Source organism: Ralstonia sp. GX3-BWBA (assembly GCF_003290055.1).
GTDB lineage: Bacteria > Pseudomonadota > Gammaproteobacteria > Burkholderiales > Burkholderiaceae > Ralstonia > Ralstonia holmesii.
Map to the genome: position 1 here is coordinate 1 of NZ_QMKS01000001.1, position 111,051 is coordinate 111,051.

Below are 111,051 nucleotides of genomic sequence, written 5' to 3' on the forward strand. Positions count from 1 at the left end.
TGGAGCTGGTCGAGATGGAAGTGCGCGAACTTCTGTCGAAGTACGACTTCCCGGGCGACGACACCCCGATCATCAAGGGTTCGGCCAAGCTGGCGCTGGAAGGCGACAAGGGCGAACTGGGCGAAGTGGCCATCATGAACCTGGCCGACGCACTGGACACCTACATCCCGACGCCGGAGCGCGCTGTTGACGGCACGTTCCTGATGCCGGTGGAAGACGTGTTCTCGATCTCGGGTCGCGGCACCGTGGTGACCGGCCGTATCGAGCGCGGCGTCGTCAAGGTCGGTGAAGAAATCGAAATCGTCGGTATCGCCATGGACGGCGACAAGCCGAAGATCGACAAGACGACCTGCACGGGCGTGGAAATGTTCCGCAAGCTGCTCGACCAAGGTCAAGCTGGCGACAACGTCGGTATTCTGCTGCGCGGTACGAAGCGCGAAGACGTCCAGCGCGGCCAAGTGCTGGCCAAGCCGGGCTCGATCAAGCCGCACACGGAATTCACGGGCGAGGTCTACATCCTGTCGAAGGACGAAGGTGGCCGTCACACGCCGTTCTTCAACAACTACCGTCCGCAGTTCTACTTCCGTACGACGGACGTGACTGGCTCGATCGCCCTGCCGGAAGGCAAGGAAATGGTCATGCCGGGCGACAACGTGTCGATCACCGTCAAGCTGATCGCCCCGATCGCCATGGAAGAAGGTCTGCGCTTCGCTATCCGTGAAGGCGGCCGTACCGTGGGTGCTGGCGTCGTTGCCAAGATCCTGAAGTAAAAGGCGGATCGATGCGCTGTTCCTCGTAAGGGGGCGGCGCATCGCCTGTTGCATCGCTCTTTCAATCTACAGGCGGCCCGGCCGCCATGCTCTTTAAGGAAACATCATGCAGAACCAGAAGATCCGTATCCGCCTGAAGGCTTTCGACTATCGTCTGATCGACCAGTCGGCCGCTGAAATCGTTGAAACCGCCAAGCGCACCGGCGCGATCGTTAAGGGCCCGGTGCCCCTGCCGACCCGCATCCAGCGTTTCGACGTTCTGCGTTCGCCGCACGTCAACAAGACCAGCCGCGACCAGTTCGAGATCCGTACGCACCAGCGCCTGATGGACATCGTCGATCCGACGGACAAGACCGTCGACGCGCTGATGAAGCTGGACCTGCCGGCTGGCGTGGACGTCGAGATCAAGCTGCAATAAGCAAGACAACGCTGCCGGATCACTCCGGTAACGGGCAAACGGCGAGCTAAGTGCTCGCCGTTTTGCTTTTGGGCGCGGAATGTTGCATTGCGCACGATGCCCGGACCATCATTCGGCAAACGCTCTTGCATGTTGTCCGTAACCGGGATATATTGTAGGGCTACCCCTTTAGTCAGGGGAGTGGGCTGGCCGCTTTGGCCTCGCGCTGTCTCTTTAGGCGCAGTCCAGTTCAAGATTCGTAGTATCAATCAGCCCCGGCCAATCGCAGCTGGGAATGGAGCAAACCATGAGCCTTGGCCTTGTAGGTCGCAAGGTTGGCATGACCCGTATTTTCACGGACGACGGCGATTCGATTCCCGTCACCGTGCTCGAGGTCGGCGACAACCGCGTGACGCAAATCAAGACGGACGAGACCGACGGTTACACCGCGGTTCAAGTCACCTTCGGCACCCGACGCGCCAGCCGCGTCACCAAGCCGCTGGCGGGTCATCTCGCCAAAGCCGGCGTGGAAGCGGGCGAAGTCATCAAAGAATTCCGAGTGGATGCCGCTCGTGCCGCTGAATTCCAGCCTGGCGCGAACATCAGCGTCGACCTCTTCGAAGTCGGTCAGAAGATCGACGTCCAGGGTGTGACGATTGGTAAGGGCTACGCCGGTACCATCAAGCGTTACCACTTCTCGTCGGGCCGCGCCTCGCACGGTAACTCGCGCTCGCACAACGTGCCGGGCTCGATCGGTATGGCGCAGGATCCGGGCCGCGTGTTCCCGGGTAAGCGCATGACTGGTCACATGGGTGACGTCACCCGTACCGTTCAGAATCTGGAAATCGCCAAGATCGACGCAGAGCGCAAGCTGCTGCTGGTCAAGGGTGCGATTCCGGGCGCCAAGGGCGGTCAAGTCATCGTCACGCCGGCCGTGAAGGCCCGCGCCAAGAAGGCATAAGGAGCAAACGCATGGAACTGAAGCTGCTCCAGGACAACGGTCAACTCGGCGCTGGCGTTGCTGCCTCGCCGGAAGTGTTCGGCCGTGACTACAACGAAGCCCTCGTTCACCAAGTCGTCGTCGCTTATCAGGCCAACGCTCGCAGCGGTGACCGTAAGCAGAAGGATCGTGAAGAGGTCAAGCACACGACCAAGAAGCCGTGGCGCCAAAAGGGTACGGGCCGCGCCCGTGCAGGTATGAGCTCCTCCCCGCTGTGGCGCGGGGGTGGTCGTATCTTCCCGAACAGCCCGGAAGAAAACTTCTCGCAGAAGGTCAACAAGAAGATGTACCGCGCCGGCATGCGCTCGATTTATTCGCAGCTTGCCCGTGAAGGTCGCATCAACGTCGTTGACAGCCTGTCTGTCGACGCGCCCAAAACCAAGCTGCTGGCCGACAAGTTCCGCGCCATGGGCCTGGATTCGGTGCTCGTGATTACCGATAACCTGGACGAAAACCTCTTCCTGGCATCGCGCAACCTGGCGCATGTGCTCGTGGTTGAGCCGCGTCACGCCGACCCGCTGTCGCTCGTGCACTACAAGAAGGTGCTCGTGACCAAGGCAGCCGTCGCGCAGATCGAGGAGTTGCTGAAATGACGCAAGTTGCCAAGAACGACCATCGCCTGATGCAGGTGCTGCTGGCGCCTGTGGTGTCTGAAAAGGCAACCCTGGTGGCCGAGAAGAACGAACAGGTCGTGTTCGAAGTGGCTCGCGACGCCAACAAGGGCGAAGTGAAGGCAGCTGTCGAACTGCTGTTCAAGGTCGAAGTCGAGTCTGTCCAGATCCTGAACCAGAAGGGCAAGCAAAAGCGCTTCGGTCGCTTCATGGGTCGTCGTGACCACGTGAAGAAGGCCTATGTTTCGCTGAAGCCGGGCCAGGAAATCAATTTTGAAGCGGAGGCCAAGTAATCATGGCACTCGTCAAAACCAAGCCGACATCGCCGGGCCGCCGCTCGATGGTGAAGGTCGTTAACCCCGACCTTCACAAGGGCGCGCCGCACGCTCCGCTGCTGGAAAAGCAAATCCAGAAGTCGGGCCGTAACAACAACGGCCACATCACCACCCGTCACAAGGGCGGTGGTCACAAGCATCACTACCGTGTCGTCGATTTCAAGCGTAACGATAAGGACGGTATTCCGGCCAAGATCGAACGCCTGGAATACGACCCGAACCGTAGCGCCAACATCGCGCTCGTGTTGTTCGCTGACGGCGAGCGCCGCTACATCATCGCCCCGAAGGGCGCTGTGGTTGGCCAAGCCATCGCTAACGGCTCGGAAGCGCCGATCAAGGCCGGTAACAACCTGCCGATCCGCAACATTCCGGTCGGTACGACGATCCACTGCGTGGAAATCCTGCCGGGCAAGGGTGCTCAAGTTGCCCGTTCGGCCGGCACGTCTGCTGTACTGCTGGCTCGCGAAGGCATCTACGCTCAAGTGCGTCTGCGCTCGGGTGAAGTGCGCCGCGTGCACATCGAGTGCCGCGCGACCATCGGTGAAGTCGGCAACGAAGAGCACAGCCTGCGCCAGATTGGCAAGGCCGGTGCAACCCGTTGGCGCGGTATTCGCCCGACCGTTCGCGGTGTGGTGATGAACCCGGTCGATCACCCGCATGGTGGTGGTGAAGGTAAGACTGCTGCTGGCCGTGATCCGGTGTCCCCGTGGGGCACGCCGACCAAGGGCTACCGCACCCGTCGTAACAAGCGCACTGACAGCATGATCGTTCAGCGCCGTCACAAGCGTTAATCGGTAGGTAGGAGCTTAGATATGACTCGTTCCGTAAAAAAGGGTCCTTTCATTGACGCCCACCTGCTGAAGAAGGTTGAGGCGGCGGTGCAAACGAAGGACAAGAAGCCCATTAAGACTTGGTCGCGTCGTTCGACCATTCTGCCGGACTTCATCGGCTTGACGATCGCTGTTCACAACGGTCGTCAGCACGTGCCCGTGTATGTCACGGAAAACATGGTTGGCCACAAGCTCGGCGAATTTGCGCTCACGCGTACGTTCAAGGGCCACGCTGCCGACAAGAAAGCGAAGCGATAAGGGGCAATCATGGAAGTTAAAGCGATTCATCGCGGCGCCCGTATCTCCGCACAGAAGACGCGCCTGGTTGCTGACCAGATTCGCGGCCTGTCGATCGAGCGCGCGCTCAACGTGCTGACGTTCAGCCCGAAGAAGGCGGCTGGCATCGTGAAGAAGGTGGTTGAGTCCGCCATCGCGAACGCCGAGCACAATGAAGGCGCCGATATCGACGAGCTGAAGGTCAAGTCGATCTACATCGACAAGGCCACGTCGCTCAAGCGCTTCACGGCGCGTGCGAAGGGCCGTGGCAACCGCATCGAGAAACAAACCTGTCACATCACTGTGACGCTGGGCAACTAAGGGGTCACGATGGGACAGAAGATTCATCCGACTGGCTTCCGTCTGGCTGTCAGCCGTAACTGGGCATCGCGTTGGTACGCGAGCAACACCCAGTTTGCCGGCATGCTCAAGGAAGACATCGAGGTTCGCGAGTTTCTGAAGAAGAAGCTGAAGAACGCGTCGGTGGGCCGCGTGGTCATCGAGCGTCCGGCCAAGAATGCTCGTATCACCATTTACAGCTCGCGTCCGGGCGTGGTGATCGGCAAGAAGGGCGAGGACATCGAGCTGCTGAAGGCTGAACTGCAGCGTCGCATGGGCGTGCCCGTGCACGTGAACATCGAAGAAATCCGGAAGCCGGAAGTCGATGCACAGCTGATCGCAGATTCGATCACGCAACAGCTCGAGCGCCGCATCATGTTCCGTCGCGCAATGAAGCGCGCGATGCAGAACGCGATGCGTCTGGGTGCCCAGGGCATCAAGATCATGAGCTCGGGCCGTCTGAACGGCATCGAAATCGCCCGTACCGAGTGGTACCGCGAAGGCCGTGTGCCCCTGCACACGTTGCGCGCCGATATCGACTACGGCTTCTCCGAAGCGGAAACCACCTACGGCATCATCGGTGTCAAGGTGTGGGTGTACAAGGGTGACCACCTTGGTCGCAACGACGCACCCGTCGTGGAAGAGCCGCAAGAAGAGCGTCGCAAGCGTCCGGGTCGCCCGGAAGGTCGTCGCCGTGAGGGCGAAGGTCGCCCGGCCGGTCAGCGCCGCGGTGCTGGTGCGGGTGCCCGTCGTGGCGCCGACGCCAAGACTGGAGAATAAACATGCTGCAACCTAAGCGCAGGAAGTACCGCAAGGAGCAGAAGGGCCGTAACACCGGTATCGCGACGCGTGGCAACGCAGTCTCGTTCGGCGAATTCGGTCTGAAGGCGATGGGCCGTGGCCGTCTGACCGCGCGTCAGATTGAGTCGGCGCGTCGTGCGATGACCCGTCACATCAAGCGTGGCGGCCGCATTTGGATCCGGATTTTCCCGGACAAGCCGATCTCGAAGAAGCCTGCCGAAGTCCGTATGGGTAACGGTAAGGGCAACCCGGAATACTACGTGGCTGAAATTCAGCCGGGCAAGATGCTGTACGAAATGGACGGCGTTGGCGAAGAACTGGCACGCGAGGCATTTCGCCTGGCCGCTGCCAAGTTGCCGATCGCGACCAGCTTCGTGGTGCGTCAGGTCGGAACGTAAGGAGCACACACCATGAAAGCATCCGAACTGCGCGACAAAGATGTCGCCGGGCTGAACCAGGAGCTCTCCGAGCTGCTGAAGGCCCAATTTGGCCTGCGCATGCAAAAAGCGACGCAACAGCTGCAGAACACCAGCCAGCTGAAGAAGGTGCGTCGTGACATTGCGCGTGTCCGCACCGTGCTGGGCCAGAAGGGGAACCAGAAATGACTGAAGCCGCAACGTCCCTGAAGCGCACGCTCGTCGGTCGCGTTGTCAGCAACAAGATGGACAAGACCGTCACGGTCCTGATCGAAAACCGCGTCAAGCATCCGCTGTACGGCAAGTACGTGGTGCGCTCGAAGAAGTACCATGCGCACGACGAAGCCAACCAGTACAACGAAGGCGACAAGGTTGAGATCACGGAATCGCGTCCGCTCTCCCGCACTAAGTCGTGGGTGGTGTCGCGTCTGCTTGAAGCTGCACGCGTGATCTAAAACAACAGCGGAGTAGTTTGCTGTTGCAAGGCCGAGATTATGTGATATAGTCTCGGTCTTTCCCTTTGAGAGGGTGGCCGGCAAATCTGCTGGTGGCTCGGGTGAGGGGAAAAGCGAATGGGCCAGGCGGCAATCGCTGTCGGGCAGCTACCGACTTCAAGTTGATCAACCCAATCGCAGTTGGCGCAATGCCAGCAGCCGGCGGGACCAAGACTGATCGCCTCTGCGCATTGTGCGTTTGGCGAATTAAGTTGGGACGAGAACACCATGATTCAGACAGAAAGCCGGCTCGAAGTGGCCGATAACACGGGTGCGCGTGAAGTCATGTGCATCAAGGTGCTGGGCGGTTCGAAGCGCCGCTACGCCAGCGTCGGCGACATCATCAAGGTCAGCGTCAAGGATGCTGCCCCGCGTGGTCGCGTGAAGAAGGGCGATATCTACAACGCCGTGGTGGTGCGTACCGCCAAGGGCGTGCGCCGTCCTGACGGCTCGCTCATCAAGTTCGACGGCAATGCCGCCGTGCTGCTGAACACCAAGCTTGAGCCGATCGGCACCCGCATTTTCGGGCCGGTCACTCGCGAACTCCGTACCGAGCGCTTCATGAAGATCGTGTCGCTCGCGCCGGAAGTGCTGTAATCGGAGGCCGCATGAACAAGATTCGCAAGGGCGATCGCGTCATCGTCCGTACCGGTAAAGACAAGGGCAAGCAAGGTACCGTGCTGGCCGTGCTAGCCGAGCATGTGACGGTTGAAGGCGTGAACGTTGCCAAGAAGCACGTGCGCCCGAACCCGATGCTGGGTACAACGGGTGGTGTGGTCGACAAGGTCATGCCCATCCATATTTCGAACGTTGCGCTCGTGGATGCCAATGGCAAGCCGTCGCGCGTCGGCATCAAGGTTGAAGGCGGCGTGAAGACGCGCGTGCTGAAGACCACCGGTGCTGCCGTCGGCGCTTGATTCTGGGCAATAGAGAGGAGTTGAGCATGACTGCACGTCTGCAAGAGTTTTACAAAGAAAAGGTTGTGCCCGAGCTGATCAAACAGTTTGGCTACAAGTCCGTGATGGAAGTGCCGCGCATCACCAAGATCACCCTGAACATGGGTCTTGGCGAAGCCATCAATGACAAGAAGGTCATTGAGCACGCCACGGGCGACCTGATCAAGATCGCTGGCCAGAAGCCCATCGTGACGAAGGCCCGCAAGGCTATCGCTGGCTTCAAGATCCGCCAGGGTTACCCGATCGGCACGATGGTCACGCTGCGTGGCCAACGTATGTACGAATTCCTAGATCGCTTCATCACTGTGTCGCTGCCCCGCGTGCGCGACTTTCGTGGTGTGTCTGGCAAGGCGTTCGACGGTCGTGGCAACTACAACATCGGTGTGAAAGAGCAGATCATTTTCCCCGAGATCGAATACGACAAGATCGACGCACTCCGTGGTCTGAACATCAGCATCACGACGACTGCGAAGAACGACGAGGAAGCGAAGGCGCTCCTCAACGCGTTCAAGTTCCCGTTCCGTAATTAAGGGGTTACCGTGGCTAAATTGTCTCTGATCGAACGCGAGAAGAAGCGTGCCAAGCTCGTGGCCAAGTACGCTGAGAAGCGCGCCGCTCTCGAAGCCATCGTGGCCGACCAAAGCAAGTCGGAAGAAGAGCGCTACGAAGCGCGTCTGAAATTGCAAGCGCTGCCGCGCAACGCAAATCCGACTCGTCAGCGCAACCGCTGCTCGATCACCGGTCGTCCCCGCGGTACGTTCCGTAAGTTCGGCCTGGCGCGTAACAAGCTCCGCGAGATCGCCTTCAAGGGCGAGATCCCGGGTCTGACGAAAGCCAGCTGGTAATCACGCACAGGCTACAGGAGAAACAGTATGAGCATGAGCGATCCGATCGCCGATATGCTGACGCGTATCCGCAACGCGCAAGCGGTGGAAAAAGCGTCGGTGGTCATGCCGTCGTCGAAGCTGAAGGTGGCAATCGCCAAAGTCCTGAAGGACGAAGGCTACATCGACGAATTCGCCGTGACCGAGCAGGGTGGTAAGTCCACGCTGACGATTGGTCTGAAGTACTACGCTGGCCGCCCGGTCATCGAGCGCCTGGAGCGCGTCTCGAAGCCTGGCCTGCGTGTGTACAAGGGCCGTAATGAAATTCCGCAAGTGATGAACGGCCTGGGTGTCGCCATCATCTCGACCCCGCAGGGTCTGATGACGGACCGCCGTGCCCGCGCAACCGGTGTCGGTGGCGAAGTCATTTGCTACGTCGCCTAAGGGAGGGGAACCATGTCTCGCGTAGGTAAGGCTCCCATCGCGCTGCCCAAGGGCGCGGAAGTCAATTTCGCTGGTGGTCTGCTGACCGTTAAGGGCCCGCTGGGCAGCCTGACGCAGCCGATTCACTCGCTGGTCAAGGTCACCACCGACAACGGCACGATCACGTTCGCGCCGGCAGATGAGTCGCGTGAAGCCAATGCGTTGCAAGGTACGATGCGCGCCCTGACGGCCAACATGGTCAAGGGTGTGACGACGGGCTTCGAGCGCAAGCTGAACCTGGTCGGTGTGGGTTACCGTGCATCGGTTCAGGGCACCGCTCTGAAACTGCAACTCGGTTTCTCGCACGACGTGATCCATGAGATGCCGGAAGGCGTGAAGGCGGAAACGCCGACGCAGACCGAGATCATCATCAAGGGTTCGGACAAGCAAAAAGTTGGTCAGGTCGCCGCTGAAGTGCGTGGTTATCGTCCGCCGGAGCCCTACAAGGGCAAGGGTGTACGCTACGCCGATGAGCGTGTGATCCTGAAGGAAACCAAGAAGAAGTAAGGGTGCACATCATGAACAAAAATGACTCGCGTCTGCGCCGTGCACGTCAGACCCGCCTGAAAATTGCGGAACTGAGCGTCGCCCGTCTGGCTGTGCACCGTACGAACTTGCACATTTATGCGCAGGTCTTCTCGGAAGATGGCACCAAGGTCCTGGCTTCGGCCTCGACTGCGGAAGCCGAAGTCCGCAAGGAACTGAACGGCAACGGTGGCAACACCGCTGCTGCCACCCTGGTGGGTAAGCGTATCGCTGAGAAGGCGAAGGCTGCCGGCATCGAAGCCGTGGCGTTCGATCGCTCGGGTTTCCGTTATCACGGTCGCGTGAAGGCTCTGGCCGACGCGGCACGCGAAGCTGGCCTGAAGTTCTAAGCCGGCATAGAGGATATCGTCATGGCAAAAATTCAACCTAAGGTCCAAGGGGACGAACGCGACGACGGTCTTCGCGAGAAGATGATCGCGGTCAACCGTGTGACCAAGGTGGTCAAGGGCGGCCGGATTCTCGGTTTCGCTGCTCTGACTGTGGTCGGCGACGGCGACGGCCGTATCGGCATGGGCAAGGGTAAGGCTAAGGAAGTGCCCGTGGCCGTGCAGAAGGCAATGGACGAAGCCCGTCGCAAGATGGTCAAGGTCCCGCTGAAGAACGGTACGCTGCAGCACGAAGTGGTTGGCAAGCATGGCGCCGCAAAGGTGCAGATGATGCCCGCGAAGGACGGTACTGGCGTGATCGCCGGTGGTCCGATGCGCGCCATCTTCGAAGTGATGGGCGTGACGAACATCGTGACCAAGTCGCACGGTTCGACCAATCCTTACAACATGGTGCGCGCAACGCTGGATGGCCTGCGCAAGATGAGCACCCCGGCCGAAGTTGCCGCCAAGCGTGGCAAGTCGGTCGAAGAGATCCTCGGCTAAGCCGAAGGGATAGGTGAACGATATGTCGCAGAAAACCGTGAAAGTCCAACTCGTGCGCAGCCTGATCGGTACGCGCGAAGACCACCGCGCCACGGTGCGCGGCCTGGGCCTGCGCCGCATGAACTCGGTGTCCGAATTGCAGGACACGCCCGCAGTGCGCGGCATGATCAACAAGGTGTCCTACCTGGTCAAGGTCATCGGCTAAGGCAAGACGGAGAAGAGCATGCAACTGAATAACCTGAAGCCGGCAGCCGGCTCCAAGCACGCCAAGCGCCGCGTTGGTCGCGGTATTGGTTCGGGCCTGGGCAAGACGGCTGGTCGTGGTCACAAGGGTCAGAAGTCGCGTTCGGGTGGTTTCCACAAGGTCGGCTTCGAAGGCGGCCAGATGCCCCTGCATCGTCGTCTGCCCAAGCGTGGTTTCACCTCGCTGACCAAGGAATTCACCGCTGAAGTGCGTCTGGGCGACCTGGCGGGCTTGCCGATCGAAGAAATCGATCTGCTGTCCCTCAAGCAAGCCGGCCTCGTTGGCGAGATGGTCAAGAGCGCCAAGGTGATCCTGTCGGGCGAAATCGACAAGAAGGTGACCCTGAAGGGCATCGGCGCGACGGCTGGAGCGAAAGCTGCAATCGAAGCGGCTGGTGGCTCGCTGGCCTAATAGCCTGCTGTTTCACACTGACGGAGCATCCGTTTGGCCACGGCGAAACCTAATGTGATGGCCCAGGCCAAGAACACGGCCAAGTACGGCGATCTTCGCCGTCGGCTGGTGTTCCTGGTTCTGGCATTGCTGGTGTACCGGATCGGCGCGCACATTCCTGTGCCGGGTATCGATCCGGATCAACTGGCGCAGCTTTTCCAACGGCAGTCGGGCGGCATCCTTGGGATGTTCAACCTGTTCTCCGGCGGCGCGCTGTCGCGTTTCACGGTGTTTGCGCTGGGGATCATGCCGTACATCTCGGCGTCGATCATCATGCAACTGCTGACGATCGTGCTGCCGCAGCTGGAATCGTTGAAGAAGGAAGGCCAAGCCGGCCAGCGCAAGATTACGCAGTACACGCGCTACGGTACGGTCGTCCTGGCAACATTCCAGGCGCTGGGGATTGCAGTTGCGCTCGAAGCGCAGCCGGGTCTGGTGCTGGATCCGGGTCTGATGTTCCGGGCTACTGCAGTGATTACGCTGGTGACGGGCACGATGTTCCTGATGTGGCTGGGTGAGCAGATCACCGAGCGCGGTTTGGGCAACGGTATCTCGATCATCATTTTTGGCGGAATTGCTGCAGGACTCCCGAACGCGATCGGCGGCTTGTTCGAGCTGGTGCGTACGGGCTCGATGGGGATTTTCTCCGCGATCCTGGTGGTGGCGATTATTGGTGCGGTGACGTTTGTGGTCGTGTTCATTGAACGCGGCCAGCGCAAAATCCTCGTCAACTACGCCAAGCGGCAGGTTGGTAACAAGATTTATGGCGGACAGTCGTCGCATCTGCCGCTGAAGTTGAATATGGCTGGGGTGATTCCGCCGATTTTTGCATCGTCGATCATTCTGTTCCCGGCCACGATCGCGGGCTGGTTTACAGCTGGCAACTCGACGAATCCGGTTGCACGGGTCGTCAAGGACCTAGCGGCAACGCTGTCGCCGGGTCAGCCGGTGTACATCCTGCTGTATGCGGCGGCGATCATCTTCTTCTGTTTCTTCTACACCGCGCTGGTCTATAACAGCCGGGAAGTGGCGGATAACCTGAAGAAGAGTGGGGCGTTCATTCCGGGCATCCGTCCGGGCGAGCAAACCACGCGGTATATCGACAAGATTCTGGTGCGTTTGACCCTGGCAGGTGCTATCTACATCACGCTAGTGTGTCTGTTGCCGGAGTTCTTGGTGCTGCGCTGGAACGTGCCGTTCTACTTCGGTGGGACGTCCCTGTTGATCATCGTAGTTGTCACGATGGACTTCATGGCGCAAGTGCAGTCCTACGTGATGTCTCAGCAGTACGAGTCTTTGATGAAGAAGGCGAATTTCAAGGGAAACCTGACACTCCGCTAGGAGTGATCGCACGAACCTGAAGGGACATGGCTAAAGATGACGTGATCCAGATGCAGGGCGAGGTGCTGGAAAACCTCCCCAACGCAACGTTTCGCGTCAAGCTAGAGAACGGCCACGTAGTGTTAGGCCATATTTCCGGCAAGATGCGTATGCATTACATCCGCATCTTGCCCGGGGACAAGGTGACGGTCGAATTGACCCCGTATGATCTGTCCCGCGCGCGCATCGTATTCCGGGCGAAGTGAGCGGACTGGAATTGAAGGAAGAGGAAAATCATGAAAGTGCTGGCTTCTGTTAAGCGCATTTGCCGCAACTGCAAAATCATCAAGCGCAAGGGCGTGGTGCGTGTGATCTGCTCGTCGGACCCGCGTCATAAGCAGCGCCAAGGCTAATTTCGCAAAGAGGATTGACGAATGGCACGTATCGCAGGGGTCAACATCCCCAACCACAAACATACCGTGATTGGCCTGACGGCGATCTACGGTATCGGCCGCTCGCGCGCTCAGAAGATTTGCGAGGCTACTGGCATCCCGACCGATAAGAAGGTCAAGGACCTGACGGATCCGGACCAGGACGCGCTGCGTAAGGAAATTGAGAAGTTCCTCGTCGAAGGCGATCTGCGCCGTGAGACGACGATGAACATCAAGCGCCTGATGGATCTGGGCTGCTACCGTGGCGTGCGCCATCGCAAGGGCCTGCCGATGCGTGGTCAGCGTACTCGCACGAATGCCCGTACCCGTAAGGGTCCGCGCAAGGCCGGCGTCGCGCTCAAGAAGTAATCCGTCGGGTAAAGGATAAGAACTATGGCAAAAGCAGCGAATACCGCCGCCCAGCGCGCGCGCAAGAAGGTTCGCAAGAACGTCGCCGACGGCATCGCGCACGTTCACGCGTCGTTCAACAACACGATCATCACGATCACCGACCGCCAGGGCAATGCTCTGTCGTGGGCGACGTCCGGTGGCCAAGGCTTCAAAGGCTCGCGTAAGTCGACGCCGTTTGCCGCTCAGGTGGCAGCTGAGAGTGCTGGTCGCGTTGCGCAGGACCAAGGCATTAAAAACCTGGAAGTGCGCATCAAGGGCCCGGGCCCGGGTCGTGAATCGGCTGTGCGTGCACTGAACAATCTGGGTATCAAGATCCAGTTGATCGAGGATGTGACGCCGGTTCCGCACAACGGCTGCCGTCCGCCGAAGCGTCGTCGTATCTAAGTGATTCGACCGGCCGCGCCAGTTGCTGGCGAGGTCGGTCTGCGGGTGCTATACTTGCCCGCTTACCTGTCTTCCGGATTTTCCGGAAGGCGGGTTTCGTCTTTTCATAAGCCCACTGTTCGCTGCGGCTCTGTTGCTAGGGCTGAGCAGGCGGACCATCCGCGGCCGTGTGCCACGGATGACTGATAACGAAGGAACATAACGTGGCACGCTATACCGGTCCCAAGGCGAAACTGTCTCGCCGCGAAGGTACTGACCTTTTCCTGAAGAGCGCACGCCGCTCGCTCGCCGACAAGTGCAAGCTGGACAGCAAGCCTGGTCAGCACGGCCGCACGTCCGGCGCTCGCACCTCCGACTACGGCAACCAACTGCGTGAAAAGCAGAAGGTCAAACGCATCTATGGCGTGCTGGAGCGTCAATTCCGTCGTTACTTCGCTGAAGCCGATCGCCGCAAGGGCAACACGGGTGAAACCCTGCTGCAACTGCTGGAATCGCGCCTGGACAACGTCGTCTACCGCATGGGCTTTGGCTCGACCCGCGCTGAAGCGCGCCAGCTGGTGTCGCACAAGGCGATCCTGGTGAACGGTCAAGCTCTGAACGTGCCGTCAGCTCAAGTCAAGTCGGGCGACGTGATTGCTATCCGCGAGAAGTCGAAGAAGCAAGTGCGTATTGCCGAATCGCTGACGCTGGCTGAACAGACTGGCTTCCCGATCTGGGTTGCTGTGGACGCCAAGAAGATGGAAGGCACCTTCAAGCAAGCCCCGGATCGCGCAGATATCGCTGGCGATATCAACGAAAGCCTGATCGTCGAACTGTATTCGCGTTAATGACGGCGCCCGTACCTCAGGTGCGGGCTCGTGCGCCTTTTGGGGCGCCCATCATCAACGACATTGTGTTCGTGCGCCAACAGTACTCAGGTGCCGATCCAATCCGAATCGTTACGTGCCGCAACGCGATTGCGGCATGTGCGTCTTCCGTCGCAACGTTCTGCGATGGAACCTTTCCAGTCCAATCCGTCAGCCTTATCGGTGTAACGAGCCGAGGGTATTGAAATAGGACAACCTAATGCAAACAGCACTCCTGAAGCCCAAAATTATTGCGGTTGAGCCGCTTGGCGATCATCACGCGAAGGTCGTCATGGAACCGTTCGAGCGAGGCTACGGCCACACGCTCGGTAACGCGCTGCGCCGCGTGCTGCTGTCGTCGATGGTCGGCTATGCCCCGACAGAAGTCACGATCGCAGGGGTCGTCCACGAATATTCCACCATCGATGGCGTGCAGGAAGACGTCGTCAACCTGCTGCTCAATCTGAAGGGCGTGGTGTTCAAGCTGCACAACCGTGATGAAGTCACGGTGTCGCTGCGCAAGGAAGGCGAAGGTGTGGTGACGGCCGCTGATATCGAGCTGCCGCATGATGTCGAGATCATCAATCCTGGTCACGTGATCGCCAACCTGTCGGCTGGCGGCAAGCTTGATCTGCAGTTGAAGGTCGAGCAAGGCCGCGGCTATGTGCCGGGCAACGTGCGCAAGTTCGGCGATGAGTCGAGCAAGGTTATCGGCCGCATCGTGCTGGACGCCTCGTTCGCGCCGGTGCGCCGTGTGTCGTATGCGGTTGAGTCTGCACGTGTTGAGCAGCGTACCGATCTCGACAAGCTGGTGATGAACATCGAGACCAATGGCGTGATCTCGCCGGAAGAAGCGATCCGCCAGTCGGCTCGCATCCTGGTTGATCAACTGTCGGTGTTCGCCGCGCTGGAAGGTACCGAGAGCGCCGCCGAGGCCGCCGCCGCCCGCGCGCCGCAGATCGATCCGATCCTGCTGCGTCCGGTCGACGATCTGGAGCTGACGGTGCGTTCGGCCAACTGCCTGAAGGCCGAAAACATCTATTACATCGGCGACCTGATTCAGCGTACCGAGAACGAACTGCTCAAGACCCCGAACCTGGGTCGCAAGTCGCTCAACGAGATCAAGGAAGTCCTCGCATCGCGTGGCCTGACGCTCGGCATGAAGCTCGAGAACTGGCCGCCGGCAGGTCTCGAGAAGTAAGTTGCAATTGTCGGCCGGTGCGCAAGTATCGGCCGGTCTTCCTGCCATCGCTGTTTGGGTGGCTTATTGTTAAAGCTACCGGCCCGCGCCACGCAGCGTTGTACGAGCGGCGGCGATAGAAGAGCTGGTCAAACACTCTTAAGAAGGAATCATCATGCGTCACCGTCATGGTTTGCGGAAACTGAACCGCACCTCGTCGCACCGTCTCGCGATGCTGCGCAACATGTCCAACTCGCTGCTGCAGCACGAGCTGATCAAGACCACGCTGCCGAAGGCCAAGGAACTGCGCAAGGTTGTTGAGCCGCTGATTACGCTGGCCAAGAAGGACACCGTAGCCAACCGCCGTCTGGCATTCGCCCGCCTGCGCGATCGCGACATGGTCACCAAGCTGTTCAACGAACTGGGCCCGCGTTTCGCGACCCGTCCGGGCGGCTACACCCGTATCCTGAAGTTCGGCTTCCGTCAGGGCGACAATGCGCCGATGGCTCTGGTCGAGCTGCTCGACCGTCCGGAAGTTGCCGAGGCTGTGGAAGTCGACGGCGCTGCCGAGTAAGGTCAGCCTAGGTTTGCCGGTGCGACATGGCGTCGCGCCGGGCAAGCTAGAGAATGCGTGCTGTCGCGCGCATTACAATGAAGCCAGGATTCGTATCCTGGCTTTTTTGTTGTCCGCTTTCGGTGCTCTAGCAGTTGGCGCGCAACCGTGGAGTATCTATGTCTGACGGAACCGAAGTGCTGCTGGTGCTGACAAACCTGCCCGACGCTGACAGTGCGGATCGCATAACAAAGGCCGTGCTGGAATCCAGAGCCGCAGCGTGCGTCAACCGTTTGCCGGTTTGCGCGTCGGCGTACTGGTGGAATGGTGCGATCGAGCACGCCGCCGAGATCCCGCTGCTGATCAAGACAACGCGTGCAGCCTACCCCGCGCTGGAAGTCGCGCTACGCAAGGCGCATCCGTACGAGGTCCCTGAGATCATCGCTGTGCCGGTGGCTGCGGGCTTGCCGGCGTATCTTGCGTGGGTGGCCGACGAAACGTGCCTGCCTTCCAATTGATGTTTGATTGCCGTTGATATGACCTTCTCTTCGTTCGTGTCCGTGCGACGTGTGGTGCAGTTGGTGATGCTGTTCGTCGCAGTGGCGACGCTGCCCATGCGCGTGCATGCTGCTGACGATTTCCTGCCACCCGAGCAGGCATTCCGCTTCTCCGCCACGCAGGTCGACGGCCAGACTGTCGAAGTCAAGTTCGCCATTGCCGACGGCTACTACATGTACCGCGAACGCTTCGCGGTGGCGGCGGACCCGGCGACCGTCACGCTGGCACCCCCTGACATGCCGGCAGGCAAGGTCAAGTTTGACGAGACGTTCAACAAGGACGTAGAGACCTATCGGCATGACGTTGCATTCCGAGTGAAAGCGCAGAACGCCACGGCGCCTTTCACGCTGATCGTCACGTCGCAAGGGTGTGCGGATCAGGGCCTGTGCTATCCGCCGATGAAGAGCCGTTTCCTGGTGGAGCCCGCCGCCTCGTTGCCGGGCGCGTCTTCCGCAGGCGGTGGCGACGCCAGCTCCGGTGACGCCCTCGGCCGCATCGCCAGCACGCTCGGCAGCGGCAATCTGGGAGCGATTGCGGCGTTGTTTTTTGGACTCGGGCTGCTGCTGACCTTTACGCCGTGCGTGCTGCCGATGCTGCCGATCCTGTCGGCGATCGTGGTTGGCGAGCACGCGACGCGTTCGCGCGCAGCCATCGTGTCGGTCGCTTACGTGCTCGGTATGGCAGTCGTCTATACCGCCGTGGGTGTGGCAGCCGGCTTGGCCGGGCAGGGCCTGCAAGCTGCGCTGCAAAACGTGTGGGTGCTGGGCGCGTTTGCTGTCTTGATGGTGGCGCTGTCGCTGTCGATGTTCGGGCTGTATGAACTGCAATTGCCGGCAGCTTGGCGCGATCACCTGACAAAAGCCTCCAGCAAGCATGGCGGCGGCGAGATTGTCGGAGCCGTCGTGATGGGTGCGCTGTCGGCGTTGATTGTGTCCCCGTGTGTGACGCCGGCATTGGCGGGCGCGCTGGCCTATATCGCGCAGACCGGCAACGCCGCGGTCGGCGGTATGGCGTTGTTTGCGATGTCGGTCGGCATGGGCGTGCCGCTCGTACTCGTAGGTGTGGGGGCGGGCAACTTGCTACCGCGCGCTGGTCACTGGTTGATCGTCACCAAGGCGGTATTTGGATTCATCCTGCTGGCTGTGGCGCTGTGGATCGTGCAGCCGGTGTTGCCGGCTTGGGCGGTGATGGTCGCGTGGGGTGGGTTGCTGATCGGTGCGGCCGTGTTTCTGCGGACATTCGATTCGCTGCCGGATGGCGCGGGCAACGTGCAGCGCTTGGGCAAGGTCGCGGGTGTGCTGCTCGCGCTGGCGGGTGCGGCGCAACTGGTTGGCGTCGCCGCTGGGGGCCGCGATCCGCTGCAACCGCTGAGCGGATTGATTCGCGCATCGGCGGGCACGTCCGCGCAAGCCGAGGCACACGGCGTGACATTCAAGCGCGTGAAGAGCATCGCCGAACTCGATGCCGAAGTGCGCAACGCGAGCGCATCGGGTCGTGCGGTGATGCTCGATTTCTACGCCGACTGGTGCGTAAGCTGCAAAGAGATGGAGCGCCTGACCTTTACCGATGCGCGGGTGCGCAAGGCGCTTGCAGATGTGGTGCTGCTGCAGGCTGACGTGACGGCTAACAACGCTGATGACCAAGCGCTGCTCAAGCGCTTTGGCCTGTTCGGTCCGCCCGGCACGATCTTCTTCGATGCGCAGGGTCGCGAACTGAAAGCGCGTGTGGTTGGTTTTGAGCGCGCCGACACTTTCCTGGAAAGCCTGCGCCGCGCGATCGGCACGACGCAGGCAGTCAAGCCGACGGCCTGATTACGCGCGCAGCAGGCGTGCGGCGTCCAATGCGAAATACGTCAGGATGCCGTTCGCGCCGGCGCGCTTGAATGCCAGCAGCGATTCCAGCACGACCTTGTCGTGATCCAGCCAGCCGTTCTGCGCGGCGGCTTTCAGCATCGCGTATTCACCGCTGACCTGATAGACGTAGGTCGGGAAGCGGAACTCATCTTTCACGCGGCGCACGATGTCGAGATATGGCATGCCGGGCTTGACCATCACCATGTCGGCCCCTTCGGCGATGTCGAGCGCCACTTCGCGCAGTGCTTCGTCCGAGTTGGCCGGGTCCATCTGGTAAGTCATCTTGTTGCTCTTGCCCAGATTGGCCGCCGAGCCCACCGCATCACGGAACGGGCCGTAGAACGCCGAAGCGTACTTCGCCGCGTAGGCCATGATGCGCGTGTGGATGTGGTCGTCATTCTCCAGCGCCAGGCGAATCGCTCCGATGCGGCCGTCCATCATGTCCGACGGCGCGACGATGTCCACGCCAGCCTCGGCTTGCACCAGGGCCTGGCGCATCAGGATATCCACCGTCTCTTCGTTAAGCACGTAGCCGTTGGCGTCGAGCACACCGTCCTGGCCATGGCTCGTGTACGGATCGAGCGCCACATCGGTCAGGATGCCCAATTCAGGGAAGCGCGCCTTGAGCGCCTTTACCGCGCGCGGGATCAAGCCATCGGCATTGGTGGCCTCGATACCATCCGGCGTTTTGAGCGAGGGCTCGATAACGGGGAAGAGCGCAAGCACCGGAACGCCAAGCTGCACGCACTGCTCGGCCACGCTCAGCAATACATCGATTGACACGCGCTCGACACCTGGCATCGACGGCACGGCCTGTCGCACATTGGTGCCTTCGAGGATGAAGACGGGGTAGATCAGGTCGTCGGGAGTGAGGCGCGATTCGCGCATCATGCGGCGGGAGAAATCGTCGCGGCGCATGCGGCGCGGACGATGGTCGGGGAAGCTCGCGATCATTTCAGCAGACCCTAAGAACACACTGTGAAGTTTCGAAACCTTTGTCGCGATTATCCATCCTATGCACGGACAATGCGCCAGCGACGCTGATGCAGCGTCCCCCGCGGCTCCTCCCTGACGCGGGTTCCCATCGATGGCTCGATGGGGTCGTTACCCCCGTTGCGTGTTTGGCGACGGGGTTTTTTTTGCCTGCTCGGCGTGCGGCTCCGGTTCCAGCGCTTCGGGCAAGCACAGCCAGCCTGCGACAATTCGCTGCGCCTCTTCGATGCCGCGGCGCTTCAGGCTGGAGAACAACTGCACCGTGAGCGACACATCGCCGTCGATCTGCGCGCGGTAATCGGCCAGCACCTTGCGTGCCGCCATGAGCGCGCGCGAGGCGTCGTTGTTGGTCAGCTTGTCCGCTTTCGTGAGCAGCACATGGATCGGCTTGCCTGTCGGCAGGAACCACTCGACCATCTGGCAATCGAGGTCTGTAAACGGCCGGCGCGCGTCCATCATGATGACGAGGCCGGCGAGCTGTTGGCGGGCCTTGACGTAGTCGCCCAGAAGGTGAACCCAGTGCGATTTGGTTTCGCCGGGTGCTTCGGCATAGCCGTAACCGGGCAGGTCGACCAGGAAGCCGAGCGGGTCTTCCGCCTTGGCGGGCATCACCGAGAAATAGTTGATGTGCTGCGTGCGGCCGGGCGTCTTACTGGAAAACGCCAGCCGCTTCTGATTGCACAGGATGTTGATCGCGGTGGATTTGCCTGCGTTGGAGCGGCCCGCAAACGCAACTTCCGGCACGGCGGTCGCCGGTAAATCACGCAGATGATTGACGGTGATGAAGAAACGGGCTTGATGCAGGAGCGACATGCGCGGCAGTACCTGTAAACTGCAGTTCAGAACTGCGTGGTTGCTGCGCCGCGAGGTCGCATTGCAGAGGTGTTATTGTACAATACGCCGGTTTACGGACGTCCCCACCAGATCCGTCGCAGGACCGCCCCGAGGCCCGGGCCGGTCCGTTTTCATGCGCTGGTCTGGCACGAGGAGAAGGGGGCGCCCCGCGCCGCAGGGTCCCACATTGGGCGGCGCACGCAGCATTCGAAAACAATCTAAACAAGGTGTGCGAATGAACCGCATCGCGAACGTTTTTGCTGTCGCAGCGCTGTCCCTGGCATCGGTCTTCTCCATAGCCCATGCCGAAGAGCAAAAAGTCGCCAAGGGCGACGCCGCGCGCGGCGAGACGATCTTCAACAACGGTGTGCCCGCCAATGGCGTGCCCGCGTGTGCCAGTTGTCACGGCGCCGGCGGCAACAGCGCCATGAACGTCAACCCGAAGCTGGCTGGCCAGCACGCCGAATACATCGAAAAGCAGCTCAAGGATTTCAAGGCCAAGACCGACCGTAACCAGCCGGTCATGTCGCTGTACGCCGGCGCGCTGTCGGATCAGGACATGAAGGATATTGGCGCCTACCTGGGCAAGCAAGCGGCCTGGAAGCCTGGTTCGGCCAAGAGCAAGGACACCATCGAGCTGGGCCAGAAGCTGTATCGCGGCGGCGACGCCAAGCGCGGTATCGCAGCGTGTGCAGGCTGTCACGGCCCGACGGGTGCCGGCATTCCGGCGCAGTATCCGCGTATCGCAGGTCAATTCTCTGAATACACAGAAGCTCAACTAGTTGCGTTCCAAAGCGGCACCCGCAAGAACAGCGTACAGATGCGCGATCTGGCGGGTCGCATGACGGCCCAGCAGATCAAGGCGGTGGCCGACTACATTGCGGGCCTGCGCTAATCTGCCGCACCTGGCCGTCATGTGACGGTCGCACAATCAACAAGAAGAACAGGGTGGCAATGCGCCTGGCATCGCCACCCTGTTTTCATTTCTGAACAGGTTGTCTTCCCGCATGTCTTCGGTCTCCACTTCCGGCGTCCAGATTCGCTCCCGCCGCCGCGCGCTGCGCGAAACGGTCGAGCTGCTGTCGTCGATGCGCTTTGCCATCAGCCTGCTGACGGTGATCGCCATTGCCAGCGTGATCGGCACGGTGCTCAAGCAGAACGATCCGTACCCGAACTACGTCAACCAGTTCGGGCCTTTCTGGGCCGATGTGTTCCGCTCGCTGACGCTGCCCACGGTCTATAGCGCTTGGTGGTTTCTGCTGATCCTGGCGTTCCTGGTGGTGTCGACCTCGCTGTGCATCGTGCGCAATGCCCCCAAGATGCTGGCCGACATGCGCTCCTGGCGCGAGAACGTGCGCGAAGGCAGCCTGCGCGCGTTCCATCACCGCGACGAATTTGATTCCCCCGCCGATACCGCAACCGTGACCGCACGCCTGGCGGCGCTCGCGCAGAACCGTGGTTTCCGCATCAAGGCATTCGCGCGCGAGGGTGGTGCGACGCTGATTACCGCAAAGGCGGGGGCGGGCAACAAGATCGGCTACATCCTGGCGCACACGGCCATCGTCGTGATCTGTATCGGCGGGTTGCTGGACGGCGACATGATGATCCGCGCGCAGATGTGGTTTGGCGGCAAGTCGCCCATCAAAGGCAATGCGGTCATCAGCGACATCGGGTCGGAGCATCGGCTCTCGGCGTCGAACCCGGGCTTCCGCGGTAACGCGTTCGTGCCGGAAGGTTCGAGCGTCAGCACGGCGATCCTGAACATCGCTGACGGCGCGCTGATCCAAGACTTGCCGTTCATGATCACGCTCAAGAAGTTCACTGTTGAGCATTATTCGACCGGCATGCCAAAGCTGTTCGCCAGCGACATCGTCGTGACCGACCGCCGTACCGGCAAGCAGACCGCTGCGCGCGTGGAGGTGAACAAGCCTTTCGTGTATGACGGCGTGGCGATCTACCAGTCGAGCTTCGAAGATGGCGGCTCGAAACTCAAGCTGACCGGCTTCCCGATGCACGGTGACAACGCCAAGACGTTCGATATGTCGGGCGTCGTGGGCGAGAGCTCGAAGCTCACCGGCAAGGGGGGCGACTACACGGTCGAGTTCTCCGACTTCCGCCTGATGAATGTCGAAACCGTGACGGACGCCTCGGGCAAGCAGGACGCACGCGGCGTGGGCAAGAAGGGCGGGGCGGAAAATGGTCTGCGCGCGGAGCTTGGCAACGTCACCAAGATGACGCGCGACCGCGATCTGCGCAACGTCGGCCCTTCCGTGCAGTACAAGCTGCGCGACGCCAACGGCCAAGCGCACGAATTCAGCAATTACATGCTGCCGGTCACGCTGGACGGGCAATCGGTATTCCTGGCCGGCATGCGCTCTCAGCCCGACGAGCCGTTCCGCTATCTGCGCATTCCTGCCGATGCACAAGGCACCGTCCGTGACTGGATGCGCCTGCGCGCTGCGCTGCAAAATCCGGCGATGCGGGGCGAAGCGGCGCGCCGGTTCGCGCTGCTCTCCATGCCTGGCGAGCAGCGTGCGGAACTGCGCAATCAACTGATGGAAAGTGCGCGTCGCGCGCTCGACCTCTTTGCTGGCGCTGCCGATGTGAAGGATGGGGCCGCCGGTGCAGAGGGCGGTTTTGCCGCAGTCGCTACATTCCTGCAGAAATCGGTGCCCGAAGGCGAGCGCGAGAAGGCCGCCGATGTACTGATGAAGATCATCAACAGCTCCATGTGGGAGCTGTGGCAACTGGCCCGCGCGCAGGACGGCCAACCGGCACCCACTGTGGATGCCGCCAGCAGCCAGTGGTTGCAGAGCGCCATCAACGCGCTGTCGGACAATGTCTTCTACGGCGCACCCGTGTATTTGCAGTTGACCGACTTCCAGCAGGTGCAAGCCAGCGTCTTCCAGCTCACACGTGCGCCGGGCAAAAACATCGTGTATCTTGGGTCGTTGCTGCTGGTGCTGGGCGTTTTCTCGATGTTCTACGTGCGAGAGCGCCGCTGGTGGCTGTGGATCCGACCGCAATCCGGTCAGGCCAACGAAAGCGCCTCCGGCGCACATGTGCTGACCGCCATGTCGACCATGCGGCGTACGCTCGACTTTGACCGCGAGTTCGAGCGCCTCAAGCACGATATCCGCGCCGCGGCAGGCGCCCCCGATGCCGCCGGTGCAGCGAGCGTCGACCCCAAACCAACGAAGTGAGCCGGTGATGGAAGCGAGCAATCCCCAAACGACCATGGCGAGCGCCGATCTGGGCGCGCTGCGACGCCCATCGTATTTCCGCCGCCTAGGCTGGTTTGACTGGCTATTTGCTGCAATGCTGGCGGCCGGCGCTGGTTATGCCTTTTCCCGCTATGGCGCTTACATGGATGGCTACGAGCGCGGCATTCTCGTCGCCGCCGTGCCCGCCTTCGCATGGCTGGGCTGGACGTGGAAGCCGGTGCGCGTGCTGATGATTGGCATCGCCGTGTTGTCGTTGTTCGGTATCTCGCAATACGCCGGCGCCAATGGCCCGGATCTCGCCCGCGCCGAGCACGCCTTCTTCCTAAAGTATTTCCTTGCCAGCCAGTCGGCCATCCTGTGGATGAGTGCGCTGATCTTCCTGTCCACGCTGTTTTTCTGGACGGGTTTTCTGCTGCGCTGGGAAGCGGGTGGGTCGATCGGCAGCAAGCTGTGCTGGGCAGCCGTGGTGCTCGGCCTGACCGGCATGCTGGTGCGGTGGTATGAGTCGTACCTGGTGGGCGCAGACATTGGCCACATCCCCATCTCGAATCTGTACGAGGTGTTCATCCTCTTTACGCTGATCACGTCGCTGTTCTATTTGTACTACGAGCAGCGTTACAAGACGCGCGCGCTGGGGCCGTTCGTGATGCTGGTGGTGTCGGCGGCGGTCGGCTTTCTGCTGTGGTACACGGTGTCGCGCAGCGCGCAGGAGATCCAGCCGCTGGTGCCGGCACTGCAAAGCTGGTGGATGAAGATCCACGTACCGGCCAATTTCATCGGTTACGGCACGTTCGCGCTGTCGGCTATGGTGGGCGCGGCTTATCTGCTGAAGGAGCGCGGCGTGCTGGCCGATCGCCTCCCGTCGCTCGAAGTGCTGGACGACGTGATGTACAAGGCCATCACCGTGGGCTTTGCGTTCTTCACCATCGCCACGATTCTCGGTGCGCTGTGGGCGGCTGACGCCTGGGGCGGCTATTGGAGCTGGGACCCGAAGGAAACCTGGGCGCTGATCGTCTGGCTGAACTACGCCGCGTGGCTGCACATGCGCCTGATGAAGGGCTTGCGTGGTCGCATGGCGGCATGGTGGGCGCTGATTGGCCTGTTGGTCACGACGTTCGCCTTCCTGGGCGTGAACATGTTCCTCTCGGGGCTGCACAGCTACGGTGAACTGTAAGTCGTCAGTCACAAAAAACTTTCTGCAGACTGGAATAAAGACGCGCCTAGCGTGTTTACTGCTCAGTGAGGGCGCGATCGGCGCGCCCCTCCATCCAAGGAGAACAAGATGAGCCAGTCTGCAGCTTCCCAGAAGTTGTTCAATCCGCGCGCCGCGTTGGCCGGCGCCGCGCTGCTTGCCGCATTGGGTTTGGCAGGCTGCAGCGGCATGGGCATGGGCATGGGCGCGTCGTCTACGCCGTCGGCCGTCAAGGTGACCAACGGCACGCTTACGGATCAGCACGGCATGGCGCTTTACACGTTTGACCGTGACGCCATGGCCGGCAAGAGCGCCTGCAACGGCAAGTGCGCTGAGAACTGGCCGCCGCTGGCAGCCAATGACGCCGACAAGCCGTCCGGCGACTACACCATCATCACGCGCGACGACGGCAAGAAGCAGTGGGCCTATCGCGGCAAGCCGCTTTACCTCTGGACCAAGGACAAGATGCCGGGCGACCAGACCGGAGACGGCTTCATGAACGTTTGGCACGTCGCCAAGCCGTAAGCACGCCGCCTTCGCTCGCGCCCATATGTCCGACCTGGCCAGCCGGCTGATCGCGCTCACGCCACGCCTGCGCCGACACGCGCGCGGCCTGATGCGTGACGCCAGCCGTGCCGACGATCTTGTCCAGGACACGCTGGAACGCGCCTGGCGTTACCGCTGGCGGTTCCAGTTGCGGCCCAGGCTCGGGCCCATCGGGCAGATTGGAGCGCAGGGCGAGGGCGACGGCTTGTTTGCCTGGCTGCTCACCATCATGCATCGGTTGCATCTGAACGCCGTGCGCCGGCCCGATCGGCTCGAGCTGAGCGACTCGCCCCCCGATATCCCCGTCGACGAAGACCCCGGCTTGCGCCGTGATCTGCTGCGTGCGCTGGCGACGCTGCCCGAAGACCAGCGGGCGGTATTGCTGCTCGTCGGCCTGGAGCAGTTCGCCTATAAGGAAGCCGCCGACGTGCTGGGCGTGCCGGTGGGCACGGTGATGTCGCGGCTGTCGCGGGCGCGTGAGCGGATGCGTGTGGCGCTCGACGGTTCGCCCGAGGCGGCGCGTGCATCGTCGGCATCTGGCGACGGGAGCAGCGCAGCGCTGCACCGCGTGAAGTGAGGCTCGCCATGTCCTCCAATTCCATTCATATCGACGAACTCCACGCCTATGCCGACGGCCGCTTGCCCGCGGCGCGACGCGCTGCCGTGGAGGCCTATCTTGCCGCGCACCCGGTCGCAGCGGCCGAGGTCGCGGGCTGGCGCAAGACGGACGCGCAATTGCACCACGCGCTCGATCCGCTGCTCAACGAACCGGTGCCGCAGCGCCGCATTCCGGCGGAGATCCTCGCGGCAGCACGTCGCCCCACGGCCAGCGGCTTTGGCGCGGTGCGTGGCTGGAGTGTCGTGGCGCTGGGTGTTGCGTGCCTGGCCATTGGCTCGGGCGCCGGTTGGCTTGGCCGAGGTGCCGTCGAGCGCACCATGCCCATGCAGCGTTTCGCCAACGATGCGCTCGTATCGCACGTCGTCTTTTCTCCCGAGTCGAAACACATGGTGGAGGTGCCGGCCGATGAAGAGGCGCATCTCGTCACATGGTTGTCGCGGCGCCTGGATGCGCAGTTGCGTGTTCCCGACCTGACGTCGCTCGGCTACCGGCTCATCGGCGGGCGCCAGACGGTGGTGGCTGATGCGCCTACGGCCATGCTGATGTATGAGGGGCCAGGCGGTACGCGTATCTCCGTACAGTTGCGGCGCATGCCGAACAATCGCGATACGGGGTTCCGGCTGGAGACCCTCGCCCCCGACAACCGCGTGCTGCAGGCGATTCATCCTGCTGTGGATCACCCGCCACCGATGGCGTTTTATTGGGCGGACCGCGGTCTGGGGTTTGCGGTGGCCGGCCCGCTGGTGCGTGCGCAGTTGCTGGAAGTGGCCCAGGTGGTCTATCGGCAGTACAGCGAATTCACCGGACCAGCGCCCCGCCAGGAATAGCGCCATTTTTTTCCCGCGCTTTGTCAGGTTGGCGGCGCGGGCACGACCAACGCACATGGGACACCGTTCCCGCACGACGAGGACCCCGAATCATGTTGATCAAGACAGACCGCTGGCTGCGTGGCGACGACATTCCCGCCGGCGAGATCACACCGCAGCACATCTTCGAGCAGCGCCGCCGCTTTTTGGCCGCTGCCGCCATGGGTGCCGCCGGCACAACGCTGGCGCCGTGGGCGTCGCGCGAGGCCTTCGCCGCCAACCCGCCGCTGACCAAGTTGGCCGGCAAGCCGAATCCGGCGTACACGACCGTGGAGAAAGCCACCCCATACGACCAGGTCACCACGTACAACAACTTCTACGAGTTCGGGACCGACAAGGCCGACCCGGCGCGCTATGCCAGCACGCTGCGCCCGCACCCATGGCAAGTCAGCGTGGAAGGTTTGGTGAAGACGCCCAAAACCTACGATCTGGACGACCTGATGAAGCTCGCGCCGATGGAAGAGCGCGTCTACCGCCTGCGTTGCGTCGAGGGCTGGTCGATGGTGATTCCCTGGGTGGGCTTTCCGCTGGCCGAGTTGATCAAGCGGGTGGAGCCCCAGGGCAGCGCCAAGTACGTCCAGTTCATCTCGCTGGCCGACAAGCGGCAGATGCCCGGGATCAGCAGCCCCGTGCTGGAGTGGCCGTATAGCGAAGGCCTGCGCCTGGACGAGGCGATGCATCCCTTGGCGCTGCTCACCTTCGGGCTCTACGGCCAGGTGCTGCCGAACCAGAACGGTGCGCCCGTGCGCGTGATCGTGCCGTGGAAATACGGCTTCAAGAGTGCGAAGTCCATCGTCAAGATCCGCTTTGTCGACAAGCAGCCGCCAACGAGCTGGAACCTTGCTGCGGCCAACGAATATGGCTTCTATTCCAACGTGAACCCGACCGTGGATCATCCGCGCTGGAGCCAAGCCACTGAACGCCGCATCGGCGAGGACAAAGGCGGCTTTGGCGGCCTGTTCGCGCCCAAGCGCAAGACGCTGATGTTCAACGGCTACGAGCAGGTCGCGCCGCTCTACGCGGGCATGGACCTGCGCAAGAACTTCTGAGGCCGACATGACACTGCTGCCGCCGATGTTGCCGCCCAAGCAGTTGCGTGTGGTGAAGGCGATCGTGTGGGTCGTTGCGCTCGTGCCCTTTCTGCGCATCGTCTTCCTGGGCGCGACCGATCAGTTCGGGCCGAATCCCCTGGAGTTCGTCACGCGCTCGACCGGTACGTGGACGCTGGTGCTGCTGTGCTGCACGCTGGCCATCACGCCGCTGCGCCGGATCACGGGCATGAACTGGCTGATTCGACTTCGCCGCATGCTTGGGCTGTACACGTTCTTCTACGGCTCGATTCACTTCCTGATTTGGTTGCTGGTGGATCGTGGCCTCGACCCTGCGTCGATGCTCAAGGACATCGTCAAGCGGCCTTTCATCACTGTTGGTTTTGCGGCGTTCGTGCTGATGATTCCGCTGGCCGCCACGTCGACCAACGCGATGGTGCGCAGGCTCGGCGGCAAGCGTTGGCAGTGGCTGCACCGGCTTGTCTACGTGACCGGCGTGCTCGGCATCCTGCACTACTGGTGGCACAAGGCAGGTAAGCACGACTTTGCCGAGGTGTCGATCTACGCGGCAGTGATGGCGGTGCTGCTTGGCCTGCGGGTCTGGTGGGCGTGGCGCTCGCCGCGCACTGCGATGGCCGGAGCAGCTATGCCAGCGCGCGATTGATGCTGGTCGCGCCCATGAAAAAAGCCGACGTTTGTGCGTCGGCTTTTTCTTTGCGGGGATGGCTTACGCGGGGAACAGATGCTCTCCGCGGATCAGGTCCTCAAAGCACTCCCGCTCGCGTGCCAGGTGCACATTGTCGCCATCGACGATGACTTCGGCCGCGCGATTGCGCGTGTTGTAGTTCGAACTCATCGTGAAGCCGTACGCGCCGGCCGACAGGATCGCGAGCACATCGCCCGGCTGCACCGCCAGCGAACGGTCGCGGCCGAGCCAGTCGCCGGATTCGCATACCGGACCCACCACGTCGTAGACGACGGGCGCGCTCTGGCCTTCGCGCACCGGCACGATGTGGTGATACGCCTCGTACATCGCCGGGCGGGCGAGGTCATTCATCGCCGCATCGACGATGCAGAAATTTTTGCTCGCGCCAGGCTTGAGGTATTCGACGCGCGTGAGCAGCAGGCCCGCGTTGCCGACCAGCGAGCGGCCCGGCTCGAACAGCACGGTGCGATCGCCAAAACCGCGTTGCTCGACGCGGTCGAGCAGCGTGCGCGCGAAGGCGGTGATGTCCGGCGGCGTCTCGTCGGTGTAAGTGATGCCCAGGCCACCGCCCACATCGATATGGGACAAGCGGATGCCCTCGGCGTCCAGCTGGGTCACCACGTCGAGCACCTTGTCCAGCGCATCCAGATACGGCGACACCTCGGTGATTTGCGAGCCGATATGGCAGTCGATGCCGACCACACGCAGGTTCGGCATTGCAGCGGCCGCGCGGTAAGTCGGCAGGACTTCGTCAAACGCCACGCCGAACTTGTTGCCTTTCAGGCCCGTCGAGATGTACGGGTGCGTCTTGGCGTCGACGTCCGGGTTGATGCGCAGCGACACGGGCGCGACCTTGCCCATCGAGGCGGCCACGTCGTTCAGGCGGTGCAGTTCGGGAATCGACTCCACGTTGAAGCACGCCACGCCGACTTCCAGCGCGAAGCGCATTTCGTCCGCGCTCTTGCCCACACCCGAGAACACTACCTTCGCAGCCGGCGCACCGGCGGCCAGCACGCGCTTGAGTTCGCCTGCGGACACGATGTCAAAGCCTGCGCCAAGCTGTGCGAACACCTGCAGCACGGCCAGGTTCGAGTTGGCTTTCATGGCGTACTGCACATGCGCGTTGCGGCCTTCGCAGGCGGCGGCGTAGGCGCGATAGTTGGCGGTGAGCGCGGCGCGCGAGTACACGTAGGTGGGCGTGCCGAACTGCGCGGCAATCGCGTCCAGCGCGACGCCTTCGATCATCAGCGCGCCTTCCTGGCGAATCAGGGACTCGGACATGAGTGGAAACATTCTGGGCGTCGCACCAGATAGGGGCGGCGCCGGTTGAGTAGAAAGGGGCTGGATCAGCGGTTCGCGGGTACCGCGCTGGCGGCATCGGCGGCTGCGGGTTTGGCGCCCGGCACCGGCGGCTGCGGCACGGCGTTCGGCCCGGCGATGCCGGGGTCCGTGGTTTGCGGCGCGGTTGGCGCTGGCGGCACCTTGGGCATGTACAGCGGCCCGCGAATCCCGCAGCCGGATAGGCCTGCGATCGTCAGGGTCAGGCCGACAGTGGCTACAATGGCGGCGGTTCGTATCATCGGATGATGGTGCAGAAAGGATGCCCCAGGGGTGTAACCCTTGCGGCGATCGGAGTCATATGGGACGAGGCGCCTGCTGGTCAGGAAGGGCCGCAAATGGCCGCCACGCAACGTCCGCGCAAGATTTTGGAGTGTAGCATGCCCCCCCTGAGCGAATCGGAGTTCCTGGCGCTGGCTGAAGCGGAACTCACCCGCATCGAAAGCATCGTCGAAACGGCCGCCGAGGAGGCCGATGCCGACATCGAGGTCACCCGTACCGGTAACGTGCTCACGCTTGAATTCGACGATGGCTCCAAGATCATCATTAACAGCCAGGCGCCGATGCAGGAACTGTGGGTGGCAGCGCGTGCCGGCGGTTTCCACTTCCGCCGCAGTGACGACGGCCGCTGGGTCGACACGCGCAGCAAGGAAGAGCTGTACGTCGCGCTGTCACGCTATGTCAGCCAGCAAAGCGATGTGGATGTGACATTGGCCGCCGACTGAGCGCAACGTTCTCGTCGGACCAAAAGAAAAGCCGCCCCGAAGGGCGGCTTTTTCGTTGGCGCGAAGCTCAGTTGCCTCGGAACATGTCGAGAATCTTCTGCTTCTCCTGTTCCTGCGTCGGCGCCAGGTTGACGCCAGGCTGCTGCGGTTGGTCGCCGGCCGGTGAGGATGCTCCCGGCATGGCATCGCCCAGGCCCACCGAAGCGACGCCCTGACCGTTGGCGTATTCCTCGTAGGCCCAGTCGCCGGCCATCTGCACGACGCCTTCAGGCGGCTGGCGCTCGGTCTGGGGCTCACCCTTGAGCGCGTAGCTCATATAGTTGATCCAGATCGGCAGGGCCAGGCCGCCACCGGTTTCGCGATCCCCCAGGCTGCGCGGGTTGTCGTAGCCCATCCAGGCCACGCCGACCACCTTGGGTGTATAGCCGCAGAACCAGGCGTCGAACGAGTCGTTGGTGGTGCCGGTCTTGCCGGCCATGTCGTTGCGGCCCAGCTTGACCTTGGCCTGGTAGCCCGTGCCGCCCGACACCACGCTGCGCAACAGCGAATCCATGATGAAGTCGTTGCGCGGATCGATCACGCGCACGGCGTCCTTGCCGGCGGTCATCGGATGACTCTGCTGCACGACGGTGCCGCGCGCATCCACCACGCGATCGATGATGTACGGGTTCACGCGGTAGCCGCCGTTGGCGAACACCGAGTAGCCGCTTGCCATCTGGAGCATTGTCACCGAACCCGCGCCCAGCGCCATCGGCAAATAAGCCGGGTGCCGATCGGCGTCGAACCCGAAGCGCGTGATGTACTGCTGCGCGTACTGCGTACCAATCGCGCGCAGGATGCGCACCGACACCAGGTTCTTCGACTTCTGCAGCGCGCGGCGCATCGTCATCGGGCCGTCATAGCCGCCGCCGTAGTTCTTCGGCTCCCACACCTGGCCGCCGGTGTCGCCGGTCGGGATGGAGAGCGGCGCGTCGTTGATGACCGTAGACGGCGAGAAACCCTTGTCCACCGCCGCCGAATAGATGAACGGCTTGAAGCTCGAACCCGGCTGGCGCCACGCCTGCGTGACGTGGTTGAACTTGCTGCGGTTGAAATCGAAGCCGCCGACCATCGAGTAGATCGCGCCCGTCTGCGGGTCCAGCGAGATGAAGCCCGATGCCACTTCCGGCAACTGCGTGATCGACCACTTCTGCGTTTTCGCATCCTGAATCACGCGGATCACCGCGCCCGGGCGCAGCTTGATCTTCGGCTGTGCATTGTTCGACAGGGCAGCCTGTGCAAAGCGCAGGCCATCGCCCGCCAGGTCGATCGTCTCACCGGTCAGCATCGTCGCGCGCACCAGCTTGGGCGTCACGCTCACCACCACGGCCGATTGCAGATCGTCGCTGTTCGGATGTTCAAGCAAGGCGTCGTCGATGGCCTGTTCGCGATCTTCTGCGTCGGAGGGGAGATCGATGAACGCTTCGGGGCCGCGATAGCCGTGACGGCGCTCGTAGTCGAGAATGCCGCGGCGCACGGACTGATACGCGACGTCCTGGTCGGCCTTGCGCAGCGTGGTGTAGACATTCAGGCCGCGCGTGTAGGTTTCTTCGCGGTACTGCGCGTACATGAGCTGACGCACCATTTCGGCCACGTATTCGGCGTGCACGTCGAACTCATGACCCTCGCCGCGCACCGGCAATTGCTCGTGGATCGCCTGATCGTATTGTTCCGGCGTGATGTAGTGCAGGTCGCGCATGCGCTGCAGGATGTACTCCTGGCGCACCTTGGCGCGCTTCGGGTTCACCACCGGGTTGTACGCTGACGGCGCCTTGGGCAGGCCGGCCAGCATGGCCGCTTCGGCCAGGGTGATGTCCTTGATGTTCTTGCCGAAGTAGATCTGCTCGGCGCTGGCAAAGCCGTACGCACGCTGACCCAGGTAGATCTGGTTCATGTACAGCTCAAGGATCTGATCCTTTGTCAGGCTCGCCTCGATCTTGTACGAGAGCAGCATCTCGTAGATCTTGCGCGTGTACGTCTTTTCGCTCGACAGGAAGAAGTTGCGCGCCACCTGCATCGTGATGGTCGACGCGCCTTGCGACAGGCCGCCGTGCAGGTTCGCCAGGCCCGCGCGCAGCACGCCGATGAAGTCGACGCCGCCGTGCTCGTAGAAACGGTCATCCTCGATGGCCAGTACCGCGCGCTTCATCACGTCGGGCATCTGCGTGATCGGCACGAAGCTGCGGCGCTCTTCACCAAATTCGCCGATGAGGACGTTGTCGGCGGTGTACACGCGCAGCGGGATCTTCGGGCGGTAATCGGTGATGGCGTCGAGCGACGGGAGGTTGGGCGCGGCGACGAGCAGGGCATAGCCCAGCAGCAGCGCTCCGACGACCCCCATAGCAACGAACAGGCCGAGCATCCAGAGAAGCAGTCGCGCCCACAGCGGGCGGCGGGCTTTAGGCGGCTTGGGCGAGGCTGGGGTGGTTTGGGCAGTAGCCATTACAGGTGGGCACCGGGGGTGTCAGTCAGCGTGGCGGCGATTATATCGTCGAGGCTTCCAGGGGCCTGCGGCATCGGACGTAACAGCACGTAACCAGTGTCACGTCAGCGCACGAGACTGCACTTGTGCGCCGCGTCATGCTCGCGGCGCGAGCAAATTGTGCGTCCGCCGTGCCTTGATTCAAGGCGGCTAAGAATCCGCCGTTAGAAGTAGACGGAGCGGAAATCAAGTCAGACGAAAGGGGTATCCCCCGACCGTGGGGTTTTGACAACGCTTTGCGAATGGCTTGGCGGGAAATGCATCGCGGTCCGCCTGAGCGTTTGCCTGTTCTAAAGGATTTTGTGAGAATCCAGCAGCAAATCTAAGCAGGCTATGGCGCACGTTGGATTTGCGACGGGCGCCAGGGTTCAAAAAACTATAAACGGTGGGGTGTCTCTGTGCGACGGGGTTTGTTGTCCGGCCTGCTGCGCCGCAATATCGTCGGGATAGATATCGGGTCTTCCAGCGTCAAGGTGGTGGAGTTATCCGCCAACGGCAAGCAGGGGGATTTCCGTCTCGAAAAATGCGCCAGCGAGCTGATTGAACGCAGTGCCGTCGCCGACGGCAATCTGGTGAATATCGATGCGGTGGGCAATGCGCTCAAGCGTGCCATCGCCAAGGCCGGCATTCGCGGTAAGGAAGCCGTGCTTGCCATTCCTGCAAGCCTGACGGAATCGCAAACCGTTAGCCTGCCCGACAACCTGACCGAAGACGAGCTCTTCGTGCAGGTCGAGAGCGAAGCCAATCGGCTGTTTCCGCCCTCGCAGAACGTCAATTTCGACTATGTCGTGATCGGCCCGTCCGAAACCGAAGGCGGGGTTGGCGTACGCGTCACGGCAACGGTTTCCGAGCGCGTGACCGAGCGCGTGACTGCCGCCGAGATGGCCGGTCTGAAAGCGATCGTCATGGATGTGGAAGAGAACGCCATCCAGCGCGCCATGACGCACATGCTGGCCGTCAAGCCGGACGCCACCGAAACCGAGACGCGCGACATGCCCGTCGTGGCGATGTTCCACCTGGGCGGTGCACGCTCGCACGCACTGTTCTATCAAGGCTGGAAGGAATTGTACGACCAGCCGATGTCCGGCTCGGGCGACCAGCTCACGCAAAGCATCTCGCGTCTGTTTTCCCTGGATCTACTCAAGGCCGAGGTGAAGAAGCGGAAGAACACGCTGCCCGACGAATACCGCAGCCAGCTGCTCAAGCCCTCGCTCGAGACGCTGGCCATGGAAGTCGGTCAGGCGATCCAGAATTTCCTGTCGACCTCGAGCGTCGGTCGCGTGGACGAGATCGTGCTCTCGGGCGGTCACGCATCGCTGCTGGGTGTGCAGACTGCAATCCAGCAACAGACGCAGATCAATACGACGCTGGCCAATCCGTTCGCGAACATGGGCGCGGCCAAGAACGTCAATGCGCGCTATTTGCAGCGCGATCTGCCGGCCTACATCGTCAGCGCGGGTCTTGCCCTGCGCGGGCTGCAATAAGGAGTCGACGATGGCCAATGAAAGCGCGAATGCCGTAAATGCGCTCCCGAACGTCAATCTGCTGCCGTATCACGCAGAGCGGCGTGCCGGTAAGCGCAAGAAAGTCTTCATGAGCCTGGGCGGCGCTGCCGTTGCGGGCGCTGTGGTGGTGTTCCTGGGTGGCATGGTGATCGATCACCAGACCGAAGAGGCGCAACGCATCAACGACATCCTCACGCAGAAGAACGCGGAGATGGACAAGCAGATCGCCGAGGTCAACACCCTCAAGAAGGACATCGACGACCTCCTGCAACGTCAGCAAGCGGTGGAAAGCCTGCAGAACCAGCGCAACCGCCCGGTGCAGTTGCTCGAAGAACTGGTGCGCCAAGTGCCGGACGGCATCTATCTCACCTCGCTCAAGCAGGATGGCGAGCGTTACACCGTATCGGGTGTGGCGCAGTCCAACGAACGCGTGTCGGACCTGCTGCGTAACCTTGGTACGGTGCCCTGGCTGGATCACGCCGAGCTGGGTGAATCGGTGGCCACCACCATGACGAACAACCTGAAGGAACAGCGCCGCCTGTTCAACTTCACGATCCGCTTCCAATGGAAGGCCGAGCCGGTAGCGCCGGCCAAGCCGGGCGCGGCCACGGCGGGGAAATAACCATGGCGCTCTCGACCGAAATTTCGCTGGAAGACCTGGTCAGCCAGTTCCGTGGCCTGAACCTGAATGAGCCGGAAACGTGGCCGATCGCGCCGCGCATCCTGTTCATGATTCTCTCCGCCGTGCTGGTGATCGGATTGGGTTGGCAGTTCTACTGGAGCGGCAAGTTTGACGAGCGGGACGCCAAGCGTACCGAACAGAACAACCTCAAGTCGGCATACCAAAGCAAGCTCGCACAGGTGGTGAACCTCGAAGCGCTGCGCAAGCAGAAGGCCGAGGTGGAGCAGCGTGTCGCCAAGCTTGAGCTGCAACTGCCCAACAAGACCGAAATGGACGCGCTGCTGGCCGACGTTAACCATGCCGGTATCGCGCGTGGCCTGACCTTCGACCTGTTCCGCCCCTCCGGCGCGGTAATCAAGCCTTATTACGCTGAGATTCCCGTCGCCGTGAAGGTGAATGGACGCTATCACGACATGGCGCTGTTTGCTGCCGACGTGGCGGCGCTGTCACGCATCGTCACGCTGCAGAACATCTCGCTGACGGGTACCAAGGATGGCGGCATGGTGATGGAAACGCGCGCTGAGGCCTACCGGGCACTCGACGCGGATGAGCAAGCGGCTCAGCGCAAAGCGAATGCCGCTGCCAAGGGAGGCGCCAAATGAGGGGCCGCACCATGAGCCGTCGCCGCATGTCGCACGTTCTGCGTCTGTCGCCCCTGTGCCTGGCCGTCGTGCTGACGGCCTGCGGCGCGAGCGAAGACGATGAATTGCAGCAATGGATGCAGCAAGCGCGCCAGAGCGTCAGTACGACCGTGCAGCCGCTGCCTGAGCCCAAGCCTTACGCGCCGCGCGAATACACGACCACCAAGCAGACTGATCCGTTCAGCGTGCAGAAGGTGGCAGAGCTTTCGCGCGCGCAGAACGAATCGCCGGAACCGAATCGCCGTCGCGAGCCGCTGGAAGACTATCCGCTGGAAGCCTTCAAGCTGGTCGGGACGATGAAGCGCAATGGCGAGACGGAAGCCGTCCTGTCTGTCGGGGACAAGACGCAGCATGTGCATGTGGGGCAGTACATCGGACAAAACTATGGTCGCATCGTCCGCATCGGAGACCAGGAACTCACCCTGCGTGAGCTGGTGCGCGAAGGCACGACCGAATGGAAAGAAAAAATGACGACCCTGAAAGTTCAGGAGAGCGCGCAATGACGATGCGTCTTGTGAAGGGCGGCCTGTCGCAGGCAACCCGAGTGGCCCGGGGGGGCGCGGTGGCATGGCTTTCGCTGTGCATGTTCATGTTGGCTGGTCAGGCCGTTGCTCAGCAGGCAGCACCTGCGGCGGCCGTCTCCGGCAACACGATCGAAAAGGTGGAGCAGGCCACGGCCGGTGAATCCACCGTGGTGACGGTCACGCTCAAGAGCGCGCCGACGCAGAAGCCGGTGGAGTTCAGCACGCAGCAGCCTGCGCGCATCGCCATCGACTTCTTCGGGGCGACCTTCGCGCAAGGCCGCGCCAATTACCAATACGGCGGCAAGCTGCTGCGTTCGGCAAACGTCGTGCAGATCGGCGACCGTACCCGCGTCGTGCTCGATCTGTCGCGCCAGACGCAGTACAAGTCGGAAGTGCGCGGTAACCAGTACGTGCTGACGTTGCAAGCTGCGCCGGTGGCGGCGGCAGTCGCAGCGCCGACCTTCTCGGCCCCGACACCCGTCGCAGGCGCCGAGCGCCCGGCGGTGCGCAACGTTGACTTCCGCCGCGGCGAGGATCTTGCCGGCCGCGTGGTGGTCGACCTGTCGACTGCCAACTCGGCGATCAACATCGCCCAGCAAGGCCAGAACCTCGTGGTGGACTTCGTCGGTGCGACGCTGCCGCAGTCGCTGCGTCGTCGCTACGACGTGAGCGATTTCGGCACGCCCGTGCAGGCCATGCGTGCCACCGATAACGGCACTGGCGCACGTCTGATCATCGAGCCGCGTGGCAACTGGCAGTACAGCTCGTACCAGACCGACACGCAGTTCGTGGTGGAAGTGCGCCCGACGAAGGAAGACCCGAACAAGCTGATTTCCGGCCCGGGCTACCGTGGTGAGCGCCTGTCGCTGAACTTCCAGAACATCGATGTGCGCTCGTTGCTGCAAGTCTTCGCCGACTTCACGAATCTCAACATCGTGACCAGCGACAGCGTGACGGGTACCCTTTCGCTGCGTCTGAAGGATGTGCCGTGGGATCAGGCACTGCAGATCGTGCTCGATTCGAAGGGCTTGGCGTCGCGTCGCAACGGCAACGTGCTGTGGGTGGCCCCGCGTGGTGAACTGGCCACGAAGGAAAAGGCCGAGCTGGAGTCGCAACAGCAAGTGACCGAGCTGGAGCCCCTGCGCAGCCAGGTGTTCCGCCTGAACTATCAGAGCGCCGGGGACGTGCGCAACATGTTGCTGGGTACCGGTGCCGCAGGTGGGGCAGGCGGTGCTGTCGGTGGCGCCGCGACTTCGCGGATTCTGTCCAAGCGCGGCTCGCTTACGGCGGATACGCGTACGAATCAACTGTTTGTCTCCGACATCCCGAGCAAGCTCGAAGAGGTGCAGGCCTTCCTCCAGAAGATCGACATCCCGGTTCGCCAGGTAATGATCGAGGCGCGCATCGTTGAGGCGGACGATACGTTCAGCCGCAACCTGGGTGCCAAGCTGGGCTTCGCTTCCAAGACCAACGGCGCGGGCTATGGCAACACCTACACCAACGTGGTCTCGCCCATTACTCAGGGCGCCACGTGGGACAACAGCCCAGCGATCAGCTTCCCTGCCAACGGCATCAACGGCGTGAACGCAGCCAGCGTCGCCGTGAGCCTGTTCAATGCCGGTGCTGGCCGCTTCCTGGCGCTGGAGCTGTCTGCGCTTGAAGCTGACGGCCGCGGCAAAATCGTCTCCAGCCCGCGCGTGGTCACTGCCGACAATATCAAGGCGCTGATCGAGCAAGGTACTGAAATTCCGTACCAGCAGGCGACTTCTTCCGGTGCGACGTCGGTGTCGTTCAAGAAGGCTAACCTGAAGCTGGAAGTGACGCCCAAGATCACGCCGGATGGCAACATCTTCCTGGATGTGGACGTCAACAAGGACAGCGTGGGTATCCAGACCACCAACGGCTTTGCCATCGACACCAAACACGTACAGACGCAGGTGCTGGTCGAGAACGGCGGCACGGTCGTGATCGGCGGTATCTACACGCAGAACGAGCGGACCGACATCAACAAGGTGCCGTTGCTGGGCGATATTCCGGTGCTGGGCAACTTGTTCAAGAGCACGAGCAAGATCAACAACCGCACCGAGCTGCTGGTTTTCCTGACGCCGCGTGTGCTGTCCGATCAACTGTCGCTGAAGTAATCGGCGGCGGTATCGCGATCTGAAAGCCCGGCCTCCTGAGTGGAGCGCCGGGCTTTTTTGTGTCCTGCTGCCGGGTTTGTGCGGGATGGTGACCAAATGCCACTACAATCAAGCTCAAATTCCTGATTTCACGCGATTTTGTCTGTTTCGAACGTATTTTTCGTCGGCTTGATGGGCGCGGGCAAGACCACGGTCGGCCGGGCGGTGGCGCGTCGGCTCGATCTGCCGTTCTTCGACTCCGATCATGAGATCGAAGCGCGCTGCGGCGTGCGTGTGCCGATCATTTTCGAGCACGAGGGCGAAGTGGGTTTCCGCGATCGCGAAACCCACATGATCGACGAACTCACCTCGCGCGATGGCGTGGTCCTCGCCACGGGCGGCGGTGCGGTGCTGCGTGCCGAGAATCGCGCGCTCCTGCGCGAGCGCGGGACCGTGATCTACCTGCGCGCCAATCCGCATGACCTGTACCTGCGCACGCGGCACGACAAGAACCGGCCACTGCTGCAGACCGAAAACCCGCGTGCCAAGCTTGAAGAACTGCATGCGATCCGGGATCCGCTATACCGTGATGTGGCGCACTTTGTCATCGAAACGGGCAAGCCCACCGTCGCCCAGCTTGTTAATATGGTGCTGATGCAACTCGAGGTGGCCGGCATTGTGGCGCCGCCTGCGGGCGCCTCCACCTCCTCGCAAGTCTCCCCTCAGTCATGATTACCGTTGATGTTGACCTCGGCGATCGCGCCTATCCGATCCATATCGGCTCGGGGTTGCTGTCCAAGGCCGAGTTGTTCGCCCCCCACATTCGCGGCGCGCGTGCCGTGATCGTCACCAACGAGACCGTCGCGCCGCTGTATGCGGCCAAGGTCGAAGAAGCCATTCGCGCGCTTGGCAAGGCCGTCGACACGGTTGTGCTGCCCGATGGCGAGTCGTTCAAGAAGTGGGACACGCTCAACCGGATCTTTGATGCGCTGTTGACGGCCGGTGCAGACCGCAAGACCACGCTGATCGCGCTGGGCGGCGGCGTGATCGGCGACATGACCGGCTTTGCCGCGGCCTGCTACATGCGCGGTGTGCCGTTCATTCAGGTACCGACGACGCTGCTGTCGCAGGTCGATTCCTCGGTGGGCGGCAAAACGGGTATCAACCACCCGCTGGGCAAGAACATGATCGGCGCGTTCCACCAGCCGCAGGTGGTGCTGGCCGACATCGATACGCTACGCACGTTGCCTGCGCGCGAGCTGGCTGCCGGCATGGCCGAGGTCATCAAGCACGGCGCAATCGCCGATGCCGATTACTTCGCCTGGATCGAACAGAACATCAAGGGTCTCAACGATTGCGATGCCGACCTGATGTCCGAAGCCGTGCGGGGCTCGGTGCGCATCAAGGCGGCCGTCGTGGCGCAGGACGAGCGCGAAACCGGCCTGCGTGCCACGCTCAATTTCGGCCATACCTTCGGCCACGCCATCGAGGCTGGCCTGGGCTACGGCGAATGGCTGCACGGCGAAGCCGTCGGCTGCGGCATGGTGATGGCGGCGGACCTGTCGCATCGCCTGGGCTTTATCGATATCGACACGCGCAACCGCATCACTGCACTCACGCGTGCGGCTGATCTGCCGGCGGTGGCACCGGACCTGGGCGTCGATCGCTTCATCGAGCTGATGCGCGTCGACAAGAAGGCCGAAGCCGGCGAGATCAAATTCGTGTTGCTGCGCAAACTGGGCCAGGCGTTCGTGACCACGGTGCCCGATGCCGACTTGCGCGCCACCTTGCAGCACGCCGTGCTGCGACCACCGACCGAAGCGCCCATCGCCTGAGGCAAGACGAGATGGCCCGATGAACGACCGATTTGATTTGCCGTCCGCGCCGTTCGACCTCGAAGGCCATCTCGCCCCTTACGCCGCACATTCGGCGCAGACGCGCGGCCGTGTGCACGCCGAGCCGCCCTCCACCTCGCGCACCGAGTTCCAGCGTGACCGCGATCGCATCATCCACAGCACCGCGTTTCGGCGCCTCGAATACAAGACGCAAGTCTTTGTGAACCACGAGGGCGACCTGTTCCGGACGCGGCTCACGCACAGCCTGGAGGTCGCGCAAATTGGTCGTTCGATTGCGCGCAGTCTGCGCCTGAACGAGGACTTGGTCGAAGCGGTTTCGCTGGCACACGATCTGGGCCACACGCCGTTCGGCCACGCTGGACAGGACGCGCTCAACGACTGCATGAAGCCGTATGGCGGCTTCGAACACAACCTGCAGAGCTTGTTGGTGGTCGATCGGCTGGAAGAGCGCTACGGCGGTTTCGATGGCCTGAACCTCACGTTCGAGACGCGCGAGGGCATTCTCAAACATTGCTCGCGCAATAACGCGGCCACGCTTGGTGACCTGGGGCGGCGCTTTCTCGAAGGTCAGCAGCCCTCGCTGGAAGCCCAGCTTGCCAATCTCGCTGATGAGGTCGCGTACAACAACCACGATATCGACGATGGCCTGCGCTCCGGCCTGATTACGCTGGAGCAACTCGAAGGCGTACCGCTGTGGGCTATCCACCGGCGTGAAGCCGAGGCCGCGTTCCCGGATGTCAGCGGCCGGCGCCTGATCAACGAAACCATTCGCCGCATCATCAACGCGCTGATCGTCGATCTGATCGGTACCACGCGTGCCGGCATTGCTGACGTTGCGCCGCAATGTATCGATGATGTGCGTGCCGCGCCGGCGCTCGTTGCCTTCTCCGAGCCGATGCGCGAAGAGGCGCGCGCGCTCAAGCGCTTCCTGTTTGACAACCTGTATCGGCATTACCTCGTGATGCGCATGGCCGCGAAGGCGCGCCGCATCATCGACGATCTGTTCCGCGTCTTCATGGAAGACCCGCGCCTGCTGCCGCCGCAGTACCAGGCGAAAGCCAACCCCGAAGAGCAGCCGCGCTGGATTGCGCATTACATCGCTGGCATGACGGATCGTTACGCCATCAAGGAGCATCGCCGCATCTTTGCCGTGGATGCGGTTTGAGTAACGGCAGTAACGGTCGAGCCGCTATCCGATCGCCTGGCTCCCAAGCGATCTGAAACCAGATCAAAATCAAACGCCCAAAAAAAATGCCCGGCCGCCCCAACGCATGCCGGGCCGAACGCGCCAACCACCGCCGACGAGCGCCCCCGCCGTCGACGGCCCCTGCGGCACGTCGGTAAAAGTCGATCAGGACAGTGTCAGTTCGCTGATCGCCTCCCTTAAAAGCGATAACCCAGGCCGACGCCCAGCAGCCATGGGTCAACCTTGACCTTGCTGATGGTCTGGCCGGCCATCTTCACGTCGGCGCTGATCCAGGTCTTCTTCAGGTCGACGTTGAAGTAGAGGCGTTCGGTCAGGCGATAGTCGAAGCCGACCTGCAGCGCGGGGCCGAAGCTGTTCTTGCTCAGGTCCAGCGAACCAACGCCGGGCACCTGCAGATTTACATTCGAGATGCGCGTGTAGTTGATGCCAGCGCCCACGTACGGCTTGAAGCGCGACTCGGGCGTGAAGTGGTACTGCATCGTCAGGATGGGCGGCAAGTGGCGGAAACTGCCGATCTTGGTCGGGCCGCCCAGCGCGCTTTGCATGACCGTGACGTCCTGTTGTTGCGGGTAGGTCAGGATCAGTTCGGCCGCGAGGTGTGGCGTAAAGAAGTACGAGATGTCCAGCTCGGGCAGGACCTTGTTGTTGATCTGAATGGCGTCAGCCGGAATGGCCAGTGCGGGCACCGCGTCGGATTTGTTGGCGGCTGTCAGATTGACGGCGCGCAGACGCACCATCCAGTTGCCGGTGGCCGGCGCCAAATCCGTGCTCTGCGCAAAGGCGGTCTGGCTGAATCCGGCGGCAAGCATTCCGGCGGCTACAGCAACAGCGGCTAGGCGGTGAAAAGCCATGAATCGCTCCCTCTCGTGTCGTCTCGTGATGTGATGGGAGCCAGTCTCGCGGGGAAGTCGCTTGGCCGGTTTGCTCGGGATCAAGTTCTCCCTGTCGTCGATAGCGCGTAGGGCCACCGATTTGACGGCACGCAAACTCTGCCGTCGCCCCTCGATGACAACCGGCATGCAAGCGTTTGCCCACTGAAAAGTGGGGACAGATTCGTCGGCTTCGGGCTACGATGGCGCTTTTCGCCGCATGTCTTTTCCATGGCCCGCCTGCCTCGCCTCAGTCCCACCGATGTCCCTGTGCACGTGTTGCAGCGCGGCAACAACCGCCAGATCGTTTTTCGCGGCGACGACGACTACGCGTTCTATCTCGATACGTTGCGCATGGCCGCACGCGAGCACGACTTCGCCGTCCATGGTTTCTCGCTGATGCCGAATCACGTGCATCTGGTGGGAACGCCCAAGGTGGCGGACAGCCTTTCGCGCACGCTGCAGGCGGTCGGACGGCGCTATACGCGGTACTTCAACGCCGCCGCTGATCGCAGCGGAACGCTATGGGAAGGGCGTTTCCGCTCGACCGTACTGGACCCGGCCGAATGGGTGCTGCCGATACTGTTGTATGTGGAATCCAACGCGGTGCGCGCAGGCCTGGTTAGCACGCCGGAAGACGACCGATGGAGCACGTATCGGCATCATGTGGGCATTCAATCCATTCCGTGGGTGAGTGACCACTATTGCTACTGGCGTCTTGGCAACACGCCTTTCGAGCGCCAATCGCGCTATCGAACGTTGTGGCATGAAGGTCTGGGTTCAGACCAGCTTGCGAAGATTCGCCAGCATGTGCACAGCGGCTGGCCACTCGGAAACGAGGCGTTTCTCGCGACACTGGCGCGCGCCGGTGGCCGCCGCGTTGCGCCCCTGCCGAAGGGGCGACCGCCTCGCCAACCCGCAGAAGTGGGCGCGGAGGACAGCGCGCGCACTGAATAGTAGGGTGGCGGGGCCGTCACGCACAGCCTCATCACTGCGCTCGAATTTAATCTGTCCCCATTAATAAACCCGCACTGTTGTCGTGCATTTATTAATTTACTCCGACCCCATTTAAAAACTTTTGCCTGTTACAGGCTGCTCTTTTATATTCGTTCCACCCCGCATTCATGGTGCGGCGCGCCATTGCTTGTCTGCCACCGCATCCGCACGATCGCGAGGGCCTTCTACGACGGCGCGAAGTACCCACAACCTCGGAAGATCGCCGTGGAACAACATTCCTTCCCCGCCGCACCGTCGGCCCAGGGTCTGTACGACCCGACCAATGAACATGACGCTTGCGGCGTCGGCTTCGTCGCTCACATCAAGGGCAAGAAGAGCCACGAGATCGTCCAGCAGGGTTTGCGCATCCTGCATAACCTCGACCACCGAGGCGCGGTCGGTGCTGATCCGCTGATGGGCGACGGCGCGGGCATCCTGCTGCAGATTCCCGACCAGTTCTTCCGTGAAGAAATGGCGAAGCAGGGCATCAACCTGCCGCCGGCCGGCGAATACGGCGTCGGTATGATCTTCCTGCCGAAGGAGCACGCGTCGCGCTTGGCCTGCGAACAGGAACTCGAGCGCACCGTGCGTCTGGAAGGCCAGGTCGTGCTGGGCTGGCGCGATGTTCCGGTCGACAAGACCATGCCGATGTCGCCGACGGTCCAGAAGACCGAGCCTGTGATCCGCCAGATCTTCATCGGGCGCGGTCGCGACATCATGACCACCGACGCGCTGGAGCGGAAGCTGTACGTGATCCGCAAGACGGCCAGCCACGCGATCCAGGCGCTCAAGCTCAAGCACGGTAAGGAATACTTCGTGCCGTCGATGTCGGCGCGCACGATCGTCTACAAGGGCCTGCTGCTGTGCGAACAGGTGGGCCGCTATTACCAGGACTTGGCAGACCCGCGTACGGTGTCGGCGCTGGCGCTGGTGCACCAGCGTTTCTCGACCAACACGTTCCCGGCCTGGGAGCTGGCGCACCCGTACCGCATGGTTGCGCACAACGGCGAAATCAACACCGTCAAGGGCAACGTCAACTGGATCAACGCGCGTACGGGCGGCATCTCGTCGCCGGTGCTGGGCGATGATCTGCCGAAGCTGTGGCCGCTGATCTATCCGGGCCAGTCGGATACCGCATCGTTCGACAACTGCCTCGAACTGCTGACGATGGCCGGCTACCCGTTGGCCCAGGCGATGATGATGATGATTCCGGAAGCGTGGGAACAGCACACGCTGATGGACGACAACCGTCGCGCCTTCTACGAATACCACGCCGCGATGATGGAGCCGTGGGACGGCCCCGCCGCCATCTGCTTTACCGACGGCCGTCAGATCGGCGCAACGCTCGACCGTAACGGCCTGCGTCCGGCGCGCTATTACGTGACCGACGACGACATGGTCGTGATGGCCTCGGAGGCCGGCGTGCTGCCGATTCCCGAGTCGCGCATCGTCAAGAAGTGGCGTCTGCAGCCGGGCAAGATGTTCCTGATCGACATGGAGCAGGGCCGCATCATCGACGACAAGGAACTCAAGGACAACCTGGCCAACGCCAAGCCCTACAAGAGCTGGATCGATGCCGTGCGCATCAAGCTCGACGAGCTGGACGCGAAGCCCGAAGACGTGGCCGCCGAGACCAAGCCGGCCGCCAAGCTGCTGGACCGCCAGCAGGCCTTCGCCTACACGCAGGAAGACGTCAAGTTCCTGATGACCCCGATGGCCGCCAACGGCGAAGAGGCCGCAGGCTCCATGGGTAACGACAGCCCGCTGGCCGTGCTGTCGTCCAAGAACAAGACGCTTTACAACTATTTCAAGCAACTGTTCGCGCAGGTCACGAACCCGCCGATCGACCCGATCCGCGAAAACGTGGTGATGTCGCTTGTCTCGTTCATCGGGCCGAAGCCGAACCTGCTTGAGCTGAACAACATCAACCCGCCGATGCGTCTTGAAGTGAGCCAGCCCGTGCTGGACTTCAAGGACATGGCGAAGATCCGCAACATCGAGCACTACACCGGCGGCAAGTTCATGGCTTACGAGCTGGACATCTGCTACCCGGTGGCGTGGGGCAAGGAAGGCATCGAAGCGCGTCTGGCCTCGCTGTGCGCCGAGGCGGTTGACGCGGTCAAGTCGGGCTACAACATCCTGATCGTGTCGGACCGTGCGGTCGACGAGAAGCAGGCTGCCATTCCGGCGCTGCTGGCCACGTCCGCCATCCACCATCACCTGGTGGAGAAGGGCTTGCGCACGAGCACCGGTCTGGTCGTCGAAACGGGTTCGGCCCGCGAAGTGCACCACTTCGCGCTGCTGGCCGGCTACGGCGCAGAAGCCGTGCATCCGTATCTGGCGATGGAGACGCTGGCCGAATTGGCGCCGGGTCTGGGCCTGACCGCCGAGAAAGCCATCTACAACTTCACCAAGGCGATCGGCAAGGGCCTGCACAAGGTGATGTCCAAGATGGGCATCTCGACGTACATGTCGTACACGGGTGCGCAAATCTTCGAAGCAATCGGCCTGTCGCGTGAACTGGTCGACAAGTACTTCCACGGCACCGCATCGAACGTGGGCGGCATCGGCATCTTCGAGGTGGCCGAAGAAGCGCTGCGCTTGCACCGTGACGCCTTTGGAGATGCACCGGTGCTGGCGAATATGCTGGACGCTGGTGGCGAATACGCCTATCGCGTCCGCGGCGAAGAGCACATGTGGACCCCGGATTCGATCGCCAAGCTGCAGCACGCGACGCGCGCGAATTCGTACCAGACGTACAAGGAATACGCGAACCTGATCAACGATCAGAGCAAGCGCCACATGACGCTGCGCGGTCTGTTCGAGTTCAAGGTGGACCCGGCACGCGCGATCCCGCTGGAAGAAGTGGAATCCGCCAAGGAGATCGTCAAGCGCTTTGCTACCGGCGCCATGTCGCTGGGTTCGATTTCGACCGAAGCGCACACCACGCTGGCCGTGGCGATGAACCGCATCGGCGGTAAGTCGAACACGGGTGAAGGCGGCGAAGACGAGCGCCGTTACCGCAATGAACTGCGCGGCATTCCCATCAAGCAGGGCACGAAGCTGTCGGACGTGATCGGCCGCGAAGTGGTCGAGCGCGATCTGGAACTGCAGGAAGGCGATTCGCTGCGCTCGAAGATCAAGCAGGTGGCGTCGGGCCGTTTTGGCGTGACGGCTGAGTACCTGGCTTCGGCTGATCAGATCCAGATCAAGATGGCGCAGGGCGCCAAGCCTGGCGAAGGCGGCCAACTGCCCGGCCACAAGGTGACGGACTACATCGGCAAGCTGCGTTATGCGGTGCCGGGCGTGGGCCTGATCTCGCCGCCGCCGCACCATGACATTTACTCGATTGAGGATCTGGCGCAGCTTATCCACGACCTGAAGAACGTGAATCCGCGTTCGGACGTGTCGGTCAAGCTGGTGTCGGAAGTGGGCGTGGGCACGGTGGCTGCAGGTGTCGCCAAGGCCAAGGCCGATCACGTGGTGATCGCGGGCCATGACGGCGGTACCGGTGCTTCGCCGTGGTCGTCGATCAAGCACGCCGGCACGCCGTGGGAACTGGGCCTGGCCGAGACGCAGCAGACGCTGATGCTCAATGGCCTGCGCAACCGCATCCGCGTGCAGGCCGACGGCCAGATGAAGACCGGCCGCGACGTGGTAATCGGCGCGCTGCTGGGCGCGGACGAGTTCGGCTTCGCTACAGCACCGCTGGTGGTCGAGGGCTGCATCATGATGCGCAAGTGCCACCTGAACACCTGCCCGGTGGGCGTGGCGACGCAGGATCCGGTGCTGCGCAAGAAGTTCTCGGGCAAGCCCGAGCATGTGGTGAATTACTTCTTCTTCGTGGCCGAAGAAGTGCGCGAAATCATGGCGCAGTTGGGCATCCGCACGTTCAACGAACTGATCGGCCGCGCGGACCTGCTCGACACGAAGTCCGGCATCGAACACTGGAAGGCCCGCGGTCTGGACTTCGCGCGCATCTTCTATCAGCCGGCCAAGAAGGAAGGCGAGCCGTGCTACCAAGTCGACGTGCAAGACCACGGCCTGGACCGCGCGCTGGATCACCAGCTCATCGAGAAGGCCAAGGCTGCGCTGGAAAAGGGCGAGCGCGTGTCGTTCATCCAGCCGGTGCGCAACGTCAACCGTACCGTGGGCGCGATGCTCTCGGGCGAAGTGGCCAAGCGCTACGGCCATGAAGGTCTGCCTGATGACTCGATCCACGTGCAGATGCAGGGCACGGCCGGCCAGTCGTTCGGTGCGTTCCTGGCGCACGGTGTGACGCTGGACCTGGTGGGCGACGGTAACGACTACGTGGGCAAGGGCCTGTCGGGCGGCCGCGTGATCGTGCGTCCGCCGCACGAGTTCCGCGGTGAGCCGACCAACAACATCATCGTCGGCAACACCGTGCTGTACGGCGCGCTGGCCGGTGAAGCGTACTTCAACGGCGTGGCCGGCGAGCGCTTCGCGGTGCGCAACTCCGGCGCCACCACGGTGGTGGAAGGCACGGGCGACCACGGCTGCGAATACATGACCGGTGGCACCGTCGTCGTGCTGGGCATCACCGGCCGCAACTTCGCGGCAGGCATGTCGGGTGGCGTCGCCTACGTCTATGACGAAGACGGCCTGTTCGACAAGCGCTGCAACACGGCGCAGGTCGCACTGGAATCCGTGCTGTCGGCAGCTGACCAGGAGAAGGCACATACCTCGGCGACCTGGCACAAGGTGAACGGCGAGCGCGTGCTAGACGAGCACCTGCTCAAGGCGCTGGTGGAAAAGCACTTCCGCTACACCGGTTCCGAGCGTGCCAAGGAGCTGCTGGCCGACTGGAACAACGCCCGTCGCCGCTTCGTCAAGGTCTTCCCGACCGAGTACAAGCGCGCCCTGGCCGAGATGTACGAGCGCGAACAGGAAGCCGGCCGCGAACAGATCGCAGCCTGATTCCCCTCGACTCGGCGAATGGTTGATCCGCGCGATCGGCCATTCGCCACCACCGAATACAACGCAACCTCACAAGACAGGCCCGACTGCCTGGCTAGCACGACTGTGCCAGCAGAGCAGCATCGGGTCAGGAAGGACACCATGGGCAAGGCGACCGGTTTTCTCGAATTTCCCCGCCAGAACGAGGCATACGAAGCGCCCGAAGCGCGCGTGAAGCATTACAAGGAGTTCGTGTTCGCGCTGGCGGACAACGAAGCCAAGATCCAGGGCGCACGTTGCATGGACTGCGGCATTCCGTTCTGCAACAACGGCTGCCCGGTCAACAACATCATCCCGGACTTCAACGATCTGGTGTATCGCCAGGACTGGAAGACGGCGATTGAAGTGCTGCACTCGACCAACAACTTCCCTGAGTTCACGGGCCGCATCTGCCCGGCGCCGTGCGAAGCGGCTTGCACGCTGGGCATCAACGAACTGCCGGTGGGCATCAAGTCGATCGAGCACGCCATCATCGACAAGGCCTGGAAAGAAGGCTGGGTCGCGCCCCAAGTGCCGAAGCACAAGACCGGCAAGACCGTGGCCGTGGTCGGCTCGGGCCCTGCGGGCATGGCTGCTGCGCAGCAACTGGCGCGCGCCGGTCACGATGTGACGCTGTTCGAAAAGAACGACCGCATTGGCGGCCTGCTGCGCTACGGCATCCCCGACTTCAAGCTGGAAAAGGCACAGATCGACCGCCGCATGCAACAGATGGAAGCCGAGGGCGTGACCTTCCGCACCGGCGTGATGGTGGGCGACAAGACGGTTCCGGCCGGCATCACCAACGACGCGCGGGAGATGATCTCTGCCGACGACATCCTTAAGCAATTCGACGCCGTCGTGCTGACGGGCGGTTCGGAAGTGCCGCGCGATCTGCCGGTGCCGGGCCGTGATCTGGACGGCGTGCATTACGCGCTGGAATTCCTGATCCCGCAGAACAAGGAAGTGGCCGGCGATGCGCCGAACCCGATCCGCGCCGATGGCAAGCACGTCATCGTGATCGGCGGTGGCGACACGGGCTCGGACTGCGTGGGCACGTCCAACCGCCATGGCGCCGCGTCGGTCACGCAGTTCGAACTGCTGCCGCGTCCGCCCGAAGAAGAGAACAAGCCGCTGGTGTGGCCGTACTGGCCGATCAAGCTGCGCACGTCGTCGTCGCACGACGAAGGTTGCGAGCGCGACTGGTCGGTTGCCACCAAGGCGCTTATCGGTGAAAACGGCCGCGTGACGGGCCTCACCGGTGTGCGCCTGGAGTGGAAGGACGGCAAGATGGCCGAAGTTGCAGGCAGCGAGTTCACGCTCAAGGCCGATCTCGTGTTGCTGGCGATGGGCTTTACGAACCCGGTCGGCGGCGTGCTGGATGCCTTCGGCGTGACGAAGGATGCGCGCAACAATGCGCGTGCCGCCACCGAAGGCGACAACGCCTACGCCACCAACGTGCCGAAGGTGTTCGCCGCCGGTGATGTGCGCCGCGGCCAGTCGCTCGTCGTGTGGGCCATCCGGGAAGGCCGCCAAGCCGCCCGCTCGGTCGACGCGTTTCTCATGGGCCATTCGGAACTGCCGCGCTGACCACGCGGTTGACCGGATGACTCAGGCCCGCCTTGGCGGGCCTTTTTATTTGTGACGCACGTGTTTTGGCGCGCGCGTCATGCCTCATGGTTTACGTCGACATGGTTTACATGAGTGCAGGGCGGACGGGCGGATTTCTAGAATGAGATCTCCTCGTGATCCCAACCTGCCTCATGCGACCTCGTGCCCGCAATGTGCGTGCTGATGTGCCCCACGCGCCCGATGTGCCGCATATGCCGGACCGGCAGCGGCGGCGGGCGCTTGCGTGGCTGGGTGTGCTGCCGGCAATGCTGACGTCGCCCGCGCATGCATTGCTGCAAGGGTATCCCTCGCAACCGCTGCGTCTGGTCGTGCCGGCGGCGGAAGGCAGTGCGTTTGATGCGCTCGCCCGGGCACTGGCGACGCAACTGCAACAGCAGGTCGGCCGCGAGGTGGGCGTCGAGGATCGCCCCGCAGCCAATGGCATGGCCGCCGGTGAGGCCGTTGCCCGCGCGCCATCTGATGGCCATACCTTGCTGCTTCAACAGACCACGTTCGTCGCTCAGCCCGCGCTGGAACCAGCGTCGTATGACCCGCTGCGTGACTTCCAACCGGTAGCGATGGTGGCCACGCTGCCGCTGTTTCTCGCTGTCGATGCGCGCTTGCCGATCTACTCCATCACCGATCTGCTTGCGCAGGCGCGCGGCGAGTCCGTCACGGTCAATTGCGGCTCGGATATCGTCGGCACGTGGTCGCACCTTGTCGCCGAGCAGTTTGTGCGCGACTACGCTTTCCATGCGCCGCATGTGGCCGTTCGCGGTGAAGCGGGGCTCGTGCAACAGGTCCTGGCCGGACGCATGTCGGCATGTTTCGCCTGCTATCCGAGCGTGGCGGCAGCCGCTGCCAATGGCCAGCTACGGTTGCTCGGGGTGACGGGGGGAGCTCGCTCGCGCTTCGCGCCCGCCGTGCCGACGCTACGCGAAGGCGGTCTCGCCGGATTCGATCGCAGCGCCTGGATCGGCACCTTCATGCCCGCGCGCACCCCCCGGCTTCTGTCGATACGCGCGGCGGCCGAACTGCGTCGCGCCGTCGCTTCAGGTGACGTTCACGCTACGTTGCGTGCTGGCGGCTTCGAGCCGGAGTGGGATGCCCCCGACACGTTTGCCCAAACCGTGCGCCGTGATGCCACGCACTGGCAGGGGATGATTCGCCAAGCCGATCTACGGCTCGATAGCGGCGAATAGGCCACTTCCACTGCCGGTCTGCAGCGCCAGCCCAACTTCGCAGGCGCACCACTTTCAGCAACCCGCAAGGGCCGAAAACCCGCGGCGCGGCGAACAAGCCACACTAACTGTCGGTAAGCAAGGCGTGACTGACGGGCTACGCGGGTTTCCACCTATAATGGCGGGCCGCGCGAAGCCGCCTCGTTTGGCGAGCCCGCGGAAGTCAAGACAACGAGATGCGGCAGCATGAAGCCGCCAACCTGCCGAGCCCTCTGCACCGATCTCTACCGTGTCCACCCAGCCTTCCAACGCCGTTGTCGAACTCGATCAGGTCGATTTCGCCTATCAGCCAGGCGCGCGGCGCATTCTGTCCGGCCTGTGCATGCGCGTGCCCAGGGGCAGCGTGGTGGCCGTCATGGGTGGCTCCGGTTGCGGCAAGACGACGATTCTGCGCTTGATTGGCGGCCAAGTGGCCGCTGCCGCCGGCACAGTGCGCGTACACGGCCAGGACATCGGCGCCATGGGCAAGCGTGAGCTGTACGCGGCACGCCGGCAGATGGGCATGCTGTTCCAGTTCGGAGCGCTGTTTACCGATCTGTCCGTGTTCGACAATGTGGCATTTCCACTGCGCGAACATACCGAACTGCCCGAACTGCTCATCCGCGATCTGGTGCTGATGAAGCTCAACGCCGTCGGCCTGCGCGGTGCGCGCGACCTGATGCCCTCAGAGATTTCCGGCGGTATGGCGCGGCGCGTGGCATTGGCGCGGGCGATCGCGCTCGATCCGTCGCTCCTCCTTTACGACGAGCCGTTCGCCGGGCTGGACCCGATCTCGCTGGGCCTGACCGCCTCGCTCATCCGCAAGCTGAACGACGCGCTGGGCGCGACCAGCATCATCGTCTCGCACGACGTGCAGGAGACGTTCCGCATCGCCGATTACGTCTACTTCATCGCCAACGGTAGCATTGCCGCGCAGGGCACGCCGGCTGAGCTCACCGCGTCGACCGATCCGTTTGTGCGCCAGTTCGTGCGTGGCGAGGCGGACGGCCCTGTGCCGTTCCACTATCCTGGGGCGCCCCTGGCCGATGACTTCGGTCTGGGCAAGAACGGAGGCGCACGGTGATCTCTACCATCGGCCGCTTTGTCCTGGTGCTGGTCAGCCGCTTCGGCTACGCCGCGCGCACGTTGATTTCGCTCATTGGCGCTTCCGGCGATGTGCTTCGCCGCCCGCGCCTGGTGATCGAGCAACTGCGCTTCGTCGGCAATGATTCGTTCATCATCATTGCCGTATCGGGCCTGTTCGTTGGTTTCGTGCTTGGCTTGCAGGGTTACAACACACTTAACCGATACGGCTCCGAGCAGGCGCTGGGCCTGCTGGTGGCGCTGTCGCTGGTGCGCGAACTGGGGCCGGTGGTGACGGCACTACTGTTTGCCGGTCGCGCCGGTACCTCGCTCACGGCCGAGATCGGCTTGATGAAAGCCGGCGAGCAACTGATCGCCATGGAAATGATGGGCGTCGATCCGCTAGCCCGCGTGCTGGCGCCGCGCTTCTGGGCGGGTTTCATTGCCATGCCGCTGCTGGCCGCGATTTTCAGTGCGGTGGGTATTCTGGGCGGATACTTCGTCGGGGTCGGGCTGATTGGCGTGGACCCTGGGGCGTTCTGGTCGCAGATGCAGGCCGGCGTGGATGTCATGGACGACGTGCTTAACGGCGTCATCAAGAGTGTCGTGTTTGGTGTGGCGGTCACCTTCATTGCGCTGTATCAGGGCTATGAGGCCAAGGCCACGCCGGAAGGCGTCTCGCGCGCGACTACCCGGACGGTGGTGATCGCGTCGCTCACCGTGCTGGCGCTGGATTTCGTGCTCACGGCACTGATGTTCAGCTGAGCCGCCGGTTGTCGTTAGCGTTCAACGAGAAAAGATCATGCGTAAAAGCGTCCTCGATTTCTGGGTCGGCCTATTCGTTCTGGTGGGCATCATTGCGCTGCTATTCCTGGCGCTCAAGGCGGGCAATATGAGCTCGTTCTCGTTTGCCAAGACTTACCAGGTGAAAGCGGCCTTCGACAATATCGGCGGTTTGAAGGTGCGGGCTCCGGTCAAGAGTTCGGGTGTGGTGGTCGGCCGTGTGTCGCAGATCCTCTTCGACGACAAGAGCTACCAGGCAATCGCCGTGCTCGATATGGATCAGCGTTATCAGTTTCCGAAAGACAGTTCGGCCAAGGTCCTGACCTCGGGTCTGCTGGGTGAGCAATACATCGGTATTGAACCGGGCGGCGACTCGGCCATGCTTGCCAGCGGCAGCAAGATCACGATGACGCAGTCGGCGGTGGTGCTGGAAAACCTGATCAGCCAGTTCCTTTACAGCAAGGCCGCGGATGCCGGTGCCGGCAGCGCTAATGGCAGTGCCGGCGGAGCCAAGCCGGTCGAGGGCAGTGGGAGCAAATAAACCATGAAAACAACAACATCCATCCGTGCGCTGCGCGGCTTTGCGCTGGCCGTGGCTGCAGGCGCCTCGCTGCTGGCCGGCTGTGCCACCGGGCCGAATGCCAATCCGGCCGATCCGATCGAGCCGTTCAACCGCGAAGTCTTCCGCATCAATGAGGACCTCGACAAGGGCGTGCTGAAGCCGGTTGCGCAAACGTATGTCGATGTGGTGCCGTCGCCGGCGCGCACGGCGGTGTCGAACTTCTTCTCGAATGCAGGCGATGTCTATTCGGCCGTCAACAACCTGCTGCAGTTGAAGGGCACGGCCGCGCTGGAAGACACCATGCGTGTGGCGATCAATACGGTGCTGGGTCTGGGGGGGCTGATCGACATCGCGTCGGACGCCGGCCTGCCCAAGCACAAGGAAGACTTCGGCCAGACACTGGGTGTATGGGGTGTGCCGTCGGGTCCGTACGTCGTCTGGCCGTTGCTTGGTCCGAGCACCGCACGTGACACTGTGGGGTTCCTGGTGGACTGGCAGATGGATCCGCTCACGTACTGGCACGACAGCGCAGTCACCTACTCGCTGGCCGCCCTGCGCGTGGTCGACGTGCGTGCGAACCTGCTTGGGGCCAGCAACGTGCTCGAACAGGCCGCTGTCGACAAGTACACCTTCCTGCGCGATGCCTATCTGCAGCGCCGCCGCTACCTGATCTATGACGGCAACCTGCCGGAAGATCAGGACAACAAGAAATCGCCGGATACCGGTGACGCCACGGTCTCGCCGTACCAGCGCTTCACCCCCAACTGGCCGGTATTTCGTCGCTGATCGGTACACGTAACAAGGTCGCCTCAAAGGTGACAAGGCGTAAAACTGGCCGGCCCGCACGAACTTGCCTGCGGGCGGTCTGTTCTAATCGCCAACAAGATTGCGGCGAATGTGCCGCAAGCGACCCGAAAATCACACTATAAGGACGCGATATGTTGAAGAAGCTTCTCCGCTCCCTGTTCGCCGGCCTCACGCTGACGGCTGCCGTTGCAGCCGCGCCGGTCCACGCTCAGGAAGCGGATGCACAGGCCACCGTCAAGACGGCTGTGGACGACGTGCTCACCACCATCAAGAGCGATCCGGAGCTGCGTGGCGGAAACATGACCAAGGTGTACCAGCTCGTCGACCAGAAGATCGTGCCGCGCGCCGATTTCAAGCGCACCACGCAGATCGCCATGGGCCGCTTCTGGAACCAGGCGTCGCCGGAGCAACAGCAGCAGATTCAGGAAAGCTTCAAAACGTTGCTGATCCGCACTTACGCCGGCGCGCTGTCGAACGTGAAGAACCAAACCGTTTCGTACAAGCCGTTCCGTGCGGCCGCGGATGACACCGACGTGGTGGTGCGTTCGACCGTGAACAACAACGGCGAGCCGGTGGCCTTGGATTACCGCCTGGAAAAGACGGCCGGTGGCTGGAAGGTGTACGACATCAACATCAGCGGCCTGTGGCTGTCTGAAACGTACAAGAACCAGTTTGCCGATGTCATCAGCAAGCGGGGCGGCGTGGCCGGCCTGGTGAGCTTCCTGAACGAGCGCAACACGCAGCTCGAGAAGGCTCCGGCAAAGTAAGCAGCCTTCCGGTAGAATCGACACAGCGGTCAACTCTGGCCGCTGTTTCTTTTTCTGACGCATCCATTTCCACCATGTTGACCTTGTCCGGCCCGCTGACTCACCGCGAAGCGCCGCGCGTTCTGCGCGAGGGCGAGGCTCAGCTCGGCCAAGCGCGCGAAGCCGGCATTGCCGCACTGCACGTCGATTGCGCCGGCTTGTCGCAGGTCGATTCGTCCGCGCTGGCGGTGCTGCTGTCATGGCAGCGCACCGCACAGGATGCCGGTATCGCGCTCGATATCGCAGGCGCTCCGCAAGCGCTGTCCAACCTCGCCACGCTGTACGGCGTGGAGTCTCTGCTGGCCGTCGCGCCGGCCCCTGCCGCCGACCATCACGCTCGACATTGAGGCGGCGTCCGGTGTGGGCGCGGGGTGATTGCCCCGAACCCATCATCGCGATGCCGCGCTCCGGTCGGGGCGTTGCGCGCGCCCTCGGCATTCGCGGTTCGGCGTCGTTAGCTGTGGCGCCGTGAGTTGGTGCAGTTCCCCTATAATTCTGGGTTTGTCGCTCTGCAGCCGCCGTGTGCGGTATCCGCGGCCGTCACGGTCTTGTCGATCCACGGCCCTGGGATGCGCAGAGTAGTTCACTTTGTCGGCCATGAAAGCCATCGAAATCGCTGACGTCCGCAAGCGCTACAAGTCGTTGCAAGCGCTAAAGGGCGTGAGCTTGTCTGTCGAGCAGGGCGAGTTTTTCGGCCTGCTGGGCCCCAACGGCGCGGGCAAGACCACGCTGATCTCCATCCTCGCGGGCCTGAATCGTGCCGATTCCGGCCACGTACGTGTGCTCGGTCACGACGTTGTTTCCGACTACCGCATGGCGCGCCGCAAGCTCGGCGTGGTGCCGCAGGAACTGGTGTTCGATCCGTTTTTCACGGTGCGCGAGACGCTGCGCCTGCAGTCGGGCTATTTCGGCCTGACCAAGAACGACGACTGGATCGATGAGGTCATGGCCAACCTGGACCTCACCAGTAAGGCAGACGCCAACATGCGCGCGCTGTCGGGCGGCATGAAGCGCCGCGTGCTGGTGGCGCAGGCCCTGGTACACCGCCCGCCCGTGATCGTGCTGGACGAGCCGACCGCCGGCGTGGACGTCGAGTTGCGCCAGACGCTGTGGAAATTCATCTCGCGGCTGAACCGCGAAGGCCATACCGTCGTGCTGACCACGCACTACCTGGAAGAAGCCGAATCTCTGTGCGACCGCATCGCCATGCTCAAGTTTGGCGAAGTGGTGGCGCTCGATCGCACGGCGAATCTGCTCTCGCAATTTGCCGGGCTGCAATTGGTGCTGAGCTTTGCGAAGGGAGCGCTGCCCGCGTCGCTGGAAGCCGTGCGCCTGCCGGGCAACCACGGCGAGCGCGGTGTGCGCTTGCGCCTGTCGGGCTATGGCGAAGTCGAACAGCTTCTCTCCACGTGCCGCCTCGCCGGCTGCGAGATCGACGACATGGAAGTCGCCAAGGCTGATCTGGAAGACGTGTTCGTGCAGATCATGCGCCGCGAAGGTGGCTTGCCGGTCGGGCCTCAAGCGCCTGCCATTCCCGATTCTGCGCTGGAGCCCGCTGCATGAACGCCATTCCCGAGAGCTTGCCGGGCCGTTGGGTCGGTTTCCGCACGCTGCTTTACAAGGAGGTGCTGCGCTTCTGGAAGGTGAGCTTCCAGACCGTGGCCGCGCCGGTGCTGACCGCGCTTCTGTATCTGCTGATCTTCGGTCACGTGCTGGAAGATCGCGTCAAGGTGTTCGACCAGCTGAGCTACACCGCTTTCCTGGTGCCCGGTCTGGTGATGATGAGTGTGCTGCAGAACGCATTCGCAAACAGTTCGTCTTCGCTCATCCAGTCGAAGATCACCGGCAACCTGGTGTTCATCATGCTGCCGCCGCTGTCGCACTGGGAAATGTTTGGCGCGTACGTGTGCGCGTCCGTCATTCGCGGTCTGGCTGTGGGTACGGGCGTGCTGGTCGTGACGACCTTGTTTGCGCATCTGCACTTCGCGCAGCCCTTGTGGATCATCGTGTTTGCGGTGCTGGGCGCGAGCGTGCTGGGCACGCTGGGGCTCATCGCGGGCATCTGGGCTGAAAAGTTCGACCAGCTGGCGGCGTTCCAGAACTTTTTGATCGTGCCGGCCACCTTCCTGGCGGGCGTGTTCTATTCGATTCATTCGCTGCCGCCGTTTTGGCAGGCGGTGTCCCACGCCAACCCGTTCTTCTACATGATCGACGGCTTCCGCTACGGCTTCTTCGGTGTGTCCGATGTGCCGGTGACGACGAGCCTCGGCGTGATGCTGATCGCGCTGGTCGTGGTGGGGGGAGTGGCCCTGCAGATGCTGCGCACGGGCTACAAGCTGCGCCATTGATGCGTCGATAAGAGACCGCTGAAAAATGATTCTGACGGCCCAGGGCCTCCTTGCCGTACTGCATGTAGCGTCTGCATCGGCCCTGAACCCTCAGAACCGCTTCGCTTCATTTTGCGGCGGTCTCTAAAAACAACAACGACGCACCACCCTAACGTTTTTGGAGAAGGGACGGCTATGTTGCCCACACCCGAACAAGTCAAGCAGTACATCGAAACCGGTCTGCCGTGCGAGCACCTCGAAGTGGAGGGCGACGGCCAGCATTTTTTTGCCACCATCGTCAGCGGGCAATTTGAAGGCAAGCGGTTGATCCAGCGTCACCAGCTCGTCTACGCAGCGCTGGGTGAGCGGATGCGCGCGGAAATCCACGCGCTTTCCATGAAGACGCTCACCCCGGCGGAGTGGCAGTCCTGATGGCCGAGCTTGATCCCACCCCGGTTACCGTTTCAACCGATTCCGACCTCGCGCTCGCTGAGCGCCCCTCTCAAAGTGATCGACGAGACGTCTCGCTCATGGACAAACTGCTGATCGAAGGCAATGGCCCGTTGTCGGGCGAAATCCGCGTGTCTGGCGCCAAGAACGCTGCGCTGCCCATCATGTGTGCCGCGCTGCTGACGGCCGAGCCGCTGGCGCTGAGCAACGTGCCGAACCTGCAAGACGTGCGCACGATGCTCAAACTGCTGCGCCAGATGGGCGTGGAAGGTGCGCTCGACGGTCACCACCTCACGCTCGACGCCGCGACCATCCACACGCCGGAAGCTTCGTACGACCTGGTGAAGACCATGCGTGCGTCGATCCTGGTGCTGGGCCCGCTGCTGGCGCGTTTCGGCCATGCGCGTGTGTCGCTGCCGGGCGGTTGCGGTATCGGCGCGCGTCCGGTCGATCAGCACATCAAGGGCCTGCAACTGATGGGCGCCGAGATCGTCATCGAGCACGGCTACATCGAAGCCAAGCTGCCTGAGGGCGCCAAGCGCCTGCGTGGGGCGCGCATTGTCACTGACATGGTGACGGTCACGGGCACCGAAAACCTGCTGATGGCCGCTGCGCTGGCCGACGGCGAAACCGTGCTGGAAAACGCAGCACGCGAGCCCGAAGTCACCGACCTGGCCAACCTGCTCGTGAAGATGGGCGCGCGCATCGAAGGCATCGGCACCGACCGCCTGGTGATCCAGGGCGTTGAAGCGCTGCACGGCGCCGCCCACACGGTGATTGCCGATCGCATCGAAGCCGGCACGTTCCTGTGTGCCGTGGCTGCGGCCGGCGGCGACGTGACGCTGCGCGGCGTGCCGCCCGGCATTCTGGATGCCGTGCTCGACAAGCTGCGCGAAGCCGGCGTGACGCTCACCACAGGCGACGATTGGATCCGTGTGCAGATGACGGGCCGCCCCAAGGCAGTGAGCTTCCGCACGTCGGAATACCCGGCGTTCCCCACCGACATGCAGGCGCAGTTCATGATGCTCAACGCCATTGCTGAAGGTTCCGCCACGGTAACGGAGACCATCTTCGAAAACCGCTTCATGCACGTGCAGGAACTGAACCGCCTGGGCGCCAATATCGTCATCGATGGCAAGACGGCGGTGGTGACGGGCGTCGAGCAATTGTCGGGTGCGACCGTCATGGCGACCGATCTGCGCGCCTCGGCCAGCCTCGTCATTGCCGGCTTGATCGCGCAGGGCGAGACGCTGGTCGACCGCATCTATCACCTCGACCGCGGCTACGACCGCATCGAAGACAAGCTGTCCGCTGTCGGCGCCAAGATCCGCCGCATTCAAGCGTAAGGTAAGGAACCCGCCGGCCATGAACGCATTCCAGTCCGCCTCCAACCAGCTCACGCTGGCGCTGTCCAAAGGGCGCATCTTTGAAGAGACGCTGCCGCTGCTGAAGGCCGCCGGCATCGAGGTGACCGAAGATCCGGAAACCTCGCGCAAGCTGATTCTGCCGACGTCGGATCCGGCGCTGCGCGTGATCATCGTGCGCGCGTCCGACGTGCCGACCTACGTGCAATACGGCGCGGCGGACTTCGGCGTAGCCGGCCGCGACGTGTTGATGGAGCACGGCATGGCCGGCCTGTATGCGCCCATCGACCTGAACATCGCCCGCTGCCGCATGTCGGTGGCAGTGCCCAAGGGCTTCGATTACGCCAACGCGGTGCGCCAGGGCGCGCGCCTGTCGGTGGCGACGAAGTATCTGAATACCGCGCGCGAGCACTTCGCCAAGAAGGGCGTGCACGTCGACCTGATCAAGCTGTATGGCTCGATGGAGCTGGGCCCGCTGGTGGGCCTGGCTGACGCCATCGTTGATCTGGTCAGCACGGGCGGCACGCTGCGCGCGAACAACCTCGTCGAGGTGGAAGAGATCGTGCAGATATCTTCCCGGCTGGTCGTCAACCAGGCTGCGTTGAAACTCAAGCGCGACCGGCTGGCGCCCATCCTCGACGCTTTCGAGCGCGCCTCCGCGACGGACGCGCGCGTTGGGGAAGCCGCATGAGCCTGACCATCCGTAAGCTGGATTCGACCGAAGCCGGATTCGCGGCGCAGCTGCGCCAGGTGCTCGCTTTCGAGGCGAGCGAAGACGAAGCCATCGACCGCGCCGCCGCGCAGATCCTGGCCGACGTGAAGGCGCGCGGCGATGCCGCCGTGCTGGAGGCCACGCGCCGCTTCGACCGCATCGAAGCCGACAGCGTGGCCGCGCTGGAACTGTCGCCAGCCACCCTGCAAGCCGCGCTGGATGGCCTGGAGCCGAAGCGCCGCGCGGCACTGGAAGCCGCTGCTGCCCGCGTGCGCGCGTATCACGAGAAGCAGAAGATCGAGTGCGGCACGCACAGCTGGGAATACGCCGAAGCCGATGGCACGGTGCTCGGCCAGAAAGTGACGCCGCTCGACCGCGTGGGCATTTACGTGCCGGGCGGCAAGGCGGCATACCCGTCGTCGGTGTTGATGAATGCGATTCCGGCTCGCGTGGCCGGCGTCAAGGAAATCATCATGGTGGTGCCCACGCCGGGTGGCGTGCGCAATGAGCTGGTGCTGGCTGCTGCTTGCATTGCCGGCGTCGACCGCGTGTTCACCATCGGCGGCGCGCAGGCTGTGGGTGCGCTCGCTTACGGCACCGACACCGTCCCCGCCGTCGACAAGATCGTCGGCCCGGGTAACGCCTATGTGGCCGCTGCCAAGCGTCGCGTGTTCGGCACGGTTGGCATCGACATGATTGCCGGTCCGTCGGAAATCCTCGTCATCTGCGATGGCACGACCGATCCGGATTGGGTGGCGATGGACTTGTTCTCGCAAGCCGAGCACGACGAACTGGCCCAGTCGATCCTGCTGTGCCCGAACGCAGAGTTCATCGCGCAGGTGGAAGCCAGCATCAACCGCCAGCTCGAAGACATGCCGCGCCGTAGCGTGATTGCCGAATCGCTGTCGGGCCGTGGCGCGCTGGTCAAGGTGCGCGACATGGAAGAGGCCTGCGACATCGCCAACGACATCGCCCCCGAACATCTGGAGATTTCGGCAGAGAACCCGCGCCAGTGGGCCGAGCGCATCCGCCACGCCGGCGCGATCTTCCTCGGCAAGTACACCAGCGAATCGCTGGGCGATTACTGCGCGGGTCCGAACCACGTGTTGCCGACCTCGCGCACGGCGCGCTTCTCATCGCCGCTGGGCGTGTACGACTTCATCAAGCGTTCCAGCCTGATCGAGGTGAGCGAAGCCGGCGCGCAGATGCTGGGCGAGATTGCTGCCGAGCTGGCCTATGGCGAAGGCCTGCAGGCGCATGCCCGCAGCGCTGAATATCGCCTGCAACGCCCCGCCTCCGAATAACACTCGCCGCACAACGATGACCGCCACCGCTCCGGCCCAAGCCTCTCTGGATGACCTGCTCGCCCGCATAGTGCGCGACGACGTTCGCGCCATGGGTGCGTACCACGTGCCCGACGCGACCGGCATGGTCAAGCTGGACGCGATGGAGAATCCGTATCCGCTGCCGGCGATGCTGCGCGACGCGCTGGGCAAGCGCCTGGCCGAAGTCGCGCTCAATCGCTACCCGGTGCCGACCGCCGACGCGCTCAAGGCGCAGCTCAAGCAGGTGATGCACGTGCCGGCCGGCGCCGAGGTGCTGCTGGGCAACGGCTCGGACGAGATCATCAGCCTGATCGCCATTGCCGCGGCCAAGCCCGGTGCGACCGTGCTGGCGCCCGTGCCGGGCTTCGTGATGTATGCGATGTCGGCGCAGTTGCTGGGCCTGAACTTCGTCGGCGTGCCGCTCAAGGCGGACCTGACGCTCGACCGTGAAGCCATGCTGGCCGCCATGGCCGAGCACCAGCCCGCCGTCATCTACCTGGCGTATCCGAATAACCCGACCGGCAATCTGTTCGACGCGGCCGACATGGACGCGATCATCCGCGCCGCTCGCGGCCCCGTGTGCCAGAGCCTGGTGGTGGTCGACGAGGCGTACCAGCCGTTCGCGCAACATAGCTGGATGCCGCGCCTGTGCGATTTCGATCACCTCCTGGTGATGCGCACGGTCTCGAAGCTGGGCCTGGCCGGCATCCGCCTCGGCTACGTGGCCGGCCACCCGAAGTGGATCGCCGAGCTGGACAAGGTGCGTCCGCCGTACAACGTGAACGTGCTGACCGAGGCGACTGCCCAGTTCATGCTCGAACACGTGGATGTGCTGGATGCCCAGGCAGCGACCCTGCGCGCCGAGCGCACCAAGTTGATCGATGCGCTGTCGGCCCAACCGGGCGTGACAGTGTTCCCGAGCGCGGCAAATTTCATCCTGCTGCGCGTGCCCGATGCCGCCGCTTTGTTCGAGCGCCTGCTCAATCGGCGGATTCTGATTAAAAACGTCAGTAAAATGCACCCGTTGCTGGCCAACTGTCTGCGCGTGACGGTCAGCAATCCCGAAGAAAACGCGCAATTTATCGATGCCTTTGCCGCATCGGTGCAGGAAGCCCCATGAGCCGCCGTGTCGAGGTCACTCGCAACACCTCTGAAACGCAGATCCGCGTCGCCCTTGATTTGGACGGCACGGGCAAGCAAACGCTGAACACCGGCGTCCCCTTCCTCGACCACATGCTCGACCAGATCGCCCGACATGGCATGGTCGACCTGGACGTCTCGGCCACCGGCGACACCCATATCGACGATCATCACACCGTGGAAGACGTCGGCATCACGCTGGGCCAGGCCGTCGCCAAAGCCATCGGCGACAAGAAGGGCATCGTGCGCTACGGCCACAGCTACGTGCCGCTGGACGAAGCCCTGTCGCGCGTGGTCATCGACTTCTCCGGCCGTCCGGGCCTGGAGTTCCACGTGCCGTTCACGCGCGCACGCGTGGGCAATTTTGACGTGGACCTGTCCATCGAATTCTTCCGCGGGTTCGTCAACCATGCTGGCGTGACGCTGCATATCGACAACCTGCGCGGCGTCAACGCACACCACCAGATCGAGACCGTGTTCAAGGCCTTTGGACGCGCGCTGCGCATGGCGGTGGAGATCGACCCGCGCGCTGCCGGCACGATTCCGTCGACCAAGGGCGCCCTGTAAATCACTGCGTCGGCCTGGCCGCGCCTACCCGACTCCAACACCGGCCGCCGATCCGATGGATCTGACAAAAAGCTTTTTCTCGCTGCTCGCGCTGATCAACCCGATCGGGGCGATCCCGTTCTTCATCAGCCTGACCGAGAGCCAGACGGATGAAGAAAAGCGCCGCACCATCAAGGTCGCGTCGATTTCGGTGGCGATCGTGATTGGCCTGTCTGCGTTGCTTGGCGAGCAGATCATCAGCTTTTTCGGGTTCTCGGTGGGCTCGCTGCAGGTCGGCGGCGGGATCATCATGATCATGATCGCGCTGAACATGCTCAATGCGCAGACCAGCCGCACCAAGGCCACGCCCGAAGAAGAGGACGAGGCCGGTGCCAAGGCCAGCATTGCGGTTGTGCCGCTGGCGATTCCGCTGCTCACGGGCCCGGGCTCGATCAGCACGGTCATCGTCTACGCTGGCAAGACCAAGCATTGGTGGGACTTGTTTCTCCTGGCTGGGGTCGGTGTTGCGATCGCGGCCGTGGTCTGGATCGTGTTGCGCGCGGCCGAGCCGATCGCCCGTGTGATCGGTCGCACCGGCATCAACGTCGGTACGCGGTTGATGGGTTTGATCCTGGCGGCGCTGGCCGTGGAATTCATCGTTGATGGGCTGAAAACCCTGTTGCCCGTACTTAGGGCCTAAGTTAAGTCATGACTAAGATCGCAATCGTCGATTACGGTATGGGCAATCTGCGCTCGGTAGCGCAAGCCTTGATGGCCGTCGCTCCAGAGGCCGATGTGCGCATCAGTGCGCAAGCGGATGAAATTCGTTCGGCCGACCGCGTGGTGCTGCCGGGGCAGGGCGCCATGCCCGACTGCATGGCCGCGTTCGACCAGTCCGGCCTGCGCGACGCTGTGCTGGAGGCATCGCGCAGCAAGCCGATGCTCGGCGTATGCGTGGGCGAGCAGATGTTGCTCGAGCGCAGCACAGAGGCACGCCTCGGGCAGCAGTACACCGAAGGGTTGGGCCTCATCAAAGGCGATGTGGTCCGCTTTGACCTTGACGGCCAGTTGCAGCCGGACGGTTCACGGTACAAAGTGCCTCAGATGGGCTGGAACCGCGTGCACCAGAGTCGTGCCCACGCCCTCTGGGAAGGTGTGGCGGATCAGAGCTACTTCTATTTCGTGCACAGCTACTACGCCCGGCCTGCCAACGCCGACGAATCGGTCGGAGAGACCGAATACGGCGTGCGGTTTACCTCCGCCATCGCCCGGGATAATATTTTTGCAACACAGTTTCACCCGGAAAAAAGTGCGCAAGCGGGCCTGCAGATCTACCGGAACTTCGTGCACTGGAATCCGTGATGCCCGCCGTGGCGTCGCAATCGAATCCATTTTTCGCCCTTTTTAATCTTTTCCCCTCAACTCTGTCGTCACGCTTATGTTGCTCATCCCGGCCATCGACCTGAAGGACGGTCAGTGTGTGCGCCTCAAACAAGGCGATATGGATCAAGCCACCGTATTCTCGGAAGACCCTGCCGCCATGGCGCGGCATTGGGTCGAGCAGGGTGCGCGCCGCTTGCACCTTGTCGATCTGAATGGCGCTTTCGCGGGCAAGCCGCGTAACGAGGCGGCCGTCAAGGCCATCCTCGCCGAGGTGGGCGATGAGATTCCCGTGCAACTCGGCGGGGGCATCCGCGATCTGGGCACCATCGAGCGCTGGCTCGACGATGGCTTGTCGTACGTGATCATCGGCACGGCGGCGGTCAAGGACCCGGGCTTTCTGCGGGACGCATGCACGGCGTTCGGTGGTCACATCATCGTCGGGCTCGATGCCAAGGACGGCAAGGTGGCGACCGACGGCTGGAGCAAGCTCTCCGGCCACGAAGTCGCTGACCTCGCCAAGAAGTACGAAGACTACGGCGTCGAAGGCATCATCTACACCGATATCGGCCGCGACGGCATGCTGCAGGGCATCAACATCGATGCCACCGTCAAGCTGGCGCAGTCGGTGAAGATTCCGGTCATTGCCAGTGGCGGCCTGTCGAACCTGAAGGACATCGACCATCTTTGCGCGGTCGAAGAATATGGCGTGGAAGGCGTGATCTGTGGTCGCGCGATCTACTCCGGCGACCTGAACTTCAAGGAAGCGCAAGCCCTCGCGGACAAACTCGGCGCGGCCTGATCGTTGATCCAGCCGTGCACAACGGGCGCTCCGGCGCCCGACTCATCATGCTAGCCAAACGAATCATCCCCTGCCTGGACGTGACCAACGGCCGGGTGGTCAAGGGCGTCAATTTCGTCGAATTGCGCGACGCGGGCGACCCCGTCGAAATCGCACGCCGCTACGACGAGCAGGGCGCCGACGAAATCACCTTCCTCGACATCACGGCCACGTCGGACGGGCGTGACCTGATGCTGGGCATCATCGAAGCGGTGGCTTCGCAGGTGTTCATTCCGCTGACGGTGGGCGGCGGTGTGCGCGCGTTGGAAGACGTCCGCCGGCTGCTCAATGCCGGTGCGGACAAGATCAGCATGAACTCGTCGGCGGTGTCGAATCCGCAGCTGGTTTCGGACGCCAGCGCCCGCCATGGCGCACAGTGCATTGTCGTGGCTATTGACGCCAAGAAAGTGTCGGGCGAAGGCGAGGCACCGCGCTGGGAAGTCTTTACGCACGGCGGCCGCAAAGGCACAGGCCTGGACGCCGTGGCATGGGCACGTGAAATGGCGCAGCGTGGCGCGGGCGAAATCCTGCTCACCAGCATGGACCGGGACGGCACCAAGGCCGGCTTCGATCTGGAACTCACGCGCGCCGTGTCGGACGCAGTGCCGGTGCCGGTCATCGCCTCAGGTGGCGTCGGCAACCTGCAGCATCTGGCAGACGGCATCCAGCAAGGTCACGCCGATGCGGTATTGGCTGCCAGCATCTTCCATTACGGCGAATACACCGTCGGCCAGGCCAAGCAATTCATGGCAGAGCAGGGCATTCCAGTACGGATCGGACTATGAGCAAGAAGTGGCTGAACAAGGTCCACTGGGACGACAACGGATTGGTACCGGTGATCGTGCAGGAGCAGGGCAGCAATGACGTCCTGATGTTCGCCTTCATGAACCGTGAGGCACTGCAGAAGACCGTGGAAACCGGCGAGGCCGTGTTCTGGTCGCGCTCGCGCAAGCGCCTGTGGCACAAGGGCGAGGAGTCCGGCCACATCCAGAAGGTGCACGAAATCCGCCTCGACTGCGACGAAGACGTAGTCTTGCTCCGCGTCACACAAATCGGCGGCATCGCCTGCCATACTGGCCGCCACGCGTGCTTTTTCCAGAAGTTCGAAGGCAATGTGGAGGACGGCGATTGGCATACCGTCGAGCCCGTGCTCAAGGACCCCGACGATATCTACGCCGGCAAGCCCGGCCACAATCATGAGTGACACCCTGCGCCGCCTGGGCGAGGTGCTCGAATCCCGCAAGCTCGCCAACGGCGGCGACCCGGAAAAGAGCTACATCGCCCGCCTGTTCAACAAGGGCGACGATGCCATCCTCAAGAAGATCGGCGAAGAGGCCACCGAGACGGTCATGGCCGCCAAGGACGCCCGCGCCGCAGGCATGACCGACGAGGCGCGCAGCAAGGTCGTCTACGAAGTGGCCGATCTGTGGTTCCACACCATGGTGTTGCTGTCGCACTTCAACCTCACGCCGGATGACGTCGTCAGTGAGCTGGCGCGCCGCGAAGGGCTTTCCGGTCTGGAAGAGAAGGCGCTGCGCAAGTCGCAGGCGCGCGACGCGGCGGGTGACTGACTATGGTGACGAATCGTCGCAGGGGGGCAGCGTGGACAAATACGGAGCAGCAGTGGCGGTGACGGATGACGCGGAGCGCTTGGCAGGGCTGCGTCGCCTGACGCATATTCTGTATGCGCTCTACGCCATTTTTTGGCTGACCGGCGGTATCACTGCATTGATTGCCATCATCGTCGGGTATGTTAAGCGCGACGATGTGCGGGGCACGCTGTATGAGTCGCACTTCCGTTGGCAAATCCGTTCGTTCTGGTGGTGCGTATTGTGGGGTGTGATCGGCGTGCTGCTCATTCCCGTGGCCTTCATCGGCTTTGCCGTCTTGTGGGCTCTGGGCATCTGGATGCTGTATCGTATTGTGAAAGGTTGGCTGTATCTGAATGACAGCAAGCCGATGTACGCAAATCCGTAAAATCAACCAATGGCGTCGCCACCGTTGCGACGCCACCAGCCGCATTTACGTGGGAGTAGGACATGGGTTCCTTTAGCATTTGGCACTGGCTGATCGTGCTGGTCATCATCATGATGGTCTTCGGCACAAAGAAGCTGCGCAACATCGGTTCGGATCTGGGCAGCGCCGTGAAGGGCTTCAAGGACGGCATGCGCGAAGGGCAGGAAGACAAGCCCGCGGGTTCGCAACAACCGCAACAGACCGCCGGCCAGCCGCCGCGCGAGCTGCACGATTCGACGACGATCGACGTCGAAGCGCGCGACAAGTCCAAGCAAGGCTGAACACCGACGCGCGCTGACCGATGATCGATCTCGGCATTTCCAAGCTGGCGCTGATTGGCATGGTGGCGCTCGTCGTCATCGGGCCGGAGCGTCTGCCCAAAGTGGCGCGCACCGCTGGCGCCTTGCTTGGCCGCGCACAGCGCTACATCGCCGACGTGAAGGCTGAGGTCAGCCGTGAAATCGAGCTTGAGGAGCTGCGCAAGATGCGCACCGACTTCGAGCAGGCCGCGCGCAATGTCGAGCAGACCATCCACCAGGAGGTCAGCAAGCACACGACCGAGATCAACGAACGCCTGAACGAGGCGCTTGGTGATCCCGCGCAAACGGCGACCTCCGCCCCGGACTGGCGCCCGGCACCGGGCAAGTCGCGCAACGGCCGCAACAGCTGGCGCAACAAGCAGCTCTCGATGCCCAGGTGGTACCGCCAGAAGCAGGGCGTACGCATGTGGGCGCAATCGGGCGCGGCACGCGTCAAGCGTCATCGTCCGCCCATCGTTGCCGCACAGTCGCGTGCGCGCTCCTTCTTCGAATGATCTTCCGGGCGCGAGCCGTGTCTGCGGTGCCGCGTCCTGACTTCCCTCTTTCCCACCCGACATGAGTGCCGCTCCGCTCGATCCGCAAGAGTCGCCCGAGGACGGCGCGCAGGAAACCTTCATCTCGCATCTGGTCGAACTGCGCGAGCGCATCGTCAAGGCGGGTGCCGGCGTGCTGCTGGTCTTTCTGGGCTTGGTCTACTGGGCTCCGGATATCTTCAATCTGTTCTCTCGACCACTGATCCAGGCGTTGCCCAAGAATGGCCACATGATCGTGACGGATGTCACCGGCTCGTTCTTCGTGCCGATGAAGGTGACGCTGCTGGCCGCCTTCCTCATCGCCCTGCCCTGGGTGCTGTACCAAATCTGGCGCTTTGTGGCGCCGGGGCTATATACGCACGAGAAGCGGATGATCATGCCGCTGGTGGTGAGCACCTATGTGCTGTTCCTGTGCGGTGTGGCATTTGCATATTTCCTGGTCTTCCCAACGGTGTTCAAGGTGATGGCGCACTACAACGCGCCGCTGGGCGCCGAGATGTCGACCGACATCGACAAGTATCTGAGCTTTGCGATGACCACGTTCCTCGCCTTCGGCATCACCTTCGAGGTGCCGGTGGTCGTGATGGTGCTCGTGCGCTTTGGCATCGTGAGTCTGGAGAAGCTGCGGCAGGCGCGGCCGTACGTGGTGGTGGGTGCGTTCGTGATTGCTGCGGTGGTGACGCCGCCTGACGTGATGTCCCAGTTGCTCCTGGCGGTGCCGCTGTGGCTGCTGTATGAGCTGGGGCTGATCCTGGCGGCAATCTTTATCCGTAAGACCACGGCTCCGGAGAACAATCCAGAGCACTTGCCGGTGGTAAAAGACTGACGGGCCGACCCGGCATCAGCCAAAGAAAAAGGCAGCCGAGGCTGCCTTTTTTGTTGCCGATGAATCCGCTGTTGCGGCTGTTGCCTTAAGCGGCGTACAGCCAAAACTGTTCGCGCGGGAAGGTCAGTGCGTACTTGCCGTCGCTCGGGGCGCTGGCGGAGTAGGCGCGCAGGCCTGTGCCGGTCGCACCGCTGTCGTCGGTGGCACGGAACAGGCATTCCCAGCGGTCGCCCAGATACATGCGCGTTGCGAGCGGCAGGTGGATTGTGTTGTCAGCGTTGTCGACGCCCACGCGCACCTGTTCGAGGCGGATCACGCCGTGCGCTGATGCACCGGGCTTCAAATCACCGCGCGCCACCCCCCACAGCGACCAGCCGCCAGTGTCGTCCACCAGGCGGGCCATGCCGTCACGCACTTCGGCGATCTTGCCGTTGATGCGGTTGTTGCTGCCCATGAACTCGGCGGTGAAGAGCGTTTCGGGCGCGCCGTACATTTGCTCGGGCGTGCCCTGCTGTTCGATCACGCCGTTGTTCAGCAGCAGGATGCGATCGGACATGGCCATCGCTTCGCTCTGGTCGTGCGTGACCATCAGGGCCGAAAGGCCCAGGCGCACGATCAGCTCGCGCAGGAAGGCGCGGGCTTCTTCGCGCAGCTTGGCGTCGAGGTTCGAGAGCGGCTCGTCGAGCAGGATCACAGGTGGGTTGTAGACCAGCGCGCGGGCGATGGCCACGCGCTGCTGCTGGCCGCCGGAGAGCTGGCTCGGGAAACGCTCGCCCAGATGGCCGAGGCCCAGTTGCTGCAGCACCGCCTGCACGCGCTCCTTGATCTGCGCGGCAGGTGTCTTGCGCAGCTTGAGCGGGTAGGCGACGTTCTCGGCCACGGTCTTGTGCGGCCACAGCGCGTACGACTGGAACACCAGGCCCAGGTTGCGCCCTTCGGCCGGCACGTCGAGTTTCTTGGCGCCGTCGAACATGACCCGATCGCCGATCTGGACGGTGCCCTGGCTGGCCTGTTCGAGGCCGGCGACAGCACGCAGCAGCGTGGTCTTGCCCGAACCCGACGGGCCCAGCAGCGAGACGACCTCGCCCTTCTGCAGCTGCATCGAGACACCCTTGAGAACCGGGTTGTTGCCGTATTGCAAGTGCAGGTCGTTGACAGTGAGTTCAATCATGGAGCTTCACTCCGAAACGCAGTGCGATGCCGAGGCCGACGGCCACCAGCACGATATTGACGAAGGACAGCGCGGCAACGATATCGATGGCGCCGCCCGCCCACAGGGAAACCAGCATCGAGCCGATCGTCTCGGTGCCCGGCGACAGCAGGTACACACCGGTCGAATACTCGCGCTCGAAAATCAGGAAGATCAGCAGCCAAGCGCCGAGCAGGCCGTAGCGCGTGAGCGGCACGGTCACGTCGCGCGTGGTGCGGGCACGGGTGGCGCCCACCGAGCGTGCGGCTTCTTCCAGCTCCGGACCGACTTGCAGCAGCGCGGCCGAGATCAACCGCAGGCCATAGGCCAGCCACACCACCGTGTAAGCGATCCACACGCTGAAGATCGTGCTGCGCAGGTCGCGCAGGCTCGGCACGACGTTCTCGATGATCCAGTTGGCGAAGGGCAGGCCGCTGTCGGTCAGGCCGGTCTCGATCCAGTTGGGCACGAACAGGAACACCCACAGGAACGCCAGACCCGCCAGCAGACCCGGAATGGCGCGAGGCACCAGCACGCTGTAATCGAGAAAGCGCGTCCAGCCATCCGGCTTGCGGTGCATGGCCAGACCGATGCACGTGTAGCAGCCCACGGCCAGCGCGCCGCCGATCACGCCGATCAGCACTGTGTTGACCATCGCCCGCAGGAACTGCGGCTGCTCGAAGATCTGCTGGAACGCCGTGGTCGAGAATGCCTCGACCAGCGACACGCCTTCACCCCAGTTCGACACGAAGGCGCGCAACGCGATACCCGAGAGCGGCACCACCACCGTTACGAAAAACCACAGCACCACAACCGCCCACGCCGGCCAGCGCCAGTTGCCCAGCGGCAACGGACGGCTGCGCGTGACCTTGCCCTTGACCGTGACGAAGCGGTTGGCCGACTTCAGCATGTAGCGTTGCAGCAGCACCAGCGGGAACGTCACCATCACGAGGCAGACCGCCACGGCCGCCATCAGGTGATATGCCGGCGTGCCGAGCTTGTTCGTCAGCTTGTACAGATAGGTCGCTAGCACGAGGTGGCCTTCCGGATCACCCAGCACGAGCACCAGGCCGAACACCTCGAAGCCCAGGAATGTCACCAGCACGGCTGCGTACAGCAGGGCAGGGCGCACCATCGGCAGGCTCACATTGAGTGCCACCGACAGCGGCGAAGCCCCCGCGATACGAGCGGCTTCTTCCACGTCCGAACCGAGGCTGCGCAGCGCCGACGAGACATACAGATACACGTGAGGCACGTGCGTCAGGCCGGCAATGATGATGATGCTTGTGAACGAATACACGTTCCACGGTGCACCGCCAAACACGCTCTTGAACCACACAGTGTAGAAGCCTACCGGGCCGGCGGACACCACGTAGCCGAACGCCAGCACCATCGGCGAGACGAACACCGGAATCATCAGCAGCGGTTCGAGAACGCGGCGGCCGGGCAAGTCCGAACGCACCATCAGGAACGCCAGGATGCCGCCCAGCGGTACCGAGATCACCGCCAGACCGAAAGCGAGCGCGGTGGATTTCTCAAAGGCCTGCCAGAAATCCGAATCCGTAAAGATGAAGCGATACGCATCCAGCCCCGCCAGCGCGTCGGGCATGAAGAACGGCGCGGACAGAAAGCTCTGGTAGAAGATCAGCGCCAGCGGCGTGAAAATCGCCAGCGCGGTAAGCAGAATGACCACGCCGCGCGGCAAAGCCTGTCCCACACGCGTCCAGGGCGAGCGCTTGAGGGTGACTTGGCGAGCGGCGGCACGGTCTTGCGCTAGAGAACGCATGGTGCCTCCAGGAGGAGCCGGCGCCAGATACGGATGGCGCCGGCAGGTCGGTCAGATGAGAAGGGTGCCGGAGATCAGCGGATCAGATCAACGGCCGGCGGCGGTGCGCCATTGCTTGATGAAGTCCAGGCGCTTCTTGGGTTCCAGGAACGCCAGGATGGATTCGTCAACCGGAATCGGCTTGATGCTGCTGCCGAGAATCTTCTTCAGGCCGGCGGCGGTGGCTTCGCCCGTCACGTCTTCACGCAACGAGTGCAGATCCGACTTGTTGGCGAGGATTTCCTGGCCGCGCTTGGACAGGATGTAGTCCAGCCACAGCTTGGCCGCGTTCGGGTTCTTCGCCTTCTTGGCGATCATCGCCACGCGCGACACCACCAGCGTGTAGTCCTTCGGATAGACGATGCCGATCGACGGATCCTTCTTGGCGCGTGCAATCGCGTACGAACCGAGGATGTTGTACGCCACCAGGTTTTCACCCGAGGCCACGCGCTCCATCATCGTGCCGGTGGAGGACTGCAGCACCAGGTTCGGGCCCACTGCCTTGACGAAGTCGAAGTACTGCGGCGAATCCAGATTGTCTTGTGCAGCCATCATGAAGCCCACGGCAGACTTCTCGATGTCGTACGTCGTGACCTTGTTCTTGAAGCGCTCGGGTTGGCTGGCGACCAGCTTGGCGAAATCGGCGTGCGTTTGCGGCACTTCCGAATCCTTGATCAGACGCTTGTTGTACAGGAACACGGCCGGCTCATACGTCGTGCCATAGGCGATGCCCTTGTGGACTGCCCACTTCGGCAGGTTCGGCACTTCCGGCGAGTCGTACTTCATCGCGTAGGTCTGCGCGAGCTTGAGCTGCGAGTCCATCGACGAGTTCCACATCATGTCAGCCGAGGCGCCACCGGCAGCCTGCTCGCTGATGAAGCGGTTGTACAGCTCGCTGCTGTTCATGTCGTTGTACTCGACCTTCACACCCGGGTAGAGCGACTCGAAATCCTTGATCAGCGGATCTGCAGCCTTGGTGTCGGTCGTCGCATACACGACTACCTTCCCTTCCTTCTTGGCGGCGGCAATGGTATCTGCATAGCTGGCGGGGTAGCCGGCCGGGACTTGCGCGAAGGCGGCGGCGCTGAGGGTCAGTGCGGCAGCCGCGATCGAAGCGAGAGCGGCGTGCGCAGGCGTAAAGCGTCCACGAAGCATGGGTTTGTCTCCTGTTTGCTTGTGATGGTATGGGGCCGGCTACTTATGGCTTGCTGCGTGTAGCTCGGACGGATGGCCCCAGGTGCGGCGGATTATAGAAATCGCGCGCTTTCGTCACGCTTTCATTGCGTCTGCTGCGTCGCAGCATGTTCGGTGGGGGCTGTCGCAGCCGCCAGCGGCACGCGAATCCGCGCCGATAAACCGACGCCACCGTGCTCGTTCGGCTCGCCGTCTGCTAGCTCGATTTGCCCGCCGCTACGCGCGGCATAGGCACGTGCGATGGCCAGACCGAGGCCGGAACCTTCGGCGGCATAGCGGGCGTCTTTGGGCGCGACTTTGGGTTTACCCGAGCGACTCCCGCCCTCGTGCGCACGGCGGAAGCGCTGGAACGCATGTGCGCGCTCGTCAGCGTTCATGCCGGGCCCGGTGTCGTCCACGCAGACCAGGGCGGCATCGCCTTCCGCAGTGGCGCGTACGGTGATGCGTCCGCCGGCCGGCGTGTAGCGGATGGCGTTGTGCACGAGGTTGGAGAGCGCCTCGCGCAGGAAGGCCGGGTAGCCGATGACGGGCAGCGTCATGGCGAGGCCGCCGTCATCCCACCCGAGGTCCTGCTGTTTTTCGCGCGCCAGCGGCAGTGCGTCGACCACCACGTCGCGTGCCAATTCACCAAAGTCGAAGATTTCGGCCGGCGCATCCTGTCCCGCATGTCGTGCGCGCGCAAGAGCGAGCAATTGCGTGGTCAGCCGGTTCGTCGACTGCAGGCGCGCGATGATGGCGGACAGGCTTTCGCGCACGCGCGCCGGGTCGGTTTCGCGCAGCGCGTATTCGGCTTGCGTGAGCAGTACGGCCAGCGGCGTGCGCAACTGGTGCGACGCATCGGCAAGGAACTGGCTTTGCGCCTCCGCAAGTTCGGCGTAGCGATGAATGTGGTGGTTGATCGCGTTGACCAGCGGACGCACCTCGGCGGGCACGTCCGTGGCGTCGAGCGGCCGCAGGTCATCCGACGCGCGCACGCCGATGCTGCGTGCCAGGCGATTGAGCGGGCGCAGCGCGACAGTCACGCCGAGCCACAACAGCGCGGCGCTCACCGCCACCAGCGCCGCATCGCGCAGCAGCGTACCGCGCCACACCGCCTGTTGCAGCGCGCGCCGCGTCTCGATGGTTTCCGCCACCTGAATGACGATGCGCGCCGGCAGCCCGGGCTGATACAGCGGCTTGGCCACGGCGGCCACGCGTACGGGCTCGTCGTGGTACATCGCGTCGTAGAAGAGCGGGCTGTCGTTTTCCAGCCGTGTGACGGGCAGTGGCAGATCGTCGTAGCCCGTCAGCGCCGCTTCAGGCGCCTTGCCGGGCAAGGGCTCGAAAGCGACGCGGTAATAGACATTGCTCTGGGCGGTCGATTCGAACATGGACAGCGCCACATACGGCACGTTGACCTGGACCTGCCCGCGCTCGATCGTCACGCCGTTCTCGATGGCGCGCACCGAGCCGAGCAGGGCGCGGTCGTACGCGCGATCGGTCGCGCTACGCAGCGCCTGGTACGCCGAGACGATGTCGATGGCTAGCACACCCACCAGCCCTGGCAGCAGCAACCAGAGCAGCGTGAGTTTCAGGCTGCGCGGCAGCCGAAGCCAGGCGAGCCGCTGCATCATGCGCTGCTATCGCCGGCGGTAGGCGCTTCACCATCGCCGGCTTCAAGCATGTAGCCTAGCCCGCGTACGGTGACGATCTGCACGCCCATGCCCGCCAGCTTCTTGCGCAGGCGGTGCACAACCACCTCGACTGCGTCTGGGCTGGAATCGCTGTCCAGGTTGAAGACCTTGTCGAACAGATGCACCTTGCTGATCGGCTGGCCGGTCTTGTGCAGCAGCGCCGACAGCGCGGCGTGCTCACGCGGCGTGAGCGACAGTGGCTCGCCGGACAGCAGGAATGCCTTGCGTCCGGTGTCGAACTCCAGCGGCCCGCAACGCAGACGCGGGAACGCCCGGCCGCGGCTGCGGCGGATAAGCGCCATCAACCGCGCTTCCAGCTCGGACAACGCGAACGGCTTGGTGAGGAAATCGTCCGCGCCGGCATTGAGCCCGCGCACGCGCTCGTCCAGCGCGCCCTGCGCGGTGAGGATCAATACCGGCGTGCGGTCGTCGCGCGCGCGCATGTCGGCCAGCACGGCAAAGCCATCCTTGCGCGGCAAGCGCAGATCCAGCACCACCGCGTCAAATTCTCCAGAGCCGAGGAAGGCTTCCGCGATGACGCCATCGGCCGCGCGCTCGATCACGAAGCCGCTTTGCGCCAGCGCGCGCGCCAGCCATGCGGCCAATTCTTCCTCATCCTCCACCAGCAAAATCCGCATCGGGTGTCTCTCAATATCGTTCTGGCTACATTTTCATGATAATGCGTGGCGCCCGCATCCCCATCACACCGTCCACCTGATGCGGCTCCAGTTGAGCTTCAACCGGCATGTCGTCCATCCCCAATTCCCGTCGCCGCTGGCTTCAGACCGCCACATTGCTGGCTGCAAGCGGCGTCGTCGCGCGCGGGGCGCACGCGCAGTGGCTGGCCCGTCCGGCGCCGGAGCTGCCTTCGTACTACCCGCGCGATTACGGCGCGATGATCGACGCCGCGCGCCGCGAAGGCCGTGTCACGGTGTATTCCACGACGGATTTCTCAGCGGCGTACCCGCTTATCCGCGCCTTCGAAACGCGCTACCCCGGCATCACCGTCGACTACCGCGAGCAGAACAGCGACGACATTTACCGCCGCTTCCTCGCTGAATTCGCCGCCAAGTCGCCGGGCGCCGATGTGGTCTGGAGTTCGGCCATGCCCGAGCAGTTCAAGCTGGTGAACGACGGCCACGCACTCTCGTACGCATCGCCCGAACGGCCCTACCTGCCGTCGTGGGCCATCTGGAAGAACGAGGCGTACGGGACGAGCTACGAGCCGGTCGTCTTCGTCTACAACACGCGCCAGCTGCCGGCGGAGTTGATTCCTTCGACCCATGCCGATTTCGCCCGCATTCTGAATGGCCATCGTGACTTGCTGCGCGGTCGCGTCGCCTCGTACGACATCGAGCACTCCGGCTCGGCCTTCCTCTTCGCCGCCGAAGACGCGCGCACCACGCCGGTGTTCTGGGATGTTGCCAAGGCATTAGGTGGCGTCAACGTCAATCTGTACATCACCACGGCCGCGATGCTGGAGCGCGTCGCATCGGGCGAAAGCCTGCTCGCCTACAACGTGATCGGCTCGTACGCCGCGCGCTACGCCGATCGCAACCCGGCGCTCGCCATCAAGATGCCGACCGACTACACGCTGGTGGCTACGCGCGTTGCCTTCATCGCGCGGCGTGCTGCCCGCCCGAACGCCGCGCGCCTCTGGCTCGACTTCATGCTCTCGCGTGATGGCCAGAGCGTGATGGCAGACCGCGCGCTCTTGTTTTCGCTGCGCCAGGACGTTGAGACTGGGCTCACCGCCAAGCGCCTGCTCGCCGAACTTGGAAACACGCATCGACCCATTCCCGTCGGCCCGGGTTTACTCGCCCATCAAGATCAGCTCCGCCGTGCCGATTTCTTAAAGCGATGGCACGCCGCACTCGGTCGATAAAAAGAGAATAAAGAAGCACTTATTGCCGTAACGTGGTGCGAAGGCGACAATTCAGAGCTGTCGCCGACCGCCAAATTTGCTGCACAGGAAGGGGGTGACAATCGCCCGCCAACCCCTGTGCCACCGCGCAAAAAGCGGGTCGCGCCCCCCTCTCCACGAGGCTTGGCGCGTGTTGCCCATGAGCAACAACTTGGCCGCAAATCGCGGCCCAGAGCCAGAAAGGGTTTCCGGAATCAGTCAACGCTGGCACATAATGCGGTCAGACGTGAGGTATCTGCGTCGTCCATAAGGACAGTCAAGATTTCCCAATCAGTTGACAAGGAAAGTGTCGATATGAAGATGAAACTGTTTGCAGCTGCTGTTGCAGCTCTGGCCGCCAGTGGCGCCTATGCACAATCCTCCGTGACCCTGTACGGCGTGGTCGACGCTGGTCTGACCTACGCAAACAAGGTGCCGGGCGCTACCGCTGGCAGCAGCGGCTCGCGTTTTGGCCTGGATTCGGGCGGCCTGTCGGGCTCGCGTTGGGGCCTGCGTGGTGTTGAAGACCTGGGCGGTGGCCTGAAGGGTATCTTCAACCTGGAAAGCGGCTTCAACCTGGACACGGGTACGTCGGCTCAAGGTGGCCGTCTGTTCGGTCGTAACGCCTACGTCGGTCTGCAAGGCCAGTGGGGTCAACTGACCCTGGGTCGTCAGCAAAACCTGCTGTACGACTTCTCGCTGATGTATGACCCGATGGCAATCGCCACGCGTTACTCGCTGGCCTCGCAAGACGCGTTCTTCGCTGGTCGTGCTGACAACGCCGTCAAGTACGTCGGCACGTTCGGTGGCCTGAGCGTCTCCGGTCTGTACTCGTTCAACTACAACGGCAACGAAGTGGCTGGCAGCAACAAGACCGGCCGCGAGTGGAGCCTGGGTGCTAACTACGCTGGCGGCCCGCTGGGTATCGGCGCAGTGTACGACCAGACCAACTCGACGACCGTTGGTAGCGACAACCGCGAACAACGCGCCACGATCGCTGGTACGTACGCTTTCGGCCCGGCCAAGCTGTACGCTGGCTACCGTTGGTACAAGGCTAACTACGCAACTGTTGCTGGCAACGGCAACCTGCGTTCGAACCTGTACTGGGCTGGCCTGGGTTACCAAGCTACTCCGGCTCTGTCGCTGACGGGCACGGCTTACTACCAACAGTTCAAGAACAGCGGTACGGGCAACCCGTGGCTGTTCGTGGTCGGTACCGACTACGCTCTGTCGAAGCGCACCGACGCCTACTTCAACGTGGCCTATGCTAAGAACAGCGGCGGCTCGGGTCTGGGCGTGATGGGTCTGAACGACACTGGCTACGCTGGCACGACGCTGACGGGCGGCAACCAAGTGTTCTCGGGTCCGAACAACAGCAACAACCAGTTCGGCGCTACCGTCGGCCTGCGTCACAAGTTCTAATTTGACGCGCTCGTAAGAGCGCATCGAATTAAACGGTTAAACGCCGATTCCGAAAGGGATCGGCGTTTTTCTTTGTGCGAGCGATTCGCAGTGCACCTCCATGGCTGAAACGCTGCCAAGGGTGGCCTAGCTGGTGTGCAAGCTTCAGTTGATGGTGGAGGAGTGCAGGCAAGCGACAGCGGGGCGTCTCGCCTGCTGCTTTGCGACGGCATACGCCCCGGGGGGGGCGCAGCAGAGCGGAACAAAGGCAACTCGTATCAACGCAGCAGCGCAGTGGTTGGTACGTCGGATCGCTCGTTGCGTTGAGCGGGCGCGGCGGCGTCAAGGCGGCTCTCGGCCCACCAACGTGCTGGCTTGATGCTCAAGCGTGCGAGCATAAAAAAACGGCGGCACATATGGCCGCCGTTAGTGTGTTCCGACACCTGCCGCTTACTGTTGTTCTTCGTCGTCCTGCGAGGGCATCGGTACGTTGCGACGCGTCGGCGGCGGGCGCTTGCCGACGACGATAGTCAGTTCCACCGCCTTGCCTTTGCGCGATACCGTTACTTTGGCTTCCGCACCCGGTTGAAGCTGAGCGATGCTGTTGAGCAGCGCCGTCGTATCCAGGATCGGCCCACCGTTGACACTGGTGAGAATGTCTCCCGGGCGCAGGCCCGCCTTGTCTGCGGGGCCACCTTGAACCACGGCGGCAATCAGCGCGCCATCCTTGCGCGACAAGCCAAATGACTCTGCAATTTCCGGCGTCACATCCTGCGGCTCAACACCGATCCAGCCGCGCACCACGCTACCGGTCGAGATAATGGATTCCATCACCTGCTTGGCCAGCGATACCGGAATCGCGAAGCCGATGCCTAGCGAGCCACCTGAGCGCGAGTAGATCGCCGTGTTGATCCCAAGGAGGTTGCCGTCGGCATCGACCAGCGCGCCGCCTGAGTTACCTGGGTTGATCGCAGCGTCGGTCTGGATAAAGTTTTCGAAGGTGTTGATGCCCAAGTGGCTGCGGCCCAAGGCAGAGACAATGCCCATCGTGACCGTCTGGCCCACGCCGAACGGGTTGCCGATGGCAAGCACCACATCACCGACGCGCACGTTCTCCAGCCGGCCCAGCGTGATGGCGGGCAGATTCGGCAGGTTGATCTTGAGGACGGCCAGGTCGGTTTCGGGATCGGAGCCGACCACCTTGGCGTTGGCCTTGCGGCCGTCGGTCAGGGCGACTTCGATCTCGTCGGCGCCGTCCACCACGTGGTGGTTCGTTAGAATGTAGCCTTCCGAGCTGACGATCACGCCCGAGCCAAGACTGGCCGTGGGTTCCTGGCGTTGTTCCGGGGCGCGGTCTCCGAAGAAGAAGCGAAACCACGGATCTGCGCTGGCCTGCGGGTTATTGCCGCGCTTCGGCGCGTTCTTGCTACTGAAGATGTTGACCACCGCAGGCATGGCGACCTTGGCGGCCTCCGCGTAGGAGTTGCTCGAGGTGCCGCCGTGGCCGAGCGGAGCGACTTCCTTAAGCGCAACAATTGGCGAGCCGGATTGCACTGCCACCTTGCCGCGCTGCAGCCAATCAGGCTTGAGCGTGGCGATCACAAACCAGACGGCCAGGACGACCGTGACGGCTTGCGCGAAAAACAGCCAAAAGCGGCGCAACATAGAGCGAAATTGAGTCCAAATGGATCGAAAAGAACTTGAATTGTACTTGAACGACCTGTTACAGGCGGCCCGTTTTCGGGACTATTGCCCCAATGGTCTGCAGGTACAAGGGCGCGACACCATTACGCATATCGTGACGGGGGTGACCGCCAGCCTGGCGCTGATCCAAGTCGCCATCGAAGCCCGTGCCGACGCCGTCCTCGTGCATCACGGTTATTTCTGGAAGGGCGAGGACGGCCGTGTCGTGGGGCAGAAGCATGCGCGCCTGAAGCAACTTCTGGCGCACGATCTCAACCTGTTCGCGTATCACCTGCCGCTCGATGCGCATCCTGAACTGGGCAACAACGCGCAGCTGGGTGCGTTGCTGGGCATCTCGCCCCAGGGCCGGTTCGGCGACGATGAACTTGGCTGGATTGGTACGCTTGCCGAAGTGACCACGCTGGGCGCTTTCGCGCAGACGGTGTCGGCCAAGCTGAATCGGGCGCCCCTCGTGATCGGCGAGGAGGGTCGTCCGGTGCGCACAATCGGTTGGTGCACGGGGGGTGCCCAAGGCTGGTTTGATGCTGCCGTGGCCGCCGGTGTGGACGTGTATCTGAGCGGTGAGGCGTCGGAGCAGACCACGCATCTGGCGCGCGAATCGGGTGTTGCCTATATCGGTGCGGGCCACCACGCCACCGAGCGTGGCGGCGTTCGGGCGCTCGGCAATCACCTGGCCGAGCGCTTCGGCGTGCGTCACACCTTCATCGATATCCCGAATCCGGTGTGATTCGACGTCCGATTACGGCTTGGTCTTCAGGCTGTCGCGAATCTCGCGCAGTAGCAGGATGTTTTCCGGCGTTTCAGCGGGTGCTGCCGGCGGGTTGGCGTCGATCATGCGCGTGATGGCGCGCACCATCAGAAACACGATAAACGCCAGAATCAGAAAATTGACCGCCACGGTGATGAAGTTGCCGTAGGCGAAGACCGGCACGCCAGCCTTCTTCAGATCGGCCAGGGTGTGCGGCACACCCGCGGGCGCCTCTGCCAGTTGGATGAACAGGTTCGAGAAATCCAGCTTGCCAACGATGCGGCCGATCAGCGGCATGATCAGATCATTGACGAGCGAATCGACGATTTTGCCGAACGCCGCACCGATGATCACCCCCACTGCCAGGTCGATCACGTTGCCGCGCATCGCGAATTTCTTGAAGTCTTGCATCAGTGCCATCGGTTTTCTCCGGATTGTTTGATTCGAGACAAACGGTCAAGCTAACGAACGGTTGACCTGAATTGTTGAAAGCGAGGCTGCAAGAGCCATGCCAAAGCCTTGTCAGCATTGGGCTGGCGGGCGATCGGCGTGTTCACTATATCTATAACCGCTGCGCCCCGCGACCGCTATCGTTCGCTCGGTACGCTCGGGTATAATTTTCGGTTGACGCGAATCTATCTTGATTTCTCATCCTGGGGTCTTGAATGAGTGACCAGCAAAACGTGGACAAGGGTCGCCGTAATCTATTGATTGCGACGTCCGTGGCTGGTGGTGTGGGAGGGGTTGCGGTTGCGGCCCCTTTCGTTTGCACATTCGCACCATCTGAAAAAGCCCGTGCAGCGGGCGCGCCCGTAGAGGCCGACGTGAGTGACCTGGCCCCCGGCCAGATGAAGGTGGTGGAATGGCGCGGCAAGCCGGTCTGGCTGCTCAAACGCACGCCCGACATGCTGGAATCGCTCAAGAAGACCGATAACGAAGTCGCCGACCCCAAGTCCGACGTGCCCTTCACCATGAAGACGCCGGACTACTGCAAGAACGAAACCCGCTCCCGTGCCGAGCATAAAGACCTGCTGGTCGTGGTCGGCATCTGCTCGCATCTTGGTTGCTCCCCGTCTGGTCCGTTTCCCGTGGGCGCCAACGTGCAGCTTGCCGGAGACCCCGGCTTCGTCTGCCCGTGTCACGGTTCAACGTTCGACCTGGCTGGCCGCGTGTTCAAGAACAAGCCCGCGCCGCAGAACCTCGACGTTCCGCCGTACATGTTCCTGTCCGACACGAAGCTGGTGATCGGTAAAGACGAGAAAGGAGAGGCTTGATCATGGCCGAGAAGAAGGTGGAGACAACCGGGCTGCTGGGCTGGATCGATGCACGCTTCCCGGCATCCGAGCTGTGGAAGGCGCATCTGTCGGAGTACTACGCGCCGAAGAATTTCAACTTCTGGTATTTCTTCGGATCGCTGGCGCTGCTGGTGCTGGTGATCCAGATCGTCACGGGCATCTTCCTGGTGATGAACTACAAGCCGGACGGCACGCTCAACGCCGCTGGCATCCCCGTCGCCTATGCAAGCGTGGAGTTCATCATGCGCGAGGTGCCGTGGGGCTGGCTGGTGCGATATATGCACTCGACCGGCGCTTCGGCGTTCTTCATCGTCGTGTATATGCACATGTTCCGCGGCATGCTGTACGGCTCGTACCGTAAGCCGCGCGAGCTGGTCTGGATCTTCGGCTGTCTGATCTTCCTGTGCCTGATGGCCGAAGCCTTCATGGGCTATCTGCTGCCATGGGGCCAGATGTCGTACTGGGGCGCGCAGGTGATCGTGAACCTGTTCTCCGCCATCCCGCTGATCGGCCCGGACCTGTCGCTGTGGATTCGCGGTGACTACGTTGTATCGGACGCGACGCTGAACCGCTTCTTCTCATTCCACGTCATCGCGGTGCCGCTGGTGCTGCTGGGCTTGGTGGTGGCGCACATCATCGCGCTGCACGAAGTGGGCTCGAACAACCCGGACGGCGTTGAGATCAAGGCCAAGAAGGACGAGCGCGGCATTCCGCTGGACGGCATTCCGTTCCACCCGTATTACTCGGTGCATGACATCGTCGGTGTGGCGGTCTTCCTGTTCATCTTCAGCGCGATCGTGTTCTTCGCGCCGGAAATGGGCGGTTACTTCCTGGAAGCCAACAACTTCATCCCGGCAGATTCGCTGAAGACGCCGCTGCACATTGCGCCGGTCTGGTACTTCACGCCGTTCTACTCGATGCTGCGCGCGACCACGTCGGATTTCCTGCCGTGGCTGTGGGGCTTCATCGCGATCATGCTGGGTCTGCTGTTCGCTCGTACGAAGAGCATGAATGTCAAAGTGGTAGCTGTGGCTGTGGCCGTGATCCTGGCACTGGGCTTCAAGTTCATCGATGCGAAGTTCTGGGGCGTGGTCGTGATGGGCGGTTCGGTGGTGATCTTCTTCTTCCTGCCGTGGCTTGACCACTCGCCGGTCAAGTCGATCCGCTATCGCCCGGGCTTCCACAAGACTTTGCTGATCCTCTTCGTGATCGCCTTTGCGGTGCTGGGCTACCTGGGTATTCAGCCGCCAAGCCCGGTCGGTTCGATCATCTCGCAGATCGGCACCATTCTGTACTTCGCGTTCTTCCTCGCGATGCCGATCTGGAGCCAGATCGGGACGTTCAAGCCAGTGCCTGAGCGCGTCACGTTCACGCCGCACTGATTCGAGCCGAGCACAAGGACCCATGAAGGACACAAGAATGAAAAAGCTGCTTGCGATTTTCGCCTTGGCCGGTCTCGTGTTTGCCGCGCCCGTGATGGCCAATGAGGGCGGCGTGCCGCTCGATCCGGCGCCCAACCAGTCCAGCGACACGTCCGCGCTGCAGCGCGGCGCCAAGCTGTTCGTCAACTACTGCCTGAACTGCCACGGCGCCAGCGCGATGCGCTACAACCGCCTGCGCGACATCGGTTTGAGTGAAGAGCAGATCAAGCAAAACCTGCTGTTCTCGTCAGACAAGGTCGGCGACATGATGCACATCGCCATGGACCGCGAGGACGCGAAGAAGTGGTTTGGTGCCGTACCGCCAGACCTATCGGTGATTGCCCGGGCGCGCGGCAGCGACTGGCTCTACACCTACCTTCGCACGTTCTACCGTGACGACACGCGTCCGACCGGCTGGAACAACCTGGTCTTCGACAAGGTCGGCATGCCGCATGTGCTGTGGGAACTGCAAGGCCAGCAAGTGCCGAAGTATGCCGAAGTGAAGTCCGAGCACGGCGAGGCCGAGAAGAAGCTCGTTGGCCTTGAAGTGACGGTCCCAGGCAAGATGAACAAGGTCGAATATGACCAGGCGGTGGCCGATCTGGTCAGCTATTTGGACTGGATGGCTGAGCCCGCGGGCAACCTGCGCAAGCGCCTCGGCGTCTGGGTATTGTTGTTCATTGGCGTGTTCTTCGTGCTGGCCTGGCGCCTGAATGCGGCCTATTGGAAGGACATCAAGTAAAATCCGTGTTTTCCGGGCAAGGGCTAGGCCGGTGGAGAACTGGCTCTAGCCCTTTGCCTTTTCGCTTTTTGTGCCGTGGCGATGTCATTTGTCGTCACGGCTGTACCGTCATAGGGCCGCCCCCGGCCCATGCGCCAAGGAACTACAACCATGATGGTCTTGTACTCGGGCACCACTTGCCCGTTCTCGCAGCGTTGCCGCCTCGTCCTGTTCGAAAAGGGCATGGATTTCGAGATTCGCGACGTCGATCTCTTCAACAAGCCGGAAGACATCGCGGTGATGAACCCGTACGGCCAGGTGCCCATCCTGGTTGAGCGCGACCTGATTCTGTACGAGTCGAACATCATCAACGAGTACATCGACGAGCGCTTCCCGCACCCGCAACTGATGCCGGCCGATCCGGTGCAGCGCGCCCGCGCCCGCCTGTTCCTGTTCAACTTCGAGAAGGAACTGTTCACGCACGTTTCCGTGCTCGAGAACGAAAAGGGCAAGGCGGCCGAGAAGAATCACGAGAAGGCACGTGCGGCTATCCGTGACCGCCTTACGCAGCTGGCTCCGATCTTCCTGAAGAACAAGTACATGTTGGGCGAAGAGTTCTCGATGCTGGACGTGGCGATTGCACCGCTGCTGTGGCGCCTGGACCACTACGGTATTGAAGTCTCCAAGAATGCGGCCCCGCTGATGAAATACGCTGAGCGTATCTTCAGCCGCCCGGCGTATATTGAAGCGCTGACGCCGTCGGAAAAGGTCATGCGCCGCTGATTGCCGCTGGGTCGGGCCACGCTCAGGTTGAACCTGCGCGGGACCGCGCCCAACGGTCACTGATTTCATCATGTCGGAAACATCCACCAAGCCTTATCTGATCCGTGCCATCTATGAATGGTGCACGGATAACGGCTTCACGCCGTACATCGCTGTCTTCGTCGACAACAGCACCAACGTGCCACGCGAGTTCGTCAAAAACGACGAGATCGTGCTGAACGTGAGCTTTGACGCGACCAGCCAGCTCGACATGGGCAATGAGTGGATCACGTTCCACGCACGCTTCTCGGGCGTCTCGCGCAAGATCGAGGTGCCAATCGAAAACGTGCTTGCGGTGTATGCGCGCGAGAACGGGCAGGGTATGGCATTCCCGGTGGAACGCAGTACACCGACGACGCAGGCTGCAACCGAACGCGAGAACAATCCGCCGCCCAAGCTAGCCGCGGTGGACTCTGAGTCGGTGCCTGCGCCGGTCCCTGTCGAAGCGGAAACCGGCCCGGAAGACGAACCGACACCACCGAATGTGCCGCGCATCGGTGGAAAGCCGGCGCTAAAGGTCGTCAAGTAACGCGTGTTAGGTTAGAATCGCGTTTCTTTGCCGGCTTAGCTCATCTGGTAGAGCAGTTGATTTGTAATCATCAGGTGGCGGGTTCGAGTCCTGCAGCCGGCACCAGCATCACGAAAACGGTCTCCCTTGCGGAGGCCGTTTTCTTTTGTCCGGTGGCCCGTTCAACTTTGCGAGCTTCAACCGCGCCGCACCCAGATTACCTTGCCGCCCTGAATGCCCAGATTGCGGCGCTCTTCTCGGTAGTCCATCGTGCCGGGCAGGGCTTTGCCGTCGCGCTCGCTGATGCGCCAGAGGCAGCCGCTGAGCAAGGAGGCGGCCTCTTGTTCGGATTTGCCGATCAAGGCGTCATCGGAACTGGCGGCTGTCTGGCACGTGGCGGCAGGCGATGTGTGCTCGGCCATCTTGGATTCCCCCGCATTCTTGGTGTGTTCTAAGCCTGCCGTCGAGCAACCGGCCATGCCTGCCATTGCGGCAATCGTGGTGAGCAGCATTGCTAAGCGCGTCATACAACCTCCGTCTGATATCGCTGTGGCGAGCACTCTCACGTGATGCGCTCGATCGCGATTGCAGTGTACCGATACCGACTTGCGAGGCGCCGCACATCGGGTTGTTGCAGCCGTGCAATGGGCTTCGCGACACCTCCAAGAAAACGCTTGCCGCCGTCAACGAGACTTTGTTACTCTGCGCCCCGTCATAGCTACGGAGTGCATCTCCATGGACAGTTGTTCTAGTCGATCCTCGATCGCACATTGAACGGCTAGACAGTCTCGGCGCACCCTCTTCGCGCCTCACCACTGCCTAGCCGTATTGCACGGCGGGTGGTGGCGCTTGCGTAGGTTCTCTGCGCAAGTCACTTCCTGAATTCGATTGTTGTATCCGGCACAGCCGCGTGGCTGCGTGCGTTTGCGCGCGCCATGATGCGGCGTGGCCGGCGTTCGCCTACGCCTGTCAGAGAAACGGGCGGGGGAGGTCTCATGCTGTTTCTTTCGACGCTGGAGTACGTTTGGGTGGCGGTGCGTCCGCTGGTTTGGGTTCGTGTGCTGATGGGCGCGGCGGCCGTTGTGTCGGTGATGTCGATGGCGCATGCGGCGGGTGTACCCCCTTCAGCGGATGACGTTCCACGCATCGCCAGCGGCGAACTGGACGACCGTTTCGGTTTCCATGGCCAAACCACCTATGTGTGGCAACGCAAACCTGCATTCGACGCTGCGTACAGCGGCGGTAACAGCCTCGGCGCCGCGCGCGCAAAAAGCTATTCCTTCACGGCCACGCTCGACCTAGGCATGCGCTTGTGGAAGGGCGCCGAGTTCCATTTCAACCCGGAGGTCGCGCAGGGCGTGGCGTTTTCTGAGCTGCATGGCCTTGGCGGCTTGCCCAACGGGGAGCTGGCCAAGACGGCCGGGACGAATCCCACCCTGTACCGTGCTCGCGCTTTCCTGCGCCAGACGTGGGGTCTGGATGGCGGCACGGAAAAGATCGACGCCGATTTCAACCAGTTCGCCAACGCCGTCGACAAGCGCCGCGTGGTGCTGACTGCCGGCAACTTTGCCGTGCCCGATGTGTTCGATGCGGTGTCCTATGCGCAAGACCCGCGCACGCAGTTCTTGAACTGGTCGTTCATGGCGCATCCGTCGTTCGACTACCCCGCCGATGCGCGTGGCTACAACTGGGGCGTGGCGCTTGAGTACATCGATAGCGAGAACGGTTGGGCCGTGCGCGCAGGCCGTTTCCTGCAGCCGGAGCAATCGAACGGTTTGCCACTCGACACGCGTTTCCTCAAGCACTACGGCGACATCCTCGAGCTGGAGAAGCGCTACACGCTGTTCGGTCAGGAAGGCACGGCGCGGTTGCTCGGTTGGCGCAACCAGGCGCGCATGGGCCGGTTTGACGATGCGATGGCGCTGGGCGCGGTCATTGGTGCAGCGCCCGATGTCGGGCTGGTGCGCAAGGCGCACGCAAAGCTGGGCGTTGGCGTCTCGTTCGAACAGAAAGCCGGCGACAACCTCGGCCTGTTCGCACGCCTGAACTGGTCCGACGACAAGACCGAAACGTACGCCTTTACCGAAGTCGGCCGGAGCGTCTCGTTTGGCGGATTGCTCAAGGGCGCCGCTTGGCAACGTACGAACGATGTGCTGGGCGTGGCCGTCGCGGTGAATATGCTGGGGCCGGATCACCGCGCCTATCTGGCCGCGGGCGGCAGCGGCGCGTTCCTTGGCGATGGCGGCTTGAACTATGGCCCCGAGCGCGTGCTGGAACTGTTCTACAGCTTGCAGATAACCAAGGCTCTGGCGATCAGCCCGGATTTCCAGCTCATTCAGAACCCGGGCTACAACCGCGATCGCGGTCCGGCGAAGTTTGTGGGCGTGCGTGTCCACGCCGAGTTCTAACCGTAGGAGGACCCATATGGACAGTCCGAGTCGACCTTACCGAACGTCTTTTTTCTGCTAGGCGAGTCCGCCGCACGGTTGTTCCCTGCTGCTGACTTGCCGCCCCGGCAAGGCAGCGGTGTCTGCATCGCTCCTTGATCGTTCCGACTATGCCGCCGCGCGTGTCCCGCGTGGCGATCGCTGCGTGGCGTACGTATGTGCACGCGGCCAGGAGTGTGTCATGCGCAAATTCAATGTTCCCGCCCGTCGTTTCTCGGCGATCGCACTGCCGTTCAGCTCGGTGTTCGTGCAGCCACGCGCTGCTGCACCTGAGCGCACCGACGCCGTACCTGTGACCTCCAATCGCCGGGCAGGTGACGGCGGCCAGCCACCTTCCAACCACGGTTACGCCGCAGCGGCTGTGCGCCTGTCGCGCACGTACTGGTAATCCAACAACACCACACAAACGGAGGTCGACATGACCAAATTCGCTTCGGGCATCGACGCACCACCACGTCAGGCCGCGCTAGACGATGCCCATGTGGGCGACATTCGCGGTGCGCTCGGCACCATCGCGCACCACGATACGGGCGCCCGCAATAGCTGGCGCGCGCGCTTGCGCACGCTGCTCGCCATCCTCGGGCCTGGCCTGATCGTGATGGTCGGCGACAACGACGCCGGCGCCTTCGGCACATACACGCAAGCCGGGCAGAACTACGGCACCACGCTGCTGTGGACGCTGTTGCTGCTCATTCCGGTGCTGTACGTGAACCAGGAGATGGTGCTGCGACTGGGCGCCGTCACGCGCGTTGGCCATGCGCGGTTGATCTTTGCGCGCTTCGGCAAGTTCTGGGGCAGTTTCTCCGTCATCGATCTGTTCCTGGTGAACGCGCTGACGCTCGTGACGGAGTTCATCGGCATCAGCCTGGCGCTTGAGTACCTCGGCATCCCGCGACATTGGGGCGTGTGCGCGGCGGCGGCATTGGTGATGCTGGCCGCGTCTACCGGAGATTTCCGCCGCTTCGAGCGCTTTGCGCTGGCGCTGGTGGCGGGCAGCCTCACGCTTATTCCGGTGTTCGTGATGGCGCATCCGCCGATGGGGCAGGTGGCACACGACTTCTTCGTGCCGGCGCTGCCAGCGGGTGCACCGCTGGCCGAGGTGATGTTGCTGATCATTGCCATCGTGGGGACGACCGTGGCGCCGTGGCAGTTGTTCTTCCAGCAGAGCTACGTGATCGACAAGCGCATCACCGCGCGTTTCATCCGCTATGAACGCGCCGATCTGTGGCTCGGCATCGTCCTCGTGATTGCTGGGGCGGTGGCGATGATCGCTTTCAGTGCCCAGGCCTTCCACGGCACGCCCGAGTTCGGCAACTACACCGATGCGCTCGGCACGGCGCACGGCCTGGAGCGCCACTCGGGCCGCTGGGCCGGCGTGCTGTTCGCGATTGCGCTGCTGGACGCCAGCATCATCGGCGCGTGCGCGGTGTCGTTGTCGACCGCGTATGCGATTGGCGATGTGTTTGCCGTACGGCATTCGCTGCATCGCAAGCCGACGGAGGCCAAGGGCTTCTACGCCGTGTACTTTGGGCTGACGTTGCTGGCAGCAGGGCTGGTGTTGACGCCAGGCGTGCCGCTCGGTTTGCTGACCAATGCCGTGCAATCCCTGGCCGGGGTGCTGTTGCCGAGTGCGACAGTGTTCCTGCTGCTGTTATGCAACGACAAGGCCGTGCTGGGCCCGTGGACGAACGGCCGCGCGATGAACATCTTCACCGGCGGTGTGGTGGCTGTGCTGGTGATGTTGTCGGTCATCCTTACTGCCGCGGTGCTGTTCCCGGGCATTGGCGAATTCGAGATTGGCGCCATCCTGATCGGCGGCACCCTGATCGCGGTGGTGATGTCGCTCGTGCTATGGCGTATCGAGCGACGTACCCATCGGCCGCATCATCCGCAGCGCGTGAGCGTGCTGGATCGTGACCACTGGACGATGCCCCCGCTCGAGCAACTCACGCCCGCGCGCTGGACGCCACTCAAGCGCACGTGGATGTTCGTGCTGCGCGGTTACCTTGTAGTGGCGGCGGGGCTGGTGCTGGTGCGGATCGTTGGGCTAATCAGCCAGTGACGCAGTCTCAAGGGATGAGAAGGTCACTTCGGTGGCCCTCCCAGATGCGAAGTGTTCTCATCATGGATCCCGTATTTGGGCGCACATCTGGGGGCAACGTCGGGTGCGCACCACTGTGGCTGATTGTCGCAGTGCAACAACATGCACTTTCGATTTGCTTACCCGCAAAGCCACGTAAACCCTAGCCGTACGGCGAGGGCATCACTTGTCAATCGACGCCGTTTTCTATTTGCCTGAGCACATAGCACGATCCGGAGCGCCATCTGGCGGTAAGATCGCGCCCGCATTCCACTCCCAACCGCGCTCCCCCAACGGGCGCATGACGTAGTGCCTGCTCCGACCTTTAACGCCCCCGATCTGTCGTCCGCCGCTTTGTGCGACGCGGCGGCGCTCGACTTCGCCCGTGCCCGACATGAGCGAAGCCCGCCTCGCCAACTGAGGGCGTTGGGTTCAGCTTCTCCCTGACCGGCGCCCGATGTGATCGAAGATCCGCTGCTGCACCCAGGCGTATTCGGGGTGCCGGTAGTTCGATCTTTTCTCATTTCCCGCGTTTTTCCGCCTGTGGCCGCTGTCTGGGCTGCTGGGCTCCCGTGATGTCCGGAAGCATCGCCGGCGCAATTGTGCAAGACATGAAGAACACACTCGTTCCACATATGAAGCGGCTCCTCGCCGCAAGCCTCCCGCTCCTGCTGGCGGGTTGCAACCTGACGGTCCTGGACCCGAAGGGGATGATTGCGGCTGAAGAAAAGACGCTGATCCTAGTGGCGACCGGCCTGATGCTGCTGGTGGTCATCCCCGTGATCGTGCTGACGCTGGTGTTTGCGTGGAAGTACCGCGCGTCCAACACCAAGGCCCGCTACGAGCCGGACTGGTCGCACTCCAACGCCATCGAGGCTGTGGTGTGGCTGATCCCCTGCCTGATCATCATCGTGCTGGGCGTGATCACCTACAAGTCCACGCACGCGCTCGATCCGTACAAGCCGATCGAATCGGATGTGAAGCCCATCACGGTCGAGGCTGTTTCGCTCGACTGGAAGTGGCTGTTCATCTATCCGGAACTGAAGATCGCGACGGTCAATCAGCTCGCGTTCCCGGCCAACACCCCGATCAACTTCAAGATCACGTCCGACACGGTGATGAACGCGTTCTTCATCCCGCAGCTCGGCAGCCAGGTGTACGCCATGGCGGGCATGCAGACCAAGCTGCACCTGATCGCCAATGAGACCGGTGTGTTTGACGGCATGTCGTCGAACTACAGCGGCTCGGGCTTCACTGGCATGAAGTTCAAGGCCACGGCCATGACGAACGAAGAGTTCGACGCCTGGGTCAAGCAGGTTCGTGAGTCGTCGCAGAACCTGACCAAGGAAGGCTACGCCGAGCTGTCCAAGCCGAGCGAGAAGGTGCCGCCGGCGGCGTACGCCTCGGTCGACCCGACGCTGTATCACAGCATCCTGCACAAATACATGGACAAGATGGGCGAAGGGGACAAGGTCCTGACGCTCGACGAGGCGCTCGAAGGCGCCAACTGCACGACGGCCACGGCTGAGGCGGCAACGCGTCCGCTGCCGGTGCAGTCCGCCCTGCCTGCGCCCAAGAGCGCGGCCAAGAATTCCTAGGAGTTGACGATGTTTGGCAAGTTGAGTCTGGAGGCCATTCCGCTGCACGAGCCCATCGTGGTCGTGACGGTGTCGGCCATTCTGTTGGGTGGCGCGGGCGTGTTCGGCCTGATCACCTATCTCAAGAAGTGGACCTACCTCTGGAATGAGTGGATCACCTCGGTCGATCACAAGAAGATCGGCGTGATGTACTGCATTCTGGCCATCGTGATGCTGCTGCGCGGCTTTGCCGACGCCATCATGATGCGCTCGCAACTGGCGGTCGCCTCGGGCGGCGGTGCCGGCTATCTGCCGCCTGAGCACTACGACCAGATCTTCACCGCGCACGGCGTGATCATGATTTTCTTCATGGCCATGCCGCTGATGACGGGCTTGATCAACCTGATCGTGCCGCTGCAGATTGGCGCGCGCGACGTGGCATTCCCGTTCCTGAACACGCTGTCGTTCTGGCTGGCTGCCGCAGGTGTTGTGCTGATCAACGTGTCGCTGGGCGTGGGTGAATTCGCTCGCACCGGTTGGCTGGCATACCCGCCGCTGTCGGAGCTGGCGTACAGCCCGGGCGTGGGGGTCGACTACTACATCTGGGCATTGCAGATATCGGGCCTCGGGACATTGCTGACCGGCGTGAACTTCGTCGCGACCATCTTCAAGATGCGCGCGCCGGGCATGACGCTGATGCGCATGCCGATCTTCACCTGGACCGCCCTGTGCGCCAACATCCTGATCGTGGCCGCCTTCCCGGTGCTGACCGTGGCGCTGGCGCTGCTGGGTGCCGACCGCTACCTGGACATGCACTTCTTCACGAACGGTGGCGGCGGTAACGCCATGCTGTACGTGAACCTGATCTGGATCTGGGGCCACCCCGAGGTGTACATCCTGATCCTGCCGGCCTTCGGCATGTTCTCGGAAATCGTCTCGACGTTCTCGCGCAAGAAGCTCTTCGGCTACACGTCGATGGTGTGGGCGACCGCCGGCATCACCGTGCTGTCGTTCCTGGTGTGGCTGCACCACTTCTTCACCATGGGCTCGGGTGCGAACGTCAACGCGTTCTTCGGTATCGCGACGATGATCATCTCGATCCCGACGGGTGTGAAGATCTTCAACTGGCTGTTCACGATGTACCGCGGCCGCGTCGAGCTGAACTCGATGATGCTGTGGACGATCGGCTTCATGATCACCTTCGTGATCGGCGGCATGACCGGCGTGCTGCTGGCCGTGCCGGGCGCTGACTTCCTGCTGCACAACAGCCTGTTCCTGATCGCTCACTTCCACAACACCATCATCGGTGGCGTGGTGTTCGGTTACCTGGCTGGTATCACGTACTGGTTCCCGAAGGCCTTCGGCTTCAAGCTGGACGAGAAGTGGGGCAAGCGCGCTTTCTGGTGCTGGTTCGTGGGTTTCTACACCGCGTTCATGCCGCTGTACGTGCTGGGCTTCATGGGCATGACGCGTCGTCTGAACCATACCGACAACCCGGCATGGCAACCGTGGCTGATCGTCGCCGTGATCGGCGCCGCGATCATCGCCTGCGGTATCGCTTCGCAGCTCATCCAGATCTTCGTGAGCGTCCGCAACCGTCATGCGCTGGCGGATCTGACGGGCGACCCGTGGGGTGGCCGTACGCTGGAGTGGGCGACGTCTTCGCCGCCGGCGCACTACAACTTCGCCCGCGTGCCGGTCATCCATGACATCGACGCCTTTGCAGACATGAAGGCGCGCGGTGAAGTGCTGACGCAGGTCGCACCGAGCTACGAAAAGATCCACATGCCGAAGAACACCGGCGCCGGCTTCTTCATTGGCATGTTCTCGATCGTGATGGGCTTTGCGCTGATCTGGCACATCTGGTGGATGGCCGTGCTGGGTCTGGTCGGCATGATCGGCAGCTTCATCCTTCGCAGCAACAACGACGACATCGATTACTACGTGCCCGCCCACGAGGTTCACGAGACCGAGTCGGCCTACTTCCAACGTATCGGTTCGCAGGCTTAAACCATGGCTTCCAATGTTCTAGACGGTCACGCCGCGCACGGTCACGCGCACGGCCACGACCACGCGCATGACCATGCGCACCACCACGATGCCGCAGACACCAAGGTCTTCGGCTTCTGGGTGTACCTGATGAGCGACTTGATCATCTTCGCGTCGCTGTTTGCCACGTTCTGCGTCCTGCGCGGTGCGACGGCGGGCGGCCCGACGGGCAAGGAACTCTTCGATCTGTCGTATGTGGCAATCGAAACCGGCATCCTGCTGGTGTCGTCCATCACCTACGGCATGGTGATGATCAGCCTGCAGAACGGCCGCAAGGACCAAGTGATGCTGTGGCTGGGCATCACCCTGCTGCTGGGCGCCGCGTTCGTCGGCATGGAAATCAACGAGTTCCACCACCTGATTGCAGAAGGCGCGGGCCCGAGCCGCAGCGCGTTCCTGTCGTCGTTCTTCCTGCTGGTCGGTACGCACGGCCTGCACGTGGCGAGCGGCATGCTGTGGATCATCGTCCTGATGTGGCAGATCAGCCGCAAAGGGCTGACCCCGACCCAATCGACCCGCCTGTCGTGCCTGAGCCTGTTCTGGCACTTCTTGGACGTGGTGTGGATCGGCGTGTTTACCGTCGTGTATCTGCTGGGAGCGATGTAAATGGAACAGACCAACGTTTCGACGGGCATTGCCCACGATGATGCCCACGGTCATGCAGCGGGCGGCGCTGGCCATGCCACCGTCAAGGGCTACCTGATCGGCTTCGTGCTGGCGGTGATCCTGACGGCCATTCCGTTCAAGATGGTGATGGACGGCGGCTACTCGCACCAGACGGTGCTGGTGACGGTGATGGCCCTGGCGGTCGTGCAGATCGTCGTGCACCTGATCTATTTCCTGCACCTGGACGGCTCGTCCGCCCAGCGCTGGAACGTGATGGCCTTCCTGTTCACGCTGCTGATCCTGGCGATCGTCGTTGTCGGCTCGCTGTGGGTCATGCATAACATGAACGCCAACATGATGACGATGTAACGAGGCCTGGCCTCCGATGCATCGGAAGGGCGCCCCTGGTGGGCGCCTTTTTCTTTTGCTCGTGCGGCCTTGAGCCTTGGGTTTGCCATGCCCCGGCTTTGTTAAACTCGCCGGGTTCCCCATTTCTGCGTTTCCCCCCGCAATTCCGCCATGTCACAGTACGTTTTCACCATGAACCGCGTGGGCAAGATCGTTCCGCCCAAGCGCCAGATCCTCAAGGACATCTCGCTGTCGTTTTTCCCGGGCGCCAAGATCGGCGTGCTGGGTCTGAACGGCTCGGGCAAGTCGACCGTGCTCAAGATCATGGCCGGCCTCGACAAGGATATCGAGGGCGAAGCCACGCCGATGCCCAACCTGAACATCGGTTACTTGCCGCAGGAGCCGCAGCTCGATCCCGCCAAGACCGTGCGTGAAGAGGTTGAAAGCGGCCTGGGCGAAGTGATGGACGCGCAAAAGCAACTCGAAGCGATCTACGCCGCGTACGCCGAGGAAGGCGCCGACTTCGACAAGCTGGCCGAAGAGCAGGCGCGCCTGGAAGCCATCATCGCCGCTGGTGCCGGTGACAACGTGGAATTGCAGTTGGAAATTGCCGCCGATGCACTGCGCCTGCCGCCGTGGGACGCCAAGATCGAGCACCTCTCGGGCGGTGAAAAGCGTCGTGTCGCGCTGTGCAAGCTGCTGCTGTCGCGCCCCGACATGCTGCTGCTCGACGAGCCGACCAACCACCTCGATGCCGAATCGGTGGACTGGCTTGAACAGTTCCTCACGCGCTTCCCGGGCACCGTGGTGGCCGTGACGCACGACCGCTACTTCCTCGATAACGCCGCCGAGTGGATTCTCGAACTCGACCGCGGCCACGGTATCCCCTGGAAGGGCAATTACAGCTCGTGGCTCGATCAGAAAGAGACGCGCCTGAAGCAGGAGGAGTCGAGCGAATCGGCCCGCCAGAAGGCGCTGAAGAAAGAACTGGAATGGGTGCGCCAGAACCCGAAGGGCCGTCAGGCCAAGTCGAAGGCGCGTCTGGCTCGCTTTGACGAGTTGAACAGCCAGGAATACCAGAAGCGCAACGAAACGCAGGAAATCTTCATCCCGGCCGGCGAGCGTCTGGGCAATGAAGTGATCGAATTCACCAACGTCAGCAAGAGCTATGGCGATCGCCTGCTGATCGACAACCTGAGCTTTACGATTCCGCCGGGCGCGATCGTCGGCATCATTGGCCCGAACGGCGCCGGCAAGTCGACGCTGTTCCGCATGATCACGGGCAAGGAGCAACCGGATTCGGGCACCATCAAGATCGGTCCGACGGTCAAGCTGGCTTACGTTGACCAGAGCCGCGACGCGCTGTCCGCAGACAAGACCGTCTTCGAAGAGATTTCGAACGGGTCCGACATCCTGACGGTGGGTCGGTATGAGACGCCATCGCGCGCCTACATCGGCCGCTTCAACTTCAAGGGTGGGGATCAGCAGAAGCACGTCGGCACGCTGTCGGGCGGCGAGCGTGGACGCCTGCATCTGGCCAAGACGCTCATCTCGGGCGGCAACGTGCTGCTGCTGGATGAACCTTCGAACGACCTCGATGTGGAAACGCTGCGCGCGCTGGAAGATGCGCTGCTCGAATTCGCCGGCTGCGTGATGGTGATTTCGCACGATCGCTGGTTCCTCGATCGCATCGCCACGCACATCATCGCCTTCGAAGGCGATTCGCACGTCGAATTCTTCCCGGGCAACTACCAGGAATACGAAGCCGACAAGAAGAAGCGTCTGGGCGAGGAGGGTGCGAAGCCCAAGCGTATCCGCTACAAGCCCGTTACGCGCTAAGCGGGGACGCGCGGGTCTTTCGGCCCGCGTTCCCGCTTACGGTGACCGGTCTGCCTCAACCGGCGCAGGCGCGTCGAGGTTGCTGTCAAACTCGACGCGCTTGTGCGAGCCGTCACAGAACGGTTTATTCAACGAGTGCCCGCAGCGGCACAGCCATGCCTGCCCTTCCTCCACCGGTAATTCGCGTCCGCCCTGGGTGACGATCCGGAAGCTTCCCTTGATGTGATACGGCCCGTTGTTGCGGACCGTGATGACAACGTCGTCGGCCATGGCCGTCTCCTCAGAAGAGGATGCCCTGCATGCGATACGCGAAATGAGCGGGCTTGGCGTCGCGCATCAAGGCCATGAACTGGTCCATGTCCATATGCACGACGTTTTCGTGGTCGCCAGCTTCAAAGTAGACGTCGCCGTGGGTCATCAGGCTGCTGTCGATGTAGGTCGGCATGCCGTAGGCCATGCCCACGGGCGGAACGGCCCCTGCATCGCAGTCCCGGAAGACTTCGCGCAACTCCGATTCATCGGCCAGCGTAAGGTCCAAGCGGCCCGATTCCTTTTGTAGCTCGGACAGATGCAGGTGATACGTGGATGGCAACACGGCCGCGACATAGCCAAGCTTGTCTTCGAGCAGCAGCGTCTTGGCCAGACGGTCGCCCGGGACATGCGCAGATTGCGCGGTTTCAGTGCTCGTGTGGGTATGCGGATGACGAATCACCTCGTACAGGCAGCCCTTGCTGCGCAGGCAGCCGTCGAGGGTGCTGGAGATCGACATGGCGTCCTCCCGTGTGCTGTGCGACCGGTGGCGGGATTGCAGTGGCCGCTACGTCAGCATAGGTCGGTTTGCGGATTGCGCAGGCAGTCGAGCGTACAAAAGTAACGGGCCGCTCGTGCGAGCGGCCCGTGTGCCGATGTGGCTTCCTGTTCGCGTCAGGCATCAGGCGTCAGGCGTTAGCGGTCCCAGCCGCGGTGCCACCCGTGATCGTGGTGCCATTCGCGTTCGCGCCACTCGTGACGGCGCCATTCGCGCTCACGCCAGTCGTCGCGGTCGCGGTAGTAGCCGCCATAGACGACCGGAGCGGGGGCATACACCGGGGCAGGGCGATAGACCACAGGCGGCGGAGCATAGACAGGGGCCGGGGCCACGTACACCGGCGCAGGCACGCCGATCGACACGCCGACGTCCACATGGGCCAACGCCGCCGTCGAGGCGCACAGCGCGGCGCCGCCCAGAACGAATGCGAGCAGTGTGCGTTTCATGATGCTTCTCCTTACGGTTGCGAGGCCGGGGCTGATGTGCCGTCGACTTCGTGTATCAAGTTCGTGATGCCATTCTATGAACCGCCGGGCGCTTCAGGTGATACGCAAATCCTACGGATGTAACGGGAAGTAAAACGCCCCACCGGCAAGACACTGGTGGGGCGCGGTATTTCACGTGAGGCGGCTTGTTCAGCCCTGTGCAGGCTCCCAGGCCGTTCGCTGTTCAGGTGACGACCACACCGCCAGGTGCAGCGCTGACAGCGCGAACGGATCCGACAGCAACACCAGCTTCTGCTTGCCCGTGAGCTTGTCGGGACCGACTTCCAGTGCGTGACGCACATGTGCCTCCCGCACAGCAATCAGGCGCCGGTCGTGCGGAAAGCGCGCGGTGCCAATCGCGCACATCAGTGCGTTGGTGACGGGGTCGACCACGGCTTGGCGGAAGTCCGGCATCGGGGGCGCATTGCGCAGGTGCTTGCGCGTGGCGCGGAGTTCGCGCGGCGGGCGCACTTCCTCGGGGATCATGAACAGGCGCAGGCGCCGCATGCGGCGGCCCAGGCTCACGCGGCTGGAGAACACCGACAGCGGAATCGACACGATCAGCGCGCCCACGACTGGCGAAAGCCACCACAGGAAGCTCGGGTTCAGCCAATACACGATCGCAGCCCAGACGATGCCGATCACGGTGTGCAGGCCATGGCGGCGTACGGCGTCGCCCCAATGGGTTTGCGCGTCCTCACGCGGCGGCGACTTCCAGTGCACCTTCCAGCCGAGGAACGCGGCCGTCACGAAGCGCGTGTGGAACAGCATGCGCACCGGCGCGGCCAGCACCGAGAACGCCGCCTCAATCGCCATCGACAACGCCAGGTGGATCGCCCCGCCAAAGCGCTTCGGCCCCTGCGCCCACAGCACCAGCACGCTCAAAATCTTCGGCAGGAACAGCACGGTGGCGGTGGCGGAAAACAGCGCGGCTGCTTTTTCCGGATGCCACTCCGGCCAGATCGGGAAGAGCTGGCGCGGCTGCGTGAAGTACTCCGGCGCGATCAGCGTGTGCTTGGCCAGCAGGGCCGTCGACAGGATCAGGAACAGGAACCACAGTGGCGCCGACAGATAGGCCATCACCCCGGTGATGAACACCGCGCGGTGCACACGGTGGAAGCCTGGCGCGCCGAACAGGCGGAAGTTCATCAGGTTGCCGTGGCACCAGCGGCGGTCGCGGCCCAGCTCGTCGAGCAGGTTGGGCGGCATTTCTTCGTAGCTGCCGTCCAGGTCGTAGGCGATCCACACGGCCCAGCCGGCGCGGCGCATCAGCGCGGCTTCGACAAAGTCGTGCGACATGATCTCGCCCGAAAGCGAACCCTTGCCCGGAATCGGCGCCAGCGCACAGTGCTTGATGAACGGGTCCAGCCGGATGATGGCGTTGTGACCCCAGTAGTGCGATTCGCCGAGCTGCCAGTAGTGCAGGCCGGCGGTGAACAGCGGCCCGTACACGCGCGTGGCGAACTGCTGGATACGCGCGTACAGCGTGTCGCGGCCGGCGGCGCGTGGGGCGGTCTGGATGATGCCCGCGCTTGGCGCACCTTCCATCAACTGCACGAGGCGCGTCAGGCAATCGCCGCTCATCACGCTGTCGGCGTCGAGCACGATCATGTAGCGGTATTTGCCGCCCCAGCGCCGACAGAAATCGTCGATGTTGCCGCTCTTGCGCTTCACGCGGTGGCGGCGCCAACGGTAGAAGATGCGGCCGAAACCATCGAGCGCGCGGCAGATATGCAGCCACGCATCGGCTTCTGCGGTGCGGATATCCGGGTCGCCGGAGTCCGATAGCACGAAGAAGTCGAAGTGCTCCAGATGCCCCGTGCGCTGCAACGATTCGTACGTCGCGCGCAGCCCCGCGAACACGCGCTGCACATCTTCATTGCAGATCGGCATGACGATGGCCGTGCGCGCGTCGTCCGGAATCGTGGCGTCGGGCGTGGCGCGGCGCGAGATGACGAACCGGTCGCCGTGGAAGGCCAGCAGCAGGAAGCCGGTGATGGCTGTCCAGAAACCCGCCGACACCCAACAGAACAGCACCGCAAACAGCACGATGATGATGGCCTCGAGCCAGTCGGCGCCGTGGTACGGCAGCACCGTGCTCATCGCCCACGTGGCAGCGACGGTCTGCGCGATCATCAGCGCCAGCAGCGTCAGGCGACGGCGCGAGCCGACGAAGCGCCAGATGCCCTTCGGGTCCGGCGAGTCGGGCGCTTCATACGGCACCGGCTTCTTGCCGCCATGCATCCAGCGGTCGATGGCCTTGCGGGTGCGCCAGATCGGCCCCAGCACCCATGGCCACGGCACCATCGAGCGACGCGCAGGCGTAGGCCCGGTATCCAGGTGGATGCGGCCTTGGCTGTCGTGCTCAAGCGGCGGCGCGGGCTCGGCAGAAGGCTCCGTCGACGCGGCATCGGCGCGCGTGGCGCCATAGGCAGCATCCAGACGGGAGCCTACAGAAGCGTAGGCCGGCGCATCGGCGTCGAGGGAGGTCGTCTGCGCCGGGTCCAGCCTGGCCAGTGCGTGATGCAGCTTGGCGAGCGCTGCCGCATCGTCGTCGCCGGCCGTGATGTTCGCGTTGCGCAGCAGCGCAGCACGCGCGTCGGCCGCCAGCGGCAGCGCTTCGAGGTAATGGTCGGCCACAGACTGCGCTGTGGCAGGGCTGGTGGAGGGGGCAGTGCCAGCGGCACCGCCAGTCTGGGCTGTCGTCACGTTCAGCCCGGAGGTAACAGGTAGCTCCACGTCTCAGAGAGTCCGGTGCCGCCGCTGCGCAGGTAGCCGCGCATTTCGACGGGTTTATCGTCGTCGACCCGCTTGAGGCGCACGGTCACGCGCCAGCCGCCGGTCGCGGTGTTGGGTTGGCCGAAGATCGATTCGATCTTGCCGTTGGCATCTGCCGAGAACACCGGCTCAACCGGTGCATTCGGCGCGAGCTTCGCCAGCGCGGGGCCTTCAAAGTCGACCACGAAGGCGATCGTATCGTCGGGCTTGCGCTCGTCGGGGCGCTTGGTTGTCCAGCCGTGCGAGCGGCGCGTCTGCGTAACCCATGCCAGCGCCGGTTTCTTGTCGGCGTCTTTCTGCCACAGCAGGCGGTATTCGAGATTGAACGGCTGATGCGGCTTGGGCGGGTTTTCGGGCACCCAGTAGGCGACCACGTTGTCGTTCGTCTCGTCTGGCGTCGGAATCTGCACCAGCTCCACGCGGCCCGCACCCCATTTGCCGACAGGCTCGACCCACGCGCTCGGGCGCAGTTCATAGCGGTCGCCGATTTCCTGGTAGCTGGAGAACGCGCGGTCACGCTGCATCAGGCCGAAGCCGCCCGGATTGGTCGTCCCGAACGAGCTGACCAGCAGGCGCTTGGGGTTCGTCAGCGGACGCCAGATCCATTCACCTGTGCCGGAAAGCACCGACAGGCCGTCGGAGTCATGCACTTCGGGGCGGAAATCCAGCGCCGGCGCCGGTTGGTTCTCGCCAAAGAAGAACATGCTGGTGAGCGGGGCGATGGCCAGCTTGCTCACGTTCTCGCGCATGTACAGCTGTGCCTTGACGTCGACCGCCGTGTCGCTGCCCGGCTTGATGACAAAGCGGTAGGCACCCGTGGCGCGGCGCGAGTTGAGCAGCGCGTAGATCGTCAGCTCTTTCGCGTTGGCGGCAGGGCGTTCGATCCAGAAATCGGTGAAGCGGGGAAATTCTTCGCCCGAATTGAGTGCGGTGTCGATGGCCAGCCCGCGCGCGGAGAGGCCGTAGACCTGCCCCTTGCCGATGCCGCGGAAGTACGACGCGCCCAGAAACACGATGACCTCGTCCTTGTACTTGGGCGTGTTCATCGGGTAGTGCACGCGGAAGCCGGCGAAGCCGAGCTTCTGCAACTGCTTCGGGTCGAGCTTGACCGGGCCGTAGTCGAACAGGCGCGGATCGAAGCGGATTTCGCGCACGCCGGCGGGCGACACTTCGTTGATCTTCACAGGCTGGTCGTAGTACGAGCCCTCGTGGAAGAAACCGAGTTCGAACGGCAGCTTGTCGCGGCGCCAGTAAGCCTGGTCGGACTTGAAGCGAATTTCGCGGTACTGGTCGTAGCGCAGTTCGCGTAGTCCTCGGGGCAGGGTGTCGGCGGGCGCCTGGTACGGCTTGGAGGCCAGTTGCTTGGCGCGTACGGCCACATCGTTGAAACCGAAGGCCAGCGCAGCATGCGCCGAAGCCAGCGCCAGCAGGCCCACGGCCAGCCGCGCATAGCCGGCTACCGAACGGGTGCGTGCCGCGCGAGCGGCCCCCGGCATGCGGGAGGAAACAGCGGAGGGAATGTTCAAAATGAGATCGCGTCTATGCGGCGGGCCGAGGAACGTGACGCTTCGGTCCTGCCGGTCATTCGTCTGTGCCGCCAAGATTTTACCCGCCGTACCTTTCCGAGATCAAAACCGGCAACATTTTGATAATGTTTCTCGCCGCATCGGGCCGATATCCGCGTCAAATGGCGTGTAATCAGGCGGTCTGTGGTGGGTCAGCCGTTCGGTTGAGGGGAACGCGCACCGCCGGCCGGCAGTCAGAACGCTTTCCTGTGTGCCGCGATTCCCGCGTGGCACACTCTCGGCTCTTTCCTCCATGGAGTTCGCATGACCTGCTGGACGCGACGCGCCACGGCAACCGCCGCGCTTGCCTTTTCGACCTCGTTGCTCGCGCCTGGGGCGTTTGCCGCACCTGCAGCCAAGGCGGCTCCCAAGGCTGCAGCACCAGCCAAGGCAGTGCGCGATCCCGGCGACGTAGCGGTGCTGCTCGATGCCTTCCCGCTCGGCAAGCCGCTGCGCAAGCTGCCCTCGTGCGAAGACGTACGCGCGAATGGCGGCAAGGATGTCGCCGAATATTGCTCCGACGCGCTTGAATCGCATGGCCGCACGCGCTCGCTGGGCGTGCCTCAGGCATCGCGCCCCGAGTTGATGGATGGGCCGCAGGCTGTGCTCCTGATTGACCAGGATGGCAACATCGCCGGCATGTTCGTGCCGACGCGCGGCGTCGATACCGAGCAGCGCGTCTTCCAGGCCCTGTCCGATCGCTACGGCAAGCCCGCGCAGGAAGGCAAGGCGCCACTCAAGCTCAAGTCTGGCAAAACGGTCGATTCGCTGCGTGCACGCTGGGCAGGCCATCAGACCATCATCACGATGTACGCGATTCCCGAAGAGCCGCAGAACGGCACGGTGGAATTCCTTTGGGCGCCGCGTGCCGGGGCGGTCATGGACCAGATGCGTGCGGAAGTCGATCCGAATGCGCCCAAGCCGGCTGCTGCGTCCGGTGTGGCGGCTTCGTCACCCGCCGCGACGGCCAAGCCCTCTCCAGGCAAACCGACGCCTAAGCAGTGAGCTTACGGACACACGTTCGTAGTTTTCGGTTACACCGCTTACACCCGCATGACGCCGGCGTCGCTCGCCTCGGCTTATAACGTCCACATGGCTCCACTAGCGGGGCCGAAGGACGCTAATCATGAAAATCGTGGCTCTGGCCTTGTTGGCCGCGACGCTTGGGGGTTGTGCGGTGTATCCGGCACCGGTGGCCGTGGCCCCTGCGCCGGTCTATGTCGCACCGGCTTATCCGGCCTATTACGGCGGTTATTGGGGTGGACCGTCGGTGTACTTCAATTACCGCCACCGCTGATCGGCCGTTGGCTGATCTGCGTCTAGTCCGTTGAACGCAAGCCCGGCCAGCCCGGCGCCAACGTCTGCGGCAAGCCAAGCAGGTCCAGCACGCGCCCGACCGTGTGGTCGACCAAGTCGTCGATCGTCTTGGGGCGCTGGTAGAAGCCCGGCACGGGCGGGAACACGATTCCGCCCATCTCTGTAACGGCCGTCATGTTGCGCAGGTGCGCCAGATTCAACGGCGTTTCGCGCACCATCAGAATGAGGCGGCGACGCTCTTTGAGCGTGACGTCGGCCGCGCGGGCAATGAGGTTGTCCGACAGGCCGTGCGCAACGGCCGCCAGCGTCTTCATCGAGCAGGGCGCCACCACCATCGCTTCCGCCGCAAACGAGCCGCTGGCAATGGTCGCGCCGATATCGCGCACGTTATGCACGACATGCGCCAGCGCTTCTACTTCTTCGCGTGCCATGTGCAGCTCGTGCTGCACATTCATCAGCCCTGCGGGCGACATCAGCAGGTGCGATTCCACCCCCGCTGATTCACGCAGGCCCTGCAGAACCTGCAGCAGCCGCACACCGTAGATTGCCCCCGACGCCCCCGTGATGGCCACGATGATGCGGCGCACAGGTGGCGTTTGGGTCGCTGCGTTCAGGGTTGAGGTCACGCTGAAACGAGAACGGAGCTCAAGCAGCCAGCAGCGGCTGCAGTTCGCCGCTCTGGTACATCTCCATCATGATGTCCGAACCGCCGATGAATTCGCCCTTGACGTAGAGCTGCGGAATGGTCGGCCAGTTGGCGTAGTCCTTGATGCCCTGGCGGATTTCATCGTCTTCCAGCACGTTGACGGTGTGCGGCCGGTCTACGCCGCAGGCCTTCAGGATCTGGATGGCGCGGCCCGAGAAGCCGCACATCGGAAATTGCGCCGTGCCCTTCATGAAGAGGACGACGGGGTGGCCTTTGACGATCTGGTCGATCTTTTCGTGCGTGGTGCTCATGGGGAGACTCGATTTGGTGAGGGGCGGCAGCTGGGTGTCCGAGCTGACATCCACATTGGAAAGCCTGTCTATTTTAGCGAGGAACGCGCACCGGCGTTTTGATCCAGCCATTGCCCGCCGCTACAGCGGTCGTGGCCGGCCAGGTCTTGCGCCGTGAAGACGTTGGCGAAGCCCGCGCCGCCCAGCAGCGCACGCACAGGTTCGCCTTGGTCGTAGCCGTGTTCGACCAGCAGCCATCCCCCGGAGACGAGCCGCGCAGGCGCCCCTGCGACGATGCTGCGCAGGTGGCGCAGGCCGTCATCGTGGTCAGTGAGGGCGCTGGCGGGCTCGAAGCGCAGGTCGCCCTGGTCGAGGTGCGCGTCGGTGGCGGCGATGTAGGGCGGGTTGCTGGCGATCAAGTCGAAGGCGGCCGGCGCATCGGCTTCGGCCAGCGCGCTGTACCAGTCGCCCAGCGCAGCCTGGACGTTGGCGGCACCGAGCGCCTTGGCGTTGTCGATCGCCACGGCCAGCGCGTCGGAGGAGGCGTCGGTGGCCCATACGCGCGCGTCGCGCCGCGCCAGCGCAATCGTGATGGCGATGATGCCGCTGCCCGTGCCCATGTCGAGCACGGCCGGCGCATCGTGTTCTTCCAGACGGTCCAGCGCCTGTTCGACCAGCAATTCGGTATCGGGCCGCGGAATCAGCACGGCTGGCGTCACCTTGAACGTGCGGCCGAAGAATTCACGTTCGCCCAGCAGATAGGCCATCGGCTCGCCAGCCAGCCGGCGTGTGGCGAGTTCGCTGATCCGCGTGCGCGCGGCTACGTCGATGGCGCAGGTGTCTTGCGTGATGAGTTGCACGCGCGACAGGCCTGTCACGTGCGAGACCAGCATCCGTGCTTCCAGCGCAGGCAAGCCGGCGCCTGCCAGCACTGCCAGCGCGTCGGACACGCGAGCCAGGGTTTCGGGCGAAATGACGGGAGCAGACGACACGGCAACAGGCCAGCAGCGAAGATCGGGCGCACAAAATAACACGGGCCCGGCCGAAGTGGCGCGGGCCTGCGAGCGGGTCGGTGCGGTTAAGCAGCGTTTATTGCTTGGTCGCGTCCTTGACCTTGTTGGCCGCTTCCTTCGTGGCGTCAGCGGTTTTGTCGGCTGCAACCTTGGCGGCATCGGCCGTCTTGTCGGCCGCGGTTTTGGCGGCATCCTTGGCCTGGGCCAGCGCGCCCGATGCAGAGACCTGCGCATCCGACGCCGCTTGTGAAAGTTCCACCTTGGCGGCGTCGGCGGCCTTGCTCACGGCGGTGCCGGCGTTGTCGAGCGCCTGTTTGGCGGCGTCCTTCGATTGCTCCATCGCGCTCTTGGCGGCCTGGTCGGTGGCGTCGTCTTTCTTGCCGCAGGCGGCCAGACCGAGTGCGAGGGAGGTGGCGACAGTGATGGCCAGCAGTTGGGTACGCATTGCGATTCTCCTAATCGTGATGTTGCCGCGCTTGTTGGTGAGTGCTTGCCGGATGCGACCGGCGATGCACTCGGCGTGATCGAGATCGATTATAGGAACGCGAGGCCGGCGCGCCATCGCGCAAAGCTGTATCAAACGCAAGCGGATGTTACGGCAGGCGCGCTTTTTTTACGATTGGGCGATCAGGCGTCTTCGCCCAGCGCTGCGAGTTGTTCCGCCTGATGCTCAGCCGCCAATGCGCCCACAAGTTCGTCGATGTCGCCGTCCATGATCGCGTCGATCTTGTACAGCGTCAGGTTGATGCGGTGATCGGTCACGCGGCCTTGCGGGAAGTTGTACGTGCGGATGCGGTCGGAGCGATCGCCCGAGCCGATCAGGCTCTTGCGGGCGCTGGCTTCCTTGGCTTGCGCTTCGCGCTCCTGGCGATCCTTCAGGCGCGCAGCCAGCACTTGCATGGCGCGGTCCTTGTTGCGGTGCTGGCTGCGGTCATCCTGGCATTCCACCACCAGACCGGTCGGCAAGTGGGTAATGCGCACGGCGGAATCCGTCTTGTTGATGTGCTGGCCGCCCGCGCCGGATGCGCGGAATGTATCGATGCGCAAATCCGCCGGGTTGATCTGGATGTCGGCCAGCGCATCGGCTTCCGGCATGACCGCCACGGTGCAGGCCGACGTATGGATGCGCCCCTGCGCCTCGGTGGCCGGCACGCGCTGCACGCGGTGGCCGCCAGATTCGAACTTCAGGCGCGAGTACGCGCCTTCGCCCACCAGCCGCACAATCACTTCCTTGTAGCCGCCCAAGTCCGACGGCGATTCGCTCACGATCTCCACCTGCCAGCGCTGCCGTTCGGCGTAGCGCGTGTACATGCGCAGCAAGTCGCCGGCAAAGAGTGCGGATTCATCGCCGCCCGTCCCGGCGCGGATTTCCACGAAGATGTTGCGATGGTCGTTCGGGTCTTTGGGCAGCAGCAGGCGTTGCAGCTCGCCTTCGAGGGATTCCATGCGCTCACGCGCGGCGCGGAGTTCGTCTTCGGCAAACGCCTTCATGTCCGGATCGGCCGCCAGTTCCTGCGCGGTGGCGATGTCTTCCTCGGCCTGCTTCCACGCGGCAAATTGTGCGACCACGGGCTCCAGCTCGGCGTGCTCGCGCGCGAGCTTGCGGTATTGGTCGAGGTTGGCGGTGGCGTCTTCACGCGCGAGCAGCGCGTTGATTTCGACGATGCGCTCGGCCAGTTGGTCGAGCTTGGACAGCATGCTGGGCTTCATTCGGGCAGTCGCGGTGGGAAACGCTGGAAGCGAAGGCGGCGCATGATACCGCGCCAGAAGTTGCGTGCCGGAGTGAAAACATGCGGCGCGCGTGCGATGCGCTGGCCGCTAGCGCTCGGAGTGGCTGGACTGGCGGAACAACGCCGGCAGCAGGTCGATGAGCTGCTCGCGGCCTTCGCCCTGCGTGTGGTTGAGCGCATGCGTCGGGCCGTGGAGGAATTTCTTGGTCAGCGCTTGCGACAGCGCTTCGAGCACCAGCGCCGGATCATCGCCGCGCGCAAGCATGCGCTGGGCGCGTTCCAGTTCACCCTGGCGCAGCGTTTCGGCCTGCGCATGCAGATCGCGGATGATGGGCACCACGCTGCGCGCATCGAGCCAGTGCATGAAGTTCAGCACGCGCGTGTCGATGATGGCTTCGGCCTGCGCCACGGCGGCCTGCCGCAGCGCGTTGCCTTCGCGCACGATGGCGCCCAGGTCGTCCACGGTGTAGAGGAATACGTCGGACAGACGCGCGACTTCGGGTTCGATGTCACGCGGCACGGCCAGGTCGACCATGAACATCGGGCGGTGGCGGCGCTGCTTGATGGCGCGCTCCACGGCACCCAGGCCGATGATGGGCAGCGTGCTGGCGGTGCACGAAACAACGATGTCGAACTCAGCGAGCTTGGTCGGCAGTTCGGCCAGGCGCACGGCGCGGGCGTTCAGGCCCTGGTTCGACAGCGATTCGGCGAGCTTCTCGCCGCGTTCCAGCGTGCGGTTGGCGATCACCACCTCGCGTGGCGTCTGCGCGGCGAAGTGCGTGGCGCACAGCTCGATCATCTCACCGGCGCCGATGAACAATACGCGCTGATCGGCGATCGATTCGAAGATGCGTTGCGCCAGGCGTACAGCGGCAGCGGCCATCGACACGGAATGCGCGCCGATCTCTGTCGTGCCGCGCACTTCCTTGGCCACCGCAAAGGTGCGCTGGAATAGCTGATTCAGGTACGTGCCCAGGGCGCCCGCTTCGGTGGCGGTGCGCACGGCGTCTTTCATCTGGCCGAGGATCTGCGTCTCACCCAGCACCATGGAATCGAGCCCGCTGGCCACGCGAAACGCGTGGCGCACCGCGAGCGATTGCCCGAGCGAATACACATGGGGCGCGAGTTCGCCGGGATCGATGTTGTGGTGCTGTGCCAGCCAGCGAATCGCATGCTCGTGCGCGGTCTGCTCGGGCAAGTTGCCGTCGGTGGCGCAGTAGATTTCAGTGCGATTACAGGTGGAAAGGATGGCAGCTTCGGCCGTGCTTCTGAGGTGCGGCAGGTGCTGGCGCAGCGTGCCCAGCGCGGGCTTGAGCTGCTCGAGCGGAAACGCCACCTTCTCGCGCAGGGAAAGCGGCGCAGTGTGGTGGTTGATTCCGAGCGTCAGCAACTGCATGTGGGGCGGCCGGTTAAATGGGGACGGCACGAATTTTGAGCACTCTGGATTATAACGCCCGGCCCCCGGATGAGCAGGACCCAGGTCAAATCTGGTGGTGTGTGTGAATGAATGTCGGTTATTCGTCACGCGCCGCGCGGTGGGTCAGCGTGGCCTTCTGCAGCGTCCTGCGCTAAGGTACGCGTCCAGTTGAATCGCTCAAGGGCAATACGGAGAACAGGCATGGGGTGGATCGGGCCGCTGTGGATCGGGCTGGCGGTGGGCGTCGCGGCGCGTTGGCTGCATCCCGCAGGCAAACGCCTGGGGTGGGGGGCTGCGCTGGCGACGGGCGGGATTGGCGCGTTGTTCGGTTACTACAGCGGCCAGTTTGCCCACCTCTATGCCGATGGGCAGATCATGGCCTGGACGGCCGCCGTAGTGGGCGCCATGCTGCTGCCCGCCGCGTGGGGCCTGTTGCGCCGCTAGGGGCGAGTGTCCTGCGGCATTCTGGCGCGGTTCAGCCCGCGCCCACGCCGGCAGTGCGCGCATCGCGCGCGGCCAGATAGCCGGCCATCAGCGTTTCCAGCCGCTTGAAGTCCACGGGTTTGGTCAGGTGATCCGTAAAGCCCGCGTCGCGGCAGCGGGCGATGTCTTCTTCCATGCCGTAGCCCGTAATCGCAATCGACGGTGCGGCTTGCCGCTCGGCAAAAACACGCACCACGTCCAGGCCGCTGCCGTCTGGCAGGCCAATATCGCTGATCAGCAGATCGAACGTGCCAGATTCAGCGGCTTGCATGGCCGTGCGGGCGCCATTGGCTACGGCGACGCTGTGGCCGAGGATTTCCAGCATCTGCGACATGGCTTCGGCTGTATCGGCGTTGTCTTCCACCAGCAGTACGTGCAGGCCGCGCGTCGGTTGGGCGCGTGGCGAGGGCGGCGAGGGCGGTGTCTCGAGCTGCACCATCTCGGTGGCCAGGGGCAGAGTGAGCGTGAATGTGGCACCCTCGTGGCGGCCGGCGCTCTCGGCAATCAGCGAGCCCTCATGCTTCTGCACCAGCGCGTAGGCAATCGCCAGACCTAGGCCCAGCCCGCCAAAGCGCTGCGTGATCGATGCATCGGCCTGCTCGAACGCCGAGAAGATACGCGGCAGTGCGTCGAGCTCAATGCCGATGCCGTTGTCCTTCACCGCCACGGCCACGGTGGCGGGCGACGGGTTCCAGACGCGCACCTCAATGGCGCCGCCTTCTGGCGTGAACTTGACGGCGTTGCGTACCAGGTTCCAGATCACCTGCTGGATGCGTGCGCCGTCGGCATACAGCCGGCTGCGGCCCGCCTCGAAGCGCGTCTTGAGCGACAGCCGCTTGGCCTGCATGTCGTTGCGCGACATCTCCAGCGTGCTCTCCAGCAGCGGATACAAATCGACCAGCGCAAAGCTCACCGCCAGCTTGCCGCGTGCAATGCCGGTGATGTCGAGCAGGTCGTCGATCAGGCGCGCTTCCAGCTCGGCATTGCGGCGCACGACTTCGAGCTGTGCGACCACATACGCTGGCAAATCCTGGCGCAGTTCCAGCAGATGCACGGCGGTCAGGATTGGCGTGAGTGGCGTGCGCAGTTCATGCGAGAGCACGGCCAGGAAGTGGTCCTTGGCGTGATTGGCGGTCTCGGCTTCTTCCTTTGCACGGCGCAGAGCGTCGGCCGCGATGCGCTCTTCCGTGGAGTCGCGGATGATCTTGGAGAAGCCGACCAGTTGCCCGGTCTCGTTGTGGATGGCGGTGACCACGCTCGATGCGTAGAACGGCGTGCCATCCTTGCGCAGCATCCAGCGGTCGTCGGTGAGGCTGCCTTCGCGGCGCGCGCGTTCGAGCTTGCGCTGGAATTCACCGGCCTCGCGCGCAGCCTGCGGATACAGAATCTCGGCCGACTTGCCGAGGATGTCCTCGCGCGCATAGCCGAGAATGCTGCGCGACGCCGCGTTCCAGGTGCGCACGATGCCCTGCGGGTCTAGCGAGAGCACAGCGTGCTCCTTGAGCGCGTTGATCAGCAGGCGAAAGTGCGTTTCCGCTTCCCGCAGGGCGGCTTCGGCAGCGATGCGCTGGCGGCGTTCGGCGGCTTCGGCCAGCGCGCGCAACAGCACCACGGGCAGGCGCTGCAGGCGCTGCTTGATGACGTAATCGGTGGCGCCGCGCTTGAGCATGTCCACCGCGTGCTCTTCGCCCAGCGCACCCGATACGAAGATGAACGGCGTTTGCGGCGCCATGCGACGCGCAATGTCGAGCGCTTCCGCACCCGTGAGCTGCGGCAGCATGTAGTCGGCCAGGATGGCGTCGAAGGTCCGTGTGCTGAGCTGGGCGATGAAGTCGGACTCGTTGTCGACCAGCGTGGTGTCGGCCTGCAGGTTGGCGGTTTCCAGCCGCGCGCGCGTCAGTTCTGCATCGAGCGGATTGTCTTCGACTAGCAGCAGTTGCAGATTGGGCATGGGGGCGAATGCTCCGGATGGGGCGGCTAGCTCGCCGGCAGCAACGTGCGGCGCGCCCGGGTGGAGCCGGGCGGCGGTTCGTTGAGCACCGCCCAGAACACGCCCAGGTCGGCAATCGCATCGACAAACGCACGGAACTCCACCGGTTTGACCACATAGGCGTTGACGCCCAGCTCGTAGCTGCGCAGCAGGTCGGTTTCTTCGCGCGACGAGGTGAGCATGACCACCGGCAGGCTCTTGAGCGCGGGCGTGGCGCGAATCTCGGCCAGCACTTCCAGGCCGTCGACCTTCGGCAGCTTCAAGTCGAGCAGCACCACGGCCGGGTTGCCCGGTACGCGTTGCGCGTAAAGATTGCGCGCGTGCAGGTAATCCAGCGCTTCAGCGCCGTCTCGGGTGACGACCACATCGTTGGCAAGCTGGCTGC

Annotated in this window: 123 protein-coding genes and 1 tRNA gene (1 of these 124 only partly in view); 97 read left to right on the forward strand and 27 right to left on the reverse strand. The window is 63.0% G+C overall.

From position 1 onward, the window contains the following. From DOD19_RS00005 to dsbD, 32 genes are all read left to right on the forward strand, one after another. Positions 1–770, forward strand: a 770-nt coding sequence (locus tag DOD19_RS00005) for an EF-Tu/IF-2/RF-3 family GTPase (RefSeq protein WP_239497942.1), incomplete at its 5' end; no start/stop codon positions are given. Between the two features lie 106 nt (positions 771–876). Next, complete coding sequence (gene rpsJ / locus DOD19_RS00010; protein ID WP_004634473.1) at positions 877–1,188, forward strand: 30S ribosomal protein S10; 312 nt, start codon at positions 877–879, stop codon at positions 1,186–1,188. 286 nt (positions 1,189–1,474) lie between these two features. Continuing rightward, positions 1,475–2,128, forward strand: coding sequence for a 50S ribosomal protein L3 (gene rplC / locus DOD19_RS00015; protein WP_024977883.1), 654 nt, complete (start codon positions 1,475–1,477; stop codon positions 2,126–2,128). 11 nt (positions 2,129–2,139) lie between these two features. After that, complete coding sequence (gene rplD / locus DOD19_RS00020; protein ID WP_024977882.1) at positions 2,140–2,760, forward strand: 50S ribosomal protein L4; 621 nt, start codon at positions 2,140–2,142, stop codon at positions 2,758–2,760. Then, complete coding sequence (rplW, locus tag DOD19_RS00025; RefSeq protein WP_004634476.1) at positions 2,757–3,071, forward strand: 50S ribosomal protein L23; 315 nt, start codon at positions 2,757–2,759, stop codon at positions 3,069–3,071. The genes rplD and rplW overlap by 4 nt, the downstream gene beginning before the upstream one ends. Before the next feature lie 2 nt (positions 3,072–3,073). Then, entirely contained in the window at positions 3,074–3,904 is an 831-nt protein-coding gene (rplB, locus tag DOD19_RS00030; RefSeq protein WP_004634477.1) for a 50S ribosomal protein L2, read from the forward strand. A 21-nt stretch (positions 3,905–3,925) separates the two neighbouring features. Next, on the forward strand, positions 3,926–4,201 hold the full coding sequence (gene rpsS / locus DOD19_RS00035; RefSeq protein ID WP_004634478.1) for a 30S ribosomal protein S19: 276 nt from the start codon (positions 3,926–3,928) through the stop codon (positions 4,199–4,201). A 9-nt stretch (positions 4,202–4,210) separates the two neighbouring features. Continuing rightward, on the forward strand, positions 4,211–4,540 hold the full coding sequence (gene rplV / locus DOD19_RS00040; protein ID WP_004634479.1) for a 50S ribosomal protein L22: 330 nt from the start codon (positions 4,211–4,213) through the stop codon (positions 4,538–4,540). A 9-nt stretch (positions 4,541–4,549) separates the two neighbouring features. Further along, positions 4,550–5,338, forward strand: coding sequence for a 30S ribosomal protein S3 (gene rpsC / locus DOD19_RS00045; RefSeq protein WP_009241892.1), 789 nt, complete (start codon positions 4,550–4,552; stop codon positions 5,336–5,338). Positions 5,339–5,340: 2 nt separating this feature from the next. After that, positions 5,341–5,757: a 50S ribosomal protein L16 gene (rplP, locus tag DOD19_RS00050; protein ID WP_003264123.1), complete on the forward strand. Its 417-nt coding sequence runs from the start codon at positions 5,341–5,343 to the stop codon at positions 5,755–5,757. Positions 5,758–5,769: 12 nt separating this feature from the next. Then, positions 5,770–5,964, forward strand: coding sequence for a 50S ribosomal protein L29 (gene rpmC, locus DOD19_RS00055; protein WP_004634481.1), 195 nt, complete (start codon positions 5,770–5,772; stop codon positions 5,962–5,964). Continuing rightward, entirely contained in the window at positions 5,961–6,230 is a 270-nt protein-coding gene (rpsQ, locus tag DOD19_RS00060) for a 30S ribosomal protein S17 (protein ID WP_004634482.1), read from the forward strand. The genes rpmC and rpsQ overlap by 4 nt, the downstream gene beginning before the upstream one ends. A gap of 267 nt (positions 6,231–6,497) precedes the next feature. Continuing rightward, positions 6,498–6,866, forward strand: coding sequence for a 50S ribosomal protein L14 (gene rplN, locus DOD19_RS00065; RefSeq protein ID WP_003264129.1), 369 nt, complete (start codon positions 6,498–6,500; stop codon positions 6,864–6,866). A gap of 11 nt (positions 6,867–6,877) precedes the next feature. Next, entirely contained in the window at positions 6,878–7,186 is a 309-nt protein-coding gene (rplX, locus tag DOD19_RS00070) for a 50S ribosomal protein L24 (RefSeq protein ID WP_009241893.1), read from the forward strand. A 26-nt stretch (positions 7,187–7,212) separates the two neighbouring features. Then, on the forward strand, positions 7,213–7,755 hold the full coding sequence (gene rplE, locus DOD19_RS00075; RefSeq protein WP_009241894.1) for a 50S ribosomal protein L5: 543 nt from the start codon (positions 7,213–7,215) through the stop codon (positions 7,753–7,755). A 9-nt stretch (positions 7,756–7,764) separates the two neighbouring features. Beyond that, positions 7,765–8,070, forward strand: coding sequence for a 30S ribosomal protein S14 (gene rpsN, locus DOD19_RS00080; protein WP_004634486.1), 306 nt, complete (start codon positions 7,765–7,767; stop codon positions 8,068–8,070). 27 nt (positions 8,071–8,097) lie between these two features. Further along, positions 8,098–8,493, forward strand: a complete 396-nt coding sequence (gene rpsH, locus DOD19_RS00085; protein WP_004634489.1) for a 30S ribosomal protein S8 — start codon at positions 8,098–8,100, stop codon at positions 8,491–8,493. A gap of 12 nt (positions 8,494–8,505) precedes the next feature. Continuing rightward, positions 8,506–9,039 carry a 50S ribosomal protein L6 gene (rplF, locus tag DOD19_RS00090; RefSeq protein ID WP_024977881.1) on the forward strand — a complete coding sequence of 178 codons (534 nt, stop codon included), beginning with the start codon at positions 8,506–8,508 and terminating at the stop codon, positions 9,037–9,039. A gap of 11 nt (positions 9,040–9,050) precedes the next feature. After that, entirely contained in the window at positions 9,051–9,407 is a 357-nt protein-coding gene (gene rplR / locus DOD19_RS00095) for a 50S ribosomal protein L18 (RefSeq protein ID WP_004634492.1), read from the forward strand. Between the two features lie 21 nt (positions 9,408–9,428). After that, on the forward strand, positions 9,429–9,947 hold the full coding sequence (gene rpsE, locus DOD19_RS00100) for a 30S ribosomal protein S5 (protein WP_004634493.1): 519 nt from the start codon (positions 9,429–9,431) through the stop codon (positions 9,945–9,947). 22 nt (positions 9,948–9,969) lie between these two features. After that, the gene (rpmD, locus tag DOD19_RS00105; protein WP_003264137.1) at positions 9,970–10,152 is read left to right on the forward strand and encodes a 50S ribosomal protein L30; all 183 of its coding nucleotides are present in this window, start codon (positions 9,970–9,972) and stop codon (positions 10,150–10,152) included. 18 nt (positions 10,153–10,170) lie between these two features. Then, complete coding sequence (gene rplO, locus DOD19_RS00110) at positions 10,171–10,602, forward strand: 50S ribosomal protein L15 (RefSeq protein ID WP_024977880.1); 432 nt, start codon at positions 10,171–10,173, stop codon at positions 10,600–10,602. A gap of 57 nt (positions 10,603–10,659) precedes the next feature. Continuing rightward, complete coding sequence (gene secY / locus DOD19_RS00115; protein ID WP_009277656.1) at positions 10,660–11,982, forward strand: preprotein translocase subunit SecY; 1,323 nt, start codon at positions 10,660–10,662, stop codon at positions 11,980–11,982. 26 nt (positions 11,983–12,008) lie between these two features. Further along, entirely contained in the window at positions 12,009–12,227 is a 219-nt protein-coding gene (infA, locus tag DOD19_RS00120; RefSeq protein ID WP_003264140.1) for a translation initiation factor IF-1, read from the forward strand. A 30-nt stretch (positions 12,228–12,257) separates the two neighbouring features. After that, positions 12,258–12,374 carry a 50S ribosomal protein L36 gene (gene rpmJ / locus DOD19_RS00125; RefSeq protein WP_003264141.1) on the forward strand — a complete coding sequence of 39 codons (117 nt, stop codon included), beginning with the start codon at positions 12,258–12,260 and terminating at the stop codon, positions 12,372–12,374. A gap of 21 nt (positions 12,375–12,395) precedes the next feature. Beyond that, on the forward strand, positions 12,396–12,761 hold the full coding sequence (rpsM, locus tag DOD19_RS00130; protein WP_004634501.1) for a 30S ribosomal protein S13: 366 nt from the start codon (positions 12,396–12,398) through the stop codon (positions 12,759–12,761). A 24-nt stretch (positions 12,762–12,785) separates the two neighbouring features. Then, on the forward strand, positions 12,786–13,187 hold the full coding sequence (rpsK, locus tag DOD19_RS00135; RefSeq protein ID WP_003264143.1) for a 30S ribosomal protein S11: 402 nt from the start codon (positions 12,786–12,788) through the stop codon (positions 13,185–13,187). Between the two features lie 203 nt (positions 13,188–13,390). Continuing rightward, a complete protein-coding gene (gene rpsD / locus DOD19_RS00140; protein WP_024977879.1) occupies positions 13,391–14,014 on the forward strand; it encodes a 30S ribosomal protein S4 in 624 nt (207 codons plus the stop codon). Positions 14,015–14,252: 238 nt separating this feature from the next. After that, positions 14,253–15,233, forward strand: coding sequence for a DNA-directed RNA polymerase subunit alpha (gene rpoA / locus DOD19_RS00145; RefSeq protein ID WP_004634508.1), 981 nt, complete (start codon positions 14,253–14,255; stop codon positions 15,231–15,233). A 154-nt stretch (positions 15,234–15,387) separates the two neighbouring features. Continuing rightward, complete coding sequence (gene rplQ / locus DOD19_RS00150) at positions 15,388–15,786, forward strand: 50S ribosomal protein L17 (RefSeq protein ID WP_024977878.1); 399 nt, start codon at positions 15,388–15,390, stop codon at positions 15,784–15,786. 158 nt (positions 15,787–15,944) lie between these two features. Beyond that, positions 15,945–16,283 carry a divalent-cation tolerance protein CutA gene (gene cutA, locus DOD19_RS00155; RefSeq protein WP_024977877.1) on the forward strand — a complete coding sequence of 113 codons (339 nt, stop codon included), beginning with the start codon at positions 15,945–15,947 and terminating at the stop codon, positions 16,281–16,283. Between the two features lie 18 nt (positions 16,284–16,301). Next, entirely contained in the window at positions 16,302–18,134 is a 1,833-nt protein-coding gene (gene dsbD / locus DOD19_RS00160; protein ID WP_112183417.1) for a protein-disulfide reductase DsbD, read from the forward strand. On the opposite strand, the gene hemB is transcribed toward dsbD, so the two are convergent. After that, positions 18,135–19,130, reverse strand: coding sequence for a porphobilinogen synthase (hemB, locus tag DOD19_RS00165; RefSeq protein WP_024977875.1), 996 nt, complete (start codon positions 19,128–19,130; stop codon positions 18,135–18,137). A 150-nt stretch (positions 19,131–19,280) separates the two neighbouring features. Continuing rightward, entirely contained in the window at positions 19,281–19,982 is a 702-nt protein-coding gene (gene yihA / locus DOD19_RS00170; RefSeq protein WP_024977874.1) for a ribosome biogenesis GTP-binding protein YihA/YsxC, read from the reverse strand. Positions 19,983–20,238: 256 nt separating this feature from the next. On the opposite strand from yihA, the gene DOD19_RS00175 reads away from it, so the two are divergent. The 8 genes from DOD19_RS00175 to msrQ all read left to right on the forward strand — a co-directional run bounded on the left by DOD19_RS00175 (position 20,239) and on the right by msrQ (position 28,163). Continuing rightward, the gene (locus DOD19_RS00175; protein WP_024977873.1) at positions 20,239–20,898 is read left to right on the forward strand and encodes a c-type cytochrome; all 660 of its coding nucleotides are present in this window, start codon (positions 20,239–20,241) and stop codon (positions 20,896–20,898) included. 112 nt (positions 20,899–21,010) lie between these two features. Further along, positions 21,011–23,206 carry a cytochrome c biogenesis protein ResB gene (locus DOD19_RS00180; RefSeq protein ID WP_112183419.1) on the forward strand — a complete coding sequence of 732 codons (2,196 nt, stop codon included), beginning with the start codon at positions 21,011–21,013 and terminating at the stop codon, positions 23,204–23,206. Positions 23,207–23,213: 7 nt separating this feature from the next. Then, positions 23,214–24,401 carry a c-type cytochrome biogenesis protein CcsB gene (gene ccsB / locus DOD19_RS00185; protein ID WP_112183421.1) on the forward strand — a complete coding sequence of 396 codons (1,188 nt, stop codon included), beginning with the start codon at positions 23,214–23,216 and terminating at the stop codon, positions 24,399–24,401. 108 nt (positions 24,402–24,509) lie between these two features. Next, positions 24,510–24,944, forward strand: a complete 435-nt coding sequence (locus DOD19_RS00190) for an ATP-binding protein (protein WP_112183423.1) — start codon at positions 24,510–24,512, stop codon at positions 24,942–24,944. 25 nt (positions 24,945–24,969) lie between these two features. Further along, entirely contained in the window at positions 24,970–25,542 is a 573-nt protein-coding gene (locus tag DOD19_RS00195) for an RNA polymerase sigma factor (protein WP_112183425.1), read from the forward strand. 8 nt (positions 25,543–25,550) lie between these two features. Next, on the forward strand, positions 25,551–26,411 hold the full coding sequence (locus tag DOD19_RS00200; protein WP_112183427.1) for an anti-sigma factor: 861 nt from the start codon (positions 25,551–25,553) through the stop codon (positions 26,409–26,411). Positions 26,412–26,503: 92 nt separating this feature from the next. After that, positions 26,504–27,499 (forward strand): protein-methionine-sulfoxide reductase catalytic subunit MsrP, encoded by a 996-nt coding sequence (msrP, locus tag DOD19_RS00205; protein WP_112183429.1) that lies wholly within the window; start codon positions 26,504–26,506, stop codon positions 27,497–27,499. A 7-nt stretch (positions 27,500–27,506) separates the two neighbouring features. Next, positions 27,507–28,163, forward strand: a complete 657-nt coding sequence (msrQ, locus tag DOD19_RS00210) for a protein-methionine-sulfoxide reductase heme-binding subunit MsrQ (protein WP_112183431.1) — start codon at positions 27,507–27,509, stop codon at positions 28,161–28,163. A 63-nt stretch (positions 28,164–28,226) separates the two neighbouring features. On the opposite strand, the gene lysA is transcribed toward msrQ, so the two are convergent. Next, a complete protein-coding gene (lysA, locus tag DOD19_RS00215) occupies positions 28,227–29,486 on the reverse strand; it encodes a diaminopimelate decarboxylase (protein ID WP_112183539.1) in 1,260 nt (419 codons plus the stop codon). Positions 29,487–29,551: 65 nt separating this feature from the next. Beyond that, positions 29,552–29,785 (reverse strand): lipoprotein, encoded by a 234-nt coding sequence (locus tag DOD19_RS00220; protein WP_112183433.1) that lies wholly within the window; start codon positions 29,783–29,785, stop codon positions 29,552–29,554. Between the two features lie 138 nt (positions 29,786–29,923). Here DOD19_RS00220 and cyaY point away from each other — a divergent pair, with 138 nt between their 5' ends. Next, positions 29,924–30,268 (forward strand): iron donor protein CyaY, encoded by a 345-nt coding sequence (gene cyaY / locus DOD19_RS00225; protein WP_024977864.1) that lies wholly within the window; start codon positions 29,924–29,926, stop codon positions 30,266–30,268. A 67-nt stretch (positions 30,269–30,335) separates the two neighbouring features. On the opposite strand, the gene DOD19_RS00230 is transcribed toward cyaY, so the two are convergent. After that, the gene (locus DOD19_RS00230; RefSeq protein WP_112183436.1) at positions 30,336–32,750 is read right to left on the reverse strand and encodes a penicillin-binding protein 1A; all 2,415 of its coding nucleotides are present in this window, start codon (positions 32,748–32,750) and stop codon (positions 30,336–30,338) included. A gap of 452 nt (positions 32,751–33,202) precedes the next feature. On the opposite strand from DOD19_RS00230, the gene DOD19_RS00235 reads away from it, so the two are divergent. The 8 genes from DOD19_RS00235 (at position 33,203) to DOD19_RS00270 (ending at position 41,282) form a co-directional block, all read left to right on the forward strand. Next, the gene (locus tag DOD19_RS00235; protein ID WP_024977862.1) at positions 33,203–34,273 is read left to right on the forward strand and encodes a type IV pilus biogenesis protein PilM; all 1,071 of its coding nucleotides are present in this window, start codon (positions 33,203–33,205) and stop codon (positions 34,271–34,273) included. A 10-nt stretch (positions 34,274–34,283) separates the two neighbouring features. After that, complete coding sequence (locus DOD19_RS00240; protein WP_112183438.1) at positions 34,284–34,916, forward strand: PilN domain-containing protein; 633 nt, start codon at positions 34,284–34,286, stop codon at positions 34,914–34,916. A 2-nt stretch (positions 34,917–34,918) separates the two neighbouring features. Then, positions 34,919–35,578 carry a type 4a pilus biogenesis protein PilO gene (locus tag DOD19_RS00245; protein WP_112183439.1) on the forward strand — a complete coding sequence of 220 codons (660 nt, stop codon included), beginning with the start codon at positions 34,919–34,921 and terminating at the stop codon, positions 35,576–35,578. After that, entirely contained in the window at positions 35,575–36,120 is a 546-nt protein-coding gene (locus DOD19_RS00250; protein ID WP_024977859.1) for a pilus assembly protein PilP, read from the forward strand. Before DOD19_RS00245 ends, DOD19_RS00250 begins: the two co-directional genes overlap by 4 nt. A 2-nt stretch (positions 36,121–36,122) precedes the next feature. Next, on the forward strand, positions 36,123–38,282 hold the full coding sequence (gene pilQ / locus DOD19_RS00255) for a temperature dependent type IV pilus secretin PilQ (RefSeq protein ID WP_275426876.1): 2,160 nt from the start codon (positions 36,123–36,125) through the stop codon (positions 38,280–38,282). A gap of 138 nt (positions 38,283–38,420) precedes the next feature. Next, the gene (locus DOD19_RS00260; RefSeq protein ID WP_204360012.1) at positions 38,421–38,993 is read left to right on the forward strand and encodes a shikimate kinase; all 573 of its coding nucleotides are present in this window, start codon (positions 38,421–38,423) and stop codon (positions 38,991–38,993) included. Continuing rightward, on the forward strand, positions 38,990–40,096 hold the full coding sequence (aroB, locus tag DOD19_RS00265) for a 3-dehydroquinate synthase (RefSeq protein ID WP_112183445.1): 1,107 nt from the start codon (positions 38,990–38,992) through the stop codon (positions 40,094–40,096). Before DOD19_RS00260 ends, aroB begins: the two co-directional genes overlap by 4 nt. Positions 40,097–40,115: 19 nt before the next feature. After that, a complete protein-coding gene (locus DOD19_RS00270) occupies positions 40,116–41,282 on the forward strand; it encodes a deoxyguanosinetriphosphate triphosphohydrolase (RefSeq protein WP_112183447.1) in 1,167 nt (388 codons plus the stop codon). Positions 41,283–41,500: 218 nt separating this feature from the next. On the opposite strand, the gene DOD19_RS00275 is transcribed toward DOD19_RS00270, so the two are convergent. Continuing rightward, a complete protein-coding gene (locus DOD19_RS00275) occupies positions 41,501–42,175 on the reverse strand; it encodes an OmpW family protein (RefSeq protein WP_024977854.1) in 675 nt (224 codons plus the stop codon). A 249-nt stretch (positions 42,176–42,424) separates the two neighbouring features. Here DOD19_RS00275 and DOD19_RS00280 point away from each other — a divergent pair, with 249 nt between their 5' ends. The 28 genes from DOD19_RS00280 to tatC all read left to right on the forward strand — a co-directional run bounded on the left by DOD19_RS00280 (position 42,425) and on the right by tatC (position 68,794). Further along, positions 42,425–43,150, forward strand: coding sequence for a transposase (locus tag DOD19_RS00280; protein WP_024977853.1), 726 nt, complete (start codon positions 42,425–42,427; stop codon positions 43,148–43,150). A gap of 264 nt (positions 43,151–43,414) precedes the next feature. Further along, a complete protein-coding gene (locus tag DOD19_RS00285) occupies positions 43,415–48,127 on the forward strand; it encodes a glutamate synthase-related protein (RefSeq protein WP_204360013.1) in 4,713 nt (1,570 codons plus the stop codon). Between the two features lie 141 nt (positions 48,128–48,268). Beyond that, a complete protein-coding gene (locus tag DOD19_RS00290; RefSeq protein WP_024977851.1) occupies positions 48,269–49,732 on the forward strand; it encodes a glutamate synthase subunit beta in 1,464 nt (487 codons plus the stop codon). 233 nt (positions 49,733–49,965) lie between these two features. Further along, a complete protein-coding gene (locus DOD19_RS00295; protein WP_112183541.1) occupies positions 49,966–50,955 on the forward strand; it encodes a tripartite tricarboxylate transporter substrate binding protein in 990 nt (329 codons plus the stop codon). Between the two features lie 268 nt (positions 50,956–51,223). Next, a complete protein-coding gene (locus DOD19_RS00300; RefSeq protein WP_024977849.1) occupies positions 51,224–52,057 on the forward strand; it encodes an ABC transporter ATP-binding protein in 834 nt (277 codons plus the stop codon). Then, on the forward strand, positions 52,054–52,821 hold the full coding sequence (mlaE, locus tag DOD19_RS00305) for a lipid asymmetry maintenance ABC transporter permease subunit MlaE (RefSeq protein WP_112183451.1): 768 nt from the start codon (positions 52,054–52,056) through the stop codon (positions 52,819–52,821). The genes DOD19_RS00300 and mlaE overlap by 4 nt, the downstream gene beginning before the upstream one ends. Before the next feature lie 37 nt (positions 52,822–52,858). Continuing rightward, positions 52,859–53,380: an outer membrane lipid asymmetry maintenance protein MlaD gene (gene mlaD, locus DOD19_RS00310; protein ID WP_112183453.1), complete on the forward strand. Its 522-nt coding sequence runs from the start codon at positions 52,859–52,861 to the stop codon at positions 53,378–53,380. Between the two features lie 3 nt (positions 53,381–53,383). After that, on the forward strand, positions 53,384–54,187 hold the full coding sequence (locus DOD19_RS00315) for a VacJ family lipoprotein (RefSeq protein WP_112183455.1): 804 nt from the start codon (positions 53,384–53,386) through the stop codon (positions 54,185–54,187). Positions 54,188–54,339: 152 nt separating this feature from the next. Next, positions 54,340–54,975 carry a phospholipid-binding protein MlaC gene (locus DOD19_RS00320; protein WP_024977845.1) on the forward strand — a complete coding sequence of 212 codons (636 nt, stop codon included), beginning with the start codon at positions 54,340–54,342 and terminating at the stop codon, positions 54,973–54,975. A gap of 74 nt (positions 54,976–55,049) precedes the next feature. Next, entirely contained in the window at positions 55,050–55,361 is a 312-nt protein-coding gene (locus DOD19_RS00325) for an STAS domain-containing protein (protein WP_024977844.1), read from the forward strand. A 250-nt stretch (positions 55,362–55,611) separates the two neighbouring features. Then, positions 55,612–56,577 (forward strand): ABC transporter ATP-binding protein, encoded by a 966-nt coding sequence (locus DOD19_RS00330; RefSeq protein ID WP_112183457.1) that lies wholly within the window; start codon positions 55,612–55,614, stop codon positions 56,575–56,577. Continuing rightward, positions 56,574–57,362, forward strand: coding sequence for an ABC transporter permease (locus DOD19_RS00335; RefSeq protein WP_112183459.1), 789 nt, complete (start codon positions 56,574–56,576; stop codon positions 57,360–57,362). The genes DOD19_RS00330 and DOD19_RS00335 overlap by 4 nt, the downstream gene beginning before the upstream one ends. A gap of 174 nt (positions 57,363–57,536) precedes the next feature. Next, positions 57,537–57,773, forward strand: a complete 237-nt coding sequence (locus DOD19_RS00340; RefSeq protein WP_024977841.1) for a BolA family protein — start codon at positions 57,537–57,539, stop codon at positions 57,771–57,773. A 98-nt stretch (positions 57,774–57,871) separates the two neighbouring features. Then, entirely contained in the window at positions 57,872–59,137 is a 1,266-nt protein-coding gene (gene murA, locus DOD19_RS00345; RefSeq protein WP_112183461.1) for a UDP-N-acetylglucosamine 1-carboxyvinyltransferase, read from the forward strand. 19 nt (positions 59,138–59,156) lie between these two features. Beyond that, positions 59,157–59,846 (forward strand): ATP phosphoribosyltransferase, encoded by a 690-nt coding sequence (gene hisG / locus DOD19_RS00350; protein ID WP_009241938.1) that lies wholly within the window; start codon positions 59,157–59,159, stop codon positions 59,844–59,846. Further along, on the forward strand, positions 59,843–61,171 hold the full coding sequence (gene hisD / locus DOD19_RS00355; RefSeq protein WP_024977839.1) for a histidinol dehydrogenase: 1,329 nt from the start codon (positions 59,843–59,845) through the stop codon (positions 61,169–61,171). Before hisG ends, hisD begins: the two co-directional genes overlap by 4 nt. A 16-nt stretch (positions 61,172–61,187) precedes the next feature. Further along, the gene (hisC, locus tag DOD19_RS00360) at positions 61,188–62,312 is read left to right on the forward strand and encodes a histidinol-phosphate transaminase (protein ID WP_112183463.1); all 1,125 of its coding nucleotides are present in this window, start codon (positions 61,188–61,190) and stop codon (positions 62,310–62,312) included. Continuing rightward, positions 62,309–62,899: an imidazoleglycerol-phosphate dehydratase HisB gene (hisB, locus tag DOD19_RS00365; protein ID WP_024977837.1), complete on the forward strand. Its 591-nt coding sequence runs from the start codon at positions 62,309–62,311 to the stop codon at positions 62,897–62,899. Before hisC ends, hisB begins: the two co-directional genes overlap by 4 nt. Positions 62,900–62,954: 55 nt before the next feature. After that, positions 62,955–63,578, forward strand: a complete 624-nt coding sequence (locus DOD19_RS00370; protein ID WP_024977836.1) for a MarC family protein — start codon at positions 62,955–62,957, stop codon at positions 63,576–63,578. Positions 63,579–63,586: 8 nt separating this feature from the next. Next, positions 63,587–64,240 carry an imidazole glycerol phosphate synthase subunit HisH gene (gene hisH / locus DOD19_RS00375; RefSeq protein WP_024977835.1) on the forward strand — a complete coding sequence of 218 codons (654 nt, stop codon included), beginning with the start codon at positions 63,587–63,589 and terminating at the stop codon, positions 64,238–64,240. A 76-nt stretch (positions 64,241–64,316) separates the two neighbouring features. After that, positions 64,317–65,060 carry a 1-(5-phosphoribosyl)-5-[(5-phosphoribosylamino)methylideneamino]imidazole-4-carboxamide isomerase gene (gene hisA / locus DOD19_RS00380; RefSeq protein ID WP_024977834.1) on the forward strand — a complete coding sequence of 248 codons (744 nt, stop codon included), beginning with the start codon at positions 64,317–64,319 and terminating at the stop codon, positions 65,058–65,060. Positions 65,061–65,107: 47 nt separating this feature from the next. After that, positions 65,108–65,884, forward strand: coding sequence for an imidazole glycerol phosphate synthase subunit HisF (gene hisF / locus DOD19_RS00385; RefSeq protein WP_037032054.1), 777 nt, complete (start codon positions 65,108–65,110; stop codon positions 65,882–65,884). Then, the gene (gene hisI / locus DOD19_RS00390) at positions 65,881–66,303 is read left to right on the forward strand and encodes a phosphoribosyl-AMP cyclohydrolase (RefSeq protein WP_024977832.1); all 423 of its coding nucleotides are present in this window, start codon (positions 65,881–65,883) and stop codon (positions 66,301–66,303) included. Before hisF ends, hisI begins: the two co-directional genes overlap by 4 nt. Further along, on the forward strand, positions 66,296–66,670 hold the full coding sequence (locus DOD19_RS00395; RefSeq protein ID WP_024977831.1) for a phosphoribosyl-ATP diphosphatase: 375 nt from the start codon (positions 66,296–66,298) through the stop codon (positions 66,668–66,670). The genes hisI and DOD19_RS00395 overlap by 8 nt, the downstream gene beginning before the upstream one ends. 31 nt (positions 66,671–66,701) lie before the next feature. After that, positions 66,702–67,076, forward strand: a complete 375-nt coding sequence (locus DOD19_RS00400) for a membrane protein (RefSeq protein WP_024977830.1) — start codon at positions 66,702–66,704, stop codon at positions 67,074–67,076. A 62-nt stretch (positions 67,077–67,138) separates the two neighbouring features. Further along, positions 67,139–67,396, forward strand: a complete 258-nt coding sequence (tatA, locus tag DOD19_RS00405) for a Sec-independent protein translocase subunit TatA (protein ID WP_009241947.1) — start codon at positions 67,139–67,141, stop codon at positions 67,394–67,396. A gap of 20 nt (positions 67,397–67,416) precedes the next feature. Then, the gene (gene tatB, locus DOD19_RS00410) at positions 67,417–67,929 is read left to right on the forward strand and encodes a Sec-independent protein translocase protein TatB (protein WP_024977829.1); all 513 of its coding nucleotides are present in this window, start codon (positions 67,417–67,419) and stop codon (positions 67,927–67,929) included. A 61-nt stretch (positions 67,930–67,990) separates the two neighbouring features. Beyond that, positions 67,991–68,794 (forward strand): twin-arginine translocase subunit TatC, encoded by an 804-nt coding sequence (gene tatC, locus DOD19_RS00415; protein ID WP_024977828.1) that lies wholly within the window; start codon positions 67,991–67,993, stop codon positions 68,792–68,794. Between the two features lie 85 nt (positions 68,795–68,879). Here the strand turns inward: tatC and DOD19_RS00420 are convergent, their stop codons facing one another. The 5 genes from DOD19_RS00420 to DOD19_RS00440 form a co-directional block, all read right to left on the reverse strand. Next, the gene (locus tag DOD19_RS00420; protein WP_112183465.1) at positions 68,880–69,965 is read right to left on the reverse strand and encodes an ABC transporter ATP-binding protein; all 1,086 of its coding nucleotides are present in this window, start codon (positions 69,963–69,965) and stop codon (positions 68,880–68,882) included. Next, positions 69,958–71,769, reverse strand: a complete 1,812-nt coding sequence (locus DOD19_RS00425; RefSeq protein ID WP_112183467.1) for an iron ABC transporter permease — start codon at positions 71,767–71,769, stop codon at positions 69,958–69,960. The genes DOD19_RS00420 and DOD19_RS00425 overlap by 8 nt, the downstream gene beginning before the upstream one ends. Positions 71,770–71,856: 87 nt before the next feature. Further along, positions 71,857–72,963, reverse strand: a complete 1,107-nt coding sequence (locus DOD19_RS00430) for an ABC transporter substrate-binding protein (RefSeq protein ID WP_112183469.1) — start codon at positions 72,961–72,963, stop codon at positions 71,857–71,859. A gap of 122 nt (positions 72,964–73,085) precedes the next feature. Next, a complete protein-coding gene (locus tag DOD19_RS00435) occupies positions 73,086–74,615 on the reverse strand; it encodes a sensor histidine kinase (RefSeq protein ID WP_112183471.1) in 1,530 nt (509 codons plus the stop codon). Next, positions 74,612–75,313 carry a response regulator gene (locus DOD19_RS00440; RefSeq protein ID WP_112183473.1) on the reverse strand — a complete coding sequence of 234 codons (702 nt, stop codon included), beginning with the start codon at positions 75,311–75,313 and terminating at the stop codon, positions 74,612–74,614. The genes DOD19_RS00435 and DOD19_RS00440 overlap by 4 nt, the downstream gene beginning before the upstream one ends. 107 nt (positions 75,314–75,420) lie before the next feature. Here DOD19_RS00440 and DOD19_RS00445 point away from each other — a divergent pair, with 107 nt between their 5' ends. Both DOD19_RS00445 and DOD19_RS00450 read left to right on the forward strand, forming a co-directional pair. Further along, positions 75,421–76,560, forward strand: coding sequence for an extracellular solute-binding protein (locus DOD19_RS00445; protein WP_112183475.1), 1,140 nt, complete (start codon positions 75,421–75,423; stop codon positions 76,558–76,560). Positions 76,561–76,893: 333 nt separating this feature from the next. Continuing rightward, the gene (locus DOD19_RS00450) at positions 76,894–78,000 is read left to right on the forward strand and encodes a porin (RefSeq protein ID WP_024977821.1); all 1,107 of its coding nucleotides are present in this window, start codon (positions 76,894–76,896) and stop codon (positions 77,998–78,000) included. Positions 78,001–78,429: 429 nt separating this feature from the next. Here DOD19_RS00450 and DOD19_RS00455 read toward each other — a convergent pair whose 3' ends face one another. Continuing rightward, positions 78,430–79,644 (reverse strand): Do family serine endopeptidase, encoded by a 1,215-nt coding sequence (locus DOD19_RS00455; protein WP_024977820.1) that lies wholly within the window; start codon positions 79,642–79,644, stop codon positions 78,430–78,432. A gap of 19 nt (positions 79,645–79,663) precedes the next feature. On the opposite strand from DOD19_RS00455, the gene DOD19_RS00460 reads away from it, so the two are divergent. Beyond that, positions 79,664–80,410, forward strand: a complete 747-nt coding sequence (locus DOD19_RS00460) for a Nif3-like dinuclear metal center hexameric protein (RefSeq protein ID WP_112183477.1) — start codon at positions 79,664–79,666, stop codon at positions 80,408–80,410. A 12-nt stretch (positions 80,411–80,422) separates the two neighbouring features. Here the strand turns inward: DOD19_RS00460 and mscL are convergent, their stop codons facing one another. Next, positions 80,423–80,851 (reverse strand): large conductance mechanosensitive channel protein MscL, encoded by a 429-nt coding sequence (mscL, locus tag DOD19_RS00465; RefSeq protein WP_024977818.1) that lies wholly within the window; start codon positions 80,849–80,851, stop codon positions 80,423–80,425. 245 nt (positions 80,852–81,096) lie between these two features. Between mscL and petA the strand changes: the two genes are divergently transcribed. The 6 genes from petA to DOD19_RS00495 all read left to right on the forward strand — a co-directional run bounded on the left by petA (position 81,097) and on the right by DOD19_RS00495 (position 85,324). Beyond that, complete coding sequence (gene petA / locus DOD19_RS00470; RefSeq protein WP_024977817.1) at positions 81,097–81,705, forward strand: ubiquinol-cytochrome c reductase iron-sulfur subunit; 609 nt, start codon at positions 81,097–81,099, stop codon at positions 81,703–81,705. Continuing rightward, positions 81,705–83,108, forward strand: a complete 1,404-nt coding sequence (locus tag DOD19_RS00475; RefSeq protein WP_024977816.1) for a cytochrome bc complex cytochrome b subunit — start codon at positions 81,705–81,707, stop codon at positions 83,106–83,108. Before petA ends, DOD19_RS00475 begins: the two co-directional genes overlap by 1 nt. Positions 83,109–83,145: 37 nt before the next feature. Continuing rightward, positions 83,146–83,889, forward strand: coding sequence for a cytochrome c1 (locus DOD19_RS00480; RefSeq protein ID WP_112183479.1), 744 nt, complete (start codon positions 83,146–83,148; stop codon positions 83,887–83,889). Positions 83,890–84,039: 150 nt separating this feature from the next. Further along, positions 84,040–84,651, forward strand: coding sequence for a glutathione S-transferase N-terminal domain-containing protein (locus DOD19_RS00485; protein ID WP_004634649.1), 612 nt, complete (start codon positions 84,040–84,042; stop codon positions 84,649–84,651). A 70-nt stretch (positions 84,652–84,721) separates the two neighbouring features. Then, the gene (locus tag DOD19_RS00490) at positions 84,722–85,219 is read left to right on the forward strand and encodes a ClpXP protease specificity-enhancing factor (RefSeq protein ID WP_024977814.1); all 498 of its coding nucleotides are present in this window, start codon (positions 84,722–84,724) and stop codon (positions 85,217–85,219) included. Between the two features lie 29 nt (positions 85,220–85,248). Continuing rightward, positions 85,249–85,324: transfer RNA gene (locus tag DOD19_RS00495), tRNA-Thr, on the forward strand. Positions 85,325–85,395: 71 nt separating this feature from the next. On the opposite strand, the gene DOD19_RS00500 is transcribed toward DOD19_RS00495, so the two are convergent. Beyond that, the gene (locus tag DOD19_RS00500) at positions 85,396–85,620 is read right to left on the reverse strand and encodes a hypothetical protein (RefSeq protein ID WP_239497943.1); all 225 of its coding nucleotides are present in this window, start codon (positions 85,618–85,620) and stop codon (positions 85,396–85,398) included. Positions 85,621–86,193: 573 nt separating this feature from the next. Between DOD19_RS00500 and DOD19_RS00505 the strand changes: the two genes are divergently transcribed. The 8 genes from DOD19_RS00505 to ettA all read left to right on the forward strand — a co-directional run bounded on the left by DOD19_RS00505 (position 86,194) and on the right by ettA (position 96,144). After that, positions 86,194–87,606, forward strand: a complete 1,413-nt coding sequence (locus DOD19_RS00505; protein ID WP_112183483.1) for a carbohydrate porin — start codon at positions 86,194–86,196, stop codon at positions 87,604–87,606. 220 nt (positions 87,607–87,826) lie between these two features. Next, positions 87,827–88,033 carry a hypothetical protein gene (locus DOD19_RS00510; RefSeq protein WP_112183485.1) on the forward strand — a complete coding sequence of 69 codons (207 nt, stop codon included), beginning with the start codon at positions 87,827–87,829 and terminating at the stop codon, positions 88,031–88,033. 30 nt (positions 88,034–88,063) lie between these two features. Further along, a complete protein-coding gene (locus DOD19_RS00515) occupies positions 88,064–89,707 on the forward strand; it encodes an Nramp family divalent metal transporter (RefSeq protein WP_112183487.1) in 1,644 nt (547 codons plus the stop codon). Between the two features lie 629 nt (positions 89,708–90,336). Beyond that, positions 90,337–91,323: a ubiquinol oxidase subunit II gene (cyoA, locus tag DOD19_RS00520; RefSeq protein WP_080693692.1), complete on the forward strand. Its 987-nt coding sequence runs from the start codon at positions 90,337–90,339 to the stop codon at positions 91,321–91,323. 9 nt (positions 91,324–91,332) lie between these two features. Next, the gene (cyoB, locus tag DOD19_RS00525) at positions 91,333–93,312 is read left to right on the forward strand and encodes a cytochrome o ubiquinol oxidase subunit I (RefSeq protein ID WP_024977808.1); all 1,980 of its coding nucleotides are present in this window, start codon (positions 91,333–91,335) and stop codon (positions 93,310–93,312) included. Positions 93,313–93,315: 3 nt separating this feature from the next. Beyond that, the gene (cyoC, locus tag DOD19_RS00530) at positions 93,316–93,957 is read left to right on the forward strand and encodes a cytochrome o ubiquinol oxidase subunit III (RefSeq protein ID WP_027680203.1); all 642 of its coding nucleotides are present in this window, start codon (positions 93,316–93,318) and stop codon (positions 93,955–93,957) included. Beyond that, positions 93,958–94,326 (forward strand): cytochrome o ubiquinol oxidase subunit IV, encoded by a 369-nt coding sequence (locus DOD19_RS00535; RefSeq protein ID WP_112183489.1) that lies wholly within the window; start codon positions 93,958–93,960, stop codon positions 94,324–94,326. It begins immediately after the preceding gene. A 150-nt stretch (positions 94,327–94,476) separates the two neighbouring features. Beyond that, positions 94,477–96,144, forward strand: coding sequence for an energy-dependent translational throttle protein EttA (ettA, locus tag DOD19_RS00540; protein WP_024977805.1), 1,668 nt, complete (start codon positions 94,477–94,479; stop codon positions 96,142–96,144). Positions 96,145–96,180: 36 nt separating this feature from the next. On the opposite strand, the gene DOD19_RS00545 is transcribed toward ettA, so the two are convergent. The 5 genes from DOD19_RS00545 to DOD19_RS00565 all read right to left on the reverse strand — a co-directional run bounded on the left by DOD19_RS00545 (position 96,181) and on the right by DOD19_RS00565 (position 101,711). Then, positions 96,181–96,414, reverse strand: coding sequence for a CDGSH iron-sulfur domain-containing protein (locus DOD19_RS00545; RefSeq protein WP_024977804.1), 234 nt, complete (start codon positions 96,412–96,414; stop codon positions 96,181–96,183). Between the two features lie 10 nt (positions 96,415–96,424). Further along, a complete protein-coding gene (locus DOD19_RS00550; RefSeq protein ID WP_024977803.1) occupies positions 96,425–96,913 on the reverse strand; it encodes an aminoacyl-tRNA deacylase in 489 nt (162 codons plus the stop codon). A 176-nt stretch (positions 96,914–97,089) separates the two neighbouring features. Further along, positions 97,090–97,398 (reverse strand): hypothetical protein, encoded by a 309-nt coding sequence (locus DOD19_RS00555; RefSeq protein WP_024977802.1) that lies wholly within the window; start codon positions 97,396–97,398, stop codon positions 97,090–97,092. Between the two features lie 189 nt (positions 97,399–97,587). Next, a complete protein-coding gene (gene mdoH / locus DOD19_RS00560) occupies positions 97,588–100,176 on the reverse strand; it encodes a glucans biosynthesis glucosyltransferase MdoH (RefSeq protein WP_112183491.1) in 2,589 nt (862 codons plus the stop codon). Continuing rightward, positions 100,149–101,711 (reverse strand): glucan biosynthesis protein G, encoded by a 1,563-nt coding sequence (locus tag DOD19_RS00565; protein WP_112183493.1) that lies wholly within the window; start codon positions 101,709–101,711, stop codon positions 100,149–100,151. Before DOD19_RS00565 ends, mdoH begins: the two co-directional genes overlap by 28 nt. A gap of 333 nt (positions 101,712–102,044) precedes the next feature. Between DOD19_RS00565 and DOD19_RS00570 the strand changes: the two genes are divergently transcribed. Next, on the forward strand, positions 102,045–102,785 hold the full coding sequence (locus tag DOD19_RS00570; protein ID WP_112183495.1) for a hypothetical protein: 741 nt from the start codon (positions 102,045–102,047) through the stop codon (positions 102,783–102,785). Positions 102,786–102,906: 121 nt separating this feature from the next. Next, a complete protein-coding gene (locus tag DOD19_RS27655) occupies positions 102,907–103,077 on the forward strand; it encodes a hypothetical protein (RefSeq protein WP_024977798.1) in 171 nt (56 codons plus the stop codon). A 22-nt stretch (positions 103,078–103,099) separates the two neighbouring features. Here the strand turns inward: DOD19_RS27655 and DOD19_RS00575 are convergent, their stop codons facing one another. The 6 genes from DOD19_RS00575 to hemA form a co-directional block, all read right to left on the reverse strand. Continuing rightward, on the reverse strand, positions 103,100–103,723 hold the full coding sequence (locus tag DOD19_RS00575; RefSeq protein WP_024977797.1) for a UbiX family flavin prenyltransferase: 624 nt from the start codon (positions 103,721–103,723) through the stop codon (positions 103,100–103,102). Between the two features lie 19 nt (positions 103,724–103,742). Beyond that, positions 103,743–104,054: a Grx4 family monothiol glutaredoxin gene (grxD, locus tag DOD19_RS00580; protein WP_024977796.1), complete on the reverse strand. Its 312-nt coding sequence runs from the start codon at positions 104,052–104,054 to the stop codon at positions 103,743–103,745. 68 nt (positions 104,055–104,122) lie between these two features. Further along, positions 104,123–105,025, reverse strand: coding sequence for a peptide chain release factor N(5)-glutamine methyltransferase (prmC, locus tag DOD19_RS00585; protein WP_112183497.1), 903 nt, complete (start codon positions 105,023–105,025; stop codon positions 104,123–104,125). Between the two features lie 97 nt (positions 105,026–105,122). Then, entirely contained in the window at positions 105,123–105,491 is a 369-nt protein-coding gene (locus DOD19_RS00590; protein WP_024977794.1) for a hypothetical protein, read from the reverse strand. 182 nt (positions 105,492–105,673) lie between these two features. Further along, entirely contained in the window at positions 105,674–106,756 is a 1,083-nt protein-coding gene (gene prfA, locus DOD19_RS00595; RefSeq protein WP_112183499.1) for a peptide chain release factor 1, read from the reverse strand. Between the two features lie 108 nt (positions 106,757–106,864). Beyond that, entirely contained in the window at positions 106,865–108,172 is a 1,308-nt protein-coding gene (gene hemA, locus DOD19_RS00600) for a glutamyl-tRNA reductase (protein ID WP_024977793.1), read from the reverse strand. Positions 108,173–108,394: 222 nt separating this feature from the next. Between hemA and DOD19_RS00605 the strand changes: the two genes are divergently transcribed. Further along, complete coding sequence (locus DOD19_RS00605) at positions 108,395–108,637, forward strand: GlsB/YeaQ/YmgE family stress response membrane protein (protein ID WP_024977792.1); 243 nt, start codon at positions 108,395–108,397, stop codon at positions 108,635–108,637. A 31-nt stretch (positions 108,638–108,668) separates the two neighbouring features. Here DOD19_RS00605 and DOD19_RS00610 read toward each other — a convergent pair whose 3' ends face one another. Together DOD19_RS00610 and DOD19_RS00615 are read right to left on the reverse strand one after the other, a co-directional pair. Next, positions 108,669–110,627 carry a response regulator gene (locus DOD19_RS00610; RefSeq protein ID WP_112183501.1) on the reverse strand — a complete coding sequence of 653 codons (1,959 nt, stop codon included), beginning with the start codon at positions 110,625–110,627 and terminating at the stop codon, positions 108,669–108,671. A gap of 26 nt (positions 110,628–110,653) precedes the next feature. Then, a protein-coding gene (locus tag DOD19_RS00615) for a response regulator (protein WP_024972795.1) crosses the window boundary here: on the reverse strand, positions 110,654–111,051 show its 3' portion. It continues 70 nt past the right edge of the window; only the last 398 of its 468 coding nucleotides appear in the window; its start codon lies beyond the right edge, outside the window — the gene reads right to left on this strand; its stop codon occupies positions 110,654–110,656.

Bases quoted from the DNA above. Each gene is read 5' to 3' on its own strand.
- rpsJ (WP_004634473.1), top strand. From the start codon at position 877: ATGCAGAACCAGAAGATCCGTATCCGCCTGAAGGCTTTCGACTATCGT.
- rplC (WP_024977883.1), top strand. From the start codon at position 1,475: ATGAGCCTTGGCCTTGTAGGTCGCAAGGTTGGCATGACCCGTATTTTC.
- rplD (WP_024977882.1), top strand. From the start codon at position 2,140: ATGGAACTGAAGCTGCTCCAGGACAACGGTCAACTCGGCGCTGGCGTT.
- rplW (WP_004634476.1), top strand. From the start codon at position 2,757: ATGACGCAAGTTGCCAAGAACGACCATCGCCTGATGCAGGTGCTGCTG.
- rplB (WP_004634477.1), top strand. From the start codon at position 3,074: ATGGCACTCGTCAAAACCAAGCCGACATCGCCGGGCCGCCGCTCGATG.
- rpsS (WP_004634478.1), top strand. From the start codon at position 3,926: ATGACTCGTTCCGTAAAAAAGGGTCCTTTCATTGACGCCCACCTGCTG.
- rplV (WP_004634479.1), top strand. From the start codon at position 4,211: ATGGAAGTTAAAGCGATTCATCGCGGCGCCCGTATCTCCGCACAGAAG.
- rpsC (WP_009241892.1), top strand. From the start codon at position 4,550: ATGGGACAGAAGATTCATCCGACTGGCTTCCGTCTGGCTGTCAGCCGT.
- rplP (WP_003264123.1), top strand. From the start codon at position 5,341: ATGCTGCAACCTAAGCGCAGGAAGTACCGCAAGGAGCAGAAGGGCCGT.
- rpmC (WP_004634481.1), top strand. From the start codon at position 5,770: ATGAAAGCATCCGAACTGCGCGACAAAGATGTCGCCGGGCTGAACCAG.
- rpsQ (WP_004634482.1), top strand. From the start codon at position 5,961: ATGACTGAAGCCGCAACGTCCCTGAAGCGCACGCTCGTCGGTCGCGTT.
- rplN (WP_003264129.1), top strand. From the start codon at position 6,498: ATGATTCAGACAGAAAGCCGGCTCGAAGTGGCCGATAACACGGGTGCG.
- rplX (WP_009241893.1), top strand. From the start codon at position 6,878: ATGAACAAGATTCGCAAGGGCGATCGCGTCATCGTCCGTACCGGTAAA.
- rplE (WP_009241894.1), top strand. From the start codon at position 7,213: ATGACTGCACGTCTGCAAGAGTTTTACAAAGAAAAGGTTGTGCCCGAG.
- rpsH (WP_004634489.1), top strand. From the start codon at position 8,098: ATGAGCATGAGCGATCCGATCGCCGATATGCTGACGCGTATCCGCAAC.
- rplF (WP_024977881.1), top strand. From the start codon at position 8,506: ATGTCTCGCGTAGGTAAGGCTCCCATCGCGCTGCCCAAGGGCGCGGAA.
- rplR (WP_004634492.1), top strand. From the start codon at position 9,051: ATGAACAAAAATGACTCGCGTCTGCGCCGTGCACGTCAGACCCGCCTG.
- rpsE (WP_004634493.1), top strand. From the start codon at position 9,429: ATGGCAAAAATTCAACCTAAGGTCCAAGGGGACGAACGCGACGACGGT.
- rpmD (WP_003264137.1), top strand. From the start codon at position 9,970: ATGTCGCAGAAAACCGTGAAAGTCCAACTCGTGCGCAGCCTGATCGGT.
- rplO (WP_024977880.1), top strand. From the start codon at position 10,171: ATGCAACTGAATAACCTGAAGCCGGCAGCCGGCTCCAAGCACGCCAAG.
- secY (WP_009277656.1), top strand. From the start codon at position 10,660: ATGGCCCAGGCCAAGAACACGGCCAAGTACGGCGATCTTCGCCGTCGG.
- infA (WP_003264140.1), top strand. From the start codon at position 12,009: ATGGCTAAAGATGACGTGATCCAGATGCAGGGCGAGGTGCTGGAAAAC.
- rpmJ (WP_003264141.1), top strand. From the start codon at position 12,258: ATGAAAGTGCTGGCTTCTGTTAAGCGCATTTGCCGCAACTGCAAAATC.
- rpsM (WP_004634501.1), top strand. From the start codon at position 12,396: ATGGCACGTATCGCAGGGGTCAACATCCCCAACCACAAACATACCGTG.
- rpsK (WP_003264143.1), top strand. From the start codon at position 12,786: ATGGCAAAAGCAGCGAATACCGCCGCCCAGCGCGCGCGCAAGAAGGTT.
- rpoA (WP_004634508.1), top strand. From the start codon at position 14,253: ATGCAAACAGCACTCCTGAAGCCCAAAATTATTGCGGTTGAGCCGCTT.
- rplQ (WP_024977878.1), top strand. From the start codon at position 15,388: ATGCGTCACCGTCATGGTTTGCGGAAACTGAACCGCACCTCGTCGCAC.
- cutA (WP_024977877.1), top strand. From the start codon at position 15,945: ATGTCTGACGGAACCGAAGTGCTGCTGGTGCTGACAAACCTGCCCGAC.
- dsbD (WP_112183417.1), top strand. From the start codon at position 16,302: ATGACCTTCTCTTCGTTCGTGTCCGTGCGACGTGTGGTGCAGTTGGTG.
- hemB (WP_024977875.1), bottom strand. From the start codon at position 19,130: ATGATCGCGAGCTTCCCCGACCATCGTCCGCGCCGCATGCGCCGCGAC.
- yihA (WP_024977874.1), bottom strand. From the start codon at position 19,982: ATGTCGCTCCTGCATCAAGCCCGTTTCTTCATCACCGTCAATCATCTG.
- DOD19_RS00175 (WP_024977873.1), top strand. From the start codon at position 20,239: ATGAACCGCATCGCGAACGTTTTTGCTGTCGCAGCGCTGTCCCTGGCA.
- DOD19_RS00180 (WP_112183419.1), top strand. From the start codon at position 21,011: ATGTCTTCGGTCTCCACTTCCGGCGTCCAGATTCGCTCCCGCCGCCGC.
- ccsB (WP_112183421.1), top strand. From the start codon at position 23,214: ATGGAAGCGAGCAATCCCCAAACGACCATGGCGAGCGCCGATCTGGGC.
- DOD19_RS00190 (WP_112183423.1), top strand. From the start codon at position 24,510: ATGAGCCAGTCTGCAGCTTCCCAGAAGTTGTTCAATCCGCGCGCCGCG.
- DOD19_RS00195 (WP_112183425.1), top strand. From the start codon at position 24,970: ATGTCCGACCTGGCCAGCCGGCTGATCGCGCTCACGCCACGCCTGCGC.
- DOD19_RS00200 (WP_112183427.1), top strand. From the start codon at position 25,551: ATGTCCTCCAATTCCATTCATATCGACGAACTCCACGCCTATGCCGAC.
- msrP (WP_112183429.1), top strand. From the start codon at position 26,504: ATGTTGATCAAGACAGACCGCTGGCTGCGTGGCGACGACATTCCCGCC.
- msrQ (WP_112183431.1), top strand. From the start codon at position 27,507: ATGACACTGCTGCCGCCGATGTTGCCGCCCAAGCAGTTGCGTGTGGTG.
- lysA (WP_112183539.1), bottom strand. From the start codon at position 29,486: ATGTCCGAGTCCCTGATTCGCCAGGAAGGCGCGCTGATGATCGAAGGC.
- DOD19_RS00220 (WP_112183433.1), bottom strand. From the start codon at position 29,785: ATGATACGAACCGCCGCCATTGTAGCCACTGTCGGCCTGACCCTGACG.
- cyaY (WP_024977864.1), top strand. From the start codon at position 29,924: ATGCCCCCCCTGAGCGAATCGGAGTTCCTGGCGCTGGCTGAAGCGGAA.
- DOD19_RS00230 (WP_112183436.1), bottom strand. From the start codon at position 32,750: ATGGCTACTGCCCAAACCACCCCAGCCTCGCCCAAGCCGCCTAAAGCC.
- DOD19_RS00240 (WP_112183438.1), top strand. From the start codon at position 34,284: ATGGCCAATGAAAGCGCGAATGCCGTAAATGCGCTCCCGAACGTCAAT.
- DOD19_RS00245 (WP_112183439.1), top strand. From the start codon at position 34,919: ATGGCGCTCTCGACCGAAATTTCGCTGGAAGACCTGGTCAGCCAGTTC.
- DOD19_RS00250 (WP_024977859.1), top strand. From the start codon at position 35,575: ATGAGGGGCCGCACCATGAGCCGTCGCCGCATGTCGCACGTTCTGCGT.
- pilQ (WP_275426876.1), top strand. From the start codon at position 36,123: ATGCGTCTTGTGAAGGGCGGCCTGTCGCAGGCAACCCGAGTGGCCCGG.
- aroB (WP_112183445.1), top strand. From the start codon at position 38,990: ATGATTACCGTTGATGTTGACCTCGGCGATCGCGCCTATCCGATCCAT.
- DOD19_RS00270 (WP_112183447.1), top strand. From the start codon at position 40,116: ATGAACGACCGATTTGATTTGCCGTCCGCGCCGTTCGACCTCGAAGGC.
- DOD19_RS00275 (WP_024977854.1), bottom strand. From the start codon at position 42,175: ATGGCTTTTCACCGCCTAGCCGCTGTTGCTGTAGCCGCCGGAATGCTT.
- DOD19_RS00280 (WP_024977853.1), top strand. From the start codon at position 42,425: ATGGCCCGCCTGCCTCGCCTCAGTCCCACCGATGTCCCTGTGCACGTG.
- DOD19_RS00290 (WP_024977851.1), top strand. From the start codon at position 48,269: ATGGGCAAGGCGACCGGTTTTCTCGAATTTCCCCGCCAGAACGAGGCA.
- DOD19_RS00295 (WP_112183541.1), top strand. From the start codon at position 49,966: ATGCCGGACCGGCAGCGGCGGCGGGCGCTTGCGTGGCTGGGTGTGCTG.
- mlaD (WP_112183453.1), top strand. From the start codon at position 52,859: ATGCGTAAAAGCGTCCTCGATTTCTGGGTCGGCCTATTCGTTCTGGTG.
- DOD19_RS00315 (WP_112183455.1), top strand. From the start codon at position 53,384: ATGAAAACAACAACATCCATCCGTGCGCTGCGCGGCTTTGCGCTGGCC.
- DOD19_RS00320 (WP_024977845.1), top strand. From the start codon at position 54,340: ATGTTGAAGAAGCTTCTCCGCTCCCTGTTCGCCGGCCTCACGCTGACG.
- DOD19_RS00325 (WP_024977844.1), top strand. From the start codon at position 55,050: ATGTTGACCTTGTCCGGCCCGCTGACTCACCGCGAAGCGCCGCGCGTT.
- DOD19_RS00330 (WP_112183457.1), top strand. From the start codon at position 55,612: ATGAAAGCCATCGAAATCGCTGACGTCCGCAAGCGCTACAAGTCGTTG.
- DOD19_RS00335 (WP_112183459.1), top strand. From the start codon at position 56,574: ATGAACGCCATTCCCGAGAGCTTGCCGGGCCGTTGGGTCGGTTTCCGC.
- DOD19_RS00340 (WP_024977841.1), top strand. From the start codon at position 57,537: ATGTTGCCCACACCCGAACAAGTCAAGCAGTACATCGAAACCGGTCTG.
- murA (WP_112183461.1), top strand. From the start codon at position 57,872: ATGGACAAACTGCTGATCGAAGGCAATGGCCCGTTGTCGGGCGAAATC.
- hisG (WP_009241938.1), top strand. From the start codon at position 59,157: ATGAACGCATTCCAGTCCGCCTCCAACCAGCTCACGCTGGCGCTGTCC.
- hisD (WP_024977839.1), top strand. From the start codon at position 59,843: ATGAGCCTGACCATCCGTAAGCTGGATTCGACCGAAGCCGGATTCGCG.
- hisC (WP_112183463.1), top strand. From the start codon at position 61,188: ATGACCGCCACCGCTCCGGCCCAAGCCTCTCTGGATGACCTGCTCGCC.
- hisB (WP_024977837.1), top strand. From the start codon at position 62,309: ATGAGCCGCCGTGTCGAGGTCACTCGCAACACCTCTGAAACGCAGATC.
- DOD19_RS00370 (WP_024977836.1), top strand. From the start codon at position 62,955: ATGGATCTGACAAAAAGCTTTTTCTCGCTGCTCGCGCTGATCAACCCG.
- hisH (WP_024977835.1), top strand. From the start codon at position 63,587: ATGACTAAGATCGCAATCGTCGATTACGGTATGGGCAATCTGCGCTCG.
- hisA (WP_024977834.1), top strand. From the start codon at position 64,317: ATGTTGCTCATCCCGGCCATCGACCTGAAGGACGGTCAGTGTGTGCGC.
- hisF (WP_037032054.1), top strand. From the start codon at position 65,108: ATGCTAGCCAAACGAATCATCCCCTGCCTGGACGTGACCAACGGCCGG.
- hisI (WP_024977832.1), top strand. From the start codon at position 65,881: ATGAGCAAGAAGTGGCTGAACAAGGTCCACTGGGACGACAACGGATTG.
- DOD19_RS00395 (WP_024977831.1), top strand. From the start codon at position 66,296: ATGAGTGACACCCTGCGCCGCCTGGGCGAGGTGCTCGAATCCCGCAAG.
- tatA (WP_009241947.1), top strand. From the start codon at position 67,139: ATGGGTTCCTTTAGCATTTGGCACTGGCTGATCGTGCTGGTCATCATC.
- tatB (WP_024977829.1), top strand. From the start codon at position 67,417: ATGATCGATCTCGGCATTTCCAAGCTGGCGCTGATTGGCATGGTGGCG.
- tatC (WP_024977828.1), top strand. From the start codon at position 67,991: ATGAGTGCCGCTCCGCTCGATCCGCAAGAGTCGCCCGAGGACGGCGCG.
- DOD19_RS00420 (WP_112183465.1), bottom strand. From the start codon at position 69,965: ATGATTGAACTCACTGTCAACGACCTGCACTTGCAATACGGCAACAAC.
- DOD19_RS00425 (WP_112183467.1), bottom strand. From the start codon at position 71,769: ATGCGTTCTCTAGCGCAAGACCGTGCCGCCGCTCGCCAAGTCACCCTC.
- DOD19_RS00430 (WP_112183469.1), bottom strand. From the start codon at position 72,963: ATGCTTCGTGGACGCTTTACGCCTGCGCACGCCGCTCTCGCTTCGATC.
- DOD19_RS00435 (WP_112183471.1), bottom strand. From the start codon at position 74,615: ATGATGCAGCGGCTCGCCTGGCTTCGGCTGCCGCGCAGCCTGAAACTC.
- DOD19_RS00440 (WP_112183473.1), bottom strand. From the start codon at position 75,313: ATGCGGATTTTGCTGGTGGAGGATGAGGAAGAATTGGCCGCATGGCTG.
- DOD19_RS00445 (WP_112183475.1), top strand. From the start codon at position 75,421: ATGTCGTCCATCCCCAATTCCCGTCGCCGCTGGCTTCAGACCGCCACA.
- DOD19_RS00450 (WP_024977821.1), top strand. From the start codon at position 76,894: ATGAAGATGAAACTGTTTGCAGCTGCTGTTGCAGCTCTGGCCGCCAGT.
- DOD19_RS00455 (WP_024977820.1), bottom strand. From the start codon at position 79,644: ATGTTGCGCCGCTTTTGGCTGTTTTTCGCGCAAGCCGTCACGGTCGTC.
- DOD19_RS00460 (WP_112183477.1), top strand. From the start codon at position 79,664: ATGGATCGAAAAGAACTTGAATTGTACTTGAACGACCTGTTACAGGCG.
- mscL (WP_024977818.1), bottom strand. From the start codon at position 80,851: ATGGCACTGATGCAAGACTTCAAGAAATTCGCGATGCGCGGCAACGTG.
- petA (WP_024977817.1), top strand. From the start codon at position 81,097: ATGAGTGACCAGCAAAACGTGGACAAGGGTCGCCGTAATCTATTGATT.
- DOD19_RS00480 (WP_112183479.1), top strand. From the start codon at position 83,146: ATGAAAAAGCTGCTTGCGATTTTCGCCTTGGCCGGTCTCGTGTTTGCC.
- DOD19_RS00485 (WP_004634649.1), top strand. From the start codon at position 84,040: ATGATGGTCTTGTACTCGGGCACCACTTGCCCGTTCTCGCAGCGTTGC.
- DOD19_RS00490 (WP_024977814.1), top strand. From the start codon at position 84,722: ATGTCGGAAACATCCACCAAGCCTTATCTGATCCGTGCCATCTATGAA.
- DOD19_RS00500 (WP_239497943.1), bottom strand. From the start codon at position 85,620: ATGGCCGAGCACACATCGCCTGCCGCCACGTGCCAGACAGCCGCCAGT.
- DOD19_RS00505 (WP_112183483.1), top strand. From the start codon at position 86,194: ATGCTGTTTCTTTCGACGCTGGAGTACGTTTGGGTGGCGGTGCGTCCG.
- DOD19_RS00510 (WP_112183485.1), top strand. From the start codon at position 87,827: ATGCGCAAATTCAATGTTCCCGCCCGTCGTTTCTCGGCGATCGCACTG.
- DOD19_RS00515 (WP_112183487.1), top strand. From the start codon at position 88,064: ATGACCAAATTCGCTTCGGGCATCGACGCACCACCACGTCAGGCCGCG.
- cyoA (WP_080693692.1), top strand. From the start codon at position 90,337: ATGAAGAACACACTCGTTCCACATATGAAGCGGCTCCTCGCCGCAAGC.
- cyoB (WP_024977808.1), top strand. From the start codon at position 91,333: ATGTTTGGCAAGTTGAGTCTGGAGGCCATTCCGCTGCACGAGCCCATC.
- cyoC (WP_027680203.1), top strand. From the start codon at position 93,316: ATGGCTTCCAATGTTCTAGACGGTCACGCCGCGCACGGTCACGCGCAC.
- DOD19_RS00535 (WP_112183489.1), top strand. From the start codon at position 93,958: ATGGAACAGACCAACGTTTCGACGGGCATTGCCCACGATGATGCCCAC.
- ettA (WP_024977805.1), top strand. From the start codon at position 94,477: ATGTCACAGTACGTTTTCACCATGAACCGCGTGGGCAAGATCGTTCCG.
- DOD19_RS00545 (WP_024977804.1), bottom strand. From the start codon at position 96,414: ATGGCCGACGACGTTGTCATCACGGTCCGCAACAACGGGCCGTATCAC.
- DOD19_RS00550 (WP_024977803.1), bottom strand. From the start codon at position 96,913: ATGTCGATCTCCAGCACCCTCGACGGCTGCCTGCGCAGCAAGGGCTGC.
- DOD19_RS00555 (WP_024977802.1), bottom strand. From the start codon at position 97,398: ATGAAACGCACACTGCTCGCATTCGTTCTGGGCGGCGCCGCGCTGTGC.
- DOD19_RS00565 (WP_112183493.1), bottom strand. From the start codon at position 101,711: ATGCCGGGGGCCGCTCGCGCGGCACGCACCCGTTCGGTAGCCGGCTAT.
- DOD19_RS00570 (WP_112183495.1), top strand. From the start codon at position 102,045: ATGACCTGCTGGACGCGACGCGCCACGGCAACCGCCGCGCTTGCCTTT.
- DOD19_RS27655 (WP_024977798.1), top strand. From the start codon at position 102,907: ATGAAAATCGTGGCTCTGGCCTTGTTGGCCGCGACGCTTGGGGGTTGT.
- grxD (WP_024977796.1), bottom strand. From the start codon at position 104,054: ATGAGCACCACGCACGAAAAGATCGACCAGATCGTCAAAGGCCACCCC.
- DOD19_RS00590 (WP_024977794.1), bottom strand. From the start codon at position 105,491: ATGCGTACCCAACTGCTGGCCATCACTGTCGCCACCTCCCTCGCACTC.
- prfA (WP_112183499.1), bottom strand. From the start codon at position 106,756: ATGAAGCCCAGCATGCTGTCCAAGCTCGACCAACTGGCCGAGCGCATC.
- hemA (WP_024977793.1), bottom strand. From the start codon at position 108,172: ATGCAGTTGCTGACGCTCGGAATCAACCACCACACTGCGCCGCTTTCC.
- DOD19_RS00605 (WP_024977792.1), top strand. From the start codon at position 108,395: ATGGGGTGGATCGGGCCGCTGTGGATCGGGCTGGCGGTGGGCGTCGCG.
- DOD19_RS00610 (WP_112183501.1), bottom strand. From the start codon at position 110,627: ATGCCCAATCTGCAACTGCTGCTAGTCGAAGACAATCCGCTCGATGCA.